This is a genomic window from Gordonia sp. C13 (genome assembly GCF_023218005.1).
Taxonomy (GTDB): Bacteria; Actinomycetota; Actinomycetes; order Mycobacteriales; family Mycobacteriaceae; genus Gordonia; species Gordonia namibiensis.
In genome coordinates, this window is record NZ_JALPSY010000021.1 from 1 (window position 1) to 91,301 (window position 91,301).

At 67.9% G+C, this 91,301-nt stretch carries 80 protein-coding genes, 1 pseudogene and 1 riboswitch; of the genes and pseudogenes, 42 read left to right on the top strand and 39 right to left on the bottom strand.

Annotation, left to right across the window (positions count from 1 at the left end; all coding sequences use genetic code 11):
• Positions 1–341: 341 nt before the first annotated feature.
• The 4 genes from M1L58_RS15935 to M1L58_RS15950 all read right to left on the bottom strand — a co-directional run bounded on the left by M1L58_RS15935 (position 342) and on the right by M1L58_RS15950 (position 4,406).
• A complete protein-coding gene (locus M1L58_RS15935; RefSeq protein ID WP_248659642.1) occupies positions 342–1,628 on the bottom strand; it encodes a cryptochrome/photolyase family protein in 1,287 nt (428 codons plus the stop codon).
• Between the two features lie 14 nt (positions 1,629–1,642).
• Positions 1,643–2,011, bottom strand: coding sequence for an FKBP-type peptidyl-prolyl cis-trans isomerase (locus tag M1L58_RS15940; RefSeq protein ID WP_005198205.1), 369 nt, complete (start codon positions 2,009–2,011; stop codon positions 1,643–1,645).
• 72 nt (positions 2,012–2,083) lie between these two features.
• Positions 2,084–3,406, bottom strand: a complete 1,323-nt coding sequence (locus M1L58_RS15945; protein ID WP_006868373.1) for a citrate synthase — start codon at positions 3,404–3,406, stop codon at positions 2,084–2,086.
• Positions 3,407–3,467: 61 nt separating this feature from the next.
• Complete coding sequence (locus tag M1L58_RS15950; protein ID WP_248659643.1) at positions 3,468–4,406, bottom strand: carbohydrate kinase family protein; 939 nt, start codon at positions 4,404–4,406, stop codon at positions 3,468–3,470.
• A 40-nt stretch (positions 4,407–4,446) separates the two neighbouring features.
• Here M1L58_RS15950 and M1L58_RS15955 point away from each other — a divergent pair, with 40 nt between their 5' ends.
• From M1L58_RS15955 to M1L58_RS15980, 6 genes are all read left to right on the top strand, one after another.
• Positions 4,447–5,115 (top strand): 5-oxoprolinase subunit B family protein, encoded by a 669-nt coding sequence (locus tag M1L58_RS15955; protein WP_248659644.1) that lies wholly within the window; start codon positions 4,447–4,449, stop codon positions 5,113–5,115.
• Complete coding sequence (locus M1L58_RS15960) at positions 5,112–5,984, top strand: biotin-dependent carboxyltransferase family protein (protein ID WP_248659645.1); 873 nt, start codon at positions 5,112–5,114, stop codon at positions 5,982–5,984. The genes M1L58_RS15955 and M1L58_RS15960 overlap by 4 nt, the downstream gene beginning before the upstream one ends.
• A gap of 85 nt (positions 5,985–6,069) precedes the next feature.
• On the top strand, positions 6,070–6,465 hold the full coding sequence (locus M1L58_RS15965) for a phage holin family protein (protein ID WP_006868369.1): 396 nt from the start codon (positions 6,070–6,072) through the stop codon (positions 6,463–6,465).
• Complete coding sequence (locus tag M1L58_RS15970) at positions 6,466–6,723, top strand: DUF3618 domain-containing protein (RefSeq protein WP_248659646.1); 258 nt, start codon at positions 6,466–6,468, stop codon at positions 6,721–6,723.
• Between the two features lie 24 nt (positions 6,724–6,747).
• Positions 6,748–7,017, top strand: a complete 270-nt coding sequence (locus tag M1L58_RS15975; RefSeq protein ID WP_006868367.1) for a DUF4235 domain-containing protein — start codon at positions 6,748–6,750, stop codon at positions 7,015–7,017.
• 45 nt (positions 7,018–7,062) lie between these two features.
• Positions 7,063–8,184 (top strand): oxygenase MpaB family protein, encoded by a 1,122-nt coding sequence (locus tag M1L58_RS15980; protein WP_248659647.1) that lies wholly within the window; start codon positions 7,063–7,065, stop codon positions 8,182–8,184.
• Positions 8,185–8,288: 104 nt separating this feature from the next.
• On the opposite strand, the gene M1L58_RS15985 is transcribed toward M1L58_RS15980, so the two are convergent.
• From M1L58_RS15985 to pdxH, 3 genes are all read right to left on the bottom strand, one after another.
• A complete protein-coding gene (locus M1L58_RS15985; RefSeq protein WP_248659648.1) occupies positions 8,289–9,362 on the bottom strand; it encodes an isopenicillin N synthase family dioxygenase in 1,074 nt (357 codons plus the stop codon).
• 44 nt (positions 9,363–9,406) lie between these two features.
• Positions 9,407–10,675, bottom strand: coding sequence for an MFS transporter (locus M1L58_RS15990; protein ID WP_248659649.1), 1,269 nt, complete (start codon positions 10,673–10,675; stop codon positions 9,407–9,409).
• An 89-nt stretch (positions 10,676–10,764) separates the two neighbouring features.
• A complete protein-coding gene (gene pdxH / locus M1L58_RS15995; RefSeq protein WP_282578788.1) occupies positions 10,765–11,460 on the bottom strand; it encodes a pyridoxamine 5'-phosphate oxidase in 696 nt (231 codons plus the stop codon).
• 166 nt (positions 11,461–11,626) lie between these two features.
• On the opposite strand from pdxH, the gene M1L58_RS16000 reads away from it, so the two are divergent.
• The 4 genes from M1L58_RS16000 to M1L58_RS16015 all read left to right on the top strand — a co-directional run bounded on the left by M1L58_RS16000 (position 11,627) and on the right by M1L58_RS16015 (position 16,217).
• The gene (locus M1L58_RS16000) at positions 11,627–12,754 is read left to right on the top strand and encodes a citrate synthase 2 (RefSeq protein ID WP_154884663.1); all 1,128 of its coding nucleotides are present in this window, start codon (positions 11,627–11,629) and stop codon (positions 12,752–12,754) included.
• A 243-nt stretch (positions 12,755–12,997) separates the two neighbouring features.
• Positions 12,998–14,143: a phosphoserine transaminase gene (gene serC, locus M1L58_RS16005; protein ID WP_006868361.1), complete on the top strand. Its 1,146-nt coding sequence runs from the start codon at positions 12,998–13,000 to the stop codon at positions 14,141–14,143.
• Between the two features lie 232 nt (positions 14,144–14,375).
• Complete coding sequence (gene sepH, locus M1L58_RS16010; protein ID WP_248659690.1) at positions 14,376–15,443, top strand: septation protein SepH; 1,068 nt, start codon at positions 14,376–14,378, stop codon at positions 15,441–15,443.
• 3 nt (positions 15,444–15,446) lie between these two features.
• Entirely contained in the window at positions 15,447–16,217 is a 771-nt protein-coding gene (locus tag M1L58_RS16015; RefSeq protein ID WP_248659650.1) for a DUF6928 family protein, read from the top strand.
• A 203-nt stretch (positions 16,218–16,420) separates the two neighbouring features.
• Here M1L58_RS16015 and M1L58_RS16020 read toward each other — a convergent pair whose 3' ends face one another.
• From M1L58_RS16020 to M1L58_RS16030, 3 genes are all read right to left on the bottom strand, one after another.
• Positions 16,421–18,007: an HNH endonuclease signature motif containing protein gene (locus M1L58_RS16020; protein ID WP_248659651.1), complete on the bottom strand. Its 1,587-nt coding sequence runs from the start codon at positions 18,005–18,007 to the stop codon at positions 16,421–16,423.
• A 382-nt stretch (positions 18,008–18,389) separates the two neighbouring features.
• On the bottom strand, positions 18,390–18,689 hold the full coding sequence (locus tag M1L58_RS16025) for a DUF2537 domain-containing protein (RefSeq protein WP_006868357.1): 300 nt from the start codon (positions 18,687–18,689) through the stop codon (positions 18,390–18,392).
• Positions 18,686–19,540 carry a TrmH family RNA methyltransferase gene (locus M1L58_RS16030; RefSeq protein ID WP_248659652.1) on the bottom strand — a complete coding sequence of 285 codons (855 nt, stop codon included), beginning with the start codon at positions 19,538–19,540 and terminating at the stop codon, positions 18,686–18,688. Before M1L58_RS16030 ends, M1L58_RS16025 begins: the two co-directional genes overlap by 4 nt.
• A 142-nt stretch (positions 19,541–19,682) precedes the next feature.
• Here M1L58_RS16030 and M1L58_RS16035 point away from each other — a divergent pair, with 142 nt between their 5' ends.
• Positions 19,683–20,933: a GNAT family N-acetyltransferase gene (locus M1L58_RS16035; protein WP_154884676.1), complete on the top strand. Its 1,251-nt coding sequence runs from the start codon at positions 19,683–19,685 to the stop codon at positions 20,931–20,933.
• A gap of 33 nt (positions 20,934–20,966) precedes the next feature.
• On the opposite strand, the gene M1L58_RS16040 is transcribed toward M1L58_RS16035, so the two are convergent.
• Positions 20,967–21,434 carry a MarR family winged helix-turn-helix transcriptional regulator gene (locus M1L58_RS16040; protein WP_006868354.1) on the bottom strand — a complete coding sequence of 156 codons (468 nt, stop codon included), beginning with the start codon at positions 21,432–21,434 and terminating at the stop codon, positions 20,967–20,969.
• Between the two features lie 97 nt (positions 21,435–21,531).
• Complete coding sequence (locus tag M1L58_RS16045) at positions 21,532–23,130, bottom strand: NCS2 family permease (protein WP_006868353.1); 1,599 nt, start codon at positions 23,128–23,130, stop codon at positions 21,532–21,534.
• A 24-nt stretch (positions 23,131–23,154) separates the two neighbouring features.
• Here M1L58_RS16045 and M1L58_RS16050 point away from each other — a divergent pair, with 24 nt between their 5' ends.
• The gene (locus tag M1L58_RS16050; protein WP_006868352.1) at positions 23,155–23,403 is read left to right on the top strand and encodes a DUF2530 domain-containing protein; all 249 of its coding nucleotides are present in this window, start codon (positions 23,155–23,157) and stop codon (positions 23,401–23,403) included.
• Between the two features lie 18 nt (positions 23,404–23,421).
• Here M1L58_RS16050 and M1L58_RS16055 read toward each other — a convergent pair whose 3' ends face one another.
• Positions 23,422–24,021, bottom strand: coding sequence for a TetR/AcrR family transcriptional regulator (locus M1L58_RS16055; protein WP_248659653.1), 600 nt, complete (start codon positions 24,019–24,021; stop codon positions 23,422–23,424).
• A gap of 53 nt (positions 24,022–24,074) precedes the next feature.
• Between M1L58_RS16055 and M1L58_RS16060 the strand changes: the two genes are divergently transcribed.
• A complete protein-coding gene (locus M1L58_RS16060; protein ID WP_248659654.1) occupies positions 24,075–25,043 on the top strand; it encodes an oxygenase MpaB family protein in 969 nt (322 codons plus the stop codon).
• A gap of 59 nt (positions 25,044–25,102) precedes the next feature.
• On the opposite strand, the gene M1L58_RS16065 is transcribed toward M1L58_RS16060, so the two are convergent.
• The 9 genes from M1L58_RS16065 to M1L58_RS16105 all read right to left on the bottom strand — a co-directional run bounded on the left by M1L58_RS16065 (position 25,103) and on the right by M1L58_RS16105 (position 37,881).
• Positions 25,103–26,104, bottom strand: a complete 1,002-nt coding sequence (locus tag M1L58_RS16065; protein ID WP_006360666.1) for a formamidase — start codon at positions 26,102–26,104, stop codon at positions 25,103–25,105.
• Complete coding sequence (locus M1L58_RS16070) at positions 26,101–27,579, bottom strand: amidase (protein ID WP_248659655.1); 1,479 nt, start codon at positions 27,577–27,579, stop codon at positions 26,101–26,103. Before M1L58_RS16070 ends, M1L58_RS16065 begins: the two co-directional genes overlap by 4 nt.
• A complete protein-coding gene (locus M1L58_RS16075) occupies positions 27,576–28,964 on the bottom strand; it encodes a cytosine permease (protein WP_164905336.1) in 1,389 nt (462 codons plus the stop codon). The genes M1L58_RS16070 and M1L58_RS16075 overlap by 4 nt, the downstream gene beginning before the upstream one ends.
• The gene (locus tag M1L58_RS16080) at positions 28,961–29,794 is read right to left on the bottom strand and encodes a 5-oxoprolinase subunit PxpA (RefSeq protein WP_006360662.1); all 834 of its coding nucleotides are present in this window, start codon (positions 29,792–29,794) and stop codon (positions 28,961–28,963) included. Before M1L58_RS16080 ends, M1L58_RS16075 begins: the two co-directional genes overlap by 4 nt.
• A 4-nt stretch (positions 29,795–29,798) precedes the next feature.
• The gene (locus tag M1L58_RS16085) at positions 29,799–32,018 is read right to left on the bottom strand and encodes an amidase family protein (protein WP_244216550.1); all 2,220 of its coding nucleotides are present in this window, start codon (positions 32,016–32,018) and stop codon (positions 29,799–29,801) included.
• A 326-nt stretch (positions 32,019–32,344) separates the two neighbouring features.
• Positions 32,345–33,418, bottom strand: a complete 1,074-nt coding sequence (locus M1L58_RS16090; protein WP_248659656.1) for a phosphotransferase family protein — start codon at positions 33,416–33,418, stop codon at positions 32,345–32,347.
• 47 nt (positions 33,419–33,465) lie between these two features.
• A complete protein-coding gene (locus tag M1L58_RS16095; RefSeq protein WP_248659657.1) occupies positions 33,466–34,716 on the bottom strand; it encodes an acyl-CoA dehydrogenase family protein in 1,251 nt (416 codons plus the stop codon).
• A 35-nt stretch (positions 34,717–34,751) separates the two neighbouring features.
• A complete protein-coding gene (locus M1L58_RS16100) occupies positions 34,752–36,818 on the bottom strand; it encodes an outer membrane protein assembly factor BamB family protein (RefSeq protein ID WP_308221822.1) in 2,067 nt (688 codons plus the stop codon).
• A 481-nt stretch (positions 36,819–37,299) separates the two neighbouring features.
• Positions 37,300–37,881, bottom strand: coding sequence for a phosphatase PAP2 family protein (locus M1L58_RS16105; protein ID WP_040536947.1), 582 nt, complete (start codon positions 37,879–37,881; stop codon positions 37,300–37,302).
• A 224-nt stretch (positions 37,882–38,105) separates the two neighbouring features.
• On the opposite strand from M1L58_RS16105, the gene M1L58_RS16110 reads away from it, so the two are divergent.
• A complete protein-coding gene (locus tag M1L58_RS16110) occupies positions 38,106–38,828 on the top strand; it encodes a hemerythrin domain-containing protein (RefSeq protein ID WP_248659658.1) in 723 nt (240 codons plus the stop codon).
• A 126-nt stretch (positions 38,829–38,954) separates the two neighbouring features.
• Here the strand turns inward: M1L58_RS16110 and M1L58_RS16115 are convergent, their stop codons facing one another.
• On the bottom strand, positions 38,955–40,094 hold the full coding sequence (locus tag M1L58_RS16115; protein WP_248659659.1) for an acyl-CoA dehydrogenase family protein: 1,140 nt from the start codon (positions 40,092–40,094) through the stop codon (positions 38,955–38,957).
• Positions 40,095–40,203: 109 nt separating this feature from the next.
• Between M1L58_RS16115 and M1L58_RS16120 the strand changes: the two genes are divergently transcribed.
• Complete coding sequence (locus M1L58_RS16120) at positions 40,204–40,782, top strand: TetR/AcrR family transcriptional regulator (protein ID WP_248659660.1); 579 nt, start codon at positions 40,204–40,206, stop codon at positions 40,780–40,782.
• Between the two features lie 885 nt (positions 40,783–41,667).
• Here M1L58_RS16120 and M1L58_RS16125 read toward each other — a convergent pair.
• Positions 41,668–44,457, bottom strand: coding sequence for a sacsin N-terminal ATP-binding-like domain-containing protein (locus M1L58_RS16125; protein ID WP_248659661.1), 2,790 nt, complete (start codon positions 44,455–44,457; stop codon positions 41,668–41,670).
• A 17-nt stretch (positions 44,458–44,474) separates the two neighbouring features.
• Positions 44,475–45,263 carry a DUF3027 domain-containing protein gene (locus tag M1L58_RS16130; protein WP_154883084.1) on the bottom strand — a complete coding sequence of 263 codons (789 nt, stop codon included), beginning with the start codon at positions 45,261–45,263 and terminating at the stop codon, positions 44,475–44,477.
• A 236-nt stretch (positions 45,264–45,499) separates the two neighbouring features.
• On the opposite strand from M1L58_RS16130, the gene M1L58_RS16135 reads away from it, so the two are divergent.
• On the top strand, positions 45,500–47,317 hold the full coding sequence (locus M1L58_RS16135; RefSeq protein WP_248659662.1) for an MFS transporter: 1,818 nt from the start codon (positions 45,500–45,502) through the stop codon (positions 47,315–47,317).
• Entirely contained in the window at positions 47,314–47,847 is a 534-nt protein-coding gene (locus M1L58_RS16140; protein WP_154883082.1) for a DUF2771 family protein, read from the top strand. The genes M1L58_RS16135 and M1L58_RS16140 overlap by 4 nt, the downstream gene beginning before the upstream one ends.
• A 39-nt stretch (positions 47,848–47,886) precedes the next feature.
• Here the strand turns inward: M1L58_RS16140 and M1L58_RS16145 are convergent, their stop codons facing one another.
• Complete coding sequence (locus M1L58_RS16145) at positions 47,887–48,300, bottom strand: cold-shock protein (RefSeq protein WP_006868171.1); 414 nt, start codon at positions 48,298–48,300, stop codon at positions 47,887–47,889.
• Between the two features lie 241 nt (positions 48,301–48,541).
• Here M1L58_RS16145 and M1L58_RS16150 point away from each other — a divergent pair, with 241 nt between their 5' ends.
• The 5 genes from M1L58_RS16150 to M1L58_RS16170 all read left to right on the top strand — a co-directional run bounded on the left by M1L58_RS16150 (position 48,542) and on the right by M1L58_RS16170 (position 51,759).
• Complete coding sequence (locus M1L58_RS16150) at positions 48,542–48,751, top strand: hypothetical protein (RefSeq protein WP_040536876.1); 210 nt, start codon at positions 48,542–48,544, stop codon at positions 48,749–48,751.
• A 5-nt stretch (positions 48,752–48,756) separates the two neighbouring features.
• Entirely contained in the window at positions 48,757–49,302 is a 546-nt protein-coding gene (locus M1L58_RS16155; protein ID WP_248659663.1) for a flavin reductase family protein, read from the top strand.
• Positions 49,303–49,315: 13 nt separating this feature from the next.
• Positions 49,316–50,404 (top strand): GTP 3',8-cyclase MoaA, encoded by a 1,089-nt coding sequence (gene moaA / locus M1L58_RS16160; RefSeq protein ID WP_248659664.1) that lies wholly within the window; start codon positions 49,316–49,318, stop codon positions 50,402–50,404.
• A gap of 11 nt (positions 50,405–50,415) precedes the next feature.
• Positions 50,416–50,664 carry a MoaD/ThiS family protein gene (locus M1L58_RS16165; protein WP_248659665.1) on the top strand — a complete coding sequence of 83 codons (249 nt, stop codon included), beginning with the start codon at positions 50,416–50,418 and terminating at the stop codon, positions 50,662–50,664.
• 254 nt (positions 50,665–50,918) lie between these two features.
• Positions 50,919–51,118, top strand: a riboswitch (cyclic di-AMP (ydaO/yuaA leader).
• Between the two features lie 5 nt (positions 51,119–51,123).
• Entirely contained in the window at positions 51,124–51,759 is a 636-nt protein-coding gene (locus M1L58_RS16170; protein WP_006868176.1) for a transglycosylase family protein, read from the top strand.
• 111 nt (positions 51,760–51,870) lie between these two features.
• Here the strand turns inward: M1L58_RS16170 and M1L58_RS16175 are convergent, their stop codons facing one another.
• Entirely contained in the window at positions 51,871–52,722 is an 852-nt protein-coding gene (locus M1L58_RS16175; protein WP_006868177.1) for a helix-turn-helix domain-containing protein, read from the bottom strand.
• Between the two features lie 86 nt (positions 52,723–52,808).
• On the opposite strand from M1L58_RS16175, the gene M1L58_RS16180 reads away from it, so the two are divergent.
• Positions 52,809–53,603, top strand: a complete 795-nt coding sequence (locus M1L58_RS16180) for an SDR family NAD(P)-dependent oxidoreductase (protein WP_248659666.1) — start codon at positions 52,809–52,811, stop codon at positions 53,601–53,603.
• A 49-nt stretch (positions 53,604–53,652) separates the two neighbouring features.
• Here the strand turns inward: M1L58_RS16180 and M1L58_RS16185 are convergent, their stop codons facing one another.
• Genes M1L58_RS16185 through M1L58_RS16200 form a run of 4 tightly spaced genes read right to left on the bottom strand, consistent with a single transcriptional unit; the run spans position 53,653 to position 55,384 of the window.
• Positions 53,653–54,084: a molybdenum cofactor biosynthesis protein MoaE gene (locus M1L58_RS16185; RefSeq protein ID WP_006868179.1), complete on the bottom strand. Its 432-nt coding sequence runs from the start codon at positions 54,082–54,084 to the stop codon at positions 53,653–53,655.
• A gap of 37 nt (positions 54,085–54,121) precedes the next feature.
• Positions 54,122–54,622, bottom strand: coding sequence for a MogA/MoaB family molybdenum cofactor biosynthesis protein (locus tag M1L58_RS16190; RefSeq protein ID WP_006868180.1), 501 nt, complete (start codon positions 54,620–54,622; stop codon positions 54,122–54,124).
• Positions 54,615–55,148: a cyclic pyranopterin monophosphate synthase MoaC gene (gene moaC / locus M1L58_RS16195; protein ID WP_248659667.1), complete on the bottom strand. Its 534-nt coding sequence runs from the start codon at positions 55,146–55,148 to the stop codon at positions 54,615–54,617. The genes M1L58_RS16190 and moaC overlap by 8 nt, the downstream gene beginning before the upstream one ends.
• A 5-nt stretch (positions 55,149–55,153) precedes the next feature.
• Positions 55,154–55,384, bottom strand: coding sequence for a hypothetical protein (locus M1L58_RS16200; RefSeq protein WP_006868182.1), 231 nt, complete (start codon positions 55,382–55,384; stop codon positions 55,154–55,156).
• An 88-nt stretch (positions 55,385–55,472) separates the two neighbouring features.
• Between M1L58_RS16200 and M1L58_RS16205 the strand changes: the two genes are divergently transcribed.
• Together M1L58_RS16205 and M1L58_RS16210 are read left to right on the top strand one after the other, a co-directional pair.
• The gene (locus tag M1L58_RS16205; RefSeq protein WP_248659691.1) at positions 55,473–57,665 is read left to right on the top strand and encodes a protein kinase domain-containing protein; all 2,193 of its coding nucleotides are present in this window, start codon (positions 55,473–55,475) and stop codon (positions 57,663–57,665) included.
• A 140-nt stretch (positions 57,666–57,805) separates the two neighbouring features.
• Positions 57,806–60,196 (top strand): protein kinase domain-containing protein, encoded by a 2,391-nt coding sequence (locus tag M1L58_RS16210; RefSeq protein WP_248659668.1) that lies wholly within the window; start codon positions 57,806–57,808, stop codon positions 60,194–60,196.
• Between the two features lie 24 nt (positions 60,197–60,220).
• Here M1L58_RS16210 and M1L58_RS16215 read toward each other — a convergent pair whose 3' ends face one another.
• Positions 60,221–60,982, bottom strand: coding sequence for an IclR family transcriptional regulator (locus M1L58_RS16215; protein ID WP_006868185.1), 762 nt, complete (start codon positions 60,980–60,982; stop codon positions 60,221–60,223).
• 148 nt (positions 60,983–61,130) lie between these two features.
• On the opposite strand from M1L58_RS16215, the gene M1L58_RS16220 reads away from it, so the two are divergent.
• The 8 genes from M1L58_RS16220 to M1L58_RS16255 all read left to right on the top strand — a co-directional run bounded on the left by M1L58_RS16220 (position 61,131) and on the right by M1L58_RS16255 (position 69,365).
• Entirely contained in the window at positions 61,131–62,399 is a 1,269-nt protein-coding gene (locus tag M1L58_RS16220; protein ID WP_248659669.1) for a DUF6986 family protein, read from the top strand.
• 52 nt (positions 62,400–62,451) lie between these two features.
• Positions 62,452–63,264: a bifunctional allantoicase/(S)-ureidoglycine aminohydrolase gene (locus tag M1L58_RS16225; RefSeq protein ID WP_248659670.1), complete on the top strand. Its 813-nt coding sequence runs from the start codon at positions 62,452–62,454 to the stop codon at positions 63,262–63,264.
• A gap of 72 nt (positions 63,265–63,336) precedes the next feature.
• Complete coding sequence (locus M1L58_RS16230; protein WP_248659671.1) at positions 63,337–63,999, top strand: response regulator transcription factor; 663 nt, start codon at positions 63,337–63,339, stop codon at positions 63,997–63,999.
• 3 nt (positions 64,000–64,002) lie between these two features.
• On the top strand, positions 64,003–65,436 hold the full coding sequence (locus M1L58_RS16235; RefSeq protein WP_248659672.1) for a sensor histidine kinase: 1,434 nt from the start codon (positions 64,003–64,005) through the stop codon (positions 65,434–65,436).
• Positions 65,437–65,550: 114 nt separating this feature from the next.
• Positions 65,551–66,942: an MFS transporter gene (locus tag M1L58_RS16240; protein ID WP_006868190.1), complete on the top strand. Its 1,392-nt coding sequence runs from the start codon at positions 65,551–65,553 to the stop codon at positions 66,940–66,942.
• A gap of 9 nt (positions 66,943–66,951) precedes the next feature.
• Entirely contained in the window at positions 66,952–67,890 is a 939-nt protein-coding gene (locus M1L58_RS16245; protein WP_248659673.1) for a TAXI family TRAP transporter solute-binding subunit, read from the top strand.
• A 144-nt stretch (positions 67,891–68,034) separates the two neighbouring features.
• A complete protein-coding gene (locus M1L58_RS16250; protein ID WP_248659674.1) occupies positions 68,035–68,640 on the top strand; it encodes an LGFP repeat-containing protein in 606 nt (201 codons plus the stop codon).
• A gap of 113 nt (positions 68,641–68,753) precedes the next feature.
• Positions 68,754–69,365 carry a TIGR03086 family metal-binding protein gene (locus M1L58_RS16255; RefSeq protein ID WP_248659675.1) on the top strand — a complete coding sequence of 204 codons (612 nt, stop codon included), beginning with the start codon at positions 68,754–68,756 and terminating at the stop codon, positions 69,363–69,365.
• 108 nt (positions 69,366–69,473) lie between these two features.
• Here the strand turns inward: M1L58_RS16255 and M1L58_RS16260 are convergent, their stop codons facing one another.
• Both M1L58_RS16260 and M1L58_RS16265 read right to left on the bottom strand, forming a co-directional pair.
• Complete coding sequence (locus M1L58_RS16260) at positions 69,474–70,196, bottom strand: aspartate/glutamate racemase family protein (RefSeq protein WP_006868194.1); 723 nt, start codon at positions 70,194–70,196, stop codon at positions 69,474–69,476.
• A 19-nt stretch (positions 70,197–70,215) separates the two neighbouring features.
• Positions 70,216–71,769, bottom strand: a complete 1,554-nt coding sequence (locus M1L58_RS16265; protein ID WP_248659676.1) for an NCS1 family nucleobase:cation symporter-1 — start codon at positions 71,767–71,769, stop codon at positions 70,216–70,218.
• A gap of 249 nt (positions 71,770–72,018) precedes the next feature.
• On the opposite strand from M1L58_RS16265, the gene allB reads away from it, so the two are divergent.
• The 4 genes from allB (at position 72,019) to M1L58_RS16285 (ending at position 78,695) form a co-directional block, all read left to right on the top strand.
• Positions 72,019–73,413, top strand: a complete 1,395-nt coding sequence (allB, locus tag M1L58_RS16270) for an allantoinase AllB (RefSeq protein WP_248659677.1) — start codon at positions 72,019–72,021, stop codon at positions 73,411–73,413.
• Between the two features lie 198 nt (positions 73,414–73,611).
• Complete coding sequence (locus M1L58_RS16275; RefSeq protein WP_248659678.1) at positions 73,612–75,960, top strand: helicase-associated domain-containing protein; 2,349 nt, start codon at positions 73,612–73,614, stop codon at positions 75,958–75,960.
• Positions 75,961–76,045: 85 nt separating this feature from the next.
• Entirely contained in the window at positions 76,046–76,969 is a 924-nt protein-coding gene (locus M1L58_RS16280; RefSeq protein WP_248659679.1) for an oxygenase MpaB family protein, read from the top strand.
• Positions 76,970–77,024: 55 nt separating this feature from the next.
• A complete protein-coding gene (locus M1L58_RS16285) occupies positions 77,025–78,695 on the top strand; it encodes a DNA repair helicase XPB (RefSeq protein WP_374112737.1) in 1,671 nt (556 codons plus the stop codon).
• 329 nt (positions 78,696–79,024) lie between these two features.
• Here M1L58_RS16285 and M1L58_RS16290 read toward each other — a convergent pair whose 3' ends face one another.
• Positions 79,025–80,713, bottom strand: coding sequence for a serine/threonine-protein kinase (locus tag M1L58_RS16290; protein ID WP_248659681.1), 1,689 nt, complete (start codon positions 80,711–80,713; stop codon positions 79,025–79,027).
• 128 nt (positions 80,714–80,841) lie between these two features.
• The gene (locus tag M1L58_RS16295) at positions 80,842–81,396 is read right to left on the bottom strand and encodes a pyridine nucleotide-disulfide oxidoreductase (protein ID WP_248659682.1); all 555 of its coding nucleotides are present in this window, start codon (positions 81,394–81,396) and stop codon (positions 80,842–80,844) included.
• 104 nt (positions 81,397–81,500) lie between these two features.
• Here M1L58_RS16295 and M1L58_RS16300 point away from each other — a divergent pair, with 104 nt between their 5' ends.
• A complete protein-coding gene (locus M1L58_RS16300; RefSeq protein WP_248659683.1) occupies positions 81,501–82,667 on the top strand; it encodes a pyridoxal phosphate-dependent aminotransferase in 1,167 nt (388 codons plus the stop codon).
• A 123-nt stretch (positions 82,668–82,790) separates the two neighbouring features.
• Here the strand turns inward: M1L58_RS16300 and M1L58_RS16305 are convergent.
• A pseudogene (locus M1L58_RS16305) lies at positions 82,791–83,774 on the bottom strand (LLM class F420-dependent oxidoreductase).
• 139 nt (positions 83,775–83,913) lie between these two features.
• Here M1L58_RS16305 and M1L58_RS16310 point away from each other — a divergent pair.
• The 3 genes from M1L58_RS16310 to M1L58_RS16320 are packed head-to-tail and all read left to right on the top strand — an operon-like array spanning position 83,914 to position 87,747.
• Entirely contained in the window at positions 83,914–84,495 is a 582-nt protein-coding gene (locus M1L58_RS16310) for a TetR/AcrR family transcriptional regulator (protein WP_248659684.1), read from the top strand.
• Entirely contained in the window at positions 84,488–86,029 is a 1,542-nt protein-coding gene (locus tag M1L58_RS16315) for a flavin-containing monooxygenase (protein ID WP_248659685.1), read from the top strand. Before M1L58_RS16310 ends, M1L58_RS16315 begins: the two co-directional genes overlap by 8 nt.
• Positions 86,026–87,747, top strand: coding sequence for a GMC oxidoreductase (locus tag M1L58_RS16320; protein WP_248659686.1), 1,722 nt, complete (start codon positions 86,026–86,028; stop codon positions 87,745–87,747). The genes M1L58_RS16315 and M1L58_RS16320 overlap by 4 nt, the downstream gene beginning before the upstream one ends.
• 60 nt (positions 87,748–87,807) lie before the next feature.
• Here the strand turns inward: M1L58_RS16320 and M1L58_RS16325 are convergent, their stop codons facing one another.
• Positions 87,808–88,437, bottom strand: coding sequence for an alpha-ketoglutarate-dependent dioxygenase AlkB (locus M1L58_RS16325; RefSeq protein WP_248659687.1), 630 nt, complete (start codon positions 88,435–88,437; stop codon positions 87,808–87,810).
• 45 nt (positions 88,438–88,482) lie between these two features.
• Complete coding sequence (locus M1L58_RS16330) at positions 88,483–89,988, bottom strand: SulP family inorganic anion transporter (protein WP_248659688.1); 1,506 nt, start codon at positions 89,986–89,988, stop codon at positions 88,483–88,485.
• 246 nt (positions 89,989–90,234) lie between these two features.
• On the opposite strand from M1L58_RS16330, the gene M1L58_RS16335 reads away from it, so the two are divergent.
• Positions 90,235–90,747: a hypothetical protein gene (locus M1L58_RS16335; RefSeq protein ID WP_248659689.1), complete on the top strand. Its 513-nt coding sequence runs from the start codon at positions 90,235–90,237 to the stop codon at positions 90,745–90,747.
• Positions 90,748–91,301: the final 554 nt, after the last annotated feature.

The following is a 91,301-nucleotide window of genomic DNA, read 5'->3' on the forward strand; positions in this document are numbered from 1 at the left end:
AGGTACACACCCCCACAAGGGCTTTCACCAGCAGACTAGGTTCACACCATCCAAGCCACCCCGCCTCCGGGGCAACTCTTCCAGCCTACCAGACCTAATCTCCGCCCCGCAAACCCGAAGATCCGCAGTCCGAAGGAATCTGGCAAACCCCTCAAACACTCATCCGAGACACAAAGACTCGAACCAGAAGTTCAGGGGCGGTCAGCCGCAAGCCCGATCTCCACTCCCCATCCAAACCCTCTCAGGCCGGCCGGGGCGGCGCCGTGGCGCGCTGACTCGACATAAGTTACGCAGACTTTACCCTCAACACAAATCGGCTGGTCAGAGGGATTTCTGGGCGGTCAGATCGCACCGAACCGTCGAAGTGCTTCCTCGCGCTCGGCTTTGTGGTCGACGATCGGTTCCGGGTAGTCGTCCGCGTCGAGATCCCCTACCCAGCGTCGGACGTACTCCCCCTTGGGATCGAACTTCTTCGCCTGCGCTTCCGGGTTGAACACCCGGAAGTACGGCGCCGCATCGGTTCCGGTGCCGGCTGCCCACTGCCATCCGTGGTTGTTCGACGCCATGTCGCCGTCGACGAGCTGGTCGAGGAACCACTCCGCACCCCACCACCACGGCAGGTGGAGGTCTTTCACCAGGAACGACGCGGTGACCATGCGAACCCGGTTGTGCATCCAGCCGGTCTCGGCGAGTTGTCGCATGCCGGCGTCGACAAGTGGAAAGCCGGTACGCCCGGCCTTCCACGCCTCGAAGCGTTCGTAGGCGTCGTCGTCGGTGTCCAGCTCGATGTCGTCGAATTGCCGATTCCAGTTGTGCCACAAGCTGTGTGGCCAATGGAAGAGCACGTCTGCGTAGAAGTCGCGGAAGGCGAGTTCGCGTAGATACGCCTGCGGCCCATCGCCTTTGGCGAGATCGGCGGCAAGCGTGCGCGGGTGGATGTTGCCGTACTTGAGGTAGGCCGACATCCGGCTGGTCACGTCGGCGGCCGGATCGTTGCGGCCGGTGTCGTAGTGGGCGAGATCGTCGTCGACGAATTCGGCCCATCGGGCCAACGCGGCGTCCTCGCCGGCGGGGAAGGACAGCGTCGTCGGCGCCTCCGGGATCGTGATCCGGGCTGACTTCGTCACCTGCGACGGGTCGAGAACTGCGGAACCCGGAACCGAGGAATCGGCCGGTTTCCGCCAACCGTGTTGATGCCACCGGCGGAAGTACGGAGAGAACACCTTGTACGGTTCACCGTCATCCTTGGTGATCCGACCGGGCGAGACCAGATACGGGGAACCGGTGGCCTCCAGCGGGATGTCGCCGAGCGCCTCGGCGACGGCCTCGTCGCGGCGTCGGCCGAAAGGGGTGAAGTCCGCGGAGATGTGGACGGCCTCGGCATCCACGACTTTCGCGAGGCGCGGGATCTCCTCGTCGGGGCGTCCCCGCACGACGAGCAGTTTCCCGTCGAGCTTGGCATCGACCTCGCGGAGCGAATCGAAGAGGAATGCGAGTCGACGCTCCCCCGACGACTGCTCGAGCCGAGGGTCCACCACAAAGCACAGAAGGAGCGACGAATCGTCGGTCCCTCTGGCTGTGGAAAGCGCCGGTAGGTCGCTCAGACGCAGGTCGCGTCTGAGCCACACCAGGTTTGTGGACGTCAGCCCACTCCGAGCAGGTCGATGACGAACACGAGGGTCCGTCCCGAGAGCCGGTGCCCTGCGCCGGCCGGTCCGTAGGCCAGCTCCGGCGGAACGGTCAGCTGGCGACGGCCGCCGACCTTCATGCCGGGGATGCCTTCCTGCCAGCCCGGGATCAGCCGGTCCAGCGGGAAGTTGGCCGACTGGCCGCGATCCCACGAGGAGTCGAACTCTTCGCCGGTCTCGTAGTCGACACCGACGTAGTGGACATCGACGACGCCCCCGCGGACGGCCTCGGCACCGTCGCCGACGATCAGGTCGGTGATGGTGAGGTCGGCCGGCGGAGGACCCGCCTGGAACTCGACTTCGGGCTTCTCAGTGCTGGTCACAGGACTCTCCTTTGAGTCGGGCGGTCAGTCGGTGTTCCGGGTGGTCGCGGCCCGACCCGGCGGGGCGATCGCTCAGCGATCACCCATCTGCACGTAGTCACGCTCGGTGTAACCGGTGTAGAGCTGACGCGGACGGCCGATCTTGGTGGTCGGGTCCTCGTGCATCTCACGCCAGTGGGCGATCCAGCCCGGCAGGCGACCCAGCGCGAACAGCACGGTGAACATCCGCGTCGGGAAGCCCATCGCACGGTAGATGACGCCCGTGTAGAAGTCCACGTTCGGGTAGAGCTTGCGCTCGATGAAGTAGTCGTCGGACAGCGCGACCTCTTCGAGGCCCTTCGCGATGTCGAGGAGTTCGTCCTCGACGCCGAGGGTTTCGAGGATCGAGTCGGCGGTCTTCTTCACGATCGCGGCGCGCGGGTCGTAGTTCTTGTAGACGCGGTGACCGAAGCCCATCAGCTTGACGCCGGCTTCCTTGTTCTTCACCCGCTTCATGAACTCCTTGGTGTCGCCACCGTCGGCGCGGATGGCGTCGAGCATCTCGAGCACCGCCTGGTTGGCGCCGCCGTGCAGCGGGCCCCAGAGGGCGTTGATGCCGCCGGAGATCGAGGTGAAGAGGTTCGCCTGCGACGAGCCGACGAGACGGACCGTCGAGGTCGAGCAGTTCTGCTCGTGATCGGCATGCAGGATGAACAGCATGTCGAGGGCCTTGGCGACGTCCGGGTTGACCTCGTAGGGCTCGGCCGGGAAGCCGAAGGTCATGCGCAGGAAGTTCTCGACGAGGCTCAGCGAGTTGTCCGGGTACAGGAAAGGCTGACCGGCCGACTTCTTGTAGGCGTAGGCGGCGATGGTCGGCAGCTTCGCCAGGAGGCGGATCGTCGACAGCTCGACCTGCTCGTCGTCCTTGGGATCGAGCGAATCCTGGTAGTACGCCGACAGGGCGTTGACCGCGCTCGACAGCACCGGCATCGGGTGCGCGTTGCGGGGGAAGCCGTCGAAGAAACGCTTGAGATCCTCGTGCAGCAGGGTGTGCCTCTGGATCTTGGTGGTGAAGTCCTCGAGCTGCGACGGGGTCGGGAGCTCGCCGTAGATGAGCAGGTAGCTCACCTCGATGAAGGTCGACTTCTCCGCGAGCTGGTCGATCGGGATACCGCGGTACCGCAGGATGCCGGCGTCGCCGTCGATGTAGGTGATGGCCGACTTGGTCGACGCGGTGTTCACGAAACCACCGTCGAAAGTGGTCAGATTTGTCTCGGCAAGGAACTTGCCGAGTGCAACCGAGTCGGTGCCCTCGGTGGCCTTCAGGATCGGGAGCTCCAGCTGTCCACCGGGGTAGGTGAAGGTCGCTGAGGCCGTGTCGGACGCCTGGTCGGCTGGGACTGTTTCAGCAGACACACGAACCCCTTATTCAGATCAGAGTTTTTGACAGTGTCCGGATAGGACACACAGGTACAAACTAGTCGCTTCTCAGCTCGCTTGCCCAAGGAGGGTCGGCGCCGGGCCTGGAGACGGTGACCGCAGCGACGTGAGCTGCGAATTCGGCAACCTCACGCCACTGATCGGTCGTCAGTGAGCGAACCGAATCCGGTGCCAGCGCGCCCAGTCGGTCGAGCTGGTGGACGATGCCTCCCAGGACGCTGTCGCCGGCCCCGATCGTGTCGACGACGTCGACGTTCCGGGCCGGCACGGTGACCTCGTCCTCGGCGGTGGTCACGGTGATCCCGGACGCCCCCGCGGTGGTGATCACCGCGGCGACACCGTCGGCGAGCCAGTCCTTCACAGCGCTCCCGCAGGGACCCTCACTCAGCCACGCCGCATCCTCGTCCGACAGCTTCACGACGTCGACCGACAACATCCAACTGCGGAAACGGCTCCGGTAGGCATCGGCGTCCGGGATGACGACCGGGCGAATGTTCGGGTCCAGCACGACGAGCCGTTCTTCGGTGCGGCAGCGCCGCATCAGATCCTCGTAGACGGTCGCCCCCGGTTCGAGCACGAGCGAGAGGGTCCCGAAGGTCACCGCCGCGACGGTCGGGGCGAGCGAACCCGGGTCGGTGACAGTGCGATCCGCCGTGCCCTGGACGTAGAAGGAATACTGCGCGGAGCCGTCGTCGGCGATGGTTGCCAGGGCCAGCGACGTCGGTTCATCACGGCGCTGCAGCATCGCCGTACCCACACCGGCACCCTGCAGTGCGCCGACGACCGCCCGGCCGTAGTTGTCGGTCGACACCGCCGACAGCAATGACACGGCACTCCCCAAGCGTCCCAAGGTGATCGCGACGTTGAAGGGCCCGCCGCCCAGCGCCGGCTGCAGCGGCGCCAGCGCCGCACCGGACGCCCGCTTCTCCTGCACCACGTCGACGAGCGCCTCGCCGCAGACGACGATCTCTCTCATGGCACTCAGTCTGCCATTCCCCCGGCGGTAGATTCGGTGCATGCGTGAGTTGCCGGCGGGCCCCGACGCGGTCGTGCTCGACTTCTCGGCCGACGAGTCCCCGTCGGCTGCAGTGCTCGACGCGACGGTCGCCCTGCGTGATGCGGTGGACCGGGGAGAGTTGCCGGAGGTCACCGATCTGGTGCCGAGTGCGCACACGCTGCTGGTGCAGGCTCGGCCGGGTCGTGGCGTCGACGAGCTGGGTGTGCGGCGGGCGTTGCGGCGCCGACGCCCCGGCATCGATCGCGGTGCCGGGTCGGCCGACGAGATCGTGATCCCCGTCCGATACAACGGCGAGGACCTCGCGGATGTCGCTGATGCTCTGGACATCTCGCCCGACGAGGTGATCGGTCTGCACTGCCGCACGCGCTGGCGGGTGCAGTTCATGGGTTTCGCGCCCGGGTTCGGATATCTGGTCGCCGACGACCCGACACCACACCCGTTCGACGCGGTGGGCCGGCGCGCCGAGGCACGTACACGCGTCCCGCAAGGTGCGGTGGCGATCGCCGCCGGTTACAGCGCTGTCTACCCCAAAGAGAGTCCGGGCGGGTGGCAGTTGTTGGGCCGCACCGATGTTCGCCTGTGGGACGAGACGGCCGACCCGCCCGCACTGTTCGCGACCGGGCGGATCGTGCGGTTCGTCGACGCCGGGACGGGCAGCCGCGGATGACCGCCGTCACCGTGCTCGCGACCGGCCCCCTCGCGACCTTCCAGGATCTCGGGCGTCCCGGCTACGCCCATCTCGGCGTACCCGCGTCCGGCGGCGCCGATCGCGGCTCGCTGACATTGGCCAATCGTCTTGTCGGTAACCACGAATCGGCGGCCACGATCGAGACGACACTCGGCGGCCTGCGCATCCGCGCGGAAGGCGACGTGCTGGCCGTGGCGACCGGAGCCGACACCGCCGTGCGCCACAACGGAGTTCCCGTCGGACTCGCCGCGACCGTCGTACTGCACGAAGGTGACGAACTGGCCGTCGACCCGCCGACATGGGGACTGCGCAACTATGTCGCCGTTCGTGGCGGTTTCGACGTCGAGCCGGTCCTGGGGTCTCGATCGACCGACACCATGTCGGGCTTGGGACCGCCGGTTCTGACCGCGAATGTGACCGTGAAGGTGGGTGACGCCGCCGGCGAGTGGCCGCCCGTCGAGTCGGCGCCGTCGAACACCACGCATCCGCGGGTCGTCGTACTCGAGGTGGACGAGGGACCTCGCGCCGACCTGCTGGCGGCGCCCGCGGATCTGTGTGCGGGGAGATGGGTCGTGGGGGCCGACAGCAACCGCGTCGGCGTGCGCATCGACCGCGCCGAAACGTCGTCGGATCCCCTGCTGGCGCATCGGGAGAACGCCGGCGAAATGCGTTCGGAGGGCGTCGCACACGGCGCAGTCCAGGTGCCGCCGAGCGGACGACCCGTGCTGTTTCTCGCCGACCATCCCGTCACCGGCGGTTATCCCGTCGTGGCCGTTCTGTCCGCTGCCGCGGTCGATCTCGCGGCCCAGCTGGTCCCCGGTTCGGAGGTCCGCTTCCGAAGGCGCTGACGCAGGGGGGTCACATCAAGGGCTCACGTTTGGGACCGCTGACCGTTGGGAACGCGGTGGACGTCCCCGAAATGGAGGTACCAACGTGAGCGATCCGTCTGTGAACGACCTGTCGACCGTGCAACTCGTCGAACGCCTGCAGAGTCAGACGACCACCCTGGTCAAGACCGAGCTGCAGAATGCCGTGGCGGAGATGAAGGGCAAGGGCACCCGGATCGGAGTCGGTGCGGGGATTTCCGGCGCGGGCACCCTGTTGATGCTCTTCGGTCTCGGAACGCTGATCGCCGCCGCTGTCCTGGGCCTGGCCAACGCAGTTCCTGCATGGCTTGCCGCCGTGATCGTCGGCGTGGCGTTGCTGGTGATCGGCGGAGCGGCCGCGGCCATCGGCGCCAAGCGTGCGAAATCAGCTGTCCCGCCCGCCCCCGAGCACACCGCCGAGAGCGTCCAGCGCGACGTCGCAACCGTGAAGGAGCACCTCTAGATGAGTGACACACAACCCGACCGGAAACCGGCCGGCGACCCACCGCCGATCGAACAGCAGCGCGAGGAACTCGCCGAGACGGTCGACGCGCTGGCGGCCAAGCTCGATGTCCCGGCGCGCGTGAACACCGCTGCGTCGGAGACCGCCCAGACCGCGAAGGTGAAGGCCGAGGAGAACCGAACGACGCTGATCGGCGTCGCGGTGGCCGCGGTGCTCGCCATCGGCGCCGTCATCGTTGTCAAACGCCGTCGCAGCTGACCCCCGATTTACGAGGAGTACGACATGAGTGCCGTGTCCAAGACGTTCTACAAACCGCTCTCACTGGCGACGAGCGTGCTCGGCGGAATCGCCGCGGGCGCCGTGTTCGGCCAGATCTGGAAGCGGATCTCCGATGATTCCGAAGCCCCCGATCCCAAGGACCTCGACCGCAGCAACACCGAGGTGTTGGCAGCCGCTGCACTGCAGGGGCTCGTCTTCGGGCTGGTCCGCGCGGCCGTCGACCGGGCGGGAGCGCGCGGATACAAAGCGGTCACGCACGAGAGCCCCGACTAGGCCGATGGTTGACACCCACCTGAGACGAACCTAGGGTTCTGTCTCATGACCGAGGTACTGAACGACGCACAGAACACCTGTCCCGTTCACACCGCAGAGGACGCCCCGGCCGCGGCGAACTGCCCGGCCGGGCAGGCCTCGGGCGCCCAGTTCTCGGAAGACGGCTACGAGATCAATGCCTCCGGGGTCAAAGCCGCCCACGAGTACGAACCCCTCGGTCCCGACTCGCTGACCTGGCAGATCTGGGGTACCTGGACCGGCATGTTCCAGGGACTGTGGGCCGGCTCGATCCAGAACATGCACCCCAAGCTGGGCGCAGCCGTCTGGGACCACTCCGACTTCTTCGGCGAACGCTGGCAGCGCCTCATGCGTTCGCTCTACCCGATCAGCGGCGTCGTCTTCGACTCCGTCATCCCCGGCGCGAAGACCGGGCTCGAGGTGCGCGACTACCACAAGACGGTCAAGGGCACGATGGAGGACGGATCGCGTTACCACGCACTCGATCCCGACGTCTTCTACTGGGCGCATGCGACGTTCTGGTACGGCAACGTCCGTCTGTGCGAGCGATTCGGCCCGTTCCTCACCGAGGATCAGAAACGTCAGCTGTTCGAGGAGTCCAAGGCCTGGTACGCCCAGTACGGCGTGTCGATGCGTCCCGTCCCGGAGACCTACGATGATTTCCTCGAGTACTGGGACTACATGTGCCGCAACGTACTTCGTGACCACGTCTCGGTGCGCACGGTCCTCGACATCACGCAGCTGCCGCCACCGCCGTTCCTGAGCTTCGTCCCGAAGTCGGTCTGGGACAAATACCTCGTCCCGCAGAACCAGAAGCTGTTCATGTGGCTGACCACCGGCTTCTACGACGAGCCGATCCGCGAGATCCTCGGGCTCGAGTGGTCCGATGCCGACGAGCGTCGATTCCGCCTGCTGGGCAAGGGCATCAACCTCGTCATGCACACGATGCTGCCGAAGCGCTTCCTGCGCCACCCGCGCCCGCGCGACGCCTGGGACCGCGTCAACGGCAAGGTCGCGAAGGACGCGCCCATCGTGCACACACCCAAGCGCAACCTGCCGCCGCTCGATCAACGCGACAATCCGATGCACTACTGCCCGGTGACCGCCGCTCGTCGAGCGACGTATCCGGCGGTGTTGACCGCGGACTAGATCCCGGGGAACTCTGCCGCGCGCGGCGCGCTCACGATTTCCGTAGGCGCTCACACTTTCGGCGTGAGCGAGAACGATGGAGTGAGCGAAACTCTTCGTGTGGCCTACTGCTGTCCCAAGCCTCGACGCATCGCATGGCGTACCCGTTCGGCCTCGCGCTGGGCGTAGGGGTTCGGCCGCCCGGCCCGTGAGCCGGCGAGTTTCGCGCCGATGTGCTCCCCCACCGTGATCGGCGAGTACCGGCTTCCCGCACCGACACACGACGGCAGGGTCGCGATCATCGCGTCGATGTTGCCGTCGTGGAAGTAGGCGGCGGAGCGTCGGCGCTCGATCGCGCCGTCGACGATCGGCGGTTTCACCCGGTGCAGCGTCGACATCCACCGCTCGTTGGTCCAGCGGGCCATCAGGTCACCGAGATTGATCAGCAGTGCACCGTCTTCGGGGCTGACGTCGTGCCATCGACCCTGGCGGTCGAGGACCTGCAGACCTTTCACCTGATCCGCCCACAACACCGTGACGATGCCGTAGTCGGTGTGCTCCCCCATGCCCGTCAGCTCGCCGTCGAGATCGATCTCGCCGGGCGGAAGGGCGTAGTTGTTCATGCGCAGAACGTCGAGCGAGTGATCGGTGAAGCCCTCGAAGAAATCGGCGGGGAGGTCGAGGGCGTCGGCGAAGATTCGGGTCAGGGTGTGCGCGACGCGTCGTGCCTCGACGAAGTACGCCGACACCGCCGCCTTGAAATGGTCGACCGCCGGCCACGTGTTCGCTGCGTAGTGGTCCTCGGGAAGAGCGAGGTCGGGGTATTCGCGCGCTTCGACGCCGACGTTGAACGCCTCGAAGAAGTCGTTCATCCGGCCCGCCTGCTCGACACCCAACGACAGCGACAACGACTCCGATTTCGGTGGCGCATAACCGCGGTTGATATCCGGCGGGGTGCGATAGGCCTTCTTCACCTCGAGTGGCAGCGCGAAGAAATCGTCCATGACCGCGGTGAATTCCTCGATGACCGCAGGCGGGATCTCATGGCCGACGATCTGCATGAACCCCACCGAACTGGCGGCGTCGTCGACCTTGGCCGCGACGACGGCCCGATCGGCGGGATCACCGTTGCGGATGTAGGGCGAGATGTCGATGATCGGCACCTGAAAACCCTCGGTGGCGGCGGTCATGGCGTCCATGGTGACACCGAAACGTCAAAACCGCTGGCCAGACGACGAATGGGTCAGGTGCGCTGACCTGCCCGGTACTGGACGAAGGCCGGGATGAGCAGCGCGGCGATGATCGTCGCGATCACCACGGCGACGCCACCGAACGCTGTCGCCGCTGCGACGCCGATCGATGCCGCCGCGGTACCGTGCGCGACGTCGGCGATTCGCGGCCCGCCGGCGACCACCACGATGAACACGCCCTGCAGGCGTCCGCGCACCTCGTCGTTCGCGGCCTCGAGCAGGATGGTCTGCCGGAAAGCGGCCGAGGCCATGTCGGCGGCACCGCCGATCATCAGCAGGACCACCGCGACGACGAGCATCGGCATCGCCGCACCGTCGGCGAAGGAGACCGCGATGCCCGTGCCGGTGATCGCCAGACCCCAGATGATGATGCACACGATCACGGCCAGGCCCTGCCGTTCGACGCGTGTGACCCAGCCCGAGAAGATGCCGCCGACCACGGCACCCGCCGAGATCGCCGTGAACAGCAGGGCGAAGGCGATGCCGCCGCCCTCCGGTCCGCCGAAGTTCTCGTGCGCCATCTGCGGGAAGAGCGCCCGTGGCATGCCGAAGATCATCGCGATGAGGTCCACGAGGAACGACGCCATCAGGATCTTGTGGCCGGTCAGGTAGCGGAGACCTTCGATCACCGATCGCAGGCCCGCGACCTTCGGCGCAGCGTCGCTCTCGGGCCGCAGCGACGGCAACATCACGACCGCGATGAGTGTCGGCAGCAGGAACAGGGTGTCGGCGAAATAGAGCCACGAGTAGCCGAGGATCGGGATCAGCGCGCCACCGACGAGCGGTCCGGCGATCGCGCCCGCCTGCATGACCGTCATGTTCAGCGACAACGCCGCGGGCAGGTCTTTCGCGTCGATGAGTCGGGGCAGGACCGCGGTCCGTGTCGGCTGGTTGATCGCGAAGAACGCCTGCTGAACGGCGAAGAGCAACAGCAGGATCCACACGTTGTCGCCGCCGGCCGCGGCCTGCGCCCAGAACAGCGCGCTGCAGACGATGAGGCCGATCGTGCTGACGATCAGCAGAGTCCGACGGTCGACGACGTCGGCCAGTGCGCCGCCCCACAGTCCGAAGACGACGAGCGGGACGAGACCGAACACACCTGTCAGACCGACATATGCGGAGCTACCGGTGATCTCGTAGATCTGCGCGGGCACCGCGATGATCGTGAGCTGGGCCCCGATGACGGTGACGATGTTCGCGATCCACAGACGCCGGAAGTACTGGTTCCGCAGGGGCGTCGTGTCTGCGAGGAGCCGTGACATTCCCACGATGCTAGGAGGCCAGCAGGTGTGACCTCCGTCCGGTCCGTCAGGACCGCTACACATCCCCGCCGATCACGGGTGGTCCCGTCTCAGGGCTGCAACCGCTCGATGTGCCATTCGTGGTCGACGTGGGTGAGCCGCACCCGGTTGTGGAGACGGTTGGCGCGGCCCTGCCAGAACTCGACCTCAACCGGGTCGATGCGGTAGCCACCCCAGTCCGAGGGGACGGGGATCTCGTCGCCGGCGTCGAATCCGCCGTAGCGGTCGGCCAGATCTGCGGCCTTCTGCTCGAGTTCGAGCCGGCTGCCGATCGGCCGGGACTGATCCGACGCGGCGGCCGACAACTGCGAGCCGCGGGGTCGGAGCTCCCAGTAGGCCTGTGTCTCCTCGGCGCTGACGTGCGCGACAGGCCCGCGGAAATGAACCTGACGTTCCAGCGCGATCCACGGGAACGTCACCGACGCGTAGGGGTTGGCGGCCAGGTGCCGACCCTTGTCGGACTCGTAGCCGGAGAAGAAGACCACCCCGTTGGCGTCGACACCCTTGCACAACACGGTGCGGGTCGAGGGCCGGCCGTCGGCGTCGGCGGTCCCGAGGACCATCGCGTTGGGCTCGGCGATCCGGGCTTCGAGCGCTTCCTTCAGCCAGACGCTGAACAGGTCGAGCCACGGCGGATCGCCGCGTAGCCAGCTGGGGTCGAGGTTCTCGCGAATTCCGTCTGCTCCCGCCGCACGATCGCCCTCTCCGATATTGGGCGGAATACCTCCGCCGTAGCCGACGCGCATGTTCGGCAGATCGATCGAATCGAGCGGTTTCTCCAACACTCGCCTGAATTTACTCCGACGACATCGTTACTCCCTGGTACACGCAGGGCGTCGTGCTCATCTACAGTTCGATCTGGATCGACGCACGTGATTTCAGGACACAGTTGTCTCGAGTGAGGTGGTTGTCATGGCCAACGCGGTTCCCGAGGATTTCGTCCCAGGTCTCGAAGGCGTGGTGGCATTCACCACCGAGATCGCCGAACCCGACAAGAACGGCGGCAACCTGCGTTATCGCGGCGTCGACATCGAGGATCTCGTCGAGAACAAGGTGACCTTCGCCGATGTGTGGGCTCTCCTCGTCGACGGCAAGTTCGGCGACGGACTGCCCCCGGCCGAACCGTTCCCGCTGCCCATCCACACCGGCGACGTGCGCGTCGACGTGCAGGCCGCACTTGCGATGCTCGCCCCGATCTGGGGTTACGAGCCGCTCCTCGACATCGACGACGAGACCGCGCGCGAGAACCTGGCCCGCGCTTCGGTGATGGCGCTGTCGTATGTGGCGCAATCAGCGCGCGGAATCCACCAGCCCGCGGTCCCGCAGCACGTCATCGACGAATGTTCCACCGTCACCGAGCGGTTCATGACCCGATGGAAGGGCGACCCGGATCCCAAGCACGTCGCCGCCATCGACGCGTATTGGGTCAGCGCCGCCGAGCACGGCATGAATGCGTCGACCTTCACCGCGCGGGTCATCGCCTCCACCGGCGCCGACGTCGCGGCGTCGCTGTCGGGAGCGATCGGCGCGATGTCCGGACCGCTTCACGGTGGCGCCCCCGCGCGCGTGCTGCCGATGATCGAAGAGGTCGAGAACACCGGCGACGCACGAGGATTGGTGAAGGGCATTCTCGACCGCAAAGAGAAGCTGATGGGCTTCGGACACCGCGTGTACCGCGCCGAAGATCCCCGCGCCCGGGTGCTCCGACGCACCGCCCAGGAACTCGGGGTACCGCGCTTCGAGGTGGCCGCCGCGCTCGAGCAGGCCGCACTCACCGAGCTCCGTGAACGACGCCCCGACCGTGCGATCGAGACCAATGTCGAATTCTGGGCGGCCGTCATCCTCGACTTCGCCGAGGTCCCGCCGCACATGATGCCCGCCATGTTCACCTGCGGACGCACCGCCGGCTGGTGTGCCCACATCCTGGAGCAGAAGCGCCTCGGCAAGCTCGTCCGCCCCGCGGCGATCTACACCGGCGCCGCACCCCGCCGTCCCGAGGACGTCGCCGGCTGGGGTGACCTGGTGAAGCCGGGGCTGTAGCGCGGCGCCGCAGAATCCAAGCAGACTGGCCCCTGACCAGGGTCTGGCGCGGCGTGGTGAGCCATCAGTCAGCCGCTGTGCTGCATGGCCGGCCAACCCGGATGAAAGGCGTTCTGGGCTCGAGTCGCGATTCTCGGGAAGGCCCGCCGCGATAGTCCGAAATGCCGATTCCGGGAGCGCTCGGTAGCGCGTAAGCCGAGGTGGCCGGGAAGTGGCGTCCGCCACAACCCTAGAATTGCTGCCATGAGCGATTCCGCAACCGCACCCATCACCCTGCCCGCCGACCTGCTGCCGTCGGACGGCCGCTTCGGTTGCGGACCGTCGAAGGTGCGCCCCGAGCAGTTGCAGTCCCTCGTCGACACCGGCGCATCGGTGTTCGGCACCAGCCACCGTCAGGCTCCGGTCAAGAACGTGGTCGGCTCGATCCGTGAGGGTCTGGCCAACCTGTTCTCGTTGCCCGATGGCTACGAGGTCGTCCTGTCCAACGGCGGCACCACCGCCTTCTGGGATGCCGCCGCGTTCGGTCTGATCAAGCAGCGTTCGCTCCACCTCACCTACGGCGAGTTCTCGTCGAAGTTCGCGACCGTCGCCAAGAAGGCACCGTTCCTGGACTCGCCCGCGGTCATCTCCACCGACCCCGGTACCGCCCCCGACCCGGCCGCGCTGACCGCTGACGACTTCGGCGGCGTCGACCTCATCGGCTGGGCCCACAACGAGACCTCGACCGGTGTGTCCGTACCGGTCGTTCGCCCCGCCGGCTCCGACGACGCACTCATCGCCATCGACGCCACCTCCGGTGCAGGCGGCCTGCCCGTCAACGTCGCCGACTCCGACGTCTACTACTTCGCGCCGCAGAAGTGCTTTGCCTCGGACGGCGGCCTGTGGGTCGCCCTGATGAGCCCGCGCGCACTCGCCCGCGTCGCCGAGATCGCCGAGACCGACCGCTGGTGCCCGGAGTTCCTGTCGCTGCCGACCGCCGTCGACAACAGCAGCAAGAACCAGACCTACAACACCCCGGCCGTCGGCTCGTTGCTGCTGTTCGCCAACCAGATCGAGTGGATGAACAACAACGGCGGCCTCGACTGGTGTGTCTCGCGCACCGCCGACTCGAGCTCGCGTCTGTACCAGTGGGCCGAAGCCAGCGAGTACGCGACGCCGTTCGTCGCTGAGGCAGCCAACCGCAGCCAGGTTGTCGGCACCATCGACTTCAACGACGACGTCGACGCCGCGGCGGTTGCCAAGACCCTGCGTGCCAACGGTGTCGTCGACACCGAGCCGTACCGCAAGCTGGGCCGCAACCAGCTGCGTATCGGCATGTTCCCGGCCATCGATCCCGAGGACATCACCAAGCTCACCAACTGCATCGACTACATTGTCGAGCGCCTCTGAGCTCGGCCAGAACCGTCCGTCACCGGCGCGTCGCACCCTCGGGTCGACGCGCCGGTCGCGTTCAGGCGGACGGGTAGCCTGGACACCACAGACCACATACGACGCACCCATCGCTGGTGTCGCAACGGCCCCACGCGTTCTGAACTGCGGTTTTACCGCGTGTCCCACAGTGAATCGGCAGATCGGTGAGTTAATGTGACCCCAATGCATGAACCCACCGGAGGAGGAGCAGATGCGTGAGCTCCGCGTCGTCGGAGTGGAAACCGATGGTTCCCACGTCATCTGCCAAGACCCTCAATCGGGTGAGAAATTCCGGATCGCCTCCGACGAACGCCTTCGCGCCGCGGCCCGCGGCGACATCACCAGGCTGGGACAGATCGAGATCGAGATGGAAAGTGCATTGAGGCCACGAGAGATCCAGGCACGCATCCGCGCGGGTGCCTCCGTCGCCGAGGTCGCCGCCGCGGCCGGGGTGGGTGTCGACAAGATCGAACGATTCGCCCACCCGGTGCTCCTCGAGCGCAGCCGCGCCACCGAGCTCGCCGGAGCGGCCCACCCGATCCGGCATGACGGCCCGGCCGTCGCGACTCTCGCCGAATCCGTGGCAGAAGGTCTCGTCGCGTACGGGCACAACCCGGCGGACGCCGACTGGGACGCCTGGAAGGACGACGGCGGCTACTGGGTCGTGCAGGTCGCCTGGAGCGTCGGACGCACCGACAACCTCGCGCACTGGCGATACCAGCCCGGCACCCACGGCGGCACCGTCGACCCGCTCGACGACCTCGCCGACGAACTGACCCACCCCGAGACCATCGCGCCGCGGCGTCGACTCACTCCGGTCGCCGCCCCGGAGGTCGCCGTCGAGACGACATCCACCGGGCGTGAGGAAGTCACCATCGACGCCAACTCCCTCATCGGTGCGCAACGTGCGCGGCAGGAACGTCGCACTGCGGACGACGACCACGGCACCGTCCCACTCGATTTCGGGTTCGGCGATGACGAGACCGACGAGCACACTGCGCCGGCTCCGGTCACCCCGATCTCCGCTCCCGTCGAACAGGCACCCGTCGAAGCCGCCCCCGTCGTCGACGACGAGGAGCCCGCCGAACCCGCAGTCCGGGAGACCGCCGAAGCCGACGACGAGCCGGCGGCCGCCCAGCACGGCACTTCTGATTCGTCGGCGACCCGCGAACCAGGACCGGCCCACGCCGACCGTCCGCGCAAGAAGAAGGCCCGCAAGCCCGCCGTGCCCGCCTGGGAGGACGTCCTGCTCGGCGTACGTAGCAACGGGAACAGCTGATCGATGTCGGCACGTGCCGCCACCGTCTGGTTCATCGACTCCCCTGACCCGGCCGACGACCTCCGAACCGTCGTGCGCGCACCACGGCACGACCATCAGCACGCCCAGCAACTCGCGTCGAAGATTTACGGCGACAGCGTGCTCGTGCCGCTCGTCGACACCGACCTCGCGACTGCTGCTGCCGCGAAGGATCACCACGTCTACGCCGGGTTCTACGGCTCGCTCGCCGTGATCTCATGCTCACTGTTCGAGACGGCGACTCCCTCGATGCTGACCCGAACGCTGACCGCGATCCGACCGAGCAGTGTCACGACGTTGCTCTACACCGAACCCGAGACGTCGTTCGGTGCATTCGCACGATGGGAGTCGGGCTCACTCCGACGTTCGTTCTCCGCCGACCCCGTGACCATCCACGAGGACGAGGGCCTCCCGTTCACCTTCGAGAAGCCGTTCTGGGGCGGCGAGTTCCCGCTCACCTACGCTGACGGCGTGCCGAACCAAGGTATGGCACTCCCCTTCCATCCGGCGCAGGTCGCCGAGGAGGCCAACCGGTCCTGGCTCGGGTTTCGCTACACCCATCCCCTCGCGCCGACGGACCTCGACCCGGCGGACATCACCGTCACCTGCTTCGCACTTCATCCCGCCGAATACGAGCCGACCGCCGACGATTTCGAAAACTATCGAAGAGCCACCGCCGCGCGCGGCTCGGAACGCAGCGCGCCCGAGGACACGCCCCGCAAGCGCGGACGGTTCCGGGAGTACTTCGGGTTCTAGGTCGAGGACGATCGCCGGTCACCCCCCACGCTCCCTGACGTGAGAGTGATTGCGTGCGTCACCTATCCGCTCCCCGACGTGAGAGTGATTGCGTGCGTCACCTATCCGCTCCCTGACGTGAGAGTGATTGCGTGCGTTACCCAGCTCCCTGAGGTGCGAGCGCAGCGAGCCTCGAAGGGCCGGCGACCATCCCTCGCGACTTCTCACCCATGCGGATATGCGGCGGCAAGCAGTAGTGAGGCGAGGGCGGCTTCGGCGTCGGAGGCGTTGCGTAGGTCGATGACCTCGCGTAGCTGAAGGCGTGTTTCATCGCCGGACTCCGGTTCGGGTCCGTGGATTTCGTCGCGCACCTGTTGGAGGTGTTCGGCGAACCGGCGGGGTAGGTCGGGTCGCCGGTTGATGCGTTCAGGATTCGGGGGTGCGCCGGGTTCGGCGTTGAGTCGCCAGGCGCAGCGTCCTTCGTCGGGGCCTTCACGCACCATGCGGGTGGTGTAGCCGCCGGGTTGGTTGCTGACCATGCGGTTGTGTTTCGGGCACGCCGGTGCGAGGTCGGTGATGTCGGTGAGGCCACCGTCGGCCCAACCGAGTTGGGCGTGATGCATCTCGACGTGTGCGGCGGCGAGGTCGCAGCCTGGGGTGGAGCAGCTTTCGCCGTCGGGTCGGGCGAAAGAGACGAGGCGTTGTTCGCGGGTGGCCAGGCGTTTGCCGCGTCCGAAGTACAGCGGGACGGCGGTGGCGTCTTTGAATACCGCCAACCAGGGTTGGGCATTGTCAGCCATGTTGATGAGCTCGGGGATGGGGATCAGGGTGCCGGTGGCGGTGGTGGCGAACCCGGCTTCGCGGACCAGGTCGTTGAGGTCGGCTTTGATGATCAGTTGGGTCGGTAACCCGCGGTGACTCTTACCCAGGAGACCGTCCTCGAAAACAGCCTTGAGCAGTGCGTTGAACGCGTCGTGATTCAGCTGGGCGGGGGTGCGGTCATCGCGTTCGGCCGCAGCAGCGACGGCTTCGGGGTCGGCGTCTTCGATCGAGCCGCGCGGGGAGTGGGGGTCGTCGGGGTTGTTCATGCCGGGTGTGGCCCACACAGCAAGCAGCATGGTGACCCGGGCGAGAAGCTCTGGAGTCAGGTTGGCGGTCATTTTGGCGGTGCCGTCGGCGCGTTGGCGGTGGACCGACAGGTTGCGGCGGCGTTTGCGGTCGGTGTCGTCGGCGAGTGTGCCGTCGGGATCGAGGTGGGCGAGTAGGCGTGCGCCGAGGGCGGTGATGTCGGCGGGGGTGTGGTCGACGGCGATCTCGGCCATTTGTCGTTCGGCGGCGACTTTCACGTCGTGGTCGACGGCGTGCGGAATCTGCTCGAGCACCTCGACGACCGCTCGCACGTGCGCGGGTCCGACGCGGCCACCGGCGAATGCCTCGGCCAGGGCGGGATGTTGAGGTGGCAGTTGCTCGCCGGTGTGGCTGGGAAAGCTTGCGGTGGCCGACATTTGGTTGCGGCGTCGGATCGGTTCGGCGACGCGCAAACGGTGAGTCATGAACTGGATGACGCTGCGGTGGCCGGTCTTGTGGGGGAGGTCTCGTTCGGTGGCTTCGACGATCTGGCGGTCACCGGCGAAACTCAGTCGCGCGATGGCACGTTCGGTTTCGGCAGCGACGTCGACGAGTTCGGAATCGGAGCACTGCGTCAGATCGGCGGTCTGCAGTTCGGCGGTGATCCGGTGCAGTTCCTGCACGAGTTCACAAGCGCGCGAAACCGGGGCATCGGACTGCGAGATCTCGGTCAAGACGGTCACCCCCCGATGCCGTTGTGCGAATGTATGTTCGACTGTACTCCGAAACTTGTTGCTGCGCAATGATTGCCGAAATCATCGCCATCGCCGGGGTTGTCGGTGGCATCTGGTATTGGACGTTGGCGGTTGTCTCTTCGATACGCTCGCAAGCTCGCTACTCAGGGAGCAGAACCACCGCCCGGCACGCTCGCTACCCAGAGAGCAGAACCACCGCCCGGCACGCTCGCTACTCAGGGAGCAGAACGACCGCTCGGCACGCTCCCTACTCAGGGAGCAGAACCACCGCCCGGCACGCTCGCTACTCAGGGAGCAGAACCACCGCCCGGCACGCTCCCTACTCAGGGAGCAGAACCACCGCCCGCTAACTAGCCAGGGAGCAGAACGGTCAGCGGCCCATGATCAACAGCGCGATCGATGAGGTGACCCCGGCGAGAAAGCCGATGAGAAGGCCCCACACGATCCAGCGCCAGACGTAGCGATACCGGAACTCCCAGAGAGTCCAGCCGAGGCCGCCGGCGACGATGAGCACTGCCGCGATGCCGAGGAACTTGAGGATGCCGCCGATGAGTTCGTAGATCCCGACGAGCACGAAGGCGCCGAAGAGCGCACACACCGAAGACACGATGATCCCGAGTGCCCAGGGCGTGGGCTCCGCGGTCCGATCGAACGGTTCGGGGGTGTTCACTCCCCCATCGTGCCCGACCGGACGCGTTCGTAAAACGCTACGGCCGCGGCAGTCGCGACGTTGAGCGAATCGGTTCCGCGACTCATCGGGATACGGGCCTTCACATCCGTCGCCGCCATCGCCGACGCGGTGAGACCCGGCCCCTCGGCGCCCACGAGGAACCCGACCTTTTCCGCGTCGACCGCCTCGGCGAGCGTCACGGCGTCGGGATCGGGGGTCATCGAGACGAGACGGAAGTCGCGTGAACGCAGTTCGTCCAGACCGCGCGGCCACTCGTCGAACTTCGCGAAGGGCACCAGCAGGGCGTGACCCATCGAAACCCGTACGCAACGCCGGTACAGCGGGTCAGCGCAGCCCTGACCGAACAGGACGGCGTCGACGCCGAGGCCGGCGGCATTGCGGAAGATCGAGCCGATGTTCTCGTGGTCGTTGACGCCTTCGAGGATCGCGACGGTGCGCGCGGTCTCTAGGATGTCGGGCACCGACAGCACCTCGGGCCGTCGCGCGACGGCGAGGACACCGCGGTTGAGGTGGAACCCGACGATCTCGGCCATCACCTCGGCCGAGGCGCGGAAGAACGGGACACCCGACAGCGACGGGTCGCGCAGATCGTCGTCGAGTTCCTCGAGGCGCTTGTCGACGCCGAGGAAGGCGTGGGCCGAGAATCGCGACGCGATCATGCGCTGCGCGACGAGCACACCCTCCGCGATCACCAGGCCGCGTCCCGGCCGACCGCCGGGCAGAACCGGGAGGTCGGGTCGGCGGTCCACCGAGTTGAGGTCTCGGAAGTCCTCGACCCTGGGATCCTGCGAGTCGTCGATGTCGATCACTTCCACTGCGAGCCCGGGCACCGCAACAGTGTGCCACCCGGCACCGCCGTGACCTCGATACGGTCCTCGGCTGACGCCTCGGACCTACTCGGCCGGCAGGTTGACACCGGAGTACAAGACCCAATGAGTGCCCGAGACGCGGCGATGTGAAAACGTTGAGGACGTGACCAACAGCGGCTCGACACCTCAGTCACGTCTGTCCCTCCAGCGCGCCACCGACGCCGACTGGGACGACATCATCACCACGGATGCCCGCGCATTCGCGATGCGCAATCCGCTGCCCGACGACGAGCGCGCCGACCTTCGCGGCAAGGTCGCCGACGACGACATCGTCCTGGTGCGCGACACCGGCCTGCCGTCGAAGCCCCTTGTCGGGGTGTCGATGTTCTACCGGATGTCGATGTCGCTGCCCGGCGCGGGTGTCGCCGACGCCGCCGGCCTGTCATGGGTCTCGGTGGCCTCGACGCATCGTCGTCGCGGAATCCTGCGCACTATGCTGACCGAACTCTTCGAGCAGTGGGAGGCCGAAAACTACACGTTCGCGATCCTCACCGCGAGCGAGGGAACCATCTACGAGCGCTTCGGATTCGGTCCGGCCTGCTTCTCTAACACCGTGTCGATCACGCCCGGCCAGGCCCCGCTCCGCGGCGACCAGCCGAAGGACGCGACCGTGCGGTTCGCGGACCCCGCCGAGATCGCCGCAGCCGTCCCCGATCTCCATGCGCGCTGGACCCTCACCACCCCCGGTGCGCTCACCCGCACCCCCGCCTGGTGGGCGCCCATCCTCGCCGACCGCCCGTCGGAACGCCCGCTGCCCGCGAGCGGACTGCACTACCTGCTGCACGACGACGGTTACGCCAGCTACCGCATCTACAAGAACGAGAACGGTGGCGTCCGCGGCGAGGTCAACGAGGTCTTCGCCGTCACCGACGACGCCCACACCGACCTGTGGCGGGTGCTGACCAGCCTCGACCTGATCCCGTCGCTCACCGCGACCATCCCGGTCGACGATCCGTTGCGGCACAAGCTCATCAACGCCCGGGCAGTGTCGATCACCGGCCTGCGTGACGAGATGTGGCTGCGCATCCTCGACATCCCGGCGGCACTGGGATCGCGGAAGTACGCCGCCGACCTCGACGTCGTCATCGAGGTCACCGACGAGTTCCGCGGTCGCGGAGGGGTGTTCACGGTGTCAGCGCGCGGTGGCGACGCCATCGTCGCCCCGGCGCCCGAGACCGCGACACCGACGGTGTCGATGGACACCTCGGTGCTGTCGAGCATCTACCTCGGCGGTACCCGACCGTCGGCATTTGCGGCGGCCGGCCGGCTCCGCGTTGACTCCCCGACAACGCTTCGAGCTCTGGACCAGGCCTTCACCACCGATCGAGCACCGTTCTCCGGCACCTTCTTCTAGCCCTTCGCAGGCTCCGGACTCCTCAGGAAGCGATCAGACCGCCCGGGGTCGAGGTATCTCGGTGTCGGGCTTGGTGAGGATCTTGTTGAAGATCCTCACGCCCTCCCGGAGGGCGTCCCGTTCGCCGGGCGTGAGTTCGCGCAGACGGTCGCTCAGCCAAGCCTCACGTGCCGCCAGCTCTTCCTTGATGACCTCGACGCCGGACGGCGACAGCGTCACGATCGCCTGTCGGCCGTCGGTCGGGTGCGGTTCACGTTTGATCATCCCGAGGTCGGACAGCGACGCGATCACCCGTGTCATGGACGGCGGGCGAACCCGCTCGGCCGCGGCGAGGGCGCCGGGTGTCATCGGGCCTTCGTGATGCAGCGTGTACAGCGCCGAAAGCTGCGTCAGCGAGACCAACTTGTTCTCGCGACGCCCTCTCAGACGGCGCGCGAGTCGTACCACGGCGAGGGACAAGTCCCCGGAGAGACTTCCGTCGTCACCATACGGCGAATGCATTGCCCCAGCGTAAGGCATGTAAATCGCCGCCGAACCTTAAGCAATGCAAATTGACCCGGCTGGATGACAAACCGGTCGCAATTTTTGACTACACGCGTTAGCCGATCAGGTCGGAGATCGGTCCCCGCGCGAAGTAGGCGGCGAAGACGGCGGCCACCAGCCACAGGAGGGGGTGGACGGTGCGTGCCTTGCCGCTCGCGGTCGCCATGACGACCCAGCTGATGAAGCCCACGCCGATGCCGTTGGCGATCGAGTAGGTGAACGGCATCGTCACGAGCGTGAGGAAGGCAGGCAGTGCGTAGTCCATGCGGGAGAAGTCGACGTCGCGCAGCTGGCCGATCATCATCGCACCGACCACGACCAGTGCGGGCGCGACCGCCTCGAGCGGGATCACCTCGTACAGCGGGGTCAGGAACATCGCGGCAAGGAACAGGACACCGGTGACGACATTGGCGAGACCGGTGCGCGCGCCCTCGGCGATACCGGAGGCCGATTCGACGAAGACCGTGTTCGACGACGAGGAGGCGACGCCACCGGCGATCGCACCGCTGCCCTCGACGACCAGCGCGCGGCCGATGCCCGGCAGGTTGCCCTTCTCGTCCGTCAGGCCGGCTTCCTTGCCGAGGCCGGTCATCGTGCCCATGGCATCGAAGAAGTTGGAGAGGACGAGCGCGAAGACGAACACCGACGCGGCGAGGACACCGATGCGGGTGAACGCACCGAAGAGGTCGACGTCGCCGACGAGGCTCAGGTCGGGCAGTCCGCCGAGCGCCTTGGGGATGTCGGGGACGGACAGGCCCCAGCCCGACGGATTGTCCATGCTCGAGCCGTAGTCGAAGATCTGCTCCAGCACGATCGACAGGACGGCGGTAATGACGATGCCGATCAGCAGGCCGCCGGGCACCCTGCGGACGACGAGCACGCCCATGATCAGAACGCCGAGCGCGAAGATGAGGGTCGGGACGGTCGCGATCGAATTGTCGACGCCGAGCTGCACCGGCACGGTGGTGCCCGCGGCGTCGGGGATGCGCTTGACGAACCCGGCGTCGACGAAGCCCACGAAGGCGATGAAGGCGCCGATGCCCGCGGCTATCGCCGCCTTGAGTTCCGCCGGCACCGCGTTGAACACCGCCGTGCGGAAACCGGTCACGGCGAGCAGCACGATGATGATGCCGTCGACGACGACGAGACCCATCGCCTCCGGCCAGGTGACCTCAGGGGCGATCGTCGCCGCGAGGAGGCTGTTGATGCCGAGACCCGCGGCGATGGCGAACGGATAGTTGGCGACCAGGCCGAACAGGATCGACATGACGCCCGCCACGAGGGCGGTCACCGCCGCGACCTGTGCCAGCGGGAGCACGTTGCCCAAGACGTCGGCGTTCTTGTCGCCGCCGGGGATGCCGCCGATGATGATCGGGTTCAGCACCACGATGTAAGCCATCGTGAAGAAGCTGACGAGACCGCCGCGGAGCTCGCGGTTGACCGTCGAGCCGCGCTCGGAGATCTTGAAGAAGCGGTCGATCGCGCCGTTCGGCGTCGCCGTCCTCGCTCCCCGAGTGGTCGAGGGTCCGGTGTCCTCGGGTGGCGCTTCGGCAGCACCCGTGTCGGCCGCGTCGGTCGTCTTCGAGGACGAGTTGTCAGCGGGGTCGTCGGCGGGTGTCAGATCGCGGGACTCACTCGGGACATCTTTTGGCACCTGTCGAAAGCTACTCTTTGTCTCATGCCGGATACAGTCGACGTCCCCGAACTGCCCCGCGCGCTGCGTGCGCCCGAGCCGGTGATCGTGGTCGGGATGGTCGCCTGGCTGGTCGCGACGGTGGTCGTCGCGATCACCGATCTCGGCGGCGGCAACGCCCTGACGATCTGTCTGGTGGGGCTGGGCGTCGGGCTGCTCGGCACCACGATCGTGCTGGTCCAGCGGGCGGGAGTCCGCCGCGGGGCCCGCGGCGCGCAGGAGGGCCTGGACTAGAACGGGCCGGCGAACACGTCACTCCGCCGAGAAGAGAATCCACCCGACGTGTTCGCGTCCCCACGCGGCCACCTCGTCGCGGGTCGTGAACGGACGTGTCTCGAGCGTGGTCAGCAGCAGCGAATGTGTGATGCGAACCATGACCTCGGCGACCCGCCGCGCCTCGTCGTCACCCATCGGGGCGTCGGTCATCAGACCAGCCACCCGGGCGGCCAGATAGTCGATGGCACGATCGAAGACCGGCGCCGACGACACCGTCAGCACCCGCAGCGTCGTCGCCGGGTCGGCGGCGTACTCGCGGGCCAGTAGCGGGTGGTCGTAGAACGACCAGAAGATCGCCGCGAACCCCTCGATGAGCCGCTCCTGCGGATCGCCTGTTCCCGCGAGCTCCCGGTCGACGTGCGCGAACAGCTGGTCGGCCTCACGCGAGAGCAGGTCGGAGAACAGATCCTCCTTGTGCGGCCAGCGGCGGTAGACGGTCATGTGGGACACGCCGGCCAGCGCGGCGATCGCCTCGATCGAGGTCCGCTTGAGCCCCTTCGCGAGCAACGACGACATCGCCGCGTCGAGGATCTTCTGCCCCGTCCGCTCGGCCCGGGACGCACTCGGCGTCTTCACACCGCCATCATTGCAATGTTAGCGTTCGGCCGAACTACTAACATCCGAGTTTCATGACCGTCACCGAGAACCCGGACGCGTCCATCGCCGACACTCCGACGCCCACCGTCGACCTCGCCGACCTGCCTCCCGCCGTCGAGCAGTTCCGGTGGCATCTGGGCAGCGTCCTGTTCGGCTTCTTCGGCGCCTCGTTCTTCGACCAGGTGGCGCTGGTCCCGGTGGCGGCGGCCGTCGACCGCACCGGCCGCTTCGCCGAGAACTTCGTCGACCGTGGACTCCGCAGCTTCAGCGCCGAGCAGCTCGTGCTCTGGGGCGACGAGCGGACCCGCCACACGTTCGCCGATCGGTTGAAGTTCCTGCACCGTGAGGTCCGCGGCACCGGACGCGACGACTTCGCCGAAACCCGGTACAGCGCACTCGATCCCACGCTGTGGAACTGGATCGCGATGAGCGCGATCATGGGCTACCTCAACACGTTCACCGCGTGTACCGGCATCGAGCTCTCGCCGGAGGAGAAGGAACTCGCGTACGCGGTCGCCCTCGAACGGCTGGGCATCCTCTCGCTGCCGGGGAAATCGGCCCAGCTCCCGCCCACGCCGGCCGATGCGCGCCGCTGGTACGACAGCGTGGTCGACGAACGTCTGCAGCCCAATCCGTTCCTCGACGCCGTCACCGAGCAACTGACCCGTCTTCCCCTCCCGACGATCGGCCTGCCGCCACTTGTGCGCATCGCCCTCATGCCGCCCTGGCTGATCATCCGCCCGCTGGCCGGCCACGTCGTCAAGGTCTGCTCGTTCAGCGTCATGCATCCCGGCGTCCGGGAGCTGACGTCGGTTCGCCTCGGGCGACGTGAGCAGTGGGAGTTCCGGATCTACCAGCGTCTGCTGCAGACCGCGTGGCGCCGGCTCCCCCGCCGAATCGTGCTCACGCCCATGGCGTATCACGGGTACCGCCGCGAACGGCTGGCACAGACGTACCACTCGATCCAGTTGGAGTCGTTCGCACCGGAGTGCCCGGTGTGAGGCCCGGCGGCCCGCTGGAGTCGCATCACACTTCGCTTCACCGACCCATGTAGCGACTGTTACCTGGCTCGCACCGTGTCCGGTGCGCCCCATCCCGCCGCCTTCCCGTCCACGTGGGCGACCTCGCTTTCCCACGGCACCCGATACTCACCCGCGACCAGGTCGCGCATGAAGGTGTACGGGCAGTCCGATGCGCCGCCGGCGACGGCGGTGTAGCCGCGATGGCCCAGTTGGTAGATGTTGTTCTCCACCCCCCAGGTTCGACGAGCGTCGTCCGCCCGGGAAGGCACCACCTCTGCGGTGACGACCCGGTCCGGAGTTCCGTCGCCGGAGACGAGGACCGTCCCGTCCACATCGCAGACCATCGCCTCTCCTTGTGACCAGATGTTGTTCTGGTCAGGGCCCGCGAGCGCAACCGAAGCGGTGTACGCGAGGTTATGAAAGGCGTTGGTCTGGTTGGTGATTCGCCATGATTGCTGGATCGGATACGTGTATCCGGCCGTCCGCAGGATCACGTTGGCGCCCTTGTACGCGGCCTCTCGCGCCATCTCCGGGAACATCCCGTCATGGCAGATGATCAGCGCGAGCCGCGAGCCGGACGGACCGTCGCAGACCGGGATGCCGAGGTCGCCCGGAGCCCACGGTTCGGCAGGCACCCAGGGATGCATCTTGCGGTAGTAGAGACGCTCGCAACCCTGGTCGTCGATGATGATCCCGGAATTCCACGGTGCCCCTGCAGGGTTGCGCTCCATGATCGAGAAGCAACCCCAGACCCCGGCTTCACGACAGGCGTCCGCCAGCAGCGACATCTCCGGACCGTCCCGGTCGCACAACAGGGTGTCGTCGAGCCATGTGTCAGGATCGAGACCGTTGATGCTGTACTCCGGCATCACGACGAGATCGATCGAGGGCATGCCCTTCTTTGCATTGCGGACCATACCGGCCAGGCGTTCGGCGGTCTCCTTCAGATCGCCCGGCTCACGGATCGTCGGGACACGCGCTTGCACGAGCCCGAGGACGAGTGCACCCGGTGACGGATTCAGCCCGTCGAGTCCGCTCATGATGTGACCTCATTCGCCGCCGCGGGGGCCGGGTCGGGCCACCGGTGCGCCCAAGGGCGCGCTGCCTCGAAGGCAGCAGCAGCACGCAGGGTCGTTCCGTCGTCGAGGTGCGGTCCGACGATCTGCATGCCGATCGGCAAGCCGTCGTCCGTGACTCCGGCCGGCACGGACACCGCCGGCTGTCCGGTCATGTTGAACATGCCGAGGAAGGCCATCCAACTTCCCGCGCTGACCATCTGACCGTCGATGACTTCGGGCCCCTGCATGCCGATCGGGAAGGCAGGCACCGAGAGGGTCGGAGTCACCAGCAAGTCGATGCCCCGCATGAGCTTCCACATCTGGTTGACGAGTCGTTTGCGCCCCATCTGCGCGGTGGTCAGCTCCTCGGCCGACCACGGACGGGTGAGGAGTTCGACGAGGTGAGGCGACATCTGACCGCCGTGGTCGGCGACCATCTGCCGCATCCCGGCGAGGTCGGAATCGGCCATGACCAGAGGCCAGAAGTGCGGTGTCGGGTCGTCGAGGGCCGGGTCGAGTTCTATGACTCGCGCCCCCAGGTCCGCGAAGACACCGACGGCGCGCCCCACGACGTCACGGACGCGGGGATCCACGGGGAACAGACCGAAGTCGGCGGTGTAGCCGATGGTCTTACCTTCGACAGCGGTGGCGACCGATTCCTCGGACACGCAGTCGAGCCAGTCGACATCACCTGCGGGCAGGGAGTGGCGATCACGCGCGTCCGGACCTGCGATGACCGACATCAGCAGCGCCGCGTCGGCGGTCGTCCGCGTGATCGGACCGATGTGTTCGAGTGTCTCCCAGCTCGATACCCCGGGGAATCGTTCGTCGCGGCAGCCGGGGTACAACGGGACGCGCCCCATGGAGGCTTTGAACCCGACGAGACCGCACAATGAGGCCGGGATACGGATGGAGCCGCCACCGTCGCTGCCGAGCGAGAGCGGCGCCATTCCGGTCGCGACTGCCACCGCCGATCCCGCCGACGAACCGCCGGGTGTCAGATCCGGGTTCCACGGATTGCGCGCGGCCGGCGAAACCGGATTGTGTCCGACTCCGCTGTAACCGAATTCGGGAACAGTAGTCTTGCCCAGGATGATCGCCCCGGCGGCCTTCACGCGTTCGACGACGATGTCGTCCTCGTCGGGCACCCAGTCCTGGTAGGCGATCGACCCGCTGCGGGTCACGACCCCCGCTGTCGCGATGAGGTCCTTCACCGCGATCGGCACGCCGGCAAGCGGCCCCGGGTCCTCGCCACGGTCGAAGGCCTCGTCGACGGCTGCAGCCCGGTCGAGAGCGGCCGCGTCCGTGCGTTCGACAAAGGCGTGGAGGTGGTCATCGAGCGCGTTCACGCGACCGAGCGCGGCTTCGGTTACCTCGACTGCAGTGACCGATCGCGAGCGGATGGCGGCGGCCAGGTCGGTGGCCGACATCCGGGTGAGGTCGGTGGCAAGCGTCATCGGGCAACCTCGATCTCGGTCGTGCCCTCACTCGGGGACGTGGCGCCCGAGCGGCCGATGCCGTTCGTCGGCATGAATTCGAGAATCATGTACACCCCTGCTGCACAGATCATTCCGACGACGGCCTCGCTGAGCTGCGGAGCCCAATGGTGTACGGCATAGGCGCATGCGGCGCCGATGATCCAGGCGACGAACGGTTGCGCGCGAAGTCCGGTCACTTCCCGTGCGGCCGCTCGGCGGGTGACCAACTGGTCGACGATCAGCACAGCACCGATCGACGGCACGAAGATGCCCAGGAGATTCAGCCACGTCGAGAAGTGGCTCCAGACACCGGCCAGGGCGATGACGAGTCCTATCGCGCCGAGGATGAGCGTGAGCACGCGCATCGTGGAACCGGTGAGCTGGCTCCAACCGACCGCGCCGTTGTACAGGCAGTGGGCACACACCGACCCGAGGTTGACGAAGACGAAGATCACTGCGAGCACGGTGAGGACCGCGCCGTGGTCGACGAGGATCGGCAGGAAGTCACCGCCGTCGGTCGCGGGATTGAGTGCACCGCCGGCGGCCACGATCAGTGCGCCGGTCGTCATCGCGATGAAGTTGGCGACGGGGAAGGCACTGAAAGTCGCGATCACTGCGGCCTTCCCGCTACGAGACCAGCGGGTGAAGTCTGCGGTCATCGTGCCGGAGTCGATGAAGGTGGCGACCACGATGGTGACCGCGGCCCCCAGCGAGAGCACGGTCGCGTCCGGCGCGCCGCCCTCGTAGGAGGTGATGGCCCCGAACCCGTGGTCGCGCGTCACCAGGACGATCGCCACGACGCCGAGCGCGATGAACAGCGGTGCCGCGATCATCCCGATCAGGGTCAGGGCACGGATGCCGACGAACGTGACACCGATGTAGAGCAACCCGGCCAGAAGGACGATCAACGTCTCGTTCCAGCCCAGCGAGACATTCAGGGTTGCGCCGGTGAGCCCGGTCTGGAAGGCGAACCAGCCGATCACGACGGTCGCGAGGAAAGCCGTCACGATCTTCGAGCCGTGGCGGCCGAAAGTCTCTGCGGCGCTGAGGGCGAAATTCTTGCCGGTTCGGCCCGCAAGGTATGAGAGCGCGCCGACGTAACCCAACAGGACTGCGTTACCGAGCAGGATCGCCAGCAACCCCTTCCAGAATCCCAGGCCGTAGGCGATGGTGCCGCCGAAGATCGCACCGGTGAGCACCATCGGGAACCCGAACCAGACGGCGGAGACCGACAGCGTGGAGCGACGGTGGGAAGCCGGGACCGGCACGTCCTCGAACTCGGATTCGAGATGGATGGCGTGGTCTGTACTGGTGGACGGTCCCTCGGACGGGCGCCCGGTATTTGTGGAAGCAGGAATTGTCATGAGGCTCTTTCTGAGTTGATCGTTGACGCCGCCACGGCCGGTTCGAGAGTTCTCGGGGTCTGCGCTGACCGGTCGGCCACGGGTGCGGGTGGGCGGTTGCTCGGTTGTGGTGATCGAAACGAGAAGCCCGCGTCGATGAGGGCGTTGCGTAGTTCGGAGAGGAGTAACGGGGCGTTCGGGGTGTCGCTGTGCACGCACACCGTTCGGCTGTCGGCTCCGTCGAGTGCGGACAGTTGCGCCAGGGTGCGGGCGATGACCTCCTGCGGTCCGCCGATGAGCTCGGCGGTTCGGTCATACATCTGTACTTCGTCGTCCAGGTAGGGGCGGTCCGCGAAGACCTCGACGACCGTTGACAAGTCGCTTTCGATGGCCGCGGCGTGTAGATGCGAACGAGGAAGGGCGTAGACCTTCAGCGTCGGGTCGAGGTCGGTGACCGCCGCACACACAGCGTGGGCGAGGTCACGATCGCGATTTGCCATCATGTACAGCGCGCCATGCAGTTTCACGTGCTGCATCGTGGCGCCCCGCACTCGGATGAAGGCGTCGAGCGCACCCACCTGGTACAGACAGAGGTCGTAGACCTCCTGAGGGGTGGTCGGAATCTCTCGACGACCGAAACCCAGCCGATCGGGCAGACCGACGTGCGCTCCCATCGCCACACCGTGGGTGAGAGCGAGGTCGACACTGCCTCGCATGACTGCCGGGTCACCCCCGTGCGCGCCGCAAGCGATGTTGGCCGAGGTGATCATCGGCATCATCTCGGAGTCGGACCCGTAGGAGTAGACACCGAAACTCTCGCCGAGGTCGCAGTTGAGATCGACGGTGGTCACGTCGTCATGCCTCCGCGACCGACGTCAGAGCAGCTGCGCGCCTGGGTGACTCGGCCAGCTCCCAGGCACGTGCGAAGCGTAGGAGGGCACGCTCGGAGAGCGGCCGCCCCAGGACCTCGAGGCCGACCGGCAGACCGTTGTCGGTGAACCCCACGGGAATACTCATGGCGGGCAGTGAGGTCTGCGAGGCGATGACAGTGTTTGTCGGGAAGTCGAGCGCGGTCCACCTCTTGGCCGCGAGCTCCTCTCGGGTCGGTGCCGGCACCTGGACCGTCGGGTAGACGAGGAAGTCGACGTCGGCCTCCGCCATCATGGCGATCAGTGTGCGCCGCCATTCCTCTTGGCGCGCCCGGCCCTTGAAGTAGTTCGGATCGTCTTCGGGGTCGTCCGGGCCGTCGGCGATGTCGGCGAGTAGGTCGGTGAGCTCGTGAAAATCCCCCGCATCGACGATCTCCCGGATTGTCGACGGCCCGCCGTGATCCCTCGCGGCGAGGAAGTTCTCGAGATCGCTCTTCGACTGGATCGTGTAGAGCGATGTCTCTGCCACCCATGCCGGCAGGTCACCGAGGACCAAGCCGTCGACCACGCCCGCGCCCCGGCGGCGCAGCGTGTCCAGGGCCGCACGCACCACTCCGTTTGTCCGCTCCTGATCGTCGCCGGAACCGAAGGCGTCGGAAAGAACACCGACTCGGAAGTGCTGAAGTGCGTCGACGTCGACGCCGCTGACGGCCTCGACGTAGTCACCCACGTCCGAACTGGTGGTCGCGATCGCGGTGTAGGCATCGGCCGGGTCATACCCGACGATCACGTCCAGAATGGCCGCCAGGTCGGCGACGTTGCGCGCCATGGGCCCTGGTGTGTCCTGGAAATGCAGCAACGGCGAGAAGCCGGTTCGTGGGACGAGTCCGGTGGTGACACGCAGGCCGAAGAGATTCGTGAACGAGGAGGGTAGGCGGATCGATCCTCCCGTGTCCTCCCCGATGCCGACCAAACAAAGGTTGGCGGTCACTGCGGCGGCAGTGCCCGCGCTTGATCCGCCCGTCTCCCGGTCCAGCGCATAGGGATTCTTCGTGTGCTGGGTGCGGGAGGAGAACGAGAACCAGCCCGCGGCGAAGTCGCACATCGCGGTCTTGCCGAGGATCACCGCGCCGGCCTTCCGCAGGCGATCGACCACGGTGGCGTCGACCTCGGGAATGTAATCCGCGAATGCCGTGGAACCGAAAGACGTGGGAATGCCTTTGGTCTCGCCCTGATCCTTGACCAGGACCGGCACGCCGTGCAGCGGGCCGACGAGGGTACCGGTTCGTGCATACCTCTCATCGATCCGACGGGCCTCCGCGATGGCTTCCGGATTGACGGTCACCACCGAGTTGAGCTGTGGCCCTGAGGGATTGTCCGCGTCGTCGAGCTCAGCGATGCGCTGGAGGTACCACGCGGTGACCTCCGCACTCGTGGTCTCGCCGGATTCGATCAGTCCGTGGAATGAACTGACAGAGAGCTCTTCATAGTTCACGTTCTTCTCCTGGTCCTCGTGGTCGGCACCCGTGTCCAGCGCGCGGATGATCGCTTCCGCGGTGTCGTGCAGGTGTTCTCTGGTGGCATCGAGCAGTGCGTCGAGGTCGCCCGCGAGCATGAGTTGCAACATGTGCGCATGCTGACGGTCGGCCTCGGTGAAGTCGTGCACAGCCGAGGCGTAAACCGCCATGTACGGCTGGATGCGGTCCCAGATGTTGTGGATGAGTTCGAGCAGATATCGACTGGTTCCGCACGCGTAGAACGTTTGGTGGAACTCGCGGTTGAGCTCGCGCCAGACGATGGGCCCGATACCGGGCTCCGCCATGCGATCAAGCACCGATCGCAGCGCGACCGCCGCCTCGGCGTCGAATGCGGGCAGTGCCCATTCGGTCGCCAGGCACTCCAGTCGCGATCTGATGGTGAACAGTTCCCGGATCTCGTCCGGGGACAACATCGTGATGGTGACCGCCCGTCGGTCGAACTCGACGAGCCCCTCGAAACCGAGGCGCTTCAGCGCTTCTCGGGTCGGCATGGTCGACACCCCGACGGACTCCGCGAGGGACCGAATGGAGACACGCGTTCCGGGTGCGATTCGGCCCTCGAGGATGTTGCGCCGGATCTGCTGATACACGCCCTCCGCGAGGGTGGGTGCCGCAGCAATACCCGTGCCCTGTGATATCACCTGCCGGGCTTCACTCTTTGTGATCACACGGAGATCGTGGCGGGCCGGGATGACGAAACTGTTGTTGTCGTGTTTCGGAAATGTGACGCCGCTTCGGCCTCACGCGCGTCCAGCATTGCGCTTTGCAATCGCGACTGCTTCACCCGCTGAGAGAGCACCGCCGCTGGGTCGGTGACCGGACAGCGGATCTCCGATGGGAGGCGGCCACTCAAGGCACCAGGGACTCGCTCCCGGTCCCGACGGGCTAGGTGGTCGTGCAGGCAGCACCGGTCCGGGGCACTGGGTTCATGCCGGGCGCAGCATTGGTTACGAGGCGCACGATCCGTCGTGGGACGCGATCACGGCGCTCCGTCTCAACCGCCGACGATCTCGTTCAACCGCTTTCCGATGATCCCCACCGCGAAGCCCAACCGCTCGAAGTCCTTGTTGGTGGTCTGCCCGTGGTAGAAGCGGTAGTAGATCTGCTGGGCGATGACCACGGCCCGGAAGAGCCCGAAGGCCTCGTACCAGCGCCACTTCTCGGGTGACATCTCGAAACCCATTTTCTCGCAGTACCGTTCGACGAACTCGGCGCGGGTGATCATCCCGGGCATGTTCGTCGGGACGCGGCGCATGAGTTGCAGTTCGTCGGTGTCGTCGGCCTGGATCCAGTACGCCATCGAGCCGGCGAGGTCCATCAAGGGGTCGCCGAGAGTGGCCATCTCCCAGTCGAGGATGCCGATGACCTTGGTCGGGTCATCCTTGTCCAGCACCACGTTGTCGAGCTTGAAATCGTTGTGGATGATGCAGTTCGCGACGTCGTCGGGCTGGTTCTCGGCCAGCCAGGCCATCGCCTCCTCGAAGTCGGGGACGTCGTCGGTGTGCGCATTGCGGAATCGGGTGGTCCAGCCGTCGACCTGCCTGCGGACGTAACCGAGTCCCTTGCCGAGGTCGCCGAGCCCGGTCTTCGACGGGTCGACCGAATGCACCTCTACCAGGGTGTCGATGAAGTTCAAGCAGAGCTGCCGTGCCTGGTCGGCGTCGAGCGGGACGTCGGCCGGCCACTCCTTTCGCGGGATGACGCCGTCGATGCGGCCCATCACGTAGAAGTCGGCACCGAGGACCGAGTCGTCGTCGCAGAAGGCGATCATCGGTGCGATGTAGCGGATCACCCCGGCGAGCTCGGACTGGATGCGGTACTCGCGGCGCATGTCGTGCGCCCCGCGGGCCTTGGTGCCGCGCGGTGCCCGACGCAGGATCAGATCCCGGGTCGGATACCGCAGCAGGAAGGTGAGATTGGAAGCGCCACCGGCGAATTGCCGGACCTCGGGCACCGCGTCGAGTCCCTCGACGTCGGGCGCCGCGGTCCGCAGCCACGATGCCACCGCCTCGACGTCGAACGCGTCCTCTTCCCGGACCTCGCGTGCCTCGGTCACCTGGTCAGCCATTGGAGGAGTTCACCCTTCTCGTTCGTGGATGTGTGGACGGACCGCGGTCAGCGGTACTTGCCGAGTTCCAGACGCGCAACGACGTTGCGGTGCACCTCATCCGGGCCGTCGGCCAGGCGGAGCGAGCGAGCCCCGACCCACGCTTGCGCGAGCGGGAAGTCGTCGGTCATGCCGGCGCCGCCGTGCAGCTGGATCGCCATGTCGATGACCGAGAGGGCCATGTTGGGCACCTCGACCTTGATCTCGCTGACCGCCGACAACGCCTCCCGCGACATGCCCTGGTCGAGCAGCCACGCGGCGTGGTGGACCAGCAGCCGTGAGCGGTTGATCGCGATGCGGGCGTCGGCGATGCGTTCGCTGTTGCCACCGAGCCGGGCCAGTTGTTTGCCGAACGCCTCCCGCGTGAGTGCGCGCTTCACACCGAGTTCCAGCGCACGCTCGGCCAGGCCGATGGCGCGCATGCAGTGATGGACGCGCCCCGGGCCGAGTCGGCCCTGGGCGATCTCGAAGGCGCGGCCGGGACCGAGGAGGATGTTCGACGCCGGGACCCGCACGTCGGTGAACGACACCTCGCCGTGGCCGAACGGTTCGTCGAAATACCCCATGGTGGTGAGCATCCGGTCGACCTTGACGCCGGGGGTGTCGATCGGGATGAGCACCATGGTGTGCCGCGACTTGCGGTCCGCCTCGGCGTCGGTGACACCCATGAAGATCAGGACCTTGCAGTCGGGATGCCCGACGCCGGTGGAGAACCACTTGGTGCCGTTGATGACGACGTCGTCGCCGTCGAGGACGGCGGTCGCCGCCATGTTGGTGGCGTCCGACGACGCGACGCCCGGTTCGGTCATGCAGAAGGCGCTGCGGATGTCGGCGCGCAGCAACGGCTCCAGCCAGCGCTCGCGCTGCTCCTCGGAGCCGTAGCGCAGCAGGACCTCCATGTTGCCGGTGTCGGGGGCGTTGCAGTTGAAGATGACCGGCGACAGGGCCGACGATCCCATCGCCTCGGCGATCGGGGCGTAGTCGACGTTGGACAGGCCCTCTCCCCCGTCGGTGCCGAAGTCCGCGGCGTAGCCGCCGGCATGCGCGGCCGGCAGGAAGAGGTTCCACAAGCCCTCGGACCGGGCTTTCGCCTGCAGTTCGGCGATGATCGGCGACGGCGTCCAGGGGTTGCCGTCCCCGTCGCGTCGCTCCTTGATGTCCCGGTGGATCTCGGGTTCGACGGGTTCGATCTCGTTGGCGACGAACGCCCGCACGCGCTCGGTGAGCTCTGCGGATCGCGGTGACGGAGAGAAATCCATTCCCCGACCGTATCGTGGAGGCCTCTAATCGGGGGCTAGTTCCAGTACAGCGTCGACCCCTCGGGGCCGGCCGTGGTGCTCACCAGTTTGGCGAAGCAGTGGTCGGGGTCGAATCCCTGCGTTCGGCACCAGTTGTTCGCCTCGACCGGACCCGGGAATGTCGCCGCCGCAACCGTCACCCACCAGCCCTGATAGGAGAACACCGGCCACTCGTCGCTCCACAGCAGGCGAACATCGTTGAACCGCAGCCGAAGTGCCAGGAACTCGTCGAGGATGGCCTGGTCGGTCCAGGTACGACCGTCGGCGACGAGACCTGCGTGCTTGGAACTGAGCTGCGCGACCCACCGGTTGTTCAGGTTCGCCAGGATGAATGCGCGATCGGCGTCGGCCTGCAGGCGTAACGCGCTGACGCTGGCGGCGGTGACATCCGCGCCGGCCGGGAAGACCGTGTCCGTGGCCTCCGATGACGCCGACGACCTGCCCGACGCCGGTGCGGACACCGCCGGGGCGCGCTCCGGCGTCGAACCCCGGTCACACTCGACGAGGTACTGCCCGCCAGCCGCATTCGCGCCGTTCAAGGTGTCGGGCAGTCGGAAGAAACTACCCGGCGGATAGGTCAGTTCCAGGTTGAGTGCAGCTCCGCCGTCGGGTGCCGGGACGGCGAGCGGGGATCGCTGGAAATCGAAGCCGCCCGACGCGACGAGACCACCGCCGTCGGAGATGGTGATGCGGGTCTGCGGACCGAACAGGACGTCCCCGTCGGGGCATTTCGCGGTGACCTTCATCGTGACGACGAGACCGCCTGCGGCGGTCCGGAACGACTGCGGCGTGAAGACCGGCGGCGAACCGCACGGGGTCACGTACTGCGTTCCCCCACCGCCGGATCCGCTGCTACCGGCCCGGGTGGTGCCGGGCACGATCGCCCGCGGCCCGGTCGGGGCGAACCCGGTGATGGTGGTCGAGGTAAGGGTCACCAAGCGGTCGCCGAGGGCGAAGGTGAGTGCCGGGCCGGGTTCGTCGCCGGTGCGGGAATTGCCGATCACGTTCGGCGGCAGCGACCAGGCCGGCGATCCGCTGTACAGGTCCAGTGCGGCGATCCCGCCGTCGGGCGTCGGGGTGATCAGCCGTTCCCCGTCGGTGACGGCATGGCCGCTGACGGCGCTGTTCCGGCCGGCGGGCGCACGCCACAACAGCCCCCCGGTCTCGGTGTCGAGGGCGAGGTACTCGCTGTCGGACCGGTCGAAGACGATCACCTCGCGGTCGTCGGCGAGGACCACCCGCGACCCGAAGACATCGACCTCCGGTATTGCCGCAGTCCACGACGAGGTCCCGTTCCGGACGTCGGTGGACCGGCCGTCGACGAGCATGCGATTCCGTTGGCCGGACGTCGCGAGCTCCGGGACGATCGCGTTCTCCCCGGCGAAGTCGGTTGTCGTACCGTCGGGCCGCAGCACCACGAGCCTGCGGTTCGTCACCGCCGTGCCGTCGGAGTCGCCGGTCTCGAGGACGAGGGTCCCGTCGTCGAACCGGCCGATCTCGCTGCTACCTGCCTTCGCGACGAGGCGGTCGCCGTTGTCGGCCGAGACGCCGACGACCCGCAGCCCGGAGGTCACGACAGCGGTCTCGGTTGCGGTGAATGCCGACGCGTCACCGCTGCCCGGTGCCGTCGCAGGGAGGTTGTCGATCGGCCGTGACCACTGCGGACCGTCCCGGGTGATCTTGTGGAACACAACCGAATCTGCTGCCGGCACGTACTCGACGACGAAAGCCGCGTCCCCGTTGTAGGCGACACTGCCGGTATTGGGTGGCGCCGGTACGGTCGCGAGTGCGGCGCCGGACCGGACGTCGATGAAATGCAGTGTGTCGGCGTCGCGGCAGACGATCGAGTGGTCGACGATCGTGTCCGCACAGGTGGACACGGGCTCGCCGAAGCGCCAGCGTTCGCCGGTGCGTGCGTCGACGCCCACGGCCCAGTGCGAACTGCCGACACTGGTGTACGGATCGCCGACGATCGTCACGAGCGTCTCGCCGTCGGTGAGCGCGCCGACCGTGCCGTAGCGCCCCTCGGACGGGACGACCGAGTTGAACTTCTGCCCGCCCATCGACTCCGCAGTGATCGACCAGTCCGCGCCGGGCGCAATGGGTACGACGCGGCGAGCTGACCGTCGAGGAGAGCAGGGTCGTCGGACGCCGACAGCCTCCACCAGACGACGCCGCCGACGACCAGCGCGACCACACAGACCAGCGCGACCCCGATGACCAGATACGCCTTGGTGTTCCGCCGCGGCGGCGGACCGGCCATCGGGTACCCCGGTGGCGCCATGCGGGGAGGGCCCATTCCCGGCGGGCCCGTCGGCGCGTTGGGATACAGGCCCGGGTACGGGTGCTGCGCTGGCGACGGGACGGATCCGGAGAATGACCGGGGCACCACAGTCGGACGCGCGGGTTGGATCGTCGTCGGCGACTCGTCGGGACCGGGCGCGCCGGAACCACCATCGACTGGCGGCCCCGGATACGACATCAACCCAGTCAAGCCCAGTTCACGATCGCGAGACTATCCTTCGCGCAGACGAATCCTGCCGATCAACCCATGTCTGCTGCCGGAATGTCTGCACGCCTCCGCGTTTCGTAGCGCACCAATACCCACGTGCAGAGCGCGACCCACAGCACACCGAAGATCCAGCCGGACACCACATCCGTCGTCCAGTGCACCGCGAGCTGAATGCGGGTGAGCCCCACCAGGATCGACATCAGGGGTGCGAGCAGCAGAATCCATCGGTGGTCGCGCACCCACGCGAAGCAGCGGTAGGCGACGACCGCGAACAGACCGAAGACGACCATCGTCATCATCGCGTGTCCCGACGGGTACGAGAACGAGTCGATGTTCAGCAGCCGGTCCTCGATGGGCGGGCGGTTACGCGCGAACCCGAACTTGAGGCTCTGCATCAGCACGTATCCCAGGATCGTGCCGAGGGCGACGTACACGGCGTCGACGCGGCGGCCGGCGTAGGCCAGGCCAACCACGGCCAGGACGGTCAGGGCGGTGACCACCAGGGTGTTGCCGAAGGTGGTGACCACCTGGGCGACCGTGATCCACGGCTCGGACCGATTCTGGACGACCCAATCCCACACGTTCTCGTCGAGCGTCGTCGGCGAAATGAACATCCGTTGCCGGCCTTTCTCCACCGCGGTCGCGCCGTCCGCCGCCACCGGTCCCACTTGTCAGCCACCCTATCGGGGCCTCCACAGCCATTTGTCCGACCGACACCGGACCCGCGGTGACCTGCAGCAATCCGATTCGCAAGCCGTCCTCAAGTCCGCTGCAAGAGGTCAGACCGACAGTGGTCGTCGACAGCCCGACCACGACCTTGAAGATGAGGACCCACCCGATGACGACCCATCCCGCCGCCACCGCGTTCCCGATCCAGCTCCGCCTCCCCGGTCAGGCCGCCGCTCCCGAGGGGCCGCTCGACCCGTTCATGATGTACGTCCTCCACCACGCGTTCCGGCGCGACCTCGCCGACTTCGCCGCAGCCGTCCCGCGCACCAAACTCGAGGACCCCGGAACCTGGCGCGCCCTCGCCGACCGGTGGACGATGTTCGCCACGGCCCTGCACCACCACCACAACGGGGAGGATCTGGAACTGTGGCCGCTGCTCGAGGAACGCTGCGACGCGACCGAGAAGCGAGTGCTCGAGGCGATGGACGCCGAGCATGATCTGATCGACCCGATCCTGGAGGAGTGCACGGCCGGTTTCACGGCGATGGCCGCGCACCCGAACGAGCAGAGCCGCGCCCAGCTGACCGACGCCCTCGTCCGCGCCCAGCCGATCCTCGGCGATCACCTCGCCCACGAGGAGACCGAGGCGGTCGCCATCGTCCAGCGTCGGATGACCATGCGCGACTGGGAGGACTTCGAGGCCAAGATGGCCAAGCAGTCGGGTCTGGGCGAGATGCTGAAGATGAGCCCGATGATGGTCAAGGGCCTGTCCGACGCCGACCGCGCAGTCGTCTTCGCCCGCCTGCCCGGAATCCTCAAGCTGCTCATCAAGCTCGGCGGGCCGCGTTTCCGCCGACTCGACGGCCGCGCGTTCTACTACCTGAACCGATGAGCGCGTGCTTGCCGGGCGGTCCCGGCCACCCGCAGGATCGCCACCTCGTCTCAGGAGCGCAGGCCGGGAACCGCGCCCCTGAGCGGAGGTCGCGATTCTGCAGCGGGCCCGGGTTCCGCCGAGACGTCACTTCGCGAGCGCGCGCCCGATCACGAGACGCTGGATCTGGTTGGTCCCCTCGAAGATCTGCGTGATCTTGGCCTCGCGCATGTAGCGCTCGACCGGGAAGTCGCGGGTGTAGCCGTAGCCGCCGAAGACCTGCACCGCGTCGGTGGTGACCTTCATGGCTGCGTCGGTCGCGACGAGCTTCGCGGTCGCCGCGGCCCGCGAGTACTCCATGCCCGCATCACGTCGACGCGCCGCGTCGAGGTAGGTGGCACGTGCCGAGTCGACGGCAGCGGCCATGTCGGCGAGCACGAACGACAGACCCTGGTGGTCGATGATCTTGCGGCCGAACGCGGCTCGCTCCTGGGCGTAGTCGACGGCCGCGTCGAGAGCGGCCTGCGCCAGACCGGTCGCGACCGCGGCGATGCCGAGGCGCCCGGAATCCAGTGCGGAGAAGGCGATCTGCAGACCCTGGCCCTCGGCGCCGAGACGGCGATCCTCGTCGATGAAGGCGTTGTCGTACGACGCGCCGGTGGTCGGGACCGCGTGCAGACCCATCTTGTCCTCGGGCTTGCCGAACGTCAGACCCTCGGTGTCGCGGGGGACGAAGAGGCAGGAGATACCCTTCGAGCCCTCGCCGGTACGCGCGAAGACGTTGTAGACGTCGGCGATGCCGCCATGGGTGATCCACGCCTTGGAGCCGGTCATCGTGTAACCGCCCTCGGTCGGGGTCGCGCGGCACGCGAGCGCAGCGGCATCGGACCCGGCCTGCGGTTCGCTCAGGCTGTACGCGCCGATCAGCTTGCCGTTCAACAGGTCCGGGAGCCAGCGCTGCTTCTGCTCCTCGGTACCGAAGTTGAACAGCGGGTGGCAGGCGAGGCCGTGGACGCTGACGGCCACCGCGACCGACGCCCACCGTGCACCGAGCTCTTCGAGCACCTGCAGGTAGACCTCATACGACTGCCCGCCGCCGTCCCACTCGGTCGGGTACGGCAGGCCGAGCAGGCCGGCCTCGCCGAGTTCGGCGAACAAGCCCTCCGGGTACTTCCGCTCCTTCTCGTACTCGCTGGCGATCGGCGCCATCCTCTTGTCGGCGATGTCGCGGACCAGGGCGATCAGGTCGCGAGCCTCGTCGTTGGGGAGCAAGCGGTCGACCGGCATCGGTACCTCCAGGTAGAAGAGTTCAGGTAACTGAACTAGTACTCAAGTCTTTTTCACAGTACTATTTCGGCAGCGGTGAGTACAGCTGACGTGATCGGTGAGGAGTCCTATGCCACGCGAGGGGTTCGCGACGCGGCGTCGTGCCGCCCTGTTCGACGCCCTGCTCGAACTGATCCTGCGCGACGGTTTCGCCCACCTGTCGATCGCCGACCTCGCCGCCGAGCTGCGCTGCTCCAAGTCGACGCTCTACACCCTGGCGGCGAGCAAGGAACAGCTGGTCACCGCGACCGTCACCCACTTCTTCCGCACTGCGACCGAGCAGGTCGAGGCGAGGGTCGAGGCGTCGGAGACTCCCCGCGAGCGCGTCATCGCCTACCTGGTCGCCGTCGGCGAGGCGTTGACACCGGCGTCCGAGGCGTTCATGCGCGACCTCGACGCCTTCACCCCCACCCGCTCGCTCTACGAACTCAACACCGCCGCAGCCGCGACGCGCGTCCAGAAGCTGATCGCCGACGGTGTCGCCGCCGGGGACTTCCGCAACGTCGACGCGGCCTTCGCCGCCGACCTCGCCGCATCGATGATGAGCCGCATCCAACGGCGCGAGGTCTGGGCCGCCACCGGCCTCGACGACGCCGCCGCCTACCGCCAACTCGCGAGCATCCTCACCGCGGGGATCGACGCGGGGTAGGTTTCACGCAGCTGCGACCTTATCAACGGGTGCGTCGTGATCTCTCGCCGCCTGACGTGATGGGCGCTCCCCATCGCCGCTGCCTGAGGTGACGCGCGCTCCCCCATGACCGCTGCCTGAGGTGTGAGGAGCGCAAGCGACGAGCCACGAAGGCCTGGTGGGACGAGCTCCCGCACCGACACGAAAAGTCGTCCCCCTCAGTGTGGTTCGAGGGCACATTGCCCTCGGCGGGCGCTCAGGGGGACGAGTTCTCGCGTGAACCAGACTGCTCAGGAAGGGAACGCCGCGGTTGGTGCGGAGCATTGAATTGTCGCCAGCCCTTCGTGGCTCGTCGCTAACGCTCCTCGCACCTCAGGGAGCAAAGGGTGGGGCTCGTCGCTATCGCCGCTGCCTGAGGCGACGGGTGCGCTCCCCCATCGCCGCAGGCTGAGGTGACGGGTGCGCTCCCCACGGCCGCTGCCTGAGGTGTGAGGAGCGCAAGCGACGAGCCACGAAGGCCTGGTGAGACGAGCTCCCGAACCGACACGAAAAGTCGTCCCCCTCAGTGTGGTTCGAGGGCACATTGCCCTCGGCGGGTACTCAGGAGGACGAGTTCTCGCGTGAATCAGACTGCTCTGGAAAAGAATGCCCGCGGTTGGTGCGGAGCGTTGAATTGTCGCCAGCCCTTCGAGGCTCGTCGCTGACGCTCCTCGCACCTCAGGGAGCAAGTGGTCGCAGCTTGTTTGCTAACGCTCCTCGCACCTCAGGGAGCAAAGGGTCGCGGCTTGTTTGCTAACGCTCCTCGCACCTCAGGGAGCAAGCGGCCGTGGCTCGTCGCACCCCCCTCGCACCTCAGGGAGCAAAGGGTCGTGGCTCGTCGCTAACGCGCGCGACTTCGGTCCGTCCTCAGGATTCTGGGGCCGCGCGGCGTTCGAGGTGCGTGACCCCGTCCTCGACCCACCACCGCACTCGGGCCTCGCGCTGAGAATCGGCGTCTCGCAGGCTGATCCACAGCTCGTCGTGCAACCGCACCTGTCCGCGCGGTACCTCGACCCCGCGTTCGGCGCCGAACCGCACCGCTTCGGGGTGGGCCCAGGTCGCAGCGTCACCGGGGTCGCGGACGGTTGCGGTGTACTCCTCGGACGCGAGCGGCAGGTCGAGCAGTGTCGCGAGAGTCTCGGCGTCGGCCGCGGTCACTGTCGGTCCGGCGAGGACTGTCTCCCCATCCGACAGAGCCTGTAGGAACCACGGCTGGTCGACGACCACGGCACGATCGGTGACGGTGCCGGCGATCGTCCGGACCCGTTCGGGGACCTCGACATCCGCCGGATCGATGCCCCCGCGACGGCACGCCACGACCACGGCGGCGTGCACCGTCACCGCGGCGCCCGCCGTGATGTCCCGGTCGGGGTCGCCGAGACGGGTCAGCAGCAGCGCCGCGTCGTCGGCGGTGTCGGGCTCGAGGCGTGCGAGAGCGCCGACCAGTGCATCGGCATGCGGATGGTCGAGCGGGTCGATGATCCCGGCGAGGATCTCGTCCGACGGGGCGCGGTACTCCCCCAGCAGCAATCCGTCCACCTCGGCGTGCCGTCGCAACCACCAGGCGGTGTACCCGTCGCGGTCGGCGAGCAGCGGTGCGATGGCCTCGTCGGTCGCCATCATGGTCAGCGCCTCGGGCCAGGACCGGTCGTCGATCAGATCGAGATCGCGGACCGCCGTGAGCCTTTCGGGTGCGTCGAGCAGCGTGTCCCACCAGTCCTCCTCGTCGGGGAGGTCGTGGTCGGGTCCGACCGGCAGTTCGTCGACCACCGTGAGGAAACCCCACCCGACACCCAGACGCCGCAACTCGTCTGCGCCACACTCGGATACGACTTCGGCATCGACGACGCCGAACGGATGGTCGTCGACGAGGACACCCAGCAGCGGACTGTCGGGGAGCAGGAGTTCGTCCGCGGGACGGAACTCGCCGTCGGTGTCGAGCAGCGGCAGGGTGGCCAGCCACGGCGGCACGGCCGCATCCGGATCGGCGCGCAGGACTGCACAGATCTCGGCGGCCAACCCGTCGTCGCCGGCCAAGTCATCGTCCACAGCAGAGTCGAGGTCGACGTCCTCGACCAACACCCGCAACGCCGGGTCGGCCAGTGCGTCGGTGACCGAGAGTTCCTGCACGCCCAGACGTTCCAAGAGCGAATGGCGGGCCTCGGGATGGACGGTGGGAATCCAGCGCATCGGCGTGGCGATGCGGTCACTCACGAACAGGCCACGCACCCCGACCGACATCCGCCCGTCAGACCGCGGGATCGGCAGCGCACCCAGTTCCTCGACCTCGCGTCCCGTCGACACGAGCGGCGCGAGCGCCTCGTACAGGTCGTGCCACCGCGACGGCTCGTGCTGTAGTCCGCCGAGTCGCTCGGCCAGCCCCGCCAACCCGAGTTCCTCGACCCCCAGTCGGCCCAGCGCCGGAAGATACTGGGCGAGAGAGATATCGGGGTGGACGAGATCCGCGAAGTGTTCGGACAACATCTCCGCCAGGCGATCGGTCAACCCGATCACGACCACGGCCCGCGACGGCAGCAACGGCTCGCCGTCCGCGCCCGGCAGCCACGCGGTGTCGCGAAGTTGCACGCGTACGGCCTCGATCAGCCTGGCATCATCACGATTTCGCGCAAGGTGAAGCTCCGGTACGAGCTGTAACCGACGAGCCGGGTCGACCAGGAGCAACAGGTCGACGTAACCGGCTGCGGCATCGCCGATCTCGGCTCCCGGATGTAGGTGTCGACGGTCCGGGGTGAGCACGAGGTCGGTGATGCACCGACACGGCAGGCTCAGTTCGATGTCGGTGGGCGTGGGAGCGCGCAGCACATCGTGCTCGGGTGCGCGACCGTTGTCTGCGTCGACGAGCCAGCGCGTCCCGCCGCGGGTCACCTCCAACCAGCGCCGAGTCGACGCCGAGCCGGCACCGTTCTCCACGGACACGGTGACGATCGCAGAGGAGGCCTGATCGTCTTCGACCGCGGGCCCGGTGGACCGCTCGACCGAGACCTCCACACCGTCGACGGTGATCCGCTGCAACGCGGCGAGTTCCACAACCAGATCGGGTGCTTGCGCGAGCATCGCCTCGATCAGCGGACCCGCCGGCTCCCGGAGACTCAGGACCACCTCGGTGTCGAACCCGTTGGCGGGCCCGACCTCCGACGGCCACACGAGTCGCAGAACCGGGACGGCGTCACCCGGGAGACCGGCGTACCGAACAGCTTCCACGGTGGCGGCGCGGTCGAAGACGACCGACCCGGTGCGCGAACGGATCTCGACGCGGTCGGCGACCGTCGCCGTGGCGGTGAACCCGACGCCGAATCGGCCGATCTGACCGTCGGTGGGCGCCTTGGCCGACACGCGCAGCGCCGCGAGCGAGCGAACACCCTCGACGCTCAGCGGCTCACCGGTGTTCGCGACATGCAGCTCGCCGTCGGAGACCCACACCGCGAGCTCCCCCGCGATCCCCGCCGCGGCTGCGGCGTCGGCGGCATTGGCGGCGAGTTCGGTGAGCAACCGGTCGCGGTATCCGACCGTCACCAGATCAGACTCGGCGGCGGCATCCTCGGCGAGACGGGTCGGCGAGGCCATCCAGGCGGCGAGCGTCGACGACCGCAGAGCGGCGGTGTCGAACGGGTCTGGGCCGAACGGATCGGCGCTCATCGGCGGTGGGGTGTCGTTCAGGAGCGGGCCGGTTCGGCGTCTCGGGTGACCGAGACGACCTCGAGGGCGCCATCGTCGTAGGCGTCATATGCGGGTGAACCCTCACCCTTGGGCGCCTGGACATCGGAGTGTGCGCCGCAGCCGTACTCGGCGGAGACCACCCGGCCGTCGGCCGCGTATTCGTTTGCGCAGACACCGAATCCGGCGCGCAGCGCACCCGCGAGGGGCACGTAGAAACCGCAGGTCCAGCACGTGAACGGAGCTGCCTGCGCCATCTCCGACGACGGTCCGAAATCGCCGTCGTACCAGCGCTGCGCGGCGTCGGCGCGACCGTCGCGGCTCAGCAGCCGGCGTCGGCCGAGGCCGATCTCGCCGGCGATCTGACCGATCTCGTCGGGGTCCTCGGACTCGGAGTCGAAGCGGAACTCGTCGCCGGTGTCGATCTGGTTGGGGACCAGACGGGGATCGTCGGGCTCGGCTGCCAGCAGATCGCCGGGCGCGAGGTCACCGGAGGCGACACGCTCGGCCCACGGCACCCACGGCGGGGCGAGCAGCGAGCCCTCACCCGGCAGCAACACGACCTCACTGAGGGTGATCTCGTCGCTGCCCGGGGACCCGGCCAGCACGACGCACCACTGCCATCCGCGATAGCCTGCGAGCTCGGCGTCGAAGTAATGTGCAGCGGCCCACTCGCCCTCGGCGACGCTGCGCCGATGCGCGCCGGGCTGCTGTCCTTCGTCGACCAGCGCGGCTCGTGCGATGTCGACGGCCGCCAGCAGTCGTCCGCCCTCACTTACGTCAGTCACGCATCCAGTGTGCAATATCGCCGACGTGTGCCACACAACGCCCCGGTTCAAGCGGCACCGGCCCGAGATGAGGAACAATCGTGGGCGTGATCCCACGGAGTTCCCGACACGACGATGGGCGCGGGGCCCCCAGGGGTCCGGCGAGCCAACATCCTCGACCGCCGACAGACGATCGCGGCCGCCGCGCCGCGCAGCACCCCGGGTCGGCCAACTACCCGGCCGACGAGACCCGTCAGATGCGCGGCCGCCGGCCCGCACCGGGCTGGGGGCCGCCGCCCGGGCCGGGTCCCGGCCGCAACGCCTACCTGCCCCCGCCCACCCACAATCCCCATCTGCCGCCGCTCGACGACCGCGGTCAGCCGCAGTACGACGAGTCCGCGACCCGCGCGATGCCCGCCGACCACGGCCCGCGAACGCCCAAGAAGCTCACCGTGATGCGTGTCGCCGCGATGCGCAGCCGGGAACTGACGGGCAAGGGCATCGGCAAGATCCATCGGGCCGCGACCGCCGACGGCGCCGACCAGTCCGGCCTCACCGCGCTCACCCTGCCGGTGATCGCGAACTTCGCCGCCGACGCCGCAATGGCCGTCGCGCTGGCCAACACCCTGTTCTTCGCGGCCGCGACGGGTGAATCCAAGACCAACGTCGCGCTGTACCTGGCGCTGACGATCGCGCCGTTCGCGCTCATCGCTCCCCTGATCGGTCCGCTGCTCGACCGGCTCCAGCGCGGTCGTCGGATCGCGATGGCCGCGACCTTCGGTCTGCGCGTGATCCTCGCGCTGCTGATCATGGCGAACGTCCAGTGGAACGACGTCACGCAGCAACTCGAGTACGACCCGTGGGTGCTCTATCCGTGTGCGTTGGGCCTGCTGGTGCTGTCGAAATCCTTCGGCGTGCTCAAATCGGCGGTCACCCCGCGTGTGGTGCCCCCGACCATCGACCTGCCGCGGGTGAACTCCCGCCTGACCACCTTCGGTTTGATCGGCGGCACGATCGTCGGCGGCGCGGTGGCCGCGCTGATCGAGATGCTGCTCGGCAAACTGCTGCCGCTGCATCTGCCGGGGGCGATGGTGTGGCTGGCGGTCGTCGCCGCGGCCGGCGCCTACCTGTGCATGCGTATCCCGTCGTGGGTCGAGTCGACCGAGGGCGAGATCCCCACGACCCTGACCTATCACGGCGAACCCGCCCGCTCGAGCGTGCCCGAACACGAGCCGACCAGTGCCCGCGAGGGCGCCAAGATGCTCGCCGCCAAGATGCGTCAGCCGCTCGGCCGCACGGTCGTGGCCGGCTTGTGGGGCAACGGCACCATCCGCATCCTCACCGGCTTCCTGACGCTGTTCGTGGCCTTCTACGCCAAGGCGCAGCAGGGCGACGCGTCGGACTGGACGCAGCTGCTGCTGCTCGGCGCGGTCGGTGCCGCGGCCGGTATCGGCAACATGCTCGGCAACGGCGTCGGCACCCGGCTGGAGCTGAAGAACCCGCCCGGCATCATCGTCTGGGCCACCGCAGCCTGCTTCGCCGTCGCGGTCCTCGCGGCGATCTTCGGCAACATCCTCTTCGCGGCGGTCGCCGCCCTGGTCGCCTCGGGCACCAGCGCGATCGGCAAGGTGTGCCTCGACTCGTCGATCCAGGACGATCTGCCCGACGAATCGCGCGCGTCGGCCTTCGGTCGTTCGGAGACGGTCCTGCAGCTGTCGTGGGTCTTCGGCGCCTCGCTCGGTGTGCTGCTGCCCCCGACCCTGTGGATCGGCTTCACCGTCGTCGCCGTGCTGCTCGGGCTGGGCCTGGTCCAGACCGTGATGACGACCCGTGGATCGTCGCTGGTGCCGGGCCTGGGCGGTCGGCGCCCCGACCACGCCGCACCGACGGTCGCATTCCGGGCCGCCGGCTCGGACGCTGCACCCCGCACCGGCCCGGGATCGGCACCCACCCGGGCGCATACCCAGCGGCCGACGACCACACGGATGCCGTCGACGGCACCGTTCCCGAACTCCGGTGACCGGGCACCCGGAGACCGCCCCGCCCCCGACCAGACAGGACATCGCCGACCGTGATCAGCAGTGGTGAGAAGAAAGCTCTTTCGATCATCGCGATCGTCGTGGTGGCGTTCGTCGCAGTCGTCGGCGTCTCGGTGTTCCTGCTGACCCGCAACTCCTCGCACGACGACCGGCCGTACCTCCACATCGCCGTCGGCAAGAACCTCTACACCGTCGAGCCGGTGCGGTGGTGCGACCTGATGCTCGACGAATGCGACCCGCCACTCGGCACGTCGCAGCGCGAGGCTCCCCGGGTTCCGGTGGCGGTCGGCGACACGGTGATGCTGTCGGTCTCCGGCGACATCGCGAAGGGCCCGTGGAACCTCGCGGCCGTCTATTGGACGCCGAAGGGACTCGTCGAGGACGAGCAGCCCCAGGCGTCCGGTGAGACCTACACGGTAACGCTGAAGACGGCACCCGAATACGTCCTGCTGGGCGTCACCGTCTACCCGGCGTCGGCCCGGCTGACACCAAACGATGAGATCATCCCGCGCGGCGTGCTCGCAGCGCAGACCGCGCCGGAGAAGTTCCTGCAGTACCTGGGCTGACGCCGCGCGGCGTCGGGCTCAGTGCTCGACGAACGGAGCTCAGCTCTCGAGTTCGCGAGCGACCGCGCGAACGACCTCGGAGATCCGCTGCGCGGTCTTGCGGTCGGGGTAACGTCCCTTGCGCAGATCCGGCTGCACCTTGCCCTCGAGCAAGGTGATCAGATCGGCGACCATGCCGTGCAGCTCGTCGGGGGTGTGGCGCTTGGTCTCCTTGCGGGCGGCCTCGCGCACGTTCTTCGACACGCTCGGCGCGGGATCGAGAACCTTGACGCTCAGTGCCTGCGGCCCGCGGCGACCGGCAGCCATGCCGAACTCCACGCGCTGCCCCGGCTTGAGGGCCTCCACCCCGTCGGGCAGGGCGGACGAACGGACGTAGACGTCCTCACCGCTCTCCTGAGCGAGGAAGCCGAAGCCCTTGTCCGCGTCGTACCACTTCACCTTGCCGGTCGGCACTGTGCTCACCCTCATCTGTACGTCGTAGATCTCTAGCTGATCTGCCTGTCACAACAAAAGACGCCGTCACCCATCACACGACCCACGGCGGAAAGTCCGTATGGGCCCAGACGGATGCAAGGCGCCTGCTGCGCCCCATGGTAGCCAACACCCCACCCCGCGGTCACACCATTACCTCCGCCCTACCGGTCAGCCCCTCGCGCGGCGTCGCGCTCCCGGAGTGTGCATTACCGTGGACGACATGCAGAAGACGACGTCCCCGCGGTTGCTGCAGGCAGCCATGGTGATCTTCGCGATCGGACTCATCGCCCTCGTGGCCCTGTTCGTGACCCCGCTCGTCACCGACGGCGACACCGCACCGACCTTCGTCTACCTGTTGACCATGTGCGCACCGCTGGGTTTCCTCCTCGGCCTGGTGTACGCACTCCGTGCCGGACGCCGAGCCAGGTGAGGACCGTGACCGCGACCATCGACACCTCCCCAGAACTTGCCCCCGTCTCCGACGCCAAGGCCCTCCGGGCAGCGTTCAGCTGCTTCCCCAGCGGCGTCGTCGCGGTGTGTTGCCTTCAGGGTGAGGGAGATTCGACCACGCTGATCGGAATGGCGGCGAGCTCCTTCACCACCGTCTCTCTCGAGCCTCCACTGGTATCGGTCTGCGTCCAGAACACGTCGACGACGTGGCCGCAGATCCGTACCGCACCGGCCATCGGCGTGAGCGTCTTCGCCGGCGACCAGACCGATGTCTGCAAGCAACTCGCCGGTCCGTCGGAGCGACGGTTCGACGGCATCACGCCGCTGCGCACCGACGCCGGGGCGGTCTTCGTCCCCGACGCTGCCGCCCATCTGTCGTGCACCATTCACAACGAGATCCAGGCCGGTGATCACACCGTCGTGCTGCTGGAGATCAACACCTTGCGCGCCGACCCCACGGTCGAGCCGCTCGTGTTCCATGCCAGCACCTTCCGAGCTCTCGAGGCCCGCAAGGACCCGAACGCCACGTGATCCGCAGGACAGCGTGAGCACGGTAGGACTCGGGATCCCCACGCCACGGTCGATGACGGCCGGGGCGCCATCCGACGTGCCCACACGCGGGCCGCTGCGCGACACGTTCGGGCGGGTGGCGAAAGACCTGCGGGTCTCGGTGACCGACCGGTGCAATCTGCGCTGCACCTACTGCATGCCGGCCGAGGGACTCGACTGGATGCCCAACGACGCGGTGCTGAGCGCCGACGAGCTGATCCGCGTGCTGACGGTCGCGGTCCGGGACCTGGGGATCGAACGCATCCGCTTCACCGGCGGTGAGCCCCTGCTGCGTCGCGACCTCGAGCAGGTCATCGGCGCCGTGTCCGCCCTGCCCCAACGGCCCGAGATAGCGATGACCACCAACGGGCTGGGTCTCACCCGGCGGATCGACGGCCTCGTCGCCGCCGGACTGAACCGCATCAACATCTCCCTCGACACCATCGACCGCGAACGATTCGCCGAGATCACCCGGCGCGACCGGCTCGACGACGTGCTGGCCAGTCTCGCCGCCGCCAAGCGCGCGGGTCTCGACCCGGTCAAGGTCAACGCCGTGATCCCCGACCGTGCCGACCTCGACGCGATCCCGGACCTGCTCGCCTACTGCCTGGAACACGGCTACGAGCTGCGCATCATCGAACAGATGCCCCTCGACGCCGACCACGCCTGGCAGCGGACCCGGATGGTGACCGCCGACGAGATCCTCGCGACGCTGCGCACACGGTTCGATCTGCTGCCCGATCCCGCACCGCGCGGCAGCGCCCCGGCAGCCACCTGGATCGTCGACGGCCATCGGACGTCGCGGGGCCCGGCGAAGGTCGGCGTGATCGCCTCGGTCACCCGTCCGTTCTGCGGTGACTGCGACCGCACCCGGCTCACCGCCGACGGGTCACTGCGCAACTGCCTGTTCGCCTCGTCGGAGACCGATCTGCGCGCCGTGCTGCGCACGCTGCCCGACGACGAGGTCGACGCCGCCGTCGCCGCGCTGTGGCGCACCGACATGTGGCAGAAGGCTCCTGGACACGAGGTGAACGCCGCCGGCTTCGTCCAGCCGACGCGGCCGATGTCCGCCATCGGCGGATAGGCTCGGCCCCGATGAACCTCACCGTCCGCTTCTTCGCCGCTGCTCGCGCCGCCGCCGGTACCGAGTCGCGTGTCGTCGACATCGACCCCGCGACCACCCTCGCCCACCTCGAGTCGACGCTGTCTGCCGGCAACGCCGAACTCGCAAAGGTACTGGAGCGCTGCTCTTATCTCCGCGACGAGATCGCCTTCACTGACCGTTCACTCCAGCTCGGCACCTGCTCGACACTCGACGTCCTTCCCCCGTTCGCCGGTGGCTGACACCACAACCACCGTGTGACCTTAGTCACATAACGGCGCGGTAACGAGATGGCCACGGGAGCGCATCCGGCCCGATGAACTGCGATGACGCCGAAAGTTGGTCGGGAGACCAGGTTCTGAAGAAAAAATAAGTTGCGTACAAGCAGGTGAATCGGCCGATCGAACGACGTACTGTACGAAGCGACCTTCTCGAAGGTCACGGTAAGGAAACAGAACATACGTCCCGCCGGCCGCGCCGAGCCTCGCTCCGCCGGAGGGTACGACCGCACGAAATCTAGGAGCGAGGACGGGGGACCCAACCTCATCCCCTGAGACCGGGCACCACACCAGGTGTCCTAGGGGTTAAGTCCCAGGCGCAGAACCGTGATTAATAAATCCCGGTGACGCACTGGGGCCGAGCAACCTCTCGCTCGAACCCGACAGCTGACTTCGTAGGCGCGTGGAGAGAGGAATCGATCTATGTCCGGACGTCACCGCAAGCAGACGACCAGCTCGACCACCAAGACCTTCACCAAGGTCGCCCTCACCGGCGCCGTCCTCGGTGGCGGAGCCGCCCTTCTGGGCACCGGTACCGCGAACGCGGCAACCGATGCCGAATGGAACCAGGTCGCCCAGTGCGAGTCCGGCGGCAACTGGGCCATCAACACCGGCAACGGCTACCACGGCGGCCTGCAGTTCTCGCCGAGCACCTGGAGCGGCCACGGCGGCGGCGAGTTCGCCCCGACCGCCGAGCAGGCCACCCGCGAGGAGCAGATCGTCGTCGCCGAGCGCGTGCTCGCCTCGCAGGGCAAGGGCGCATGGCCCACCTGTGGCGTCGGCCTGTCGGGCCACACCCCGCGCACCGCTCCGAGCGATGTCCCGGCCCCGATCGTCAAGAAGCTCCAGGACGGCAACGGCAGCTTCAGCCTCGTCAAGGCTCCTGAGGCCAAGACCACCGACGACGTCGCCAAGCAGGTCACCTCGGTTCTCACCGACGCCGGTGTGAGCCCCGAGGTCGAGAACCTCTGGAACGCCGCCAAGAACAGTGGTGTCTCGCTGAGCCCGGAACAGATCAAGCTGTTCAACGACAACAAGCACCTGCTGCCCAACCCCTGACGAGTAGCAGCCCTTACCTGTAGCGGCTCGGACACAATCCGCAGCGCACAGAGGGACCCAGACGAAGGGCCCCGCACGATGACTGATCCGTGCGGGGCCCTTTTCCAATTCTCAGGTGGCTTCCGACAGCCCGGCGGCGTCGGAACCCAGGACCTGCAGTAGGGCGAGCGCCTCGGCGTCCGCCGAACCCGCCGGCGCACTGTAGAGAACCAGATGCTGGTCCCGCTCGGCGAGCTCCAGCGAATCGCAGTCGACCGTGATCTCTCCGACGACGGGATGCCGCAGGGTCTTCCGGAGCGTCGGTGCGGCCGCGACGTCGTGCTGGTCCCACAGCCGGGCGAACTGTGCGCTGCCTTCCCGCAGATCCTCGACGAGACCGACGACCGCCGGGTCCGATGGATAGCGGGTCGCCGCCAGCTGCAACCTCGCGACGACGTGGTGGCGGAACTCCGCGCCGTCGGAGATGCCGTACAGCGGCGCGGCGTCGTCGGTGAGGAACGCCCGGCGCGCGAGGTTGCGATCGGCCGGGCCGAGTTCGCCGAAGTCCTCCAGAAGCGCGGCCGCCAGGTCATTCCAGGCGAGAACCTCGAAGATCGCCGACATCACGAATCCCGCGGTCTGCGGCATGCGGTCCAGCAGTGCGACGATGCTCGGACGCACGTCCCGCCGGTGGAGGGCGGTTCGCAGTGGAGCTGTTCCGGCGAGCATGTGCAGATGGTCGGACTCCTCGTCGGTGAGCAGCAGCGCTCCGGCGATGCCGACGAGCACCTCTGCCGACGGCCGGGGCGCGCGGCCCTGCTCGAGCCGTACGTAGTACTCGGTCGAGATGTGCGCGAGCACCGCGACCTCTTCCCGCCTCAGCCCCGGAGTCCGACGCCGCGTACCGGCCGGCAGACCGACGTCCTCCGGCTGCAAACGCTCACGTCGACTCCGCAGGAACGAGGCGAGTCCGTGCTTGTCCATACCTCGAGTGTGCGTCCGATCGGCCGGCGGAGAGTAGTACAGCCTGTGCCTGAATGAGCTCACCCGCCACGGCCACGCTGAGTTCCATGACACACGACACCGATATCCGGTCCACCCCGTCCATCGGCCTGCTCACCGGCAAGGTCATCTTCGTCAGCGGCGCCAGCCGCGGAATCGGCGCCGCCGCAGCACATCTGTTCGCCCACGAGGGCGCCTCGGTCGTGCTCGGTGCGCGCGGCATCGATGCCCTCGAGCGGATCGTCGACGACATCCGGTCGACCGGCGGCACCGCCGACGCGGTGACTCTCGATCTGGCCGACGATGCAAGCGTCCACGCCGCGATCACCCGCGTCGAAGAACTGCACGGCCGCCTCGACGGCGCGTTCAACAACGGCGCCGTCGTCCAGGAGGTACCAGGTCCGCTGCAGGACACCACGGCAACCGACATCGACCGGCAGTTCGCGGTGAACTTCCGCTCGCACTGGATCGCGATGAACGCCGAAGCGGCGCTGATGCAGCGCAATGGGGGCGGCGCGATCGTGAACACCTCGAGCATCGGGTCGCGACGCGCCAACCCCGACCTTCCCGCCTACGGGGCGATGAAGCGCGCACTGAACAGCATCACCGAGACCGCGGCCGTCAGCTGGGCACGCGACGGCATCCGCGTCAACGGGCTCACACCCGGCGGCACCGCCACCGAGATGATCGACGAGTGGGAGGCGGCCAGCCCGGGGGTCTCCCGTTGGATCAGCGACTCCACTCCCCTCGGCCGGATGGCCGAGCCGCGCGAGATCGCCGAGGTCGCCGCGTTCCTGCTCAGCGACCGCGCCTCGTTCGTCACCGGCGCGATCGTGCCCGTCGACGGCGGCGCCGGGGCCTAGGTCTCTCGCTCCCTGAGGTGCGAGGAGCGCAGCGACGAGCCTCGAAGGGCTAAGCCGAGTTGATCCACTCCTCGGTGCCGTCGTCGTAGTACTGGTGCTTCCACACCGGGATACGCGCCTTGACCTCGTCGACGAGCCGGGCGCAGGTCTCGAAGGCGGCGCGGCGATGGTCGGCGGCCACGGCCACCACGAAGGCGACGTCCCCGATTTCGAGGTCGCCGACGCGGTGCGAGACGGCGACCGCGCGGACACCCTCGACCGCCGACACTTCCTCGACGACCTCGGCGAGCACCTTCGGCGCCGTCGGATGGGCGGAGTAGGCCAGTTCGGCGACGGTCCGGCCGCCGTCGTGGTCGCGAACCGCCCCGACGAAGCCGACGATCGCACCGGCCTTGCCGTCCGAGGCGTCGGCGACCATCGCCTCGTGGTCGGCGAGCCCGATGGGCTGGTCCGACACCGCGGTGTGTACGACTACGGTCATTGGTCAATCCTGTCTTGTCACGGTTGATCGGGGACGATCAGTGATCCCCGCCGCGGATCTGGTCGAGGGCGTGGTGCACGACGCCGGTGAGGACGGTCAGGCCGTCCCGCACGCCGCCGGTCGAGCCGGGAAGGTTCACCACCAGTGTCGTCCCGGCGATACCGGCGAGGCCACGCGAGAGCACGGCCGTCGGGACCTTCGGCAGCCCCGCCGCGCGGATGGCGTCGGCGAGGCCGGGGATCTCGACGTCGAGCAGCGGCCGTGTCTCCTCGGGGGTGCGGTCGGTCGGTGACAGACCCGTTCCCCCGGTGGTGAGCACGAGGTCGACGCCGGCGTAGACCGCGGCGCGGATCGCGGCACCGACCGGCGGACCGTCGGCCACCACATCGCGTTCGGCGACCGAGAAACCCTGCTCGACGAGCCAGGCCTCGATGATCGGACCGGTGCGATCGGGGTAGACCCCGGTACTCGCCCGTGTCGACGCGACGACGATCTGCGCGACGCGCTGCCGTGCGGGGTCGGGCGTGGTCTCAGCCATCGGCCGGGTCGTCCCGCAGCCAGTCGCCGGATTTGCCGCCGGTCTTCTCGAGTAGGCGGATGTTGTCCATGCGGGCGCGCTTGTCCACGGCCTTGACCATGTCGTGCAGCGTCAGCCCGGTGACGGCGACCGCGGTCAGGGCCTCCATCTCGACGCCCGTCTGGCCGGAGGTGGCTACGGTCGCGGTCACGTCGATGGAGTCGGTGCCGATGGTGAAGTCGACCTCGACCGACGACAACGCCAGCTGATGGCACAGCGGGATCAGCTCGTCGGTGCGCTTGGCCGCCATGATGCCGGCGATGCGGGCGGTCGCCAGCACATCGCCCTTGGGCAGCTTCGACTCACTGAGGAGGCCGATCACCTCGGCCGTGGTGTGGAAGGTGCCGCCGGCGATCGCACGACGTTTCGTCGGCTCCTTGTGCCCGACGTCGACCATGCGCGCCGTGCCGCTGCTGTCGATGTGCGACAGGCGGCCGCCTTCCTCCGGAGAGACCGACCCGCCGCTGGGAGTTCCGGTGGTCGGCATCGGCGTCAGCGGTTGACGACCGTCTTCGCCTGCACGAAAGGCAGGTCGTCGACCGGGAGCGGGAACTCGGTGTCACCGAACGGGGACAGCGCACCCGAGATGTGCGTCGCGAGTTCGGAGACCGCGTGGTCGGGATGGTTGCCGTCCTCGTCCTTCGGCCAGCCGTTGTCGACGTAGTGCTTCTTGCCGGCTTTGTCACCACTGTTGTTTGCCACGGGAGCATTGTGCCACGCCATTCGAATGAAAGAAGTGCGGTGTCCGGGCATGGCGACCGCACCGGCGTTATCGTCGTCGCATCACAGGTCACGCCACCAGGAGGCGATGATGGCCCACCACCCCGAACAGGTCGCCGGCTACCGCGTGATCAGCCGCCTGGGCGCGGGCGGTATGGGCACGGTGTACCTGGTGGAGAACCCGCAACTCCGACGCCGCGAGGCACTCAAGGTCATCTCGGTCGCCGAGACCGTCGACGAGGAGTTCATCCGCCGGTTCAGCCGGGAGGCCCAGACCGCCGCCTCCCTCGACCACCCGAACATCGTCACGATCTATCACTACGGCGTCACCGACGACGACCCGTGGTTCACCATGGCCTACCTCGACGGACGGGATCTGCGGGGCGGCTCGTTCCGGCCCGACGAGATCCTCACCATCGTCGACCGCGTCGCCGATGCCCTCGACTACGCACACACCCACGGTGTCGTGCACCGCGACATCAAACCGGGCAACATCCTGGTCACCCGGCGGGCGATGGGCGACGCCCTCGACCGGGTCGTGGTCCTCGACTTCGGGATCGCGAAGCTCGCCACCGCGACCACGCTGACCGCACCGTCGTCGTTCGTGGGCACGCTGGTCTACGCCGCCCCGGAGATCCTCGACGGCAAACCGGCCGGCCCGGCGTCGGATCAGTACGCGCTCGCCTGCACCGCCTACGAACTGCTGTCCGGCGCGACCCCGTACGAGGCCGACACCCAGACCCGGCACATCGTCGCGAAGCTGACGTCACCGCCGGAGCGGATCAGCCGGTACCGGCCCGACCTCGCCGCGCTCGACCCCGTCTTCGACCGCGCCTTGGCCCGCGGCCCGCTGGACCGCTATCCCACGTGCACCGACTTCGCCCTCGATCTGCGGCGGGCGCTCGCCGCGACCGGCACCGCGGCGACACAGATCGTCCCGCCGCGGGCCGGTCCGACGACCCGGCCACCGCCCCCGCAGCACCCGTATCCCGGACCACAACCACCTCTGTTCGCGCCGGGGCAGCCGCAGGAGACGCAGCAGCTCTCCGGACCGGGCTTCACTCCCCCGCTGCCCGGCCACTCCGCCCCCACCCGGGCGGCACCGCCGGGGGGCGGGCGGCGCCGTTGGCCGTTGCTCGTGGGCGCGATCGGGGTGGTCGCGCTGCTCGCGGTGGTCGCGACCGTCGTTCTCCTCACGCGCGGCGGCGACGACAGCGGCGGTGCCGGCGATTCGAGTCCGCAGGCGGCTGCGGCCGAGGAGGTGAAACTCAGTGCGGGTCTCGGTACCACCTGTTCGATCCGCGACGGTGCCGCCTGGTGCTGGGGTGACAACCAGGCCGGACAACTCGGCGACGGGACCACGACGAACCGCTGGACGCCCACTCGCGTCGCCGACCTCACCGGCGTCACCTCGATCACGACCGGCGGGCCCAACACCTGCGCGGTCGCCGAGGGCGTCGCCTACTGTTGGGGCAACAACGACTACGGACAACTCGGCGACGGCACGACGACCAGCCGACTGAAGCCGACCCGGGTTGCCGACCTCGCCGACGTCACCGCGATCTCGACCGCCAACTGGGCCACGTGCGCCATCGCAGCCGCAGCCGCCTACTGTTGGGGCACAAACGATTTCGATCAGGTGGGCGACGGATCCACGGCCAACCAGTACCGTCCGGTGCGTGTCGCCGGGCTCGACGACGTGACCTCGATCAGCGTCGGGGTGAACTTCACCTGCGCGGTCGCCGGCGGCGACACCTACTGCTGGGGCCTCAACGACAACGGCCAGGTCGGTGATGGCACCACCTACAACCGGCCCAAGCCGACGAGGGTGGCCGACCTCGATGCCGCTACCTCCGTGTCGGCGGGCGACCAGGCCGCCTGCGCGATCGCCGGCGGCAGCGCCTATTGCTGGGGCAACAACGCTTTCGGACAACTGGGCGACGGGACCAGGGACTCCCGCACCACCGCGACGCTCGTCTCCGGCGTCGACGAAGCGACAGCGATCAGCACCGGAACCGGGCACACCACCTGCGCGATCGCCGGCGGCGTCGGCTACTGCTGGGGCGCCAACGCGTGGGGGTCGGTCGGCGACGGCACGCTCGAGGACCGCCCGAATCCAACCCGGCTCAACGGATTGTCCGATGTCGCCGCGATCTCGACCGGCGAACGGACGTCGTGCGCACTCGCGTCGTCGGACGTCTGGTGCTGGGGTTTCAACGCGACCGGTCAGCTCGGCATCGGCAGCACCGACGACAAGCTCACGCCCACCCGGATCGGGTACTAGACATGGCCGTCATCCACTCGTCGGTCATCCGATTGAAGGGTGCCCCGGACCGGTGCCGTATCGGTATCGTCCCAGCGTACGACCGCCACGAGTTCGAGTTCTCCTGTAATCGCTTCTCATCGTAAGAAAGAGGTGTCGCCGTGCCACTGAGTCCGGGCACCCACATCGCCGGCTACCGCGTGATCTCCCAGCTGGGTGCCGGCGGCATGGGCGAGGTGTATCTCGTCGAGAACCTCCAACTCGAGCGGCGTGAGGCGCTGAAGGTCATCTCGACCGCCGTCAGCGCACAGCCCGGGTTCAACCAGCGCTTCACCAACGAGGCGAAGACCACCGCGAAACTCGATCACCGCAGCATCATCACGATCCACCAGTACGGCATCGAGGACGGTTCGCCGTGGTTCTCGATGAGTTATGTGGACGGCAAGGACCTCACCGAGGAGCGCCTGAAGCCGGCGGAGGTCTCGACGGTCGTCACCCAGGTCGCCGACGCCCTCGACTACGCACACCGCCATCAGGTGGTGCACCGGGACATCAAGCCCGCCAACATCCTCGTCACCCGCGACCCGGCCTCGGGAGTGATCGACCGCGCTCTCGTCCTCGACTTCGGCATCGCGAAACTCGCCGGGTCAGCCAATCTGACGGGCACCCACTCGTTCATCGGGACCGTCGCGTTCTCCGCACCCGAGACCCTCGAAGGTGCCGACGCCACAGCACGTTCCGACCAGTACTCACTGGCCTGCACCGCCTACGCACTGCTCGCCGGGCAACCACCGTTCGTCGGCCAGTCCGAGCCGTCGGTGATGCTCGGCCACATCCAGCGGCCGGTCCCCCACATCGGCCAGTTGCGCGGCGACCTCGCGCACCTCGACCCGGTCTTCCAGCGCGCACTCGCCAAGGACCCGGCGGCCCGTTACCCCGACTGCCGCAGCTTCGCCGCCGCCCTGAAGTCGGCGATCGAATCGCCGTCCGCGCAGGGCAATACGATCGCGGCCGCGTCGGTTCCCCCGCCCACGCTCGTCGGCGGCGGCACCGGCGCGCCGTCGGCCCAGCAACAGCCGTTCGGTCAACCCTTCGGGCAGTACACCCCACCCCCGCAGCCGACGATGACCGGACCGTCCGGCCCGCAGCCGCTGATGAGCCACCCCTCGGGGCCCGGCGCGACCGCGAACGTCTCTGGGCCGAAGTCTTCTGGGCCGAATTCTTCTGGACCGCAACCGCTCTACAGTTCACAACCGCAGGGTGCGATGCCGTACACGCAGGCCGGTTACCCGGGGACACCGCCGAAGAAGAAGCGCACCGGGTTGATCATCGCCGGCGTACTGGGTGCCGTGCTGGTCGCCGTCATCGGTGCGATCGCCGGACTGGTCCTCCTGAGCAGCGCCGCCGACGATCCCGAAAAAGCAACCGTCGCACAGCCATTGGTGAGCACCGACTTCGGCACCAGCTGCGCGATCGTCAACGAGACGGTGAACTGCTGGGGCGACAACACGACCGGCCAGCTCGGCGACGGAACGACCACTCCGCACAGTCGTCCGGCCACGGTGGGCGGTGTCACCGACGCGACGTCGGTCTCCGTCGGCGGTTACCTCACCGGTGAGAACACCTACGTCGGCACGGCGTGCGCGGTCGCCGCCGGCGAGGCGTGGTGCTGGGGCAACAACCACTACGGCGAGGTCGGCAACGGCTCCGACGGCAACATCGTCGAGACCGCGACCAAGGTGGGCACGCTCTCCGAGGTCAAGGCGATCACCACCGGCTGGGGCACCAGCTGCGCGATCGCCGGCGGAGACGCGTACTGCTGGGGCAACAACGAATACGGCCAGCTGGGCACCGGCGGCAGCGACGCCGTCTCGGTGCCCACCAAGGTTCCGGGCCTCGGTGTCGTCACCGACATCACCACCGCCTACGGCACCACCTGCGCCGTCTCCGACGGTTCGGCATTCTGCTGGGGCAACAACGACAGCGGCCAGATCGGCGACGGCAGCACCACCCAACGGTCGGCGCCGGTGAAGGTCGGCGGGCTCGACGAGGTCACCGCCATCAGCCTCGGCGGCTACCACGAGTCGGCCCCCGACGACGACAACGACCCGTCCACCAACACCAGCACCTACTTCCAGACGGCCTGCGCGATCTCCGGCGGAGACGCGTACTGCTGGGGCGCCAACGCCTACGGCCAGATCGGCAACGGCACGGCCGAACCGCGCAAGACGCCCACCAAGGTGAACAACATCTCGAAGGCGTCGGCCATCTCCACCGACTGGGGAACCACCTGCGCGGTCGCCGACGGAAAGGCCTGGTGCTGGGGCGACAACGACCGCAGCCAGCTCGGCTCCAGCGGCGGCTCGGTGAAGATCCCGCGCGAGGTCAGCAGCCTGACCGACGTCACCTCGATCTCGACCGGCAACGGCACGTCGTGTGCGATGGCCTCCGGCTCGGTCTGGTGCTGGGGTTTCAACAACGACGGCCAGATCGGCGACGGCTCGAGCGGCGACTCGGCCAACCGCACGTCGCCGACCAAGCTCACCATCTGACCCCGCCGCACGAACGAGAGTCGCCTACGACTCCCTCGCACCGATGAGGGCCTCGGAGATGGTGTCAGCCGCCGCCCGCAGGGCGCCGACCGCCCGCGCTCGCAGATCCTCGTCGAACCGGGCGACCGGACCCGAGATGCCGACCGCCATCGGCGTCGGCGCACCGGGTACGGCGACGGCCATGCCGCAGACCCCGACCTCGTACTCCTGCTCGTCGGTGGCCACGCCCTCCGCACGCACCTGCTCGACGGCCGCGAAGACGCCGGACAACGAGGTGACGCTCCACTCGGTGGCGGGCGTGAGCCCGGCCTGGGTGACGTGCTTGAGGATTCGAGCGTCGTCGAGTTCGGCGAGCACCGCCTTGCCGACGGCGGTGTTGTGCATCGTCACCCGACGCCCGACCTCGTTGTTGGTGCGCATGCTGTGCGGCGAGGGGACCTGCGCCGCATAGATGACCATGTCGCCGTCGAGCACGGCGAGGCTCGCGGTCTCACTGAGTTCGGCGACGAGCGAACCCAATACCGGTGCGGCCACCGCGCCGAGTTGCCGGTTGGCAACCTCGCCGAGGCGGATCAGCCGCGGGCCCAGCGCATACGACCGGTTCGGCAGTTGCCGGACGTACCCGATGCCCACGAGCGTGCGCAGCAACCGGTGGATGGTCGGTGGCGGCAGCGGCGACTCCGACGACAGATGGCTCAGGGAGCACTCGCCACCGGCGCGACCGATGAGTTCGAGCAGCTCGAAAGCCCGCTCGACCGACTGGACGCCACCCGAGTTACCCGCCATTGCCACCTCCACAGTTCGGCGCAAGATTACGTTCCATGATGTGAAACCACAATTGGGGTCCACCAACACCTCGGCCTGACGACGTGCGCCGAGTCAGGTAAAGTCCACTCTGCGGAATTATTTTTCCATCATCGACGGAGGACTCCTCATGAGCGTGCAGCCCGGCCGCCTCGGTGCGGCCTTCCTGGCCGAGGTCGAGGCAGCCCTCGCCCCGGCGGACGCCCTGCTGGCCGAGAGGTATCCCGGCGACGACGGAAGCCGGCAACCGATCCACACCGTCTATGTCCCCGCCGACCGGCATTCCGCGGACCTCGCCCGGGAGTGGGGTCGCACGGCACTGGACACCGCAGCCGAGCACGGAGGCCTCGACGCGATCGCCCGGGCGACCGTCGCCCGAACCGATTCGACCGCAACCGAACTCGCAGCCCTCGTCGAGGCGAAGCTGCGCACCGAGCCCGTCGAGGATCTGCGCGTCGACTTCGAGGACGGCTACGGCGTCCGCTCCGACGACGAGGAGGACGCAGCGGTGGCGGCTGCCGTCGCCGCGATCCGCGAAGCCGGCGACACCACGCCGCCGTTCATCGGCATCCGCTTCAAATGCTTCGAGTCCGATGTGCGGGCTCGTGGCCTGCGCACCCTCGACCTGTTCATCTCCGGACTCGCCGACACCGGCGACCTCCCGGCCGGCCTGACGCTGACCCTGCCGAAGGTGACCTCGACCGATCAGGTCACCGCGATGGTCACCGTCGCCCGCGAGCTCGAGCGCATCCACGGGCTGCCGGACGGGCGGATCGGCTTCGAGATCCAGGTGGAGACCCCGCAGTCGGTGATGGGCGTCGACGGATCGGCGCCGGTCGCGAAGATGATCCACGCCGGCGAGGGCCGGGTGACCGCGCTGCACTACGGGACCTACGACTACTCCGCATCCCTCGGCATCGCCGCCGCGTACCAGTCGATGGAACATCCGGCCGCCGATCACGCGAAGGCCGTGATGCAGCTGGCCGCGGCCGGCACCGGCGTGCGCCTGTCCGACGGGTCGACCAACATCCTCCCGGTCGGCGACCACGAGGCCGTCGAAGCCGGTTGGGCCCTGCACTCGCGACTGGTCCGCCGCCACCTCGAACGCGGTTTCTACCAGGGCTGGGATCTCCACCCGGCCCAGCTCGTCACCCGATTCCTCGCGACGTACGCCTTCTACCGCGACGGATTCGATTCCGCCGCAGAGCGACTGCGCAACTACGCACACCAGATCTCCTCGTCGGTGCTCGACGAACCGGCGACCGCCCGCGCTCTCGCCGGGTTCATCCGCCGCGGCGAGGTGTGCGGCGCGCTGACCGTCGACGAGGTCGAGACGGCAACCGGTCTGCCCATCGCGAAGGTGCGCGAACTGGCACTCCACCGGCCGCCCGCCGCCTGAACCCCGCAAGCCCCGAACGACCATCAACCAATCCGCCGAAGAGGACACCACGATGACCGCCTCCCCGTACTACACCCCCGCCGGTGGGCTCCCGCCGCAGACCGACCTGCTCTCCGACCGCGCGATCGTCACCGAGGCCTACACGGTGATCCCGCGCGGCGTTCTCCGCGACATCGTCACCTCGGTCTTCCCCGAGTGGACCGGCACCCGCGCCTGGGTCATCAACAGCCCGGTTCCCGGTGGCGCGCAGACCTTCTCGCAGTCGATCGTCGAGGTCGCGCCGGGCGGCGGATCGGATGCCCCGGAGCCGCAGCCGGAGGTCGAGGGCTTCCTCTTCGTCACCGCGGGCACGCTGACCGTCACCGTCGCCGGTGAGGAGCACACGCTGACCGAGGGCGGCTTCGCGTTCCTGCCCGCAGGCACCGCATGGTCGGCGCAAAACCGCAGCGACGCCACCACGACCTTCCACTGGATCCGCAAGCGCTACCAGCCGATCGCGGGTCACACCCCGGCCCCGAAGTTCGGCAACGAGCGCGACATCGAGCCCACCCCGATGCCCGACACCGACGCGTGGAGCACCACCCGGATGCTCGACCCGCAGGACCTGGCCTACGACATGCACGTCAACGTCGTCACCTTCAAGCCCGGTGGATCGATCCCGTTCGCCGAGACCCACGTGATGGAACACGGCCTCTACGTCCTCGAAGGCAAGGCCGTCTACCGCCTCAACGGCGACTGGGTGGAGGTCCAGGAGGGCGATTACATGTCCCTGCGCGCCTTCTGCCCCCAGGCCTGCTACGCCGGCGGACCGTCGGACTTCCGCTACCTGCTCTACAAGGACGTCAACCGGCAGATCGCCCTCTGACCCTGTTCGCCGAGGTCCATCCCCGAGGTGGCACCGGTTCACCGGTCACCCGCTGTCGTACCGTGAGAGGCGATGCGTATCGCGGTGGTGGAGGACGACGACGGGGTCGGTGACGCCCTCGTCGACGCCCTGATCGAGGTCGGCCACGAGCCACGCCGGATGCGTCGCGGAGCCGACCTCCTGCTCGGTCACCGGGACTTCGACCTCGCCCTTCTGGACCTGGGACTACCCGACGAGGACGGACTGACCGTATTGCGCCGGTTGCGGACGGTCAGCCGGCTGCCGGTCGTGGTTCTCACCGCGCGGGACGACGAGCGATCGGTGGTGCGGGCACTGCGCGGGGGCGCCGACGATTATGTGGTCAAACCGGCACGGCTCGGCGAGCTGATGGCGCGACTGGAGGTGGCCGCCCGCCGGCGGGTCGCCGACGCGCCGGCCGTCGCAGGGCGGCAGATATCGACCGGCGACATCACGGTCGACCTCGATGCGCGACGGGTCACCGTCGCCGGCGCCGACGTGGCACTCACCCCGAAGGAGTTCGAACTCCTCGCGCACCTCGTCGGACGCCGCGGCGAGGCCGTGAGCCGCGAACAATTGATGGATGCGATCTGGGGCGACGCCTATGTCGCGATCTCCCGCAGCCTCGACGTCCACATGACCGCACTCCGGGCGAAGCTCGGCAGACCCGGCGTGATCGAGACGATCCGCGGGTACGGCTACCGCTGGGACTCCTGAGCGATGTGGCGGCGTGTGCTGCTCGTCCTCGTCGCCTATTCGGCGATCGTGGTCCTCGGCTTGGCCGTCCCCCTGGCTTCGACGGTGAGTCGTGAACGGCTGCAACGGTTCACCGAGAGCCGAACCGCATCCGCGACCTACTTCGCCGACCTCGCCGATCGCGAACCGGAGATACGGGGCACCGAGCTACAGCAGGCTGTCGAGCGCTACAACGCCCTCTATGGCGAGGGTGTCGTGGTGGTCGATCGAGCCGGCACGACACGCGCCTCGGCCGGCCTCTCGGCCCGGTCGCCGGAGGTCGCCGAAGCGGTCTCCGAGGCGTTGCGCAACCAGCGCACGCGGATCCCGTCGGGTCTGACGCCGTGGTCGCCCGCATCGGTACTGGTGTCCCGACCGATCGGTACGGGCAGTCAGGTCGACGGCGCGGTCGTGATCGCGGCATCGACGTCGGCGGCGAAGCGGGACGTCACCAGGTACTGGGCGATGATCGCCGGAGGTGCTCTTGCCATGCTGCTCGTGGGGTCGCTGATCGCGGTTGCGCTGTCGCGGTGGACGGTTCGTCCGCTGACCGCGTTGACGACCCGGGTGCGCTCGCTGCGCGCATCCATCGTCGACCACGTTCCGGACGAGGTCGGACCGCGGCCGGACGGACTCCGTGATCCCCGGCGCAGCGGCCCGCCGGAGGTCCGTGAGCTGGCCCGCATCTTCGACGCCATGGCCGACGACGTCGAGCACGCCACCGCAGCCCAGCGTCGTCTGGTCGCCGACACCGCTCACGCACTGCGTAATCCGCTCGCCGCAGTCCGGTTTCGGCTCGACACTCTCGGCCTCGGCCTGACCGGCCGATCGCTCGCATCGCATGAGAAGACGCTGGTGGAGATCGATCGGCTGGACCGCATCGTCGAGGACCTGCTCGTCCTCGCCACCGCCGAATCGCGGCCCTCCGTCTCCGCCACCGGCGTCTGCGACGTCGCCACCGTGCTGACCGAACGTCACGACTTCTGGGCGGGAGCGTTCGCCGAGGCGGGCCTGACGGCGTCGATCACCTCGCCGCCGGAGCGGCCACGGTCGATGATCGCCGCGGTCGACGAGGACGACCTCATCCGGGTGCTGGACGTCCTGATGAGCAACACGGTCAATCACGCCGGACCGGACGCTTCCGTCGAGTTGGGCTGCCGATCCGAAGGGCCGCGTATCCGCATCTGGGTCGCCGACACCGGTCGCGGTGTGCCCGCCTCCGAGCTGCCTCGCGTGACGGAACGGTTCTTCCGCGCGGCGACCGGCACCGCACCGGGCTCCGGACTCGGATTGTCCATCGCCCGGGCCCTGATCGAGGGCGCCGGCGGCGAACTGACGGTGCGCGCCGGACGCCCTACGGGACTCCGGATCGACCTCTGGATCCCGGCGACGGATCTCGCGCCGGACGTCGAGTCCTAAGGGAGTGTTAGGAAACCGAGATCGGCTTTCGTCGAGCCTGTGACTGCCTTCACAGTGTTTAAGGGCACCGACGCCGGACTCGTGTCGGGTGCACGTTCGACGACTGGAGGACTGATGACCGACTCGACCACCGGGCTCGCCGCGGATGCGCGCAGCGCACCACCGACATCCTCGGCCGCGGCCACTCGCCGCGCCGTCTACAACACCCTGCGCGGCTCCTCGGGCAATCTCGTCGAGTGGTACGACGTCTACGTCTACACGGTGTTCGCGACGTACTTCGAGAGCCAGTTCTTCGATTCGGCCGACAAGAACTCCACCGTCTACGTGTACGCCATCTTCGCCGTCACCTTCCTGATGCGGCCGGTGGGTTCCTGGTTCTTCGGCCGGTACGCCGACCGACGGGGCCGGCGCGCGGCGCTGACCTTCAGCGTGTCGTTGATGGCCGCGTGCTCGCTGGTCATCGCACTGACACCGGGCCGCGAATCGATCGGCGTGTGGGCGGCGGTCGTCCTGGTCCTCTGTCGTCTGGTGCAGGGCTTCGCGACCGGCGGCGAGTACGGTGCGTCGGCGACGTACATGTCCGAGGCGGCCACGCGTGAGCGTCGAGGGTTCTTCTCGTCGTTCCAGTACGTCACGCTGATCGGCGGACACGTGCTGGCGCAGCTCACGCTGCTCGTGATGCAGGGTTTCCTCGACAAGGACCAGATCTCCGACTTCGGTTGGCGCATCGCCTTCCTCATCGGCGGTGTGGCCGCGGTCGTCGTCTTCTGGCTGCGCCGCAGCATGGACGAGTCGCTCACCCCGGAGCAGCTGGAGGCCGTGCGCACCGGCGCCGATTCCGAGTCCGGATCGATTCGCGAACTCATCCTGCACCACTGGCGCTCGCTGGTGGTCTGCTTCCTGGTCACCATCGGCGGCACCATCGCCTTCTACACCTACAGCGTGAACGCCCCGGCCATCGTCAAGACCGCCTACGAGGACCACGGCCGCGTCGGCACGTGGATCAACCTGATCGGACTTGTGTTCCTGATGGCACTGCAGCCGATCGGCGGGATGATCAGCGACAAGGTCGGACGCAAGCCGGTGCTCGTCTTCTTCGGTGTCGGCGGCGTCATCTACACCTACGTCCTGATCACCTACCTGCCCCAGACCACCTCGGTTGCCGCGTCGCTGACGCTGCTCGGCATCGGCTACATCATCCTCACCGGCTACACCTCCATCAACGCGATCGTGAAGGCCGAACTGTTCCCGTCGCACGTCCGTGCTCTCGGCGTGGGTCTCGGTTACGCCCTCGCCAACTCGGCGTTCGGCGGCACCGCACCGCTGATCTACCAGGCGGCGAAGAACGGCGGTCACGTCCCGTGGTTCATCGCCTACGTCACCGCCGTGATCGCGGTGTCGCTGCTGGTCTACATCTTCGTGCTGCGCAACAAGGCGGAGACGCCACTCGACCGCGAGCAGGGGCGGGCCTTCGTCGACGCAGAGGTCGGTGCGCGGCGGGCCTAAGGTGACACCATGTCGTTGGCGCGCGGGTCGGTCGATCGTCGGACCGTGCTCCGCGGGTGCTCCGGCATGGGGGCGCTGCTCCTGCTGTCCGCGTGCGGCGACGAGCGCGGCTCACCGGTCCGCCTCGCGGCGGGTGAGACCGGCGGCTTCTTCTGGGAGTTCGCCGGTCTCCTCGCGGCGGCTGCTGACCGGTCGGGTGCACCGCCGATCCGGCCCCTGCGGTCCAACGGCTCCGCCGAGAACCTCGACGCCCTCTCCGCGGGTTCGGCGGAGCTCGCCCTCAGCCTCCGCGACGCTGCCGTGGAACGTGCGGACCCGCAGCTGACCGCGCTCGGGTGCGTGTACGAGAACTATTTCCAGGTGGCGGTCCGCGCCGATTCGGGCATCGCAACGGTCGCCGATCTCCGTGGGCGGGTGGTGAGTGTCGGCGCACCGGGTTCCGGGGCCGCGGAACTCTCGCAGCGGGTTCTCGTCGCAGCCGGACTCGGTCCGGAACGCGACATCCGGCCGGTTCGCCAGACGATGCGGGAGGCCCGCGCCGCGCTCGCCGCCGGAGAGGTCGACGCGGTCATGTGGGCGGGTGGTCTGCCGACCCCGGCATTCGCCGACCCGCAGGTACCGATCGCTCTACTCGACCTCGGCGGAATCGTGCCGGCGCTACGACAGCGGCACGGCCTCGCGTACGAGCCCGTGCGCATCCCGGCCGACATTTACGGTCGGCATCCGGCGGTCACCACCGTCGGGGTCGCGAACCTACTGCTCGCTCGCCGGGACGTGCCGGACGCGACCGCCGCGGCCGTCGTCGACCTACTGCTCGATCAATCGGCCCAGCTCGTACCGGCCCAGGCGATCGGCAGTCAGTTCCTCGACGCCCAGTCGTTGATCGTCACCGGCCCCATCCCCCTGCACCCGGGAGCCGCCGCCGAATACCGCCGCCGACACGGGTGAACTCCACTCGACTGCGAACAGGGTCGGGCATTCGCCGACGCAGAGGTGGACGCCCGCCCGCGACCGTGGCCGATAGACTCATGCGAAACCCGTCCGATTCGGGCGTTTTGGATCGGCTGTACGTCGAGAGTCCGGGAGACACCTATGAAGCAGACGGCTTCCCGTCGCGCCGCGTTCGTTGCCGGATGGTTCGTGATCGCGCTTGCCGCCGCCGGGTGTGGGAATGCTGAGGCCGACCGCGATTCGTCCATCTCCACCCCCGCGGCCGCCGTTGATGCCGGGGCCGACCCCTCCGAGCTGACGGTGACGGGTGAGGACGACGTGTCGGTGACGCTCACCGGCCCGCTCGCGATCAAGTACGCCTCGGCGACTCAGGCACAACGAGAAGCGCTGGGCAGGCCGCTGACCGGCGATCACAACGCCGGCACTCGCGAGAGCGGTGTCGTGTACCAACAATTCCGCGGTGGTGTGATCATCGCGAAGAACAGCGACCCCGGAACGCCCGCATACATCGTCACCTCCGGCAAGATCCGCGACGCATGGAACACCGAACGCGCCCCGGACGGCACCCCAATGCTCCTCGGCACCAACGGTTCGGCCGGACCTCTCGGCGTCCCCACCAGTGACGTGACGGTCGACGGGCCTCTCGAGACGGTGACCTTCGAACACGGCGAGATCTCCGAGAACACGACAACCGGCGAGGTCACGGTGACGGTCGACGGCAACGTCGTGCCATCAGGTCTGAGGTAGCCGCTGCCGGCGGCTCGAGCGCCGCATCCACAGCCCTGTCGTGCGTCCGATGAGAAATCAACGGCCGGGTGGTCAGTCCCGGTGAGCACTCAGACACGAGGAGAGGGACTCGGATGCCCACCGACACGACCCAGGCGCGCCTGATATCTGCGGCTGCCGATCACATGCTGGCTTTGACCGCCACGATCCCCGACACCGAACTGGACCGTCCGACCCCGTGTCGCGACATGGATCTCGCCGCACTGCTCGCCCACGTCGACGGACTCGCGCAGGCGTTCGCGGCCGCGGCTCGCAAAGACTTCGGTCCGTTGACCTCGACGCCGCCGAACCCGGGGCAGAGCCGACTGGCGCCGGAATGGCGAGACGACCTGCACCGTCACGTGTGCGACCTCGCCGACTCCTGGAACGACACCGCAGCGTGGGAGGGCATGACCCAGGCGGGCGGCGTCGAGCTGCCCGCCGAGATCATGGGGATGGTCGCGCTGTCGGAACTGGTCCTGCACGGCTGGGATGTCGCACGCGCCGCGGACATCGCGTTCGACGTCCCCGACGAGATCCTGCAGGTCGTGTTCGACTTCCACTACCCGCCCCAACCGCAGGCCGAGCGCGACGGAATGTTCGGGCCGGTCGTCGAGGTGCCCGACGACGCGCCCCTCGTCGACCGGCTCGCCGGCCTGACCGGACGGGACCCGCGGTGGCCGCACACCACCCGGGAGGACCAGTAGTCGAGTGATTCGATCGGCCGCCGAATCACATTGCGTCTTGTCCCGGCCCCCGGAACAAAACGCAATCGGATCTTCGGGTGCCGGACCGGGAGAACCCCGACCGTCGGCTCAGATCGTGAACGGCCAGCCCGTGACCTTCTTCTCGCGCGGTTTCGCGTAGGTACGGACCTTCGACGTCGAGAGTCCCATCCGGACAAGACCTTCGGCGATCGTGACCGCGGAACGCACACCGTCGACGATCGGTACGCCGGTCGCGGCGCGCACCTGCTCCTCGAGCTCGGCCATGCCGCCACATCCGAGGCAGATCACCTCGGCGTGGTCGTCGTGCACCGCCTTCGTGGACTGTTCGACGATCGCCTTCACGGCCCGTTCCGGGTCCGATTCCAGTTCCAGCACACCGAGTCCCGATGCTCGGACCGACGCGCAGCGCTGGTCGAGGCCGGCGAGCTTGAGCCGGTCCTCGATCAGCGGGACCGTCCGGTCCAGCGTCGTCACGACCGAGAACTTGTGTCCCAGATACATCGCGGTCGACGCCGCGGCCTCGGTGATGTCGACGACCGGGACCTCGAGGAGTTCCTGGAGCCCTTCCCGACCGTGTTCGCCGTACCCGGCCTGGATGACCGCGTCGTACGGTTCGGGATAGGCGAGGATCGCGTCCATCACCGCGATGGCGGCGAGGTAGGACTCGAAGTTGCCCTCGCACGAGTCGGCGCCAAATCGCGGTGTGATCCCGACGATCTCGGTGCCGGGCGAGGCGACCGATCGAGCCGAGTCGGCGATCGCCTCGGTCATCGACTCGGTCGTGTTGACGTTCGCGACGAGGATGCGCATCGTTTCTACCTCCTGGCGATCAGTGGGTGCTGGCGACGGAGATCGGCTCGCCCGACACCTCGGCGAACGGTCCGCGACGATCGGCCACCAGCAGGTAGACGACCGCGCCGAGACCGGCACCGATGAACCAGGAGAACTCCGAGACCACTTCGAAGGCCGGGACGAAGGCCATCACCAGGGCGAAAGCCGCCGTCGGGACCAGCGCGACGATGGCCCGTAGGTTCACGCCGTTGCGGTAATGGTAGGCGGCGCCGGGCGCCTCGGAGAACAACGCGGGCACGTCGATCTTCGAACGGCGAACGAGCCAGTAGTCGGCCATGACGATGCCGAACAGCGGTCCGAGGAGCGCACCCAACCCACCGAGGAAGTAGTTGATCACTGCGGGCGAGTTGTACAGGTTCCACGGCAGGATGACGAGTCCGATGATCGCGGTCACGAGCGCCGCGCGGCGGAAGTTCAGGTAGCGCGGGAACAGGTTGGACAGCGCGTAGATCGGCGCGACGAAGTTGGCCATCAGGTTCACCGCGACCGTCAGGATCAGCAGCGCCAGGCAGGCCAGCACCAACAGGAAGGTGTTGGGCACGGTCTGGACGATGTCCGACGGCGACTCGATGATCCGGCCGTCGATCCGGAACTGCGCACCGGCCAGCACGATCACGATGCCGCCGAAGAACAGCATGTTGAGCGGGATGCCCCAGAAGTTGCCGCGCACGATGGCTTTTCGCGATTCCGCGTTGCGGGTGAAGTCGCAGAAGTTCAGGACGAAGGTGCCGTAGATGGCGACCCACAGGCTCGCGCCGCCGACGATCTGCAGCCACATGTCGACGCCGGTCAGCGAGTCGGGAGTGGTCCACGCGATGGTCCAGTCGGCGTTGCTGAGCATCCAGATGGCCAGCGCCACCATGGTCAACAGGATCACCGGGCCGGCGAAGGCCTCGTAGCGGCGGATCATCTCCATGCCGTAGCTGACGATGATCACCTGGATGACCCATAGGGAGACGAAGGAGATCCAGCCCAGGGTCGAGAGACCGAGGAAGCGGTTGGCGTCCAGGTCCTCCGCGCCGGGGAACAGCGCGACCAGCATGATCCGGAGGACGACCGAAGCGAGGTAGGTCTGGATGCCGAACCAGGCGATCGCCACGCCGCCGCGGATGAGGGCCGGGATCTGGGCGCCGCGGATGCCGAACGAGATGCGGCTCATGACCGGGAACGGGACGCCCGTCTTCTCACCCATGAAGCCGGACAGGTTGAGCAGCAGGAAGAGGAAGACACCGCCGAGCACCAGCGCGGTCAGGATCTGCCAGCCGCCCAATCCGAGGGCGAAGAGGCCGATGGCGAAGGCGTAATTGCCCAGGCTGTGGACGTCGTTGGCCCACAGCGTGAAGATGTTGTAGCTCCCCCAGCGACGGCCGACGCGACTCGTGGGCGCCAGGTCGTCGTTGTACAGCTTGGGACTCAATCCGGCTGGGACGGTTCCGGTCACGCCGTGGGTCTCCTCGCCGGCGGACACCCCGGTCGTGGACGTCCTCGGCGTCGCCTCGTCACGCTGGATCGTGGGCGGTTCAGTGCTCATCTCTGCACTTTCGTCGGACGGTCATCTTTGACCGCGCTCCTACACTCGTGGAACTTCCGTGATGTGGAATCGTGGTTCCGCGTTCGTGAAGGTTAGCGCCCTCGTGCCGGGCGTTGTCAATAGCATCGCCAAGCGCTACTCGCGAGTCACCTTTCCGAAATCACGCCCCGACATTCCACGATGAGGAATCAGCTGGGTTAGTCTCTGGAACGACACCAGGACACGGCGATCAGCAAGGAGTCCCGCCCCATGACCTCAGAAACCGGTGCCCCGGCCCCTCTCCCCGACACCGCTCCGGACTCGACCACTGCGCCGTTCGACCTGGTCGTGCGTGGCGAACAGACCCTGACGACCGCGGGCATCGTGGCGCGCGAGATCGGTATCCGCGACGGCCGCGTCGTCGCCATCGAACCGCTCGGCAGCGGGCTCGTCGGCACCGAGGTCATCGAACTCGCCGACGACCAGGTGATGATCCCCGGTCTGGTGGACACCCACGTCCACGTCAACGAGCCGGGACGCACCGAATGGGAGGGTTTCGACTCGGCCACCCGTGCGGCCGCCGCCGGTGGCGTCACCACCCTCATCGACATGCCGCTCAACTCGATCCCGCCGACCGTCAACGTCGACGCCCTGGCCGAGAAGCGTGCCGCCGCGCAGGGCAAGACACACATCGACGTCGGCTTCTGGGGTGGCGCCATCCCCGGCAACGAAGACGACCTGCGCGGACTCCACGACGCGGGCGTGTTCGGCTTCAAGTGCTTCCTGCTGCATTCGGGTGTCGACGAGTTCCCGCATCTGACGGCCGACGAGATGGAAGCCGACATGGCCAAGCTCGCCGAGTTCGACTCGCTGATGATCGTCCACGCCGAGGACTCCCGCGCCATCGACCACGCCCCGTCGCCCGAGGGTGACGAATACGCACGCTTCCTCGCCTCGCGTCCGCGCGGCGCCGAGAACCTCGCGATCGCCGAGGTCATCGAGCGCGCACGGTGGACCGGCGTCCGCGCGCACGTGCTGCACCTGTCGTCGTCGGATGCGCTGCCGATGCTGGCCAGCGCGAAGAAGGACGGCGTGAAGATCACGGTCGAGACCTGCCCGCATTACCTCACTCTGCTGGCCGAAGAGGTCCCCAACGGCGCGACCGCCTTCAAGTGCTGTCCGCCCATCCGTGAGGCCGGCAACCGTGAGTTGCTGTGGGAGGGACTGCTCGACGGCACGATCGACTGCATCGTCTCCGACCACTCCCCCTCGACCATCGACCTCAAGGACCCCGAGAACGGCGACTTCGGCGTCGCCTGGGGCGGGGTGGCCTCGCTGCAGCTCGGCCTGTCGCTCATCTGGTCGGAGGCGAAGAAGCGCGGCATCGGCCTGCCGCAGGTCATCGAGTGGATGGCGTCGCGGCCCGCCGATCTCGCCGGCCTGCCGTCCAAGGGCCGCATCGCCCTCGGTTGCGACGCCGACTTCGCCGTCTTCGAGCCGGAGTCCGCGCAGATCGTCGACGTCAACCGACTGCACCACAAGAACGCGATCAGCCCCTACGACGGCCGCGCCCTCGCCGGCGTGGTCAAGGGCACCTGGGTTCGCGGGCAGAAGGTGGACTTCGAGACCCCACGCGGCCGGATGCTGCGCCGCGGCGACGTCTGAGGGCTGTCGCGTCTGCTGGGTGACGAGACCCCCACTGCTGGTTGAGTGAGGCTGCTCCCCTGCGGTACGGGGCCCCACTGCTGGTGTTGGCCCCCACTGCTGGTTGAGTAGGCCCGAGGCGCAAGCCGAGGGCCGTATCGAAGCCAGCGCATCTGCACCGGAGGTGGCGATTCCACACCGCCCGGTAAAGTCGATCGAATGAGTTCGGATGACCAGCACGCCGGCCTGGCCGAGGAGTTGGCCGCGCGTTCCGACGACGAGCTCACCGAGCTGCTGATCGAGCGGCCCGACCTCGCCTCCCCCACCCCGCAGGGCACGCGTGTGCTGGCGCAGCGTGCGCTGTCCGCGGCGTCGTTGGCGTTGGCCGGCGAGGATCTCGACGTGCTGGCGGTCGCCGTCCTCGAGCAGGCGATCGCGCTGGGCAGCCGCAAGACCACGAAGTCCAAGCGCCCGTCGGTCGCCAAGATCGTGAAGTCGCTGTCCGGCCGGGCCGCCGCGGACGAGGTGCGTGCTCGGATCGAGCTGCTTCGACGCCGCGCGATCCTGTGGGGCGACAAGACCTCGCTCTGCGCGGGCGAGCACGTCGACTCAGCGATGCCCTGGCGGTCACCGCATCTCACCGGCCCACTGGCGGGTCGGAGCGGCGCGGAGATCGCGGCGATGGTCGCCGACCTCGACGAGCGGCCGAAGGAACTCCTGGAGACCCTCGCCCGCGGTCCGGCCCTGGGCCGCAGCCGCGACGCCGATCCCGACGCCGACCCGACCACCCCGGTCGCACAACTGATCTCGTCGGGCCTGCTGGCCCGCGTCGACAATCAGACGGTCGAACTCCCGCCCATGGTCGGCGCGGTGATCCGCGACGAACCGGCCTGGCACACCGACGATCTCACTCCCCCGCCGCTGCACGAGGCCGGCCTCAAGCCGCGATTCCCGGCGAAGGCGGTCGACGCCGCGGCGGGTGGCGAGGCACTCGAACTCATCCGCCACCTCACCTCGCTGCTCAACATCCTCGGCGCCACGCCCGCGGCCGTCCTGCGGTCGGGGGCGCTGGGTGTCCGTGAACTCCGGCGCCTGTCGAAGCTCTCCGGTATCGAGACACAGCGCGTCGCATTCCTGATCGAGCTCGCCGGTTATCTGCGGATCATCGACGCCGGGTTCCCGGAACCGCCGCCGCCCAATGACTCCGGCGAGCAGTCCTTCGCGCCGACCTCCACCGCGGACACCTGGCTGCACCAGCCGCGCGAGCGTCAATGGCTGTCGCTGGCCGACGCCTGGCTGCACATGCCCCGACGCGCCTGGCAGGTCGGCGACCCCGATCGTGACGGCAACGCGATGGCGACCCTGTCCGCTGATCTCCACGACGCCTACGCGCCGATCCAGCGGCAACTCATCCTGTCGACGCTGGCCCACGCCGACCCCGCGGTCCCGGTGACACCCGACGCCGTACTGGCGAACCTGCACTGGCACCGTCCCCGTCAGATGCGGCGCTTCAGTAAGCGCCTCGTCGCCGAAACCCTGCGTGAGGCACGCGAAATCGGGCTCGTCGCCCACGACGCGCTGACCACCGTCGGCCGGGCGTACACCGTCGAGCCGTCGGCCGATGCAGATCCCGCCGACGCCGATGCGGCGGTCTTGACCGCGATGCGCGCCGTGCTGCCCGAGCCGGTGGACCACTTCCTCACCCAGGCCGACCTCACCCTCACCGTGCCGGGCCCGATGACACCGGAACTCGCAGAGCAGGTCGAACTGGTCGCCGACCTCGAATCCGGCGGCGCCGCATCGGTGTACCGGATCACCCCGGAGAGCGTCCGACGCGCGCTCGACGCCGGCCGCAGCAGCAACGAACTGTTGTCGATGTTCACCACCCACTCGAGAACGCCCGTGCCGCAGTCGCTCTCGTATCTCATCGAGGATGTCGCCCGCAAGCACGGACAGCTCCGCGTCGGTGTGGCGTCGGCCTTCATCCGCTGCGAGGACCCGACGGTCTTGGCCGCGGTGCTACGCAGTCCGGCCGCCGAGCCGCTCGCGCTGCGGGCACTCGCCCCGACCGTGGCGATCTCACCGTCAGAGGTGCGAGAGGTGATCGACCAGCTGCGCGCCGCGGGATTCGCTCCCGCAGGCGAGGATTCGACGGGCGCCGTCGTCGACCTCCGCGAACGCGGCAGCCGCGTCACTGTGTCGCGAGCTCGCCGCCAGGCCCAGCCGCGTCGCAGCGCGCCGTCGGAGGAACAGCTCCGGTCGGTGGTCGGCCGCATCCGCTCGACCGACCGCGCCGCCGCGGCCACCCCGGTCCGCAGCACCTCGGCGTCGACGCCGGTGCGCGCCTCCGGCAGCGGCGAATCGGCGACCGCACTCATCCAGCTCGCATTGCGCGCCAAACGTCGCCTCCGCGTCGGCTACGTCGACGCCCAGGGATCGGCCAGCCGCCACGTCGTGACCCCGAAGGTGCTCGGCGCCGGCCAGCTCGTCGCCGTCGAAGACGGCAGCGACACCGAGCAGCGGTTCTCGCTCCACCGGCTGACCAGCGTCGAACTCCTCGACGCCTGACCACCACGTTGACACGACCTGTGACATCCGTCTCAGGATCTTGATACGCTCGCCAGTACTCAGCGCCGAGGAAAGCTGGCCCGTCATGACCGCTGTACGCCATGCCGCCGACGCCACCACCGCCGTGCCCGACACCTACCAGCACGATCTCGTGCCGCGCATCAAACCACCGTCACGACGCCGCCGCGTGAAACGTCCCGCCGACCTCGTCACCGTCATCGGCCCGACGCTCTCCGTCGCGAACGTGATCATGCAGCTGTCGAACCCCAAGGTCGGGTACGGCGTACACGAGAGCCGCGTCCCGCGGGGCAACGCCATCAAACGCCCGGTCAAGCGGGCCCGCACCACCGGCACCTTCCTGGCCGTCGCGCTGATGGGCAGCGACTCGGACAAGGAGTACGTCCACAACTGCGTCGGCCGCGTGCACGACCAGGTCTATTCGACCGAGACCAGTCCCGTCCGCTACAGCGCCAACGACTCGCGCCTGCAGCTGTGGGTCGCGGTGTGCCTGCTCAAATACTTCATCGACCAGTACGAGCTGATCCACGGACCGCTCTCCGACGCCGAACGGCAGATGGTCCTCACCGAGGCGCACCCCCTCGGCACCGCGCTCAACGTCCCCCGCGACAAGTGGCCGGCCACCTACGACGAACTCCTCGCCTACTGGAACAGCCAGCTCGCCGAACTACGGATCGACGAGCCGGTGCGGCAGGAACTGCAGAGCCTCGCCGACCTCTCGTTTCTGGAGTTCCGCGCCGGCGTGGTGGGAACCATCGTCCACAAGACGCTGGGCGGTTTCCTCACCTACGCCATCAACGCCGGGCTCCCGCCGGAGTTCCGGTCGATGATGGGCTGGACGTGGACCGCGGACGACGCCCGCCGCTACCAGGCCATTCTCTCCGCATTGCGCGTCGTCGACCCGGTGGTGGCGCCCATGCTGCGCGGCATCTTCCGGCTGAACATCGTCGACCTGAGGGTGCGCCGCCGGCTCGGCATCCCCGTGTTCTGACCCACAAACGGGCCCGTCGCTGACAATCTCCGCTGCTATCTGGACAATGGAGCGGGTGACCGATGGACCCCTGATCGTGCAATCCGACAAGACCCTGCTGCTCGAGGTCGACCACCCCGACGCGCAGGCGGCTCGTCAGGCGATCGCACCCTTTGCCGAACTCGAACGTGCCCCCGAGCACGTCCACACCTACCGGGTCACCCCGCTTGCGCTGTGGAACGCCCGCGCCGCCGGTCACGACGCCGAACAGGTCGTCGACGCGCTGGTCACCTACTCGCGCTACGCCGTCCCCCAGCCGCTGCTGATGGACGTCGTCGACACGATGGGTCGCTTCGGCCGGCTGCAGCTGGTCAAGCATCCAGCGCACGGATTGACCCTTGTCAGCCTCGACCGCGCCGTGCTGCTGGAGGTCATGCGGCACAAGAAGGTCGCCCCGATGCTCGGTGCGCAGATCGACGACGACACCGTCATCGTGCATCCGTCCGAGCGCGGTCGCCTCAAGCAGGTCCTGCTGAAGGTCGGCTGGCCGGCCGAGGACCTCGCCGGGTACGTCGACGGCGAGGCCCACCCCATCGACCTCGACCAGGGCGACTGGCACCTGCGCGACTACCAGGAGATGGCGGCCGACTCGTTCTGGGCCGGCGGCTCCGGCGTCGTCGTGCTGCCGTGTGGTGCGGGCAAGACGATGGTCGGCGCGGCCGCGATGGCCAAGGCCGGGGCCACCACCCTGATCCTGGTCACCAACACCGTCGCCGGCCGGCAGTGGAAGCGCGAGCTCATCGCGCGCACCACGCTGACCGAGGAGGAGATCGGCGAGTACTCCGGCGAGCGCAAGGAGATCCGTCCGGTCACCATCGCGACCTATCAGGTGATGACGCGGAAGTCGAAGGGCGAGTACCGGAATCTCGACCTCTTCGACTCCCGCGACTGGGGCCTGATCATCTACGACGAGGTGCACCTGCTGCCCGCACCGGTCTTCCGCATGACTGCGGACCTGCAGTCGCGCCGACGCCTCGGCCTCACCGCGACCCTGGTCCGTGAGGACGGCCGCGAGGGTGACGTCTTCTCCCTCATCGGGCCCAAGCGCTACGACGCCCCGTGGAAGGACATCGAGGCCCAGGGCTGGATCGCACCGGCCGAGTGCATCGAGGTCCGCGTGACCCTCACCGACGAGGAGCGCCTGCAGTACGCGGTCGCCGAGCCGGAGGAGAAGTACAAGCTCTGCTCCACCGCGCACACCAAGGTCAACGTGGTGAAGGCGATCCTGAACAAGCACAAGGGTCAGCAGACACTGGTCATCGGCGCCTACATCGACCAGCTCGAGGAACTCGGCCGCGAACTCGACTGCCCGGTCATCCAGGGTTCGACCAAGAACAAGGAACGCGAGGTCCTTTTCGACCGCTTCCGTTCCGGCGAGCTGCAGACGCTCGTCGTGTCGAAGGTCGCCAACTTCTCCATCGACCTCCCCGAGGCCTCCGTCGCCGTCCAGGTGTCGGGCACCTTCGGTTCGCGTCAGGAGGAGGCCCAGCGCCTCGGTCGCCTGCTGCGGCCGAAACACGATGGCGGACAGGCACACTTCTACTCGGTGGTCTCGCGCGACACCCTCGACGCCGACTACGCCGCCCACCGGCAGCGCTTCCTCGCCGAACAGGGCTACGCCTACCGCATCACCGACGCCGACGACCTCCTCGGCCCGACGATCGGGGACACCACCTCGGCAGACTGACCGGGACCTGCGCCCGCTCTCCCGAACCGCGCCCGCTGCTGAAATACGCCCCTGGGAACCACCCTCCAGAGACGGGACGGCGACATAGTGTCGCCGGATCGCCTGTGCAGGGCGGATCCCGGGGGCGCTTTTCGGCGGCCGCCTGCCCTTCGCTGGTTGAGTAGGCGAGGAGCTTGCGACGAGCTGCCCCCGCTGGTTGAGCTTGCGACGAGCCGCCCCCGCTGGTTGAGTAGGCGAGGAGCTTGCGACGAGCCGTATCGAAACCAGCCTGACCTCGATACACGGCGTCCTCGCTCCGCTCGGTCGACGCACTCGGCCGGCAGCGACCCTCACACCTCCATCAAGCAGTACCCGATCGACTCCGGTTGGAGGAACGTCCAGCGGGCCTCGCCGCCGGCGCAGGTGACGGTCGACGCGCCTCTCCTGGTCACCTGCGCGAGCACTGTCCGCAACGCGGGGGCGCTCGTGCACGGGACCTCACGGTAGTCGGCCAGCGACCCGTCCTCCTTCGGGACCAGGTAGCAGAGTCCTTCGTAGAAGTTCGGTGTGAGGCACAGCTTCCGGGTGCTGCTCGGGAAGGTCAGCGTCGAATTCTGTTCGCTGGCACAGGGAGTCGCGGTGGGGATGATCGACGCCGTGTAGAAGTTCATGCCCGCCGAGTCGCAGTCCAACTTCGACGCCAGCACCGTCGTCGACGACCCGGCCTGCATCGCGATGTTGACGCATTCGCCGGTCTGCACATCGTCGGGGCCCGTCACCGACAGCGGTGTCGAATCGGTCGTGCGCGCCGCGGGACTCTGGGTCTGGGTGGTCACCGCCGGCGCCGACGCGGTCGTCGACGTCCCGGAAGCGTCGGGCGTCGACGACACCTTGGTCGCCACGTAGACGACGCCGGCCACGATCGCGAGCACGAGGACCAGCGCCACAGCACCGAGCGCGATCAGCACCCCCGACCCCTTCTTCTCGGGCGGCGGCGCCGGGAAGCCGGATTGGGACGAATAGCCCTGGTATCCACCGGGATACGTCCCCGGCGGGGGCTGCCCGGGCGGGTGACCCTGTGTCCCGGGTGACGAGGCCGCGTACGACGGCCGACCCCCATGCGGCGGCTGCGGTGGTTGCGATGCCTGCGGCGGTTGGTAGGTCCCCGGCTGCTGATAGGGGGCGCCCCGCGGCCCCGGCTCGGTCAGTGCACGTTCGAGTTCGACGCCGAACTCGCGGCACGACGGGAAGCGACGATCGGGCTCCTTGGCCAGCGCGCGGTTGAACACCGCGTCGGCGGCGGGTGAGATCCCGGGGCGCAGGCTCGACAGTCGCGGCGGCATCGACTGCAGGTGGTGGGCGATGATCGACGCGGTGCTCGCGCCCTGGAACGGTGGGCGCCCGGTGAGGAGTTCGAAGACGGTGGCGGCGAGGGCGTACTGGTCGGCGCGGGCGTCGACCGCGTCGCCGAGTAGCTGCTCGGGGGCCGCGTAGGCCACGGTGCCGAGGAAGACGTTCGTCGACGTCAGGTGGCTGACGTCCTGCTCGGACTTCGCGATTCCGAAGTCGGCGAGCAACACTCGCGGTTCCGGGCCGTCGAGTCCCTGGAGCAGGATGTTGGCGGGTTTGACGTCGCGGTGCAGCAGGCCGGTCGCATGTGCGCGGTCCAGGGCGGCGCCGACGGACCGGACGATCGCGATGACGGTCCGGGAATCGAGGCCCTGCGGGGTCTTGCGCAACAGTTTGAGTGCGTCGATGCCGTCGATGTACTCCATCGCGATCCACAGATGACCGTCGTACTCACCGGAGTTGAAGATCGTGACGATCGCCGGGTGCACGACGCTCGACGCGTGTTCGGCCTCTTTGACGAAGCGTTGCCGGTACATCGGGTCGCGGCTGAGTTCCGCGGGAAGGACCTTCAGCGCCTCGTCGCGCGGCAGATGTGGGTGCCGGGCCAGATAGATCTCGCCCATTCCGCCCCGACCGATGAGTCGGATGATCGTGTAGCCGGCGAAATGCTCGCCGGGGTTCCGCGGCATCGCCCCTCCTCACTTCTCGGGCAGGTCCGCCAAGTCTGCACCTCCAGACCGTGCGCGGCGACCACAATGCGTCCCGGTGTCACTCGACCGGACCACCCCGGGTGGGCCTGACCCGCGCGGCGACGGGTTCAGCCGCCGGACAGCGACGCCAGGCAGAACACGCGCGGCTCGGGCTTGTCGTAGGTGGCCTTGACCTGGCCTTCGGCGCATTCGAGGGAGCCACCCCCGTCCGTCTCGACGCGATAGATCGCGGCTTCGGCGCCCGCGTCGGCGTTGCAGTCGACGTTCTTGAAGTCGACCAGCGAGCCACCTGCCGACTGCGGGATCTCGTAGCACTGGCCCTGCACGAAGTTCGGCATCAGGCAGAGCCGATCAGAGGTGTCCGGGAAGGTCAGGTAGTTCTCGTACTCTCCGCATTCGCCGGGCACGACCTGGGAGGCGATGAAGGTCATCCCGTCGGCGTCGCACTCTGCCTTGGTCGCCTCGACATTCGACTTGTCGCCATCGGCCGACCTGACCTGTACACATTGCCCGATCGCCACATCGTCCGGCTTGGAGACGTTGTTGGTCACGCGGTCGACCGAGGAACACGCACCCAGGACCAACAGCGCGGCACACGCCACGGCCGCGATGACCGCACGTCGCGCGCGACCATGCTGGTGAACCATCACCGGCGCTGCCATGCGAGGGATCGTACGCTGCAGCGACGTGGCGAAACCCGGAAATTATCGGGCATCTCGGGACGAGTCCCAATTCTGCGCCGTGAGCGATGTGCCACCCTGGACGCATGTCCTTCGAGAGCAGGACCGCAACCCGTTTGCGGCCGTTCATGACCACGATCTTCGCCGAGATGTCGGCCCTCGCCGTCGAGCACGGAGCCATCAACCTGGGGCAGGGCTTCCCCGACACCGACGGCCCGGAGTCGATGCTCGAGGCCGCCCGCCGCGCCATCACCGACGGCCACAACCAGTACCCGCCCGGTATCGGCGTCCCGGAGCTTCGGCATGCGGTCGCACGTCACCAGCGCGAGCAGTACGGCCTCGACTACGACCCCGACCGCGAGGTGCTCGTCACCGTCGGCGCCACCGAGGCGATCGCCGGCGCCGTCGTCGGACTCATCGAGCCGGGCGACGAGATCATCATGATCGAGCCCTACTACGACGCCTACGCGGCCACCGCCGCGATGGCCGGAGGTGTTCGACGCGTCGTCCCGCTCATCCCCGACGGCGATGGTTTCCGCCTGGACCGCGAACGCCTCGCGGATGCGTTCGGACCGAAATCCGCGGTGTTCATGCTGAACACACCGCACAACCCGACCGGCACCGTGCTCTCCGACGACGATCTCGCCGAGATCGCCCGACTCTGCATCGAATTCGACGTGATCGTGGTCGCCGACGAGGTGTATGAACACCTGTTGTTCGACGGCCGCACCCACACCCCGATCGCGACCCTGCCGGGCATGAAGGAGCGCACGCTCCGGATCTCCAGCGCTTCCAAGACCTTCAACTGCACCGGCTGGAAGGTCGGCTGGATCAGCGGACCGCCCGAACTGATCGCCGCGACCAAGACCGCCAAGCAGTACATGTCCTACGTCGGGTCGGGCCCGTTCCAGCCGGCCGTCGCACACGCCCTCGACAACGAACTCGGCTGGGTCCGAGCATCGGCCGCCGCACTGCAGAACAAGCGCGACATGATCACCGCCGCCCTCCTCGACGCCGGTTTCGACGTACACCGCAGCGAGGCAACCTATTTCGTCTGCGCCGACCCCCGACCCCTCGGCGTCGACGACGGCATCGAGTTCTGCCGGTCCCTCCCGGAACGCATCGGCGTCGCCGCGGTCCCGGTCAGCGTGTTCACCGACGACCGCCAACCCTGGCACCACCTCATCCGCTTCGCCTTCGCCAAACGCGACGACGTCATCGCCGACGCCGCGGAGCGGTTGCGCAAGCTGTAGCCCACTCCTTGAGTAGCGAGCTTGCGAGCGTATCGAAAGGAAAGCGACGCCCCCCGGCGAACCGAACCCAAACACGTTGCGGCAGTTGGTCCCGGATATCGGGACCAACTGCCGCAGGTGCAATCAGCGCAACGCCGGCACCACGTGCTGCTCGAACATCTCGAGATCCTCGCGGTCATGAGCGACGTTCGGGAAGTAGAAAATCCCGTAGGTCATTCCGGCGTCTTCGAGTCCGCGGAGGTTCTCGGCGACCTGCTCCGGCGTCCCGACCGCAGGCATCTCCCGGAAGGCGCCCATGCTGCCCGACGCCGCGTCGGGTCCGACGATCTTCGCGAGCCGGGATTCGAGGTCGTCGAGCTTGCGCTCCACGTCGGCCTCGGTCTCGCCGAGCATCACGTTGTAGTTCGCGGACCGGACAATCGCCTCGAAGTCGCGCCCGAGGTCGGCGCAATGCTATTGCAGCACCGATGATTTGTGGGCGAAGCCCTCGGGCGTGCCGTCGAAGTTGGTGTAGTCGGCATATTGCGCCGCGATACGCAGCGTCTTCTTCTCACCGCCGCCGGCGATCCACAGCGGCAGCTTCCCGGCGGTCGGCTGCGGCTGACAGATGGCGTCGTTGACGGTGTAGTGCTTGCCGTCGAGGGTGGCGCGGCCGGTCTCCCACGCCTGCTTCATGATCTGTACTCCCTCGTCGAGCCGGGCGAGACGCTCGCCGGCCGTGGGGAATCCGTAGCCGTAGGCGCGCCATTCGTGCTCGTACCAGCCGCCGCCGATGCCCATCTGCACTCGCCCTCCGGAGATGAGGTCTGCGGTCGCCGCGACCTTTGCCAGGTACATCGGGTTGCGGTAGCTCATCGCGGTGCACATCTGGCCGATGTCGACGCGGCTCGTCGTCGCCGCGAGTGCGGAGACGAGCGTCCAGGCCTCGTGCGTGGCCTCGTCGGTCGGCAGCGGAACGGTGTGGAAGTGGTCGTAGACCCAGACCGAGTCCCAGCCGGCCGATTCGGCGCGGTTCGCGACCGACGACATCACCTCCCACTGGTTCGCCGGGTCGATACCCACGAGATCAAGCCGCCAGCCCTGGGGAATGAAGAGTCCGAATCGCATGTTGTCGAACCTACCCCGCGTCCGCAAACCCAACCCTTTCCGTGTTTCCAACCCCCTCCAGGCCCGGCGGGTTTACACAACAGGGGCCCCGCCAACACTTACAAGCAGTCCGGACTGTTTGTGTGTTACGCTCGCCACTGTGACCGAGCCCACCAGCACCCCGCGCCGGCGTACCCAGGCCGAACGCACCGCGGCGACCCGCACCCGGGTCCTCGACGCCGCGGTCGAAGCACTGGTCGAGGTCGGTTATGCGGCCACCACCACCCAGGAGGTCAACCGGCGCGCGGGTGTTTCCCGCGGCGCGCTGCTGCACCACTTCCCCACCCGGGAGTCGCTGGTCGTCGCAGCCGTCGGACACCTCGTCGACCGTCGCCTCGAAGAGGTCCTGTCCCGCCCGCGTACGGGCGACGAGGGACTCGAGGTCCTCGTCGAGTCGTTCAGCGGACCACTGTTCGACGCCGCGCTCGAACTCTGGGTGGCCGCACGCTGCGACGTCGAGCTGCGCACCGCGCTGATCCCGCTCGAACAGCGGGTCTCCGACGCCCTGGCCGTGGGGTGCGCCGATATCTTCGGCGACCGCTACACCCCGGCCGAACTCGAGCTCTCCATCGAACTCGCACGCGGCCTCGCGGTGTCGCGCATCCTGCGATCCCCCGACGCCGACCGCGAATACCTCGACCGACTTCTGCCCATCTGGAAGGACCTGTTGAACCATGGCTGACATCAGCTCGCTGCCCGAGCACGTCGACGTTCTCGTCGTCGGCGTCGGATTCGGCGGCCTCGCCGCACTTCACCGGCTGCGCAAGGACCATCCCGGTCTGACGACCCTGGCGATCGAGCGCGCCGAGGGCGCCGGCGGGGTGTGGCGCGAAAACGACTACCCCGGCGCGGCCTGCGACGTCCCGACCTCCCTCTACTCGCTGTCGTTCGCGCCGAACCCGGACTGGTTGCACACCTACGGTCGACGCCACGAGATCCACAACTATCTGCGTTCCGTCGCCGCCGACTACGACGATCAGATCCGCTACAACTGCGCCCTGACCGCCGCCCGTTGGGACGGTGCCGCGCAGGAGTGGGTCGTCGACACGACACAGGGGCAGATCCGGACCCGCTTCCTCGTCGCCGCACCCGGCGCACTGTCGGAGCCCGGCGTGCCGGACGTGCCCGGCGCCGACGAGTTCACCGGCAAGGTCTTCCACTCCGCCCAGTGGGATCACACGCATGACCTGCGCGGACTCAAGGTCGCGATCGTCGGCACCGGTGCGTCGGCGATCCAGATCGTCCCCGAGATCGTCGACACCGTCGGACATCTCACCGTCTTCCAGCGCACCCCCGCCTGGGTGGTGCCGCGCCTCGACCGCAACATCGGTCCGATGGAACGCGCCCTCTACAAGCGCGTCCCCGGCGTGCACCGCCTGGTCCGCAAGATGGTGTGGGCCTACCGCGAGGCCTACGTGCTGATGATGGCGCACAACCCCAAGCTGCTGCCGATCGCGAAAACCCTTGCCCTGGCGCAACTCCGGGTCCAGGTCCGCGACCGCGCCCTGCGCAAGCGCCTCACTCCCGAATACACCATCGGCTGCAAGCGGATGCTGTTGACCAACAAGTGGTTCCCCGCCCTGCAGCGCGACAACGCCACCGTGACCGGCGCCATCACCCGCCTCACCGCGAACGGCGCCGTCGACGATCAGGGTCGTGAGCACGAGGTCGACACCGTCGTCTTCGCCACCGGGTTCACCCCCACCCAGCCGCCCATCGCGAAGGCCGTCACCGGCCGCGACGGACGCACCCTGGCCGAGGCCTGGCAGGGATCACCGCGCGCCTACCGCGGCGTAGAGGTCCACGGCTTCCCGAATCTGTTCTTCCTGTACGGCCCCAACACCAACCTGGGTCACAGCTCGATCGTGCTGATGCTCGAACCGCAGGCGTACTACATGTCGAAAGCGATCGCCGAAGTCACCGGCTCCGGACACTCGTCGTTCGAGGTCACCCAGGCCGCGCAGGACGCCTACAACGCCGACCTCGACCCCGAATTGGAACGCACCGTGTGGAATTCGGGCGGCTGCTCGAGCTGGTACCTCGACTCCACCGGCCGCAACTCGGTCATGTGGCCCAAGTTCACCAGCGACTTCCGCCGCCAGATGGCGTCCTTCGTGGCCGCCGACCACCGCTTCGACGACGCCATCCCGGCCGTCACCGACACCGTCGAGGCCGCCGCCACCGACACCGATCCCGAAAGGACCCTCGCCCAGTGAAAAGACTTGGTCGCAACGACGCCGACCATTACGACGCCATCGTCATCGGTTCCGGTTTCGGCGGCTCGGTGGCCGCACTCCGGTTGACCGAGAAGGGTTATCGCGTCGCGGTCATCGAGTCGGGCCGTCGTTTCGCCGACGCCGACCTGCCCAAGACCAGTTGGCGCCTCAAGGATTACGTCTGGGCCCCGGCCCTGGGCATGTATGGCGTGCAGCGCATGCACCTGCTGCGCGACGTGCTGGTCATGGCCGGCGCGGGTGTCGGCGGCGGATCGCTCAATTACGCGAACACGCTCTACCGTCCGCTCCCCGCGTTCTTCGACGACCCGCACTGGGGGCGGATCACCGACTGGGCCGCCGAACTCGATCCCTATTACGACCAGGCATCGCGCATGCTCGGCGTGACCACCTACCCGAAGGTCACGCCGGCCGATCGCGTCATGCGCAAGGTCGCCGAGGACATGGGCGCGGGCGACACCTTCGTCCACACCCCTGTCGGAGTCTTCTTCGGGGAGCCGGGCAAGACCGTCGAGGACCCGTTCTTCGGCGGCGCCGGCCCCGCCCGCACCGGTTGCACCGACTGCGGCGCCTGCATGACCGGTTGCCCGGTCGGCGCGAAGAACACGCTGGTCAAGAACTATCTGTATCTCGCCGAACAGGCCGGTGCGACCGTCATCCCGATGACGACCGTCGACACCGTCCGCCCGCTGTCGGAGGGCGGGTACACGGTCGGGACGCATCGAACCGGTCGACGCTGGTCGCGTCGGGGCCGTCGCTCGTTCACCGCCGATCACGTGGTGTTCGCGGCCGGCACGTACGGCACCAACAAGCTGCTGCTGGACATGCAGCAGAGCGGCAGCCTGCCCGGCCTGTCGTCGCGCCTGGGCAAGGTGGTTCGCACCAACTCGGAGGCCGTCCTCGCCGCAACCGCAACCGACTTGAAGGTCGACTACACCGAGGGTGTGGCGATCACGTCGTCGTTCCACCCGAACGAGCACACCCACATCGAGCCGGTGCGGTACGGCAAGGGCAGCAACCTGATCGGGATGCTGCAGGCGATGCTCATCGACGGCGACGGCCGTCTGCCGCGTCCGCTGGCCGCTCTGGTGGAGATGATCAAGCATCCACTGGTCACGCTGCGCGGACTCTCGGTTCGACGCTGGTCGGAGCGCACGATCATCGCCCTGGTGATGCAGACCGCCGACAACTCCCTCGAATTGTTCGCCCGCCGTGGCCGTTTCGGTCCGATGCTGCGCAGCAAGCAGGGTGCCGGCGATCCCCCGCCGACCTGGAGCCCGGTCGGCCACGAAGCCGTCCGCAAGATGGCCGACGAGATCGACGGCGACGCCGGCGGTTCCATCGTCGACTGGCTGAACATCCCGATGACCGCGCACTTCTTGGGCGGTTGCTCGATCGGACGGTCCGCCGCCGACGGCGTCGTGGACCCGTACCACCGCGTGTTCAACCACCCGGGCCTACACATCGTCGACGGTTCGACGGTGTCGGCGAACCTGGGCGTGAACCCGTCGCTGACGATCACCGCTCAGGCCGAACGCGCACTCGCCATGTGGCCGAATGCCGGTGAGGCCGACCCGCGGCCGGAACTCGGTGCCGACTACGTGCCGATCGCTCCGGTGCCACCGGTACGTCCGACGGTGCCCGACTACGCACCCGCCGCGCTGCGGTTGCCGATCACGCCGATCTCCAACGCCGGCTAGGGATTTCGTAGAAGTTGTGGGCGTATGGCGTCCACAACTTCTACATCCCCTCCTTGCAAGTCACCACACCCCCGGCGGCCGCAGCTGAATGCTGATCCGGGCGCCGACGCCGCGCACTTTGGGGACCGCGTGTTCCCAGGTGCGCTGGCAGCTGCCACCCATGACCAGCAGGTCACCGGACGACAGGGTGAACTTCAGCGACTTCCCGCCGCCCCGCGGCCGCAGCATCAGCGGTCGTGGGGCGCCGAGGGAGATGATCGCGACCATGGTGTCGTGCGTCGACGCCCGACCGATGCGGTCCCCGTGCCACGCCACCGAGTCGTTGCCGTCGCGGTAGAGACTGATCCCGGCGGTCGCGAATCCCTCGGGTAGTTCGTTGCGGTAGTACCGCGAGAGCGATGACCGCATCTCGGTGATCAACCCATCCGGGAACGGGTCGTCCTTCTGATAAATCGAGACCAGCCGCGGGACGTCGACGACGCGGTCGTACATCTGACGCCGCTCGGCCCGCCACGGCACATCACGTTGAAGCCGATCGAACAGCTCGTCCGGACCACTGATCCAACCCGGGCACAGGTCCACCCACGCGCCGTCGGTGAGTGGACGCCGCGTCATCGAGGTCGACAGGTCGCCGAGTGCCGGTTCCGCGGCCACCTCGGCGAACAACGATCCCTGGATGCCGATGGACATGTACCCACCGTACACCCGAATCGAACGCACGTTCGAGAAACCGGGCTACTCCCCGCCCAGATGCCCGCTCAACCGGCCGTGGCGTTCGGCGCTGGCGTCGTCGAGCCCAACGATCGTGACGTTCTTGCCCTTGGCCTTGTACTTGGTGGTGATGGCGTCGAGGGTCGCGACCGACGACGCATCCCACACGTGCGAGTCACTCATGTCGATGACGACGTGTGACTCGTCGGCGGTGTAGTCGAACTGGTAGATGAGGTCATTGCTCGACGCGAAGAACAGTTCGCCCCGGACCTTGTAGACGCGGGTGTCAGCGTCGGGCCCGGCGACCTCCACGACCTCAGTCATATGCGCGACGCGACGCGCGAACAGCACCGACGCGGTCAGCACGCCGACGACGACGCCGTACGCCAGATTCGAGGTCGCGACCGTCACCGCGACCGTCGCCAACATCACGGCGGTCTCGGACCGGGGCATGCGCCGCAGCGTCTTCGGGTTGATGGAATGCCAGTCGAAGGTGCCGACCGACACCATGATCATCACCGCGACCAGTGCGGCCATCGGGATCCTGGCGACCACGTCGCCCAGTCCCACGACGAGGATCAGCAGGAACGCCCCGGCCAGGAACGTCGAAATCCTCGTCCGCGCACGGGATTCCTTGACGTTGATCATCGTCTGGCCGATCATCGCGCAACCGCCCATGCCGCCGAAGAAGCCCGTGACGAGGTTGGCGATCCCCTGCCCGACGGCCTCGCGGGACTTGTTGGAGTGGGTGTCGGTGATGTCGTCGACGACTTTGGCGGTCATCAGCGACTCGAGCAGGCCGACGAGGGCGATCGCCAGCGCATACGGCCCGATGACCGACAAGGTGTCCCAGGTGAAGGGCACATCGGGGAGCACCCACGACGGCAGGCTGTCCGGGAGTTCGCCCTCGTCACCGACATTCGGCACGTTCAGGCTCGCGATGAGGGTCACCGCGGTGAGCAGCACGATGGCGACCAACGGCGCCGGCACGACGGTCGTCAGTCGCGGGAACAGGACGATGATCGCGATGCCGATCGCCACCATCGGATACACCAGCCACGGCACGCCCAGAAGATGCGGTACCTGCGCAGAGAAGATGAGGATGGCAAGCGCGTTGACGAAGCCGACCATCACGCTGCGCGGGATGAACCGCATCAACTTCGCGACGCCGAGCGCGCCGAGGAGCACCTGGAAGATGCCGCCGAGCAGGACCGCGGCGATCAGGTGCTGCAGCCCGTGGCTCTCGACGAGAGGCGCGACGACCAGCGCGACGGCTCCGGTGGCCGCCGAGATCATCGCGGGACGACCGCCGACGATCGCGATGGTCACCGCCATGGTGAACGACGCGAACAGGCCGACGCGCGGATCCACGCCGGCGATGATCGAGAACGAGATGGCCTCGGGGATCAAGGCCAGTGCGACGACGAGTCCGGCGAGGGCCTCGGTACGCAGCCGACTCGGCGATCGCAGCGTCAACAGGACGGACTGGCGGTCAGCCGGGGAGATGGCGTCCTTTGCGGAAGTCGGCACCGCGGACTCCTCTGTAATGGGGGTTCGAACCTGCGGACTCTATACGCGCGGGAGGCGTCACTCACATTTTCGAGCCAGGCCGAGAACTCCGTCGACGCAGGTCAGGCGATTCCCCACCCGGTCCGACAGTGGCCAAGTGCACATTCCGCGCACCGCACAGAGGCCAAAATGTGAAGTGGCCCACAGCACACTATTCGAGTCGATGCTTTAATCATTCCGTTATAAATCGTTACAAGGGGGAACTCGATGAAGCGCACCGGTATCGCCGGTCTGTTGGCTGCTGCCGCCATGCTGATCCCGATCGCTCCGGCGACCGCCGATCCGGTCGGTGACCTGTTCGGTAGCGCCAGCGGCAGCCTCGACGCCGGAAGTTCGGCATTCGGGTCGTCGGGCGACAAGGTCACCCACTACGGCAAGCTCGGCCGCCCGGACGCACGCAACGGCGTGAAGTCCATCAACGTCTGGGTCTACAACCCGAAGGGCGCCCGTGAGATCACTCCGGGCACCTTCCCCAAGAACTCGCGTCTCGGCGTGCGCTGGAACTCCATCATCGACGCCGGCCCCATCGTCGACGGCAACGAGTGCCGCATGGAGGTCCGCCTCGCCGGACCCAAGGTGCCCAAGGAAGCCACGCTGTACAAGACGCAGGACTGCACGGCGGTGAAGTCCTACTTCTTCAAGGGCGGCGGCAACTTCACCATCCGCGTCACCGACCTGGTCTCCGGCGCGTCGAACAGCATCGCGTTCTCGGTCCAGTAGTCACACCCCATCGCTGGCTGAGCAGGTCCGAGGCGCAAGCCGCCCCATCGCTGGGTTGAGTAGGACCGAGGCGCAAGCCGCCCCATCGCCGGCCGAGTAGGACCGAGGCGCAAGCCGCCCCATCGCCGGCTGAGTGGGACCGCGGCGCAAGCCGCCCCATCGCCGGCTGAGAAGGACCGCGGCGCAAGCCGTCCCATCGCCGGCTGAGCAGGTCCGAGGCGCAAGCCGCCCCATCGCCGGCTGAGAAGGACCGCGGCGCAAGCCGCCCCATCGCCGGCTGAGTGGGACCGCGGCGCAAGCCGCCCCATCGCCGGCTGAGAAGGACCGCGGCGCAAGCCGTCCCATCGCCGGCTGAGAAGGACCGCGGCGCAAGCCGCCCCATCGCCGGCTGAGCAGGACCGCGGCGCAAGCCGCCCCATCGCCGGCTGAGTGGGACCGCGGCGCAAGCCGCCCCATCGCCGGCTGAGAAGGACCGCGGCGCAAGCCGTCCCATCGCTGGTTGAGAAGGACCGCGGCGCAAGCCGCCCCATCGCTGGTTGAGTAGGTCCGAGGCG

Excerpts from the sequence above, each read along its gene's own strand:
- M1L58_RS16115 (WP_248659659.1), bottom strand. The coding sequence starts at position 40,094 with ATGCCGGTCGACCGCTTGCTCCCCAACGACGAGGCTCGCGACCTGATC.
- M1L58_RS16335 (WP_248659689.1), top strand. The coding sequence starts at position 90,235 with ATGAAGCGCACCGGTATCGCCGGTCTGTTGGCTGCTGCCGCCATGCTG.
- M1L58_RS16315 (WP_248659685.1), top strand. The coding sequence starts at position 84,488 with ATGGCTGACATCAGCTCGCTGCCCGAGCACGTCGACGTTCTCGTCGTC.
- M1L58_RS16120 (WP_248659660.1), top strand. The coding sequence starts at position 40,204 with ATGCCACGCGAGGGGTTCGCGACGCGGCGTCGTGCCGCCCTGTTCGAC.
- M1L58_RS16275 (WP_248659678.1), top strand. The coding sequence starts at position 73,612 with ATGAGTTCGGATGACCAGCACGCCGGCCTGGCCGAGGAGTTGGCCGCG.
- M1L58_RS16165 (WP_248659665.1), top strand. The coding sequence starts at position 50,416 with ATGAACCTCACCGTCCGCTTCTTCGCCGCTGCTCGCGCCGCCGCCGGT.
- M1L58_RS15985 (WP_248659648.1), bottom strand. The coding sequence starts at position 9,362 with ATGGACGCCATGACCGCCGCCACCGAGGGTTTTCAGGTGCCGATCATC.
- M1L58_RS16190 (WP_006868180.1), bottom strand. The coding sequence starts at position 54,622 with ATGGCTGAGACCACGCCCGACCCCGCACGGCAGCGCGTCGCGCAGATC.
- M1L58_RS16300 (WP_248659683.1), top strand. The coding sequence starts at position 81,501 with ATGTCCTTCGAGAGCAGGACCGCAACCCGTTTGCGGCCGTTCATGACC.
- M1L58_RS16070 (WP_248659655.1), bottom strand. The coding sequence starts at position 27,579 with ATGACGCTTGCCACCGACCTCACCCGGATGTCGGCCACCGACCTGGCC.
- moaC (WP_248659667.1), bottom strand. The coding sequence starts at position 55,148 with ATGCCGACCACCGGAACTCCCAGCGGCGGGTCGGTCTCTCCGGAGGAA.
- M1L58_RS16235 (WP_248659672.1), top strand. The coding sequence starts at position 64,003 with ATGTGGCGGCGTGTGCTGCTCGTCCTCGTCGCCTATTCGGCGATCGTG.
- M1L58_RS16110 (WP_248659658.1), top strand. The coding sequence starts at position 38,106 with ATGACGACCCATCCCGCCGCCACCGCGTTCCCGATCCAGCTCCGCCTC.
- M1L58_RS15950 (WP_248659643.1), bottom strand. The coding sequence starts at position 4,406 with ATGAGAGAGATCGTCGTCTGCGGCGAGGCGCTCGTCGACGTGGTGCAG.
- M1L58_RS16095 (WP_248659657.1), bottom strand. The coding sequence starts at position 34,716 with ATGGATTTCTCTCCGTCACCGCGATCCGCAGAGCTCACCGAGCGCGTG.
- M1L58_RS15970 (WP_248659646.1), top strand. The coding sequence starts at position 6,466 with ATGAGTGACACACAACCCGACCGGAAACCGGCCGGCGACCCACCGCCG.
- M1L58_RS16170 (WP_006868176.1), top strand. The coding sequence starts at position 51,124 with ATGTCCGGACGTCACCGCAAGCAGACGACCAGCTCGACCACCAAGACC.
- M1L58_RS15975 (WP_006868367.1), top strand. The coding sequence starts at position 6,748 with ATGAGTGCCGTGTCCAAGACGTTCTACAAACCGCTCTCACTGGCGACG.
- M1L58_RS15955 (WP_248659644.1), top strand. The coding sequence starts at position 4,447 with ATGCGTGAGTTGCCGGCGGGCCCCGACGCGGTCGTGCTCGACTTCTCG.
- M1L58_RS16225 (WP_248659670.1), top strand. The coding sequence starts at position 62,452 with ATGACCGCCTCCCCGTACTACACCCCCGCCGGTGGGCTCCCGCCGCAG.
- M1L58_RS16260 (WP_006868194.1), bottom strand. The coding sequence starts at position 70,196 with ATGCGCATCCTCGTCGCGAACGTCAACACGACCGAGTCGATGACCGAG.
- M1L58_RS16075 (WP_164905336.1), bottom strand. The coding sequence starts at position 28,964 with ATGACAATTCCTGCTTCCACAAATACCGGGCGCCCGTCCGAGGGACCG.
- M1L58_RS16220 (WP_248659669.1), top strand. The coding sequence starts at position 61,131 with ATGAGCGTGCAGCCCGGCCGCCTCGGTGCGGCCTTCCTGGCCGAGGTC.
- M1L58_RS16040 (WP_006868354.1), bottom strand. The coding sequence starts at position 21,434 with ATGCATTCGCCGTATGGTGACGACGGAAGTCTCTCCGGGGACTTGTCC.
- M1L58_RS16185 (WP_006868179.1), bottom strand. The coding sequence starts at position 54,084 with ATGACCGTAGTCGTACACACCGCGGTGTCGGACCAGCCCATCGGGCTC.
- M1L58_RS16065 (WP_006360666.1), bottom strand. The coding sequence starts at position 26,104 with ATGAGCGGACTCGACGGGCTGAATCCGTCACCGGGTGCACTCGTCCTC.
- M1L58_RS16240 (WP_006868190.1), top strand. The coding sequence starts at position 65,551 with ATGACCGACTCGACCACCGGGCTCGCCGCGGATGCGCGCAGCGCACCA.
- M1L58_RS16245 (WP_248659673.1), top strand. The coding sequence starts at position 66,952 with ATGTCGTTGGCGCGCGGGTCGGTCGATCGTCGGACCGTGCTCCGCGGG.
- M1L58_RS16295 (WP_248659682.1), bottom strand. The coding sequence starts at position 81,396 with ATGGCAGCGCCGGTGATGGTTCACCAGCATGGTCGCGCGCGACGTGCG.
- M1L58_RS16105 (WP_040536947.1), bottom strand. The coding sequence starts at position 37,881 with ATGTTCATTTCGCCGACGACGCTCGACGAGAACGTGTGGGATTGGGTC.
- serC (WP_006868361.1), top strand. The coding sequence starts at position 12,998 with ATGAGCGATTCCGCAACCGCACCCATCACCCTGCCCGCCGACCTGCTG.
- pdxH (WP_282578788.1), bottom strand. The coding sequence starts at position 11,460 with ATGCGCGTCGGCTACGGCGGAGGTATTCCGCCCAATATCGGAGAGGGC.
- M1L58_RS16090 (WP_248659656.1), bottom strand. The coding sequence starts at position 33,418 with ATGGCTGACCAGGTGACCGAGGCACGCGAGGTCCGGGAAGAGGACGCG.
- M1L58_RS16215 (WP_006868185.1), bottom strand. The coding sequence starts at position 60,982 with ATGGCGGGTAACTCGGGTGGCGTCCAGTCGGTCGAGCGGGCTTTCGAG.
- M1L58_RS16230 (WP_248659671.1), top strand. The coding sequence starts at position 63,337 with ATGCGTATCGCGGTGGTGGAGGACGACGACGGGGTCGGTGACGCCCTC.
- M1L58_RS16100 (WP_308221822.1), bottom strand. The coding sequence starts at position 36,818 with ATGGGCGGGCAGAAGTTCAACTCGGTCGTCCCGTCCGAGGGGCGCTAC.
- M1L58_RS16175 (WP_006868177.1), bottom strand. The coding sequence starts at position 52,722 with ATGGACAAGCACGGACTCGCCTCGTTCCTGCGGAGTCGACGTGAGCGT.
- M1L58_RS16325 (WP_248659687.1), bottom strand. The coding sequence starts at position 88,437 with ATGTCCATCGGCATCCAGGGATCGTTGTTCGCCGAGGTGGCCGCGGAA.
- M1L58_RS16180 (WP_248659666.1), top strand. The coding sequence starts at position 52,809 with ATGACACACGACACCGATATCCGGTCCACCCCGTCCATCGGCCTGCTC.
- M1L58_RS16290 (WP_248659681.1), bottom strand. The coding sequence starts at position 80,713 with ATGCCGCGGAACCCCGGCGAGCATTTCGCCGGCTACACGATCATCCGA.
- M1L58_RS16200 (WP_006868182.1), bottom strand. The coding sequence starts at position 55,384 with ATGGCGTGGCACAATGCTCCCGTGGCAAACAACAGTGGTGACAAAGCC.
- M1L58_RS16280 (WP_248659679.1), top strand. The coding sequence starts at position 76,046 with ATGACCGCTGTACGCCATGCCGCCGACGCCACCACCGCCGTGCCCGAC.
- M1L58_RS16050 (WP_006868352.1), top strand. The coding sequence starts at position 23,155 with ATGCCGGATACAGTCGACGTCCCCGAACTGCCCCGCGCGCTGCGTGCG.
- M1L58_RS15960 (WP_248659645.1), top strand. The coding sequence starts at position 5,112 with ATGACCGCCGTCACCGTGCTCGCGACCGGCCCCCTCGCGACCTTCCAG.
- M1L58_RS16000 (WP_154884663.1), top strand. The coding sequence starts at position 11,627 with ATGGCCAACGCGGTTCCCGAGGATTTCGTCCCAGGTCTCGAAGGCGTG.
- M1L58_RS16015 (WP_248659650.1), top strand. The coding sequence starts at position 15,447 with ATGTCGGCACGTGCCGCCACCGTCTGGTTCATCGACTCCCCTGACCCG.
- M1L58_RS16150 (WP_040536876.1), top strand. The coding sequence starts at position 48,542 with ATGCAGAAGACGACGTCCCCGCGGTTGCTGCAGGCAGCCATGGTGATC.
- M1L58_RS16205 (WP_248659691.1), top strand. The coding sequence starts at position 55,473 with ATGGCCCACCACCCCGAACAGGTCGCCGGCTACCGCGTGATCAGCCGC.
- M1L58_RS15980 (WP_248659647.1), top strand. The coding sequence starts at position 7,063 with ATGACCGAGGTACTGAACGACGCACAGAACACCTGTCCCGTTCACACC.
- M1L58_RS16125 (WP_248659661.1), bottom strand. The coding sequence starts at position 44,457 with ATGAGCGCCGATCCGTTCGGCCCAGACCCGTTCGACACCGCCGCTCTG.
- sepH (WP_248659690.1), top strand. The coding sequence starts at position 14,376 with ATGCGTGAGCTCCGCGTCGTCGGAGTGGAAACCGATGGTTCCCACGTC.
- M1L58_RS16135 (WP_248659662.1), top strand. The coding sequence starts at position 45,500 with ATGCGCGGCCGCCGGCCCGCACCGGGCTGGGGGCCGCCGCCCGGGCCG.
- allB (WP_248659677.1), top strand. The coding sequence starts at position 72,019 with ATGACCTCAGAAACCGGTGCCCCGGCCCCTCTCCCCGACACCGCTCCG.
- M1L58_RS16265 (WP_248659676.1), bottom strand. The coding sequence starts at position 71,769 with ATGAGCACTGAACCGCCCACGATCCAGCGTGACGAGGCGACGCCGAGG.
- M1L58_RS15990 (WP_248659649.1), bottom strand. The coding sequence starts at position 10,675 with ATGTCACGGCTCCTCGCAGACACGACGCCCCTGCGGAACCAGTACTTC.
- M1L58_RS16250 (WP_248659674.1), top strand. The coding sequence starts at position 68,035 with ATGAAGCAGACGGCTTCCCGTCGCGCCGCGTTCGTTGCCGGATGGTTC.
- M1L58_RS16060 (WP_248659654.1), top strand. The coding sequence starts at position 24,075 with ATGACCGTCACCGAGAACCCGGACGCGTCCATCGCCGACACTCCGACG.
- M1L58_RS16255 (WP_248659675.1), top strand. The coding sequence starts at position 68,754 with ATGCCCACCGACACGACCCAGGCGCGCCTGATATCTGCGGCTGCCGAT.